105 protein-coding genes, 2 tRNA genes and 5 pseudogenes (2 of these 112 cut by a window edge) are annotated in these 114,178 nt (G+C 54.9%); 71 read left to right on the forward strand and 41 right to left on the reverse strand.

The features are described from left to right. The 3 genes from KDX30_RS00510 to KDX30_RS00520 all read left to right on the forward strand — a co-directional run. On the forward strand, positions 1 to 459 hold the 3' portion of the coding sequence (locus KDX30_RS00510; protein ID WP_231674648.1) for a phosphotransferase family protein. 609 nt of this gene lie to the left of the window's left edge; 459 of the gene's 1,068 nt are visible here — the last part of the coding sequence; its start codon lies off the left edge, out of view; its stop codon occupies positions 457 to 459. 37 nt (positions 460 to 496) lie between these two features. Continuing rightward, positions 497 to 1,264, forward strand: a complete 768-nt coding sequence (locus KDX30_RS00515) for an SDR family oxidoreductase (RefSeq protein ID WP_099268824.1) — start codon at positions 497 to 499, stop codon at positions 1,262 to 1,264. Between the two features lie 235 nt (positions 1,265 to 1,499). Next, positions 1,500 to 2,279: a TSUP family transporter gene (locus tag KDX30_RS00520; RefSeq protein ID WP_027899110.1), complete on the forward strand. Its 780-nt coding sequence runs from the start codon at positions 1,500 to 1,502 to the stop codon at positions 2,277 to 2,279. Here KDX30_RS00520 and nudC read toward each other — a convergent pair. Both nudC and KDX30_RS00530 read right to left on the reverse strand, forming a co-directional pair. Beyond that, complete coding sequence (nudC, locus tag KDX30_RS00525; protein ID WP_231674649.1) at positions 2,247 to 3,083, reverse strand: NAD(+) diphosphatase; 837 nt, start codon at positions 3,081 to 3,083, stop codon at positions 2,247 to 2,249. The genes KDX30_RS00520 and nudC overlap by 33 nt on opposite strands. A gap of 46 nt (positions 3,084 to 3,129) precedes the next feature. Then, the gene (locus KDX30_RS00530) at positions 3,130 to 3,942 is read right to left on the reverse strand and encodes a crotonase/enoyl-CoA hydratase family protein (RefSeq protein ID WP_231674650.1); all 813 of its coding nucleotides are present in this window, start codon (positions 3,940 to 3,942) and stop codon (positions 3,130 to 3,132) included. 283 nt (positions 3,943 to 4,225) lie between these two features. Between KDX30_RS00530 and KDX30_RS00535 the strand changes: the two genes are divergently transcribed. Next, a complete protein-coding gene (locus KDX30_RS00535) occupies positions 4,226 to 5,710 on the forward strand; it encodes an ATPase domain-containing protein (RefSeq protein ID WP_231674651.1) in 1,485 nt (494 codons plus the stop codon). Then, positions 5,707 to 7,737, forward strand: coding sequence for a response regulator (locus tag KDX30_RS00540; protein WP_231674652.1), 2,031 nt, complete (start codon positions 5,707 to 5,709; stop codon positions 7,735 to 7,737). Before KDX30_RS00535 ends, KDX30_RS00540 begins: the two co-directional genes overlap by 4 nt. Before the next feature lie 55 nt (positions 7,738 to 7,792). Here KDX30_RS00540 and KDX30_RS00545 read toward each other — a convergent pair whose 3' ends face one another. The 5 genes from KDX30_RS00545 to KDX30_RS00565 form a co-directional block, all read right to left on the reverse strand. Then, on the reverse strand, positions 7,793 to 8,170 hold the full coding sequence (locus KDX30_RS00545) for a response regulator (RefSeq protein WP_027899105.1): 378 nt from the start codon (positions 8,168 to 8,170) through the stop codon (positions 7,793 to 7,795). Between the two features lie 96 nt (positions 8,171 to 8,266). Next, positions 8,267 to 9,448 (reverse strand): hybrid sensor histidine kinase/response regulator, encoded by a 1,182-nt coding sequence (locus KDX30_RS00550; RefSeq protein WP_027899104.1) that lies wholly within the window; start codon positions 9,446 to 9,448, stop codon positions 8,267 to 8,269. Beyond that, positions 9,442 to 10,059, reverse strand: a complete 618-nt coding sequence (locus tag KDX30_RS00555) for a chemotaxis protein CheB (RefSeq protein WP_122703680.1) — start codon at positions 10,057 to 10,059, stop codon at positions 9,442 to 9,444. Before KDX30_RS00555 ends, KDX30_RS00550 begins: the two co-directional genes overlap by 7 nt. Next, positions 10,056 to 10,877, reverse strand: coding sequence for a CheR family methyltransferase (locus tag KDX30_RS00560; protein WP_122394746.1), 822 nt, complete (start codon positions 10,875 to 10,877; stop codon positions 10,056 to 10,058). The genes KDX30_RS00555 and KDX30_RS00560 overlap by 4 nt, the downstream gene beginning before the upstream one ends. A 49-nt stretch (positions 10,878 to 10,926) precedes the next feature. Then, a complete protein-coding gene (locus KDX30_RS00565) occupies positions 10,927 to 14,451 on the reverse strand; it encodes a response regulator (RefSeq protein WP_231674653.1) in 3,525 nt (1,174 codons plus the stop codon). A 255-nt stretch (positions 14,452 to 14,706) separates the two neighbouring features. On the opposite strand from KDX30_RS00565, the gene KDX30_RS00570 reads away from it, so the two are divergent. Both KDX30_RS00570 and KDX30_RS00575 read left to right on the forward strand, forming a co-directional pair. Beyond that, positions 14,707 to 15,066 carry a response regulator gene (locus KDX30_RS00570; protein ID WP_027899100.1) on the forward strand — a complete coding sequence of 120 codons (360 nt, stop codon included), beginning with the start codon at positions 14,707 to 14,709 and terminating at the stop codon, positions 15,064 to 15,066. Continuing rightward, positions 15,059 to 16,396, forward strand: coding sequence for a glycosyltransferase (locus KDX30_RS00575; protein WP_406643654.1), 1,338 nt, complete (start codon positions 15,059 to 15,061; stop codon positions 16,394 to 16,396). The genes KDX30_RS00570 and KDX30_RS00575 overlap by 8 nt, the downstream gene beginning before the upstream one ends. A 541-nt stretch (positions 16,397 to 16,937) precedes the next feature. Here the strand turns inward: KDX30_RS00575 and cobF are convergent. Next, on the reverse strand, positions 16,938 to 17,696 hold the full coding sequence (gene cobF / locus KDX30_RS00580) for a precorrin-6A synthase (deacetylating) (RefSeq protein ID WP_231674654.1): 759 nt from the start codon (positions 17,694 to 17,696) through the stop codon (positions 16,938 to 16,940). Positions 17,697 to 17,993: 297 nt separating this feature from the next. Here cobF and KDX30_RS00585 point away from each other — a divergent pair, with 297 nt between their 5' ends. The 8 genes from KDX30_RS00585 (at position 17,994) to KDX30_RS00620 (ending at position 27,671) form a co-directional block, all read left to right on the forward strand. Continuing rightward, positions 17,994 to 18,899 (forward strand): AraC family transcriptional regulator, encoded by a 906-nt coding sequence (locus tag KDX30_RS00585; protein WP_231674823.1) that lies wholly within the window; start codon positions 17,994 to 17,996, stop codon positions 18,897 to 18,899. Between the two features lie 251 nt (positions 18,900 to 19,150). Beyond that, positions 19,151 to 20,461: an ABC transporter substrate-binding protein gene (locus KDX30_RS00590; RefSeq protein ID WP_231674655.1), complete on the forward strand. Its 1,311-nt coding sequence runs from the start codon at positions 19,151 to 19,153 to the stop codon at positions 20,459 to 20,461. Between the two features lie 73 nt (positions 20,462 to 20,534). Further along, a complete protein-coding gene (locus tag KDX30_RS00595; RefSeq protein ID WP_231665907.1) occupies positions 20,535 to 21,467 on the forward strand; it encodes a carbohydrate ABC transporter permease in 933 nt (310 codons plus the stop codon). 10 nt (positions 21,468 to 21,477) lie between these two features. Continuing rightward, complete coding sequence (locus KDX30_RS00600; RefSeq protein ID WP_027899094.1) at positions 21,478 to 22,311, forward strand: carbohydrate ABC transporter permease; 834 nt, start codon at positions 21,478 to 21,480, stop codon at positions 22,309 to 22,311. Positions 22,312 to 22,591: 280 nt separating this feature from the next. Further along, a complete protein-coding gene (locus KDX30_RS00605; RefSeq protein ID WP_099268816.1) occupies positions 22,592 to 23,695 on the forward strand; it encodes an ABC transporter ATP-binding protein in 1,104 nt (367 codons plus the stop codon). 18 nt (positions 23,696 to 23,713) lie between these two features. Next, entirely contained in the window at positions 23,714 to 25,198 is a 1,485-nt protein-coding gene (locus tag KDX30_RS00610) for a mannitol dehydrogenase family protein (protein WP_231674656.1), read from the forward strand. Positions 25,199 to 25,205: 7 nt separating this feature from the next. Further along, the gene (gene xylB, locus KDX30_RS00615; protein WP_231674657.1) at positions 25,206 to 26,687 is read left to right on the forward strand and encodes a xylulokinase; all 1,482 of its coding nucleotides are present in this window, start codon (positions 25,206 to 25,208) and stop codon (positions 26,685 to 26,687) included. A 45-nt stretch (positions 26,688 to 26,732) separates the two neighbouring features. Beyond that, positions 26,733 to 27,671, forward strand: a complete 939-nt coding sequence (locus KDX30_RS00620; protein ID WP_231674658.1) for a carbohydrate kinase family protein — start codon at positions 26,733 to 26,735, stop codon at positions 27,669 to 27,671. A gap of 171 nt (positions 27,672 to 27,842) precedes the next feature. Here the strand turns inward: KDX30_RS00620 and KDX30_RS00625 are convergent, their stop codons facing one another. The 4 genes from KDX30_RS00625 to KDX30_RS00640 all read right to left on the reverse strand — a co-directional run bounded on the left by KDX30_RS00625 (position 27,843) and on the right by KDX30_RS00640 (position 32,131). Further along, on the reverse strand, positions 27,843 to 28,403 hold the full coding sequence (locus KDX30_RS00625; RefSeq protein WP_231674659.1) for a hypothetical protein: 561 nt from the start codon (positions 28,401 to 28,403) through the stop codon (positions 27,843 to 27,845). A gap of 170 nt (positions 28,404 to 28,573) precedes the next feature. Then, the gene (locus KDX30_RS00630; protein WP_183141569.1) at positions 28,574 to 31,459 is read right to left on the reverse strand and encodes a sensor domain-containing phosphodiesterase; all 2,886 of its coding nucleotides are present in this window, start codon (positions 31,457 to 31,459) and stop codon (positions 28,574 to 28,576) included. A 213-nt stretch (positions 31,460 to 31,672) separates the two neighbouring features. Beyond that, positions 31,673 to 31,909 (reverse strand): hypothetical protein, encoded by a 237-nt coding sequence (locus tag KDX30_RS00635; RefSeq protein ID WP_099268811.1) that lies wholly within the window; start codon positions 31,907 to 31,909, stop codon positions 31,673 to 31,675. 15 nt (positions 31,910 to 31,924) lie between these two features. Beyond that, positions 31,925 to 32,131 carry a hypothetical protein gene (locus KDX30_RS00640; protein WP_049826797.1) on the reverse strand — a complete coding sequence of 69 codons (207 nt, stop codon included), beginning with the start codon at positions 32,129 to 32,131 and terminating at the stop codon, positions 31,925 to 31,927. Positions 32,132 to 32,658: 527 nt separating this feature from the next. On the opposite strand from KDX30_RS00640, the gene KDX30_RS00645 reads away from it, so the two are divergent. Continuing rightward, positions 32,659 to 33,024: an NUDIX hydrolase gene (locus tag KDX30_RS00645; RefSeq protein WP_099268963.1), complete on the forward strand. Its 366-nt coding sequence runs from the start codon at positions 32,659 to 32,661 to the stop codon at positions 33,022 to 33,024. Between the two features lie 113 nt (positions 33,025 to 33,137). Here the strand turns inward: KDX30_RS00645 and gvpU are convergent, their stop codons facing one another. Next, on the reverse strand, positions 33,138 to 33,605 hold the full coding sequence (gene gvpU, locus KDX30_RS00650) for a gas vesicle accessory protein GvpU (protein WP_099268809.1): 468 nt from the start codon (positions 33,603 to 33,605) through the stop codon (positions 33,138 to 33,140). Positions 33,606 to 33,875: 270 nt separating this feature from the next. Here gvpU and KDX30_RS00655 point away from each other — a divergent pair, with 270 nt between their 5' ends. The 6 genes and pseudogenes from KDX30_RS00655 to KDX30_RS29620 form a co-directional block, all read left to right on the forward strand. Continuing rightward, positions 33,876 to 34,250, forward strand: coding sequence for a hypothetical protein (locus KDX30_RS00655; protein ID WP_231674660.1), 375 nt, complete (start codon positions 33,876 to 33,878; stop codon positions 34,248 to 34,250). A gap of 103 nt (positions 34,251 to 34,353) precedes the next feature. Continuing rightward, a complete protein-coding gene (locus KDX30_RS00660; RefSeq protein WP_231674661.1) occupies positions 34,354 to 34,602 on the forward strand; it encodes a PLD nuclease N-terminal domain-containing protein in 249 nt (82 codons plus the stop codon). 256 nt (positions 34,603 to 34,858) lie between these two features. Further along, a complete protein-coding gene (locus tag KDX30_RS00665) occupies positions 34,859 to 35,056 on the forward strand; it encodes a hypothetical protein (protein ID WP_231674662.1) in 198 nt (65 codons plus the stop codon). A 117-nt stretch (positions 35,057 to 35,173) separates the two neighbouring features. Next, positions 35,174 to 35,410: pseudogene (locus tag KDX30_RS00670) on the forward strand (hypothetical protein); the annotation flags it as partial. A gap of 554 nt (positions 35,411 to 35,964) precedes the next feature. Continuing rightward, positions 35,965 to 36,906, forward strand: a pseudogene (locus KDX30_RS29615) (MCP four helix bundle domain-containing protein); the annotation flags it as partial. A gap of 99 nt (positions 36,907 to 37,005) precedes the next feature. Next, positions 37,006 to 37,605: pseudogene (locus KDX30_RS29620) on the forward strand (methyl-accepting chemotaxis protein); the annotation flags it as partial. Positions 37,606 to 37,853: 248 nt separating this feature from the next. Here KDX30_RS29620 and KDX30_RS00680 read toward each other — a convergent pair. After that, positions 37,854 to 38,093, reverse strand: coding sequence for a hypothetical protein (locus tag KDX30_RS00680; RefSeq protein WP_231674664.1), 240 nt, complete (start codon positions 38,091 to 38,093; stop codon positions 37,854 to 37,856). Between the two features lie 193 nt (positions 38,094 to 38,286). Between KDX30_RS00680 and KDX30_RS00685 the strand changes: the two genes are divergently transcribed. Together KDX30_RS00685 and KDX30_RS00690 are read left to right on the forward strand one after the other, a co-directional pair. Further along, entirely contained in the window at positions 38,287 to 39,822 is a 1,536-nt protein-coding gene (locus KDX30_RS00685) for a leucine-rich repeat domain-containing protein (RefSeq protein ID WP_231674665.1), read from the forward strand. A 1,261-nt stretch (positions 39,823 to 41,083) separates the two neighbouring features. Next, the gene (locus tag KDX30_RS00690; protein ID WP_231674666.1) at positions 41,084 to 41,446 is read left to right on the forward strand and encodes a hypothetical protein; all 363 of its coding nucleotides are present in this window, start codon (positions 41,084 to 41,086) and stop codon (positions 41,444 to 41,446) included. Here the strand turns inward: KDX30_RS00690 and KDX30_RS00695 are convergent. Both KDX30_RS00695 and KDX30_RS00700 read right to left on the reverse strand, forming a co-directional pair. Next, positions 41,430 to 41,705 (reverse strand): annotated as a pseudogene (locus tag KDX30_RS00695) (cell wall hydrolase); the annotation flags it as partial. The gene KDX30_RS00690 and the pseudogene KDX30_RS00695 sit on opposite strands and share 17 nt — an antisense overlap. Positions 41,706 to 41,976: 271 nt before the next feature. Then, positions 41,977 to 43,605: a methyl-accepting chemotaxis protein gene (locus KDX30_RS00700; protein ID WP_231674667.1), complete on the reverse strand. Its 1,629-nt coding sequence runs from the start codon at positions 43,603 to 43,605 to the stop codon at positions 41,977 to 41,979. 311 nt (positions 43,606 to 43,916) lie between these two features. Here KDX30_RS00700 and KDX30_RS00705 point away from each other — a divergent pair, with 311 nt between their 5' ends. Continuing rightward, complete coding sequence (locus tag KDX30_RS00705; protein WP_231674668.1) at positions 43,917 to 45,293, forward strand: DNA-methyltransferase; 1,377 nt, start codon at positions 43,917 to 43,919, stop codon at positions 45,291 to 45,293. On the opposite strand, the gene KDX30_RS00710 is transcribed toward KDX30_RS00705, so the two are convergent. Next, the gene (locus KDX30_RS00710) at positions 45,294 to 45,965 is read right to left on the reverse strand and encodes a DUF2971 domain-containing protein (protein WP_231674669.1); all 672 of its coding nucleotides are present in this window, start codon (positions 45,963 to 45,965) and stop codon (positions 45,294 to 45,296) included. A 130-nt stretch (positions 45,966 to 46,095) separates the two neighbouring features. On the opposite strand from KDX30_RS00710, the gene KDX30_RS00715 reads away from it, so the two are divergent. Next, positions 46,096 to 46,308, forward strand: a complete 213-nt coding sequence (locus tag KDX30_RS00715; RefSeq protein ID WP_231674670.1) for a DUF4406 domain-containing protein — start codon at positions 46,096 to 46,098, stop codon at positions 46,306 to 46,308. Here KDX30_RS00715 and KDX30_RS00720 read toward each other — a convergent pair whose 3' ends face one another. Continuing rightward, positions 46,309 to 46,698: a hypothetical protein gene (locus KDX30_RS00720; protein WP_231674671.1), complete on the reverse strand. Its 390-nt coding sequence runs from the start codon at positions 46,696 to 46,698 to the stop codon at positions 46,309 to 46,311. It abuts the gene before it with no gap. A 111-nt stretch (positions 46,699 to 46,809) separates the two neighbouring features. Between KDX30_RS00720 and KDX30_RS00725 the strand changes: the two genes are divergently transcribed. From KDX30_RS00725 to KDX30_RS00735, 3 genes are read left to right on the forward strand one after another with little or no spacing between them, the layout of a single operon-like run. After that, positions 46,810 to 47,460, forward strand: a complete 651-nt coding sequence (locus KDX30_RS00725; protein WP_231674672.1) for a DUF1281 family ferredoxin-like fold protein — start codon at positions 46,810 to 46,812, stop codon at positions 47,458 to 47,460. A 39-nt stretch (positions 47,461 to 47,499) separates the two neighbouring features. Further along, positions 47,500 to 47,733, forward strand: a complete 234-nt coding sequence (locus tag KDX30_RS00730) for a hypothetical protein (protein WP_087273299.1) — start codon at positions 47,500 to 47,502, stop codon at positions 47,731 to 47,733. Further along, positions 47,733 to 48,869 (forward strand): tyrosine-type recombinase/integrase, encoded by a 1,137-nt coding sequence (locus tag KDX30_RS00735; RefSeq protein ID WP_231674673.1) that lies wholly within the window; start codon positions 47,733 to 47,735, stop codon positions 48,867 to 48,869. Before KDX30_RS00730 ends, KDX30_RS00735 begins: the two co-directional genes overlap by 1 nt. 118 nt (positions 48,870 to 48,987) lie before the next feature. Here KDX30_RS00735 and KDX30_RS00740 read toward each other — a convergent pair. Next, positions 48,988 to 49,064 (reverse strand) — tRNA-Val (locus KDX30_RS00740). Between the two features lie 187 nt (positions 49,065 to 49,251). On the opposite strand from KDX30_RS00740, the gene KDX30_RS00745 reads away from it, so the two are divergent. Further along, a complete protein-coding gene (locus tag KDX30_RS00745) occupies positions 49,252 to 50,535 on the forward strand; it encodes an NAD(P)/FAD-dependent oxidoreductase (protein WP_122703699.1) in 1,284 nt (427 codons plus the stop codon). Between the two features lie 39 nt (positions 50,536 to 50,574). Here the strand turns inward: KDX30_RS00745 and KDX30_RS00750 are convergent, their stop codons facing one another. Continuing rightward, positions 50,575 to 51,261 carry a peptidase C39 family protein gene (locus KDX30_RS00750; RefSeq protein ID WP_231674674.1) on the reverse strand — a complete coding sequence of 229 codons (687 nt, stop codon included), beginning with the start codon at positions 51,259 to 51,261 and terminating at the stop codon, positions 50,575 to 50,577. A gap of 221 nt (positions 51,262 to 51,482) precedes the next feature. Here KDX30_RS00750 and KDX30_RS00755 point away from each other — a divergent pair, with 221 nt between their 5' ends. After that, entirely contained in the window at positions 51,483 to 51,665 is a 183-nt protein-coding gene (locus KDX30_RS00755; RefSeq protein WP_122394724.1) for a hypothetical protein, read from the forward strand. A gap of 79 nt (positions 51,666 to 51,744) precedes the next feature. Here KDX30_RS00755 and KDX30_RS00760 read toward each other — a convergent pair whose 3' ends face one another. Together KDX30_RS00760 and KDX30_RS00765 are read right to left on the reverse strand one after the other, a co-directional pair. Further along, on the reverse strand, positions 51,745 to 52,506 hold the full coding sequence (locus KDX30_RS00760; RefSeq protein WP_027899075.1) for a TerC family protein: 762 nt from the start codon (positions 52,504 to 52,506) through the stop codon (positions 51,745 to 51,747). 32 nt (positions 52,507 to 52,538) lie between these two features. Next, on the reverse strand, positions 52,539 to 52,775 hold the full coding sequence (locus KDX30_RS00765) for a hypothetical protein (RefSeq protein WP_027899074.1): 237 nt from the start codon (positions 52,773 to 52,775) through the stop codon (positions 52,539 to 52,541). A gap of 130 nt (positions 52,776 to 52,905) precedes the next feature. Between KDX30_RS00765 and nhaR the strand changes: the two genes are divergently transcribed. Further along, entirely contained in the window at positions 52,906 to 53,808 is a 903-nt protein-coding gene (gene nhaR / locus KDX30_RS00770) for a transcriptional activator NhaR (RefSeq protein WP_231674675.1), read from the forward strand. Positions 53,809 to 53,819: 11 nt separating this feature from the next. Here nhaR and KDX30_RS00775 read toward each other — a convergent pair whose 3' ends face one another. Further along, entirely contained in the window at positions 53,820 to 54,329 is a 510-nt protein-coding gene (locus KDX30_RS00775; RefSeq protein WP_099268795.1) for a DUF1993 domain-containing protein, read from the reverse strand. Positions 54,330 to 54,483: 154 nt separating this feature from the next. On the opposite strand from KDX30_RS00775, the gene KDX30_RS00780 reads away from it, so the two are divergent. Then, the gene (locus KDX30_RS00780; protein WP_099268794.1) at positions 54,484 to 55,149 is read left to right on the forward strand and encodes a YceH family protein; all 666 of its coding nucleotides are present in this window, start codon (positions 54,484 to 54,486) and stop codon (positions 55,147 to 55,149) included. Between the two features lie 39 nt (positions 55,150 to 55,188). On the opposite strand, the gene KDX30_RS00785 is transcribed toward KDX30_RS00780, so the two are convergent. Then, complete coding sequence (locus KDX30_RS00785; protein ID WP_231674676.1) at positions 55,189 to 56,004, reverse strand: shikimate 5-dehydrogenase; 816 nt, start codon at positions 56,002 to 56,004, stop codon at positions 55,189 to 55,191. A gap of 227 nt (positions 56,005 to 56,231) precedes the next feature. Between KDX30_RS00785 and KDX30_RS00790 the strand changes: the two genes are divergently transcribed. The 3 genes from KDX30_RS00790 (at position 56,232) to KDX30_RS00800 (ending at position 57,286) form a co-directional block, all read left to right on the forward strand. After that, a complete protein-coding gene (locus KDX30_RS00790; protein ID WP_027899069.1) occupies positions 56,232 to 56,597 on the forward strand; it encodes a hypothetical protein in 366 nt (121 codons plus the stop codon). A gap of 193 nt (positions 56,598 to 56,790) precedes the next feature. Continuing rightward, positions 56,791 to 56,985: a hypothetical protein gene (locus KDX30_RS00795; RefSeq protein ID WP_027899068.1), complete on the forward strand. Its 195-nt coding sequence runs from the start codon at positions 56,791 to 56,793 to the stop codon at positions 56,983 to 56,985. Between the two features lie 118 nt (positions 56,986 to 57,103). Continuing rightward, positions 57,104 to 57,286: a hypothetical protein gene (locus tag KDX30_RS00800; protein ID WP_027899067.1), complete on the forward strand. Its 183-nt coding sequence runs from the start codon at positions 57,104 to 57,106 to the stop codon at positions 57,284 to 57,286. Between the two features lie 146 nt (positions 57,287 to 57,432). Here the strand turns inward: KDX30_RS00800 and KDX30_RS00805 are convergent, their stop codons facing one another. Then, a complete protein-coding gene (locus KDX30_RS00805) occupies positions 57,433 to 57,993 on the reverse strand; it encodes a hypothetical protein (RefSeq protein ID WP_027899066.1) in 561 nt (186 codons plus the stop codon). A gap of 248 nt (positions 57,994 to 58,241) precedes the next feature. On the opposite strand from KDX30_RS00805, the gene pbpG reads away from it, so the two are divergent. Further along, positions 58,242 to 59,177 carry a D-alanyl-D-alanine endopeptidase gene (pbpG, locus tag KDX30_RS00810; RefSeq protein ID WP_099268792.1) on the forward strand — a complete coding sequence of 312 codons (936 nt, stop codon included), beginning with the start codon at positions 58,242 to 58,244 and terminating at the stop codon, positions 59,175 to 59,177. A 73-nt stretch (positions 59,178 to 59,250) separates the two neighbouring features. On the opposite strand, the gene KDX30_RS00815 is transcribed toward pbpG, so the two are convergent. The 5 genes from KDX30_RS00815 to KDX30_RS00835 all read right to left on the reverse strand — a co-directional run bounded on the left by KDX30_RS00815 (position 59,251) and on the right by KDX30_RS00835 (position 66,959). Continuing rightward, on the reverse strand, positions 59,251 to 60,684 hold the full coding sequence (locus KDX30_RS00815) for an NAD-dependent succinate-semialdehyde dehydrogenase (RefSeq protein WP_099268791.1): 1,434 nt from the start codon (positions 60,682 to 60,684) through the stop codon (positions 59,251 to 59,253). 127 nt (positions 60,685 to 60,811) lie between these two features. After that, complete coding sequence (locus KDX30_RS00820) at positions 60,812 to 61,696, reverse strand: DMT family transporter (protein WP_122703713.1); 885 nt, start codon at positions 61,694 to 61,696, stop codon at positions 60,812 to 60,814. 171 nt (positions 61,697 to 61,867) lie between these two features. After that, positions 61,868 to 62,410, reverse strand: a complete 543-nt coding sequence (locus tag KDX30_RS00825) for a cupin domain-containing protein (RefSeq protein ID WP_231674677.1) — start codon at positions 62,408 to 62,410, stop codon at positions 61,868 to 61,870. A 33-nt stretch (positions 62,411 to 62,443) separates the two neighbouring features. Continuing rightward, positions 62,444 to 64,702: an ATP-binding protein gene (locus KDX30_RS00830; RefSeq protein WP_231674678.1), complete on the reverse strand. Its 2,259-nt coding sequence runs from the start codon at positions 64,700 to 64,702 to the stop codon at positions 62,444 to 62,446. 631 nt (positions 64,703 to 65,333) lie between these two features. Then, positions 65,334 to 66,959: an NADP-dependent glyceraldehyde-3-phosphate dehydrogenase gene (locus tag KDX30_RS00835; protein ID WP_231674679.1), complete on the reverse strand. Its 1,626-nt coding sequence runs from the start codon at positions 66,957 to 66,959 to the stop codon at positions 65,334 to 65,336. Positions 66,960 to 67,118: 159 nt separating this feature from the next. Here KDX30_RS00835 and KDX30_RS00840 point away from each other — a divergent pair. From KDX30_RS00840 to KDX30_RS00895, 12 genes are all read left to right on the forward strand, one after another. Then, positions 67,119 to 67,194 (forward strand) — tRNA-Asn (locus KDX30_RS00840). A gap of 189 nt (positions 67,195 to 67,383) precedes the next feature. After that, on the forward strand, positions 67,384 to 68,253 hold the full coding sequence (locus tag KDX30_RS00845) for a ParA family protein (RefSeq protein WP_231674680.1): 870 nt from the start codon (positions 67,384 to 67,386) through the stop codon (positions 68,251 to 68,253). Beyond that, on the forward strand, positions 68,250 to 69,596 hold the full coding sequence (dnaB, locus tag KDX30_RS00850; protein WP_231674681.1) for a replicative DNA helicase: 1,347 nt from the start codon (positions 68,250 to 68,252) through the stop codon (positions 69,594 to 69,596). Before KDX30_RS00845 ends, dnaB begins: the two co-directional genes overlap by 4 nt. Next, the gene (locus KDX30_RS00855; RefSeq protein ID WP_027899057.1) at positions 69,593 to 69,772 is read left to right on the forward strand and encodes a hypothetical protein; all 180 of its coding nucleotides are present in this window, start codon (positions 69,593 to 69,595) and stop codon (positions 69,770 to 69,772) included. Before dnaB ends, KDX30_RS00855 begins: the two co-directional genes overlap by 4 nt. After that, entirely contained in the window at positions 69,756 to 69,965 is a 210-nt protein-coding gene (locus tag KDX30_RS00860) for a hypothetical protein (RefSeq protein ID WP_231674682.1), read from the forward strand. Before KDX30_RS00855 ends, KDX30_RS00860 begins: the two co-directional genes overlap by 17 nt. Then, on the forward strand, positions 69,962 to 70,180 hold the full coding sequence (locus KDX30_RS00865) for an Arc family DNA-binding protein (RefSeq protein ID WP_049826795.1): 219 nt from the start codon (positions 69,962 to 69,964) through the stop codon (positions 70,178 to 70,180). Before KDX30_RS00860 ends, KDX30_RS00865 begins: the two co-directional genes overlap by 4 nt. Further along, positions 70,180 to 71,838, forward strand: coding sequence for a ParB family protein (locus KDX30_RS00870; protein ID WP_231674683.1), 1,659 nt, complete (start codon positions 70,180 to 70,182; stop codon positions 71,836 to 71,838). The genes KDX30_RS00865 and KDX30_RS00870 overlap by 1 nt, the downstream gene beginning before the upstream one ends. A gap of 37 nt (positions 71,839 to 71,875) precedes the next feature. Beyond that, entirely contained in the window at positions 71,876 to 72,430 is a 555-nt protein-coding gene (locus KDX30_RS00875; protein WP_231674684.1) for a DUF2857 domain-containing protein, read from the forward strand. Continuing rightward, positions 72,430 to 73,758, forward strand: coding sequence for an STY4528 family pathogenicity island replication protein (locus KDX30_RS00880; protein WP_231674685.1), 1,329 nt, complete (start codon positions 72,430 to 72,432; stop codon positions 73,756 to 73,758). The genes KDX30_RS00875 and KDX30_RS00880 overlap by 1 nt, the downstream gene beginning before the upstream one ends. A gap of 771 nt (positions 73,759 to 74,529) precedes the next feature. Further along, the gene (locus tag KDX30_RS00885; protein ID WP_231674686.1) at positions 74,530 to 77,775 is read left to right on the forward strand and encodes a DUF726 domain-containing protein; all 3,246 of its coding nucleotides are present in this window, start codon (positions 74,530 to 74,532) and stop codon (positions 77,773 to 77,775) included. After that, a complete protein-coding gene (locus tag KDX30_RS00890) occupies positions 77,775 to 79,478 on the forward strand; it encodes a LeoA/HP0731 family dynamin-like GTPase (RefSeq protein WP_231674687.1) in 1,704 nt (567 codons plus the stop codon). Before KDX30_RS00885 ends, KDX30_RS00890 begins: the two co-directional genes overlap by 1 nt. A gap of 139 nt (positions 79,479 to 79,617) precedes the next feature. Then, positions 79,618 to 80,277: a hypothetical protein gene (locus tag KDX30_RS00895; RefSeq protein ID WP_231674688.1), complete on the forward strand. Its 660-nt coding sequence runs from the start codon at positions 79,618 to 79,620 to the stop codon at positions 80,275 to 80,277. Positions 80,278 to 80,286: 9 nt separating this feature from the next. On the opposite strand, the gene KDX30_RS00900 is transcribed toward KDX30_RS00895, so the two are convergent. Further along, positions 80,287 to 81,981, reverse strand: a complete 1,695-nt coding sequence (locus KDX30_RS00900) for a DUF262 domain-containing protein (RefSeq protein WP_231674689.1) — start codon at positions 81,979 to 81,981, stop codon at positions 80,287 to 80,289. 590 nt (positions 81,982 to 82,571) lie between these two features. Here KDX30_RS00900 and KDX30_RS00905 point away from each other — a divergent pair. The 5 genes from KDX30_RS00905 to KDX30_RS00925 all read left to right on the forward strand — a co-directional run bounded on the left by KDX30_RS00905 (position 82,572) and on the right by KDX30_RS00925 (position 88,858). After that, positions 82,572 to 83,300 (forward strand): PFL_4669 family integrating conjugative element protein, encoded by a 729-nt coding sequence (locus KDX30_RS00905; protein WP_319946076.1) that lies wholly within the window; start codon positions 82,572 to 82,574, stop codon positions 83,298 to 83,300. A 3-nt stretch (positions 83,301 to 83,303) separates the two neighbouring features. Beyond that, positions 83,304 to 83,843, forward strand: a complete 540-nt coding sequence (locus KDX30_RS00910) for a DUF3158 family protein (RefSeq protein ID WP_231674690.1) — start codon at positions 83,304 to 83,306, stop codon at positions 83,841 to 83,843. A gap of 2 nt (positions 83,844 to 83,845) precedes the next feature. Continuing rightward, positions 83,846 to 84,241, forward strand: coding sequence for a single-stranded DNA-binding protein (locus KDX30_RS00915; protein ID WP_231674691.1), 396 nt, complete (start codon positions 83,846 to 83,848; stop codon positions 84,239 to 84,241). A 451-nt stretch (positions 84,242 to 84,692) separates the two neighbouring features. Next, positions 84,693 to 86,990, forward strand: coding sequence for an AAA family ATPase (locus KDX30_RS00920; RefSeq protein ID WP_231674692.1), 2,298 nt, complete (start codon positions 84,693 to 84,695; stop codon positions 86,988 to 86,990). After that, entirely contained in the window at positions 86,987 to 88,858 is a 1,872-nt protein-coding gene (locus KDX30_RS00925; RefSeq protein WP_231674693.1) for a UvrD-helicase domain-containing protein, read from the forward strand. Before KDX30_RS00920 ends, KDX30_RS00925 begins: the two co-directional genes overlap by 4 nt. A 114-nt stretch (positions 88,859 to 88,972) precedes the next feature. Here the strand turns inward: KDX30_RS00925 and KDX30_RS00930 are convergent, their stop codons facing one another. The 3 genes from KDX30_RS00930 to KDX30_RS00940 all read right to left on the reverse strand — a co-directional run bounded on the left by KDX30_RS00930 (position 88,973) and on the right by KDX30_RS00940 (position 94,721). Further along, positions 88,973 to 92,767, reverse strand: a complete 3,795-nt coding sequence (locus KDX30_RS00930; RefSeq protein ID WP_231674694.1) for a YobI family P-loop NTPase — start codon at positions 92,765 to 92,767, stop codon at positions 88,973 to 88,975. 255 nt (positions 92,768 to 93,022) lie between these two features. Then, positions 93,023 to 94,303: a Y-family DNA polymerase gene (locus KDX30_RS00935; RefSeq protein ID WP_231674695.1), complete on the reverse strand. Its 1,281-nt coding sequence runs from the start codon at positions 94,301 to 94,303 to the stop codon at positions 93,023 to 93,025. Beyond that, positions 94,290 to 94,721: a LexA family protein gene (locus KDX30_RS00940; protein WP_027899047.1), complete on the reverse strand. Its 432-nt coding sequence runs from the start codon at positions 94,719 to 94,721 to the stop codon at positions 94,290 to 94,292. Before KDX30_RS00940 ends, KDX30_RS00935 begins: the two co-directional genes overlap by 14 nt. Before the next feature lie 99 nt (positions 94,722 to 94,820). On the opposite strand from KDX30_RS00940, the gene KDX30_RS00945 reads away from it, so the two are divergent. The 5 genes from KDX30_RS00945 (at position 94,821) to hxsA (ending at position 99,328) form a co-directional block, all read left to right on the forward strand. Further along, positions 94,821 to 95,522 (forward strand): SOS response-associated peptidase family protein, encoded by a 702-nt coding sequence (locus KDX30_RS00945; protein ID WP_231674696.1) that lies wholly within the window; start codon positions 94,821 to 94,823, stop codon positions 95,520 to 95,522. A 165-nt stretch (positions 95,523 to 95,687) separates the two neighbouring features. Beyond that, positions 95,688 to 95,993: a His-Xaa-Ser system protein HxsD gene (locus KDX30_RS00950; protein WP_231674697.1), complete on the forward strand. Its 306-nt coding sequence runs from the start codon at positions 95,688 to 95,690 to the stop codon at positions 95,991 to 95,993. Beyond that, the gene (gene hxsB / locus KDX30_RS00955; RefSeq protein ID WP_231674698.1) at positions 95,990 to 97,480 is read left to right on the forward strand and encodes a His-Xaa-Ser system radical SAM maturase HxsB; all 1,491 of its coding nucleotides are present in this window, start codon (positions 95,990 to 95,992) and stop codon (positions 97,478 to 97,480) included. Before KDX30_RS00950 ends, hxsB begins: the two co-directional genes overlap by 4 nt. 2 nt (positions 97,481 to 97,482) lie before the next feature. Continuing rightward, positions 97,483 to 98,721 carry a His-Xaa-Ser system radical SAM maturase HxsC gene (hxsC, locus tag KDX30_RS00960; protein ID WP_231674699.1) on the forward strand — a complete coding sequence of 413 codons (1,239 nt, stop codon included), beginning with the start codon at positions 97,483 to 97,485 and terminating at the stop codon, positions 98,719 to 98,721. Then, positions 98,708 to 99,328, forward strand: coding sequence for a His-Xaa-Ser repeat protein HxsA (hxsA, locus tag KDX30_RS00965; RefSeq protein WP_231674700.1), 621 nt, complete (start codon positions 98,708 to 98,710; stop codon positions 99,326 to 99,328). Before hxsC ends, hxsA begins: the two co-directional genes overlap by 14 nt. An 895-nt stretch (positions 99,329 to 100,223) precedes the next feature. Here hxsA and KDX30_RS00970 read toward each other — a convergent pair. After that, a complete protein-coding gene (locus tag KDX30_RS00970) occupies positions 100,224 to 100,763 on the reverse strand; it encodes a hypothetical protein (RefSeq protein WP_231674701.1) in 540 nt (179 codons plus the stop codon). Between the two features lie 349 nt (positions 100,764 to 101,112). Between KDX30_RS00970 and KDX30_RS00975 the strand changes: the two genes are divergently transcribed. Continuing rightward, positions 101,113 to 101,670: a GNAT family N-acetyltransferase gene (locus tag KDX30_RS00975; protein WP_231674702.1), complete on the forward strand. Its 558-nt coding sequence runs from the start codon at positions 101,113 to 101,115 to the stop codon at positions 101,668 to 101,670. 324 nt (positions 101,671 to 101,994) lie between these two features. Here the strand turns inward: KDX30_RS00975 and KDX30_RS00980 are convergent, their stop codons facing one another. From KDX30_RS00980 to KDX30_RS00990, 3 genes are all read right to left on the reverse strand, one after another. After that, positions 101,995 to 102,489: a GNAT family N-acetyltransferase gene (locus KDX30_RS00980; protein ID WP_231674703.1), complete on the reverse strand. Its 495-nt coding sequence runs from the start codon at positions 102,487 to 102,489 to the stop codon at positions 101,995 to 101,997. Positions 102,490 to 102,740: 251 nt separating this feature from the next. Beyond that, complete coding sequence (locus KDX30_RS00985) at positions 102,741 to 103,388, reverse strand: HAD hydrolase-like protein (protein WP_231674704.1); 648 nt, start codon at positions 103,386 to 103,388, stop codon at positions 102,741 to 102,743. Positions 103,389 to 103,451: 63 nt separating this feature from the next. Beyond that, positions 103,452 to 103,964 carry a GNAT family N-acetyltransferase gene (locus KDX30_RS00990; protein WP_231674705.1) on the reverse strand — a complete coding sequence of 171 codons (513 nt, stop codon included), beginning with the start codon at positions 103,962 to 103,964 and terminating at the stop codon, positions 103,452 to 103,454. A 174-nt stretch (positions 103,965 to 104,138) separates the two neighbouring features. On the opposite strand from KDX30_RS00990, the gene KDX30_RS00995 reads away from it, so the two are divergent. After that, a complete protein-coding gene (locus KDX30_RS00995) occupies positions 104,139 to 104,483 on the forward strand; it encodes a DUF2314 domain-containing protein (protein ID WP_231674706.1) in 345 nt (114 codons plus the stop codon). On the opposite strand, the pseudogene KDX30_RS01000 reads toward KDX30_RS00995, so the two are convergent. Next, positions 104,480 to 104,664, reverse strand: a pseudogene (locus KDX30_RS01000) (IS66 family transposase); the annotation flags it as partial. The gene KDX30_RS00995 and the pseudogene KDX30_RS01000 overlap by 4 nt on opposite strands. 305 nt (positions 104,665 to 104,969) lie before the next feature. Between KDX30_RS01000 and KDX30_RS01005 the strand changes: the two are divergent. Together KDX30_RS01005 and KDX30_RS01010 are read left to right on the forward strand one after the other, a co-directional pair. Continuing rightward, positions 104,970 to 106,952: a DNA topoisomerase III gene (locus KDX30_RS01005; protein ID WP_231674707.1), complete on the forward strand. Its 1,983-nt coding sequence runs from the start codon at positions 104,970 to 104,972 to the stop codon at positions 106,950 to 106,952. 880 nt (positions 106,953 to 107,832) lie between these two features. After that, entirely contained in the window at positions 107,833 to 108,126 is a 294-nt protein-coding gene (locus KDX30_RS01010) for a hypothetical protein (RefSeq protein WP_231674708.1), read from the forward strand. A gap of 7 nt (positions 108,127 to 108,133) precedes the next feature. Here KDX30_RS01010 and KDX30_RS01015 read toward each other — a convergent pair whose 3' ends face one another. Next, positions 108,134 to 108,325: a hypothetical protein gene (locus tag KDX30_RS01015; protein WP_231674709.1), complete on the reverse strand. Its 192-nt coding sequence runs from the start codon at positions 108,323 to 108,325 to the stop codon at positions 108,134 to 108,136. Between the two features lie 73 nt (positions 108,326 to 108,398). Between KDX30_RS01015 and KDX30_RS01020 the strand changes: the two genes are divergently transcribed. From KDX30_RS01020 to KDX30_RS01035, 4 genes are all read left to right on the forward strand, one after another. Then, the gene (locus KDX30_RS01020; protein ID WP_231674710.1) at positions 108,399 to 108,914 is read left to right on the forward strand and encodes an STY4534 family ICE replication protein; all 516 of its coding nucleotides are present in this window, start codon (positions 108,399 to 108,401) and stop codon (positions 108,912 to 108,914) included. Between the two features lie 117 nt (positions 108,915 to 109,031). Beyond that, on the forward strand, positions 109,032 to 109,526 hold the full coding sequence (gene radC / locus KDX30_RS01025; protein WP_231674711.1) for a RadC family protein: 495 nt from the start codon (positions 109,032 to 109,034) through the stop codon (positions 109,524 to 109,526). 74 nt (positions 109,527 to 109,600) lie between these two features. Beyond that, positions 109,601 to 110,224 carry a hypothetical protein gene (locus KDX30_RS01030; RefSeq protein ID WP_231674712.1) on the forward strand — a complete coding sequence of 208 codons (624 nt, stop codon included), beginning with the start codon at positions 109,601 to 109,603 and terminating at the stop codon, positions 110,222 to 110,224. A 173-nt stretch (positions 110,225 to 110,397) separates the two neighbouring features. Further along, entirely contained in the window at positions 110,398 to 111,120 is a 723-nt protein-coding gene (locus KDX30_RS01035; protein ID WP_231674713.1) for a DNA cytosine methyltransferase, read from the forward strand. A gap of 100 nt (positions 111,121 to 111,220) precedes the next feature. Here the strand turns inward: KDX30_RS01035 and KDX30_RS01040 are convergent, their stop codons facing one another. Then, positions 111,221 to 112,054 carry a C40 family peptidase gene (locus KDX30_RS01040; RefSeq protein ID WP_122397171.1) on the reverse strand — a complete coding sequence of 278 codons (834 nt, stop codon included), beginning with the start codon at positions 112,052 to 112,054 and terminating at the stop codon, positions 111,221 to 111,223. Between the two features lie 366 nt (positions 112,055 to 112,420). Here KDX30_RS01040 and KDX30_RS01045 point away from each other — a divergent pair, with 366 nt between their 5' ends. The 4 genes from KDX30_RS01045 to KDX30_RS01060 all read left to right on the forward strand — a co-directional run. Continuing rightward, the gene (locus KDX30_RS01045; RefSeq protein WP_027899039.1) at positions 112,421 to 112,705 is read left to right on the forward strand and encodes a hypothetical protein; all 285 of its coding nucleotides are present in this window, start codon (positions 112,421 to 112,423) and stop codon (positions 112,703 to 112,705) included. 133 nt (positions 112,706 to 112,838) lie between these two features. Then, positions 112,839 to 113,171 (forward strand): hypothetical protein, encoded by a 333-nt coding sequence (locus tag KDX30_RS01050; protein WP_122397172.1) that lies wholly within the window; start codon positions 112,839 to 112,841, stop codon positions 113,169 to 113,171. 141 nt (positions 113,172 to 113,312) lie between these two features. Next, complete coding sequence (pilL2, locus tag KDX30_RS01055; RefSeq protein WP_231674714.1) at positions 113,313 to 113,879, forward strand: PFGI-1 class ICE element type IV pilus protein PilL2; 567 nt, start codon at positions 113,313 to 113,315, stop codon at positions 113,877 to 113,879. After that, on the forward strand, positions 113,876 to 114,178 hold the 5' portion of the coding sequence (locus KDX30_RS01060; protein WP_231674715.1) for a hypothetical protein. 366 nt of this gene lie beyond the right edge of the window; 303 of the gene's 669 nt are visible here — the first part of the coding sequence; it begins with the start codon at positions 113,876 to 113,878; its stop codon lies beyond the right edge, outside the window. The genes pilL2 and KDX30_RS01060 overlap by 4 nt, the downstream gene beginning before the upstream one ends.

Here is a 114,178-nt window from a genome sequence, read left to right on the forward strand (position 1 = left end):
CCTGCTGACCACCCTGTACCCGCCATCGTCCATAACGACTATCGCTTCGACAACGTACTGCTCGACCCCGCCAACCCGATGCAGATCATTGGCGTGCTGGACTGGGAAATGACCACCCTCGGCGATCCGCTGATGGATCTGGGCAACACGCTGGCTTACTGGATTCAGGCCGACGACCCGGCCCCGGTGCAGTTGATGCGGCGTCAGCCCAGCCATGCGCCGGGGATGCTCACCCGCCAGCAATTCGTCGACTATTACGCCGAACGTTCCGGCATCCGCATCGATAATTTCGATTTTTACTACACCTACGGACTGTTCCGCCTGGCCGGGATCGTGCAGCAAATCTACTATCGCTTTTTCCACGGCCAGACACAGGACAAGCGCTTTGCGCAGTTCATTCACATGAACAAGCTGCTTGAGCACATGAGCCTGCAGGTGATTGGCAAATCTACGCTCTGACTGCAACCCGACACTGCGACCCGATAAGGAAAACAACATGTCCAGAACCGAGCTGTTCGACCTCGACGGCAAGATCGCCTTCGTCTCAGGAGCCAGCCGCGGCATTGGCGAGGCCATCGCCAGATTGCTCGCACGGCAAGGCGCACATGTGATTGTCAGCAGCCGCAAGATCGACGGCTGTCAGCACGTGGCAGATGCCATCATCGCCGATGGCGGTCAGGCGACGGCAATGGCTTGCCATATTGGTGAGATGGAACAGATCACCGCGGTGTTCGCGCAGATTCGTGAGCAATTCGGGCGGCTGGATATTCTGGTCAACAACGCGGCCACCAATCCGCAATTCTGCAACGTGCTGGACACTGACCTGGGCGCATTTCAGAAGACCGTGGATGTGAATATCCGGGGCTATTTCTTCATGTCGGTCGAAGCTGGCAAATTAATGCGCGACAACGGGGGTGGCAGCATCATCAACGTGGCTTCGATCAACGGCGTTTCTCCAGGGGTTTTCCAGGGTATCTATTCCGTCACCAAAGCGGCGGTGATCAACATGACCAAGGTGTTCGCCAAGGAATGCGCGCCTTTTGGCATTCGCTGCAACGCCCTGCTGCCCGGTCTGACCGACACTAAGTTCGCCTCGGCACTGGTCAAGAACGACGCGATACTCAAGACCGCCCTGCAGCAGATCCCGCTCAAGCGAGTGGCAGACCCTTCTGAAATGGCCGGTGCCGTGCTTTACCTGGCAAGTGCGGCGTCCAGCTATACGACGGGTGTGGCGTTGAATGTGGATGGCGGGTTTCTGTCCTGACTGCGCGCGGGGAAATCGTTCGCTGCCTACGCTTCGATTAACTCTGTGGGAGTCGGGCTGAACCGCGATCAGGCTGGAAACAGCTCTCGGATAGACCAAGGTGTTCTTATCGCGGGCCCGGCTCCCACAGGTTTTGCGTAATCTTGCTCCACCTTTCCAACTGCGCCACTACCTGCAGTAACATACGCCGCTTCCGGGCAGCCTTTTCTGCCCGACTGCCAAGTAAGCCCTTCCCATGCCTTTTGAACTGAGTGTCGAACCGGGCACCCTCGCGGTGCTGGTTGTCGTTGCCTTTGTTGCCGGTTTCATTGATGCCATTGCCGGAGGCGGCGGCTTGCTGACCACCCCGGCGCTGATGACAGCGGGCCTGCCCCCGCATCTGGTGCTGGGCACTAATAAACTCAGTTCGACCTTCGGCTCGGCGACTGCGAGTTTCACCTTCTACCGGCGCAAGCTGTTTCATCCTCGGCAATGGACCCGTGCCCTGATCGGGACCGCTGTCGGCGCACTGATCGGTGCAGCGATCGCTCAGTACCTGCCCGGCGAATGGATCAACCAGATGCTGCCGGTGATTGTTTTCGGTTGCGGGCTCTACCTGCTGTTCGGTGGCACGCCCAAGGCGCCGTTGAACAGCGATGCGCCCATCAAGAAAAAATGGCAGTTGCCTCAAGGCCTGGGGCTGGGTTTTTACGACGGTGTTGCTGGTCCGGGAACGGGTGCCTTCTGGACGGTCAGCTCACTGCTGATCTACCCGCTTGATCTGGTCAAGGCCAGTGGCGTGGCACGCAGTATGAATTTCGTCAGTAACGCGGCCGCGCTGTCGGTGTTTATCTTTTCCGGTCAGGTGGACTGGCTGATCGGCTTGAGCATGGGTATCGCAGTGATGCTGGGGGCAGCGCTTGGCGCCCGTAGCGCCATCAAAGGCGGGGCGAAATTCATTCGCCCGGTGTTCATCACGGTCGTGCTTTGCCTGACCGCCCGCCTAGCCTGGCAGCACTGGTTCGGGGGCGCCTGAGCGCTGCGCCAGATACAGTTCGATCAGATGCCGGGCGATGGAGCGGCTGGCAGGCAATGGCGGTAGGTCATTGATATTGAACCAGCGTGCGTCTTCGATTTCGTCCGGCTGGGGCACAATTTCGCCACTGTCGAATTCGGCATGGAAGCCCAGCATCATGGAATGCGGGAACGGCCAGCACTGACTGCCCACGTAGCGAATGTTTTTCACCTTGACCTGCACCTCTTCCATGACTTCCCGGCGCACGCAGTCTTCGGCGGATTCACCCGGCTCAACAAACCCGGCCAAGGTGCTGTAAACCCCGGTCACGAAGCGTGGCGACCGCGCCAACAGCACTTCATCGCCCCGGGTAATCAGCACGATCATGCTCGGCGAGATGCGCGGATAGAAACGCAGGTTGTCATGCTCGCAATACATGGCACGCTCCCCCGCCACCTGCACGGTGGGACGTCCGCAACTGCCACAGAATCGATGCTCCCGTGCCCAGGTGCTGATCTGGGCGGCGTAACCCAGCTGCTGGAAGACGTCGTAATCACCGGACAACATGAACTGACGCAACCCTTGCCAAGTGCAGCCTTCGACTTCAACGGGGTCTTTCAGAACGTATAGATACACCGGCTCGCCATCAAAATGGCCAATACCGTGCTCACTGATGAGGGGCAGCGCCTGTTGCTTGAGCCACTCACGAGGAAACATTGCCCCGTTACCATCCAGCAGGAAACCTTGCTCGCTGTGCACAACAGCCCAACCGCCCGGAGTCTGAACATCCAGTACAGCGGTGGTCCAGCGACTGGGGACTGACATAAGAACTCCCTGATGAGTTGATCTGATTCTCGCGCTTTTTTTTGCTCTAGTTGTCGAAGACAGGCTTCTGCTTGCTCATCTGCGCAACCATGGCCGTATTCAAGTCCGCCGATTGCAGCATGGCTGCGTTCCAGATGGCAACGTGCTCAAGCCCGTCATCGACACGGTGATCACGCATGTAGCTGATCATTTCCTTGGTTCCAGCAATGGCGATTGGCGACTTGGAGGCGATTTGCGCAGCGATGCCCAGAACACCTTCGAGCAGCCTGGCGCTGTCGGCGAAAACGCGGTTGACCAGGCCAATCTCGCGGGCTTCCGCGGCTTCTACAGTCCGCCCAGTGTAAGCCAGTTCGCGCATGATACCGTCCCCGATGATGCGTGGCAGGCGTTGCAATGTGCCGACGTCAGCCGCCATGCCCATATCGATCTCACGAATCGCAAACTTCGCGTCCTCGGCGCAATAGCGCATGTCGCACGCCGACACGAGGTCAATGGCACCACCGAGGCAATAACCCTGAATGGCTGCAAGTACCGGCTTGCGACACTGGTCGACCGCAGTGAACGGGGCTTGCAACTGCCGAATCTTGCGTCGCAACGTCCGGGCATTACGCCCGGCGTCCTTACCCAGCTCGTTGGCGACCGAAGCCAGCAGTGTCAGATCGATGCCAGAAGAAAAGTGCTTGCCCGCCCCGCTCAGCACCACGACGCGAACTTCATCGTTCTCATCAATCCACTGGAAAATCTCAATGATTTCAGACCAGAATGCAGCGTCCATGGCGTTGACCTTTTCCGGTCGATTGATCTGCACGTGGGCGATGTGATCACTAAGCTTTACGACAAAGGATTGGTAGTCAGACACGGAGGTTCCTCTCTTGATTTTTCTTGTTCTAGCCACGACTCGATTCAGCCAAAGACTATATCAACACTGGCCGTTACGCGATAAGGCGGCAGTTGTGCCATACGCTGGATATCCGTCCCGAAACCCCGCTGAAAGCGGGCTGCACGGTGCGAAAGTCTGAACGCTCCCGACACTCAGCGGTCCGTTAATAGGTAAGTGATAGTGAGCTGCGTCATAGGCATTGACAGCGCAGCGGCCGATTTCAAGGCTATGCCACACCCCTAAGGTCGCAAGAGGGCGATTCTTGACTACATCAAAAGCAGCAACCGGTATTGTGGGCCTCGATGACATTCTGGCGGGTGGTCTTTCCCGGCGGCATGTGTTTCTACTCGAAGGCGAACCCGGCACAGGCAAGACGACTGTAGCTCTGCAATTTCTTCGTGCAGGTGCCCTTGAAGGCGAACGTTGCCTGTATATCACCCTGTCAGAAACCGACATCGAACTGCGCGATGGCGCAGCTTCCCATGGCTGGACTCTGGACGAGAACATCGTTATCTACGAGCTCACGCCACCTGAAAGTCTGCTCGATGCAGACAATCATCAAAGTTTGTTGTATTCATCGGACCTTGAACTGGGCGAGGCAACGCGTCAGATTTTTGAAGTGGTCGAACGCGTGAGACCTACCCGGGTCGTCATCGACAGCCTTTCGGAAATCCGCTTGCTGGCGCAAAGCTCCCTGCGGTACCGACGGCAGATTCTGTCCATCAAGCATTACTTCACCCGCTATGACGCGACGGTGCTGCTGCTGGATGACCTGACCACCGAAGCACTGGACAAGACGGTGCACAGCGTCGCCCATGGCGTGATTCGCCTGGAAGAACTGAACCCGAATTACGGCGCCGAGCGCCGTCGCCTGCGAGTGGTCAAATATCGCGGGCAGAAATACCGCGGTGGCTTCCACGACTTCACCATCAAGGGTGACGGCATCCACGTTTTTCCTCGGCTTGTGGCTGCAGAACACCGCACCCGATTCGAACGCGGAATACTGTCCAGCGGCGTGCCTGAGCTAGATGCATTGTTGGGCGGCGGCATCGACGGGGGCTCCAGCACCTTGATTCTGGGACCAGCGGGTACTGGTAAATCGCTGATCTCTCTGGTATTCGCGGCTGCAGCTGTGGCCCGCGGCGAACGTGTCGCGCTGTTCATTTTCGACGAAGAGCTCGGCCTGCTGTTCACCCGCATGCGTAAGGTCGGCGTCGATCTGGAAGCGCTGGAAAAGAGCGGCAACCTGCTGATTGAACAGGTCGACGCCGCTGAACTGTCGCCGGGCGAGTTCGCTCACCGGGTACGTGCCAGCGTCGACGAAAAGCAGATCAAAACCGTGGTCATCGACAGTATCAACGGCTATACGGCGGCCATGCCGGAAGAGAATGCACTGATTCTGCATATGCACGAACTGTTGCTCTATCTCAATCGCCAAGGCGCCTCGACATTCATGACCGTTGCGCAACATGGCCTTGTGGGTGACATGCGTGCTCCGGTTGACATCACTTATCTGGCCGATACGGTCATGTTGTTACGCTACTTCGAAGCCCAGGGTGAAGTGCGCCGCGCAATCTCAGTCATCAAGAAGCGTACTGGCACTCACGAATCTACCATCAGGGAGTATCGCATCAGTCATCAAGGCCTGAGGATAGGCAAACCGCTCTCAGCGTTTCAGGGTGTGCTCAGCGGCATTCCTCAATACGCCGGATCAAACAGTCCCTTGATGCAGGATGACGAGGAGTGAGCACCCTCGGACTGCTATCGGAAAGGGCAATTATCCTGGCCCCACGGGGCCGGGACAGCCAGATCGCTTTAATGATTCTGCAAGAGGCGGGTTTCCCCGCCCTCGTCGCCCATACCCTTGCCGACCTGAGCGCTGAGCTGAGCCTCGGCGCGGGTATGGCGATCATCGCCGACGAGGCCCTGCGCGGCAAAGACATCGGCATTCTGGTGCAGACCCTGGAGCGCCAGCCGCCCTGGTCGGACCTCCCTGTGGTGCTCCTTACCCATCACGGCGGCCCGGAAAAGAGCCCTTCGGCCTACCTGGGCACCATGCTGGGTAACGTGACCTTCCTTGAGCGCCCTTTCCATCCCTCCACACTGGTCAGTCTGGTCACCACCGCAATCCGCGGACGTCGGCGACAATACGAAGCCAGAGCGCGCATGGAAGACCTGGCGGAAGGCGAGCAACGTTTACAGAACGCACTCAAAGCCGGACGTCTGGGCTCATGGCAACTTGAAGCCGAGTTCCTGACCCTCGACTGCTCGGATATATCCCGCTCTCATTACGGGCGCAGCGAGAGCGAGCGCTTTGACTATGAAGACTGGCTCGACGCGGTCTTCGCCGAAGACCAGCCTCGCATGCAATCGGCGCTGCAGCGCAGCCTGGACAGCGGCGACGATTTCATCATCGAATATCGCAACGTATGGCCTGATGGCTCATTGAATTGGGTTGATGTCCGGGCGCGTGCCATTCGCGCCAAGAATGGCCGGGTCAGCTCTTTGGCAGGGGTGACGTCTGACATCACCGAGCGCAAGCAGGCTGAAGCGCAACTGCGACAACTCAACGAAACCCTTGAGCAGCAGGTCGAAGAACGTACCTCCCAGCTCAAGCACAACGAAGAAGTGTTGCGCCAGTCGCAGAAAATGGAAGCGGTTGGCCAATTGACCGGGGGCATTGCCCACGACTTCAATAACATGCTGACCGGCATTATCGGCAGCCTGGAGTTACTGCGAAGGCGTCTGGCTCGCGGGAATACCGAAGACCTGAACAGCCTGATTGACCTGGGCGTTACGTCCGCCAACCGTGCCGCCGCCCTGACCCATCGATTACTTGCCTTCTCCCGCCGCCAGTCACTGGACTCCAAACCGGTCGAGATGAATCAGTTGATCAGCTCCATGGGAGAGCTGCTCAACCGAAGCCTCAACGAGAGCATTCGTCTGGAGCTTCACCTGCACGAGCAGCTGTGGACTGCGGAAGCCGACCCCAACCAACTGGAAAGCGCCCTGCTCAACCTGGTGCTCAACGCCCGGGACGCCATGCCTGATGGCGGTCTGTTGATCGTTGAGTCGTCCAACGAGAGTCTGGACAGATCCTTCACCAATGCCCACGAGAACCTGCTGCCTGGCGATTACGTGGTGCTCAGCGTCAGTGACACCGGTTACGGCATGCCGGACAGCGTAATCAGCCGCGCCTTCGACCCGTTCTTCACGACCAAACCCATTGGTCAGGGCACCGGGCTCGGTCTTTCGATGATCTATGGCTTCAGCAAGCAGTCCCACGGCCATGTCGCAATCAAAAGCGAAGTAGGCAAAGGCACCACGGTTCAGCTATACCTGCCACGCTTCAAAGGCCAGCAGACTCAAGACGAGCAGATCATCCACAGTCCGGAGAGCTTTGCCAAAGAAGGCGAAACGGTGCTTATCGTTGAGGATGATGCCGCCGTCCGGGTATTGGTCAGCGAAGTTCTGGGCGAATTGGGTTATGCCTACGTGGAGGCGGGTTCCGGACCTGAAGCCGTGCCTATCCTGGAGTCCGGCCAGCGTATTGACCTGCTGATCAGCGATGTCGGTCTGCCGGGCATGAACGGTCGGCAACTGGCCGAAATAGGCCGTCAGTTGCGTCCGAATCTCAAAGTGCTATTTATCACCGGTTATGCCGAGCACGCGGCCGTCAGAGCGGGCTTTCTCGATGATGGCATGCAGATGATCACCAAGCCGTTCGCCTTTGACAACCTGACGTCCAAGGTTCGGGAGATGATCGAGGAGTGAATGACTGTTGCGGCGCCATCAACCCGATAGGTGATGGCGCAAGGAGATGATCGATTCAGGCCAGAAGCTTTTCGATCTGGGAATGCAGGGTCTCCATATTGAATGGCTTGGCCAGAATCGGCGCCTTTTTCGCAATGGGGCTGCCGGACTCGACGATTTCTGCCGGATAACCGCTGATGAAGATAACCTTCAGTTCCGGCCGAAGTTTCACGGCAGGCTCTGCGATCATCACCCCTGATATCCCCCCAGGCAGGCGGTAATCAGTGATCATCAGATCCAGATGGGGCTTGGTGGCAAGAATTTCGAACGCCTGCTCACCGTTCTCCGCCTGCAACACTCGATAGCCCTCGCCCGACAGATAGTCGGCAAGCAACATCAGGATCAGCGGCTCGTCTTCGACGATGAGGACGACATTTTCTGCATCAGAGCTCATGGAACTGCCTTCGGTTAAATAGCTGCCATTACGACCATGATGATGGCCGTAGGTTGCGTAAATATCGGATAAATCTGACGTTGATTTCTTGCGCTGCTAAACCGGCAGGCAGACCCTGAACATAGAGCCTTCGCCTTCTGCGCTTTCCACAACAATGCGCCCACCATGAGCAGACACAATCTGGTCAGAGATAAACAAACCGAGGCCCAGTCCATGCACCGCATGGTTGGCAGCAACCCGTTCGAATTGCTGAAAAATCCGCTGCTGGTTTTCGGCGCTGATACCAATGCCCTGATCATGGACCTCAACCCGCGCCTCACCGTCCTCAGCGTAAACGCGGACCTTGATGGGCTTGCGGGCGCCATAGCGCAGGGCGTTAGTCAGCAGGTTGGCAATCACTTGCTCGATGCGGAACTCGTCCCACACACCGATGACTGGCTCTTCAGCCTTGAACGTCACACTGGATTCGGCCGCTGCAATCTGCGCGGAGAAGCTTTCGAGCAGGTTACTGACCAGTTCGGCAAGATCGAAGGCGCTGGTGCGGATCGACAGCTTGCCAGTGCGAATACGTGAGACATCAAGCATGTCTTCGATAAGGCGGATCAGGCTCTGAATCTGGCGCTCGTCACGATCAACCATGGCCCGCAGCTTTTCCATGGTGAACGCTGCGGCGTTGTCTTTGGCCAGGTGCAGCTTGCGCAGCTGGGTTTCCAGAATCAGTCCGTTCAGCGGCGTGCGCACTTCATGGGAGACGATTGACATGAAGTCGTCGCGCATCCGCACGGCGTGCTCCAGTTCGTTCTGAGTCACCTGCAGCTTTGCCAGCAACTGCTCCTGCTCTCGACGACTCTGCTCCAGCGCTTCGACCTGCAGTTTCATCGCCTTGCGTTGGCGATACAGGTCGACGAATACATTGACCTTGCTTTTGACCGCATGAATGTCCAGAGGCTTGTGCAGAAAATCCACAGCGCCGCTTTCGTAACCCTTGAAGGCGTAGTTGAGCTCGCGCCCTGCGGCACTGACAAACACAATCGGAATATTTTTGGTGCGATCCGTGCCGCGCATCATTTCCGCGAGCTCAAAGCCGTTCATGCCCGGCATCTGAACATCGAGGATGGCCATGGCAAATTCGTGCTCAAGCAGCAACGACAAGGCCTCATCGGCCGACAAGGCTTTATAGACCTCACGATCTTCGCGCTTGATCAGCGCTTCGAGCGCCAACAGGTTTTCCGGCAGATCATCAACGATCAGCAACTTGGCTTGAATGTCACTCAGCATGCAATTCGTTCCAGCTCGACCAACAGTTGGCCTATATCGTTTAAAGGCAGGAGGTAATCAGGCTTATGAAGCGCCAGGGCGGCATCAGGCATGGTGCGCGCCTGAGCCTCGTCCGGATCCTGAACCACCGTCATGCCGCCGGAAAGCTTGATACACGACAGACCATAGGCGCCGTCGTTATTGGCGCCTGTCAACAGGAAACCCGCCAGACGCGGCCCGTAGGCATCCGCGGCTGACTGAAAAAGAATGTCGATACTTGGCCGGGAATGAAATACCCGATCCTCCTGACTCAGCGACAGGCTCAAATCATTTTCCACCGACAAGTGATAACCCGGCGGCGCGAAATAAAGCGTACCAGGAGCAATATCTTCCTTATCGTCCGCTTCTTTTACCTTGAGCGGTACCCGCGCCTGAAAAACCTGAGCCAACTGACTAATGCGCTTTTCAGGTACATGCAGCACAGTCAGGATAGGCAACCGATAACCGACCCTCAGCGATGCAAATATCTTCAGCAGCGCATCGACTCCGCCGGCGGACGCACCTACCACAATGGCGTCTACGACCGGCAGTGGTGAGTCAATTACGTCATTGCCAGAGAATGATCTTTTCATGTCTTGCGGTAGATCCGTTCCGGTTTGACCAAAGGCTCGAAATGGCTGCTGTAGCCGGAAAAATCCAGCGTTTCCTTGCTGCCCAGTACCAGAAACCCCCGGTGACAGAGCGACTCATGGAAGAGCCCGAACGCGCGATCCTGCAATTTCTTGTTGAAGTAAATCAGTACATTTCGGCATGAAACCAACTGTGTTTCGGAGAACACGCTGTCAGTTGCCAGACTGTGGTCAGCGAACGTCACGTTTTCACGCAGGGTTTTGTCGAATATCGCGTAATCGTAGGCGCTGGTGTAGTAATCGGAAAACGCGCACTGACCGCCAGCCTTCTGGTAGTTATCGGTATAAGCACGGACATTTTCCATAGAGAAAATCCCCTGCCTCGCCTTGTCCAGCGAGCTCGGGTTGATATCAGTGGCGTAAATGATCGTCCGGTCCAGCAGGCCCTCTTCGCGCAGCAGAATGGCCATCGAGTAAACCTCTTCGCCCGTGCTGCATCCGGCAATCCATACCTTGATTGACGGATAGGTGCGCAACAGCGGAACTACCTCCTGACGAATCGCCAGAAAATGCGACGGATCGCGAAACATCTCGCTGACCGGGATCGTCAGAAATTGCAGCAATTGCATGAAGGCCTGAGGGTCGTGAATCACCCGTTCCTGCAATGCAGAAATAGTCGTGCAGTCAAACTGGCGCAGCGCGTGACTGATGCGGCGCTTCACCGATGCGCCGGAGTAGTCACGAAAGTCGTAGCTGTACTTGAGATAAATAGCCTCAATCAACAGACGTATTTCGATGTCCGTGTTTCTGTCTTGAGACATGGCGGAACCTTTAGGTGCGGGCTGGATGCTCAGCTTGGGCTCATCCAACTCAAATACGTTCCATTTTGGGCAGCCAGACACGTATCAGCGAGAACAGTCGGTCCAGGTCAATAGGTTTGGCCAGATAGTCATTTGAGCCAGCCTGCAGACAACGCTCCTGGTCATCCTTCATGGCTTTGGCAGTCACGGCGATGATCGGCAGCTTGCGCCAGCGTGGATCCTTGCGAATCTCGATGGTCGCTTCATAGCCATCCATCTCCGGCATCATCACGTCCATCAACACCAGATCGATATCTTCGATTTCGTTCAGCTTGCTGATGGCCTCGAAGCCGTTACGCGCAACTTCGACCACCGCGCCCTTGTGCTCCAGCGCGCTGGTCAGGGCAAAGATATTACGTACGTCATCGTCGACGACCAGAATCCTGCGCCCTTCAAAGACCTTGTCGCGACTGCGCGCGGTCTTGAGCATCTTCTGGCGCTCGTTGGAGAGCTGCGACTCAACCTTGTGCAGGAACAGCGTGACTTCATCGAGCAAGCGTTCGGGTGAGCGCGCGCCCTTGATGATGATCGAGCGTGAATATTTCATCAGCTCGGCTTCTTCATCGCGGGTCAGGTTGCGACCGGTATAGACGATGACGGGCGGGAACGAGCAGATTTCATCGGTGGACATACGCTTGAGCAACTCATTGCCCAGCATGTCTGGCAACTTCAAGTCGATGATCATGCAGTCATAGATATTGTCGCGCAGCAGGTCCAGCGCATCCTGGGCGAAACCTACTGCGGTGATTTCAATGTCGTCGTCCCCGATCAACCGCGCAATGCTGTCGCGTTGCAGGGCGTCATCTTCCACCAGCAGGATACGTTTGACCTTTTGGGTCAGCTTGGATTCGAGCTTGGCGAAGACATCCTTGAGCTCTTCACGGGTGGTCGGCTTCACCGCATAGCCCACAGCGCCCATGTGCATGGCCGCTTCCTGACGATCTTCAACGGAAATCACGTGAACCGGGATGTGTCGCGTTGGCGCCAGCTCTTTCAGGCGCTGCAAAACCGTCAGCCCGGAATGATCCGGCAGGCGCATGTCCAGCAGGATTGCGTCCGGGGTGAACTGAGCCGCCAGGTTGAAACCGTCATCGGCGGCATGGGCAACAAGGCAGTGGTAACCCAGCTCGTGAGCCAGGTCGAAAAGGATTTTGGCGAAAGCCACTTCGTCTTCAATCACAAGAATGCAGCGCTTGCTCGACGGCAGCCTTTCCCGGTCATCGGCGAAGCTCGGCACAGGCGCTTTAGCGGGTGTCGCGGGAACCGCTGCGGCAGCCGGCGGCAAAGATGCCGATGCATGCACAGGCATAGCAGACATAACCGGCGCTGGGGTTGGCGCAGGGACTTCGCCATATTCCAGCTGCACCGACTCGACATACTGTTCAGGAAGAACCAGGGTGAAGATACTGCCCTGCCCCGGCTCGCTGGTCACGCTGATCGAACCACCGAGCAGGCGCGCCAGATCCCGGGAAATGGACAACCCCAGACCGGTGCCGCCATAACGACGGTTGGTGGTGCCATCAGCCTGACGGAAAGCTTCGAAGATACTTTCCTGCTGCTCCGCGGCAATGCCGATCCCGGAATCACGCACAGTAAAGACAATCCCTGCGCCCGGTTGACGCGAGACGATCATGCTGACAGTGCCGGTCTCAGTGAACTTGATAGCGTTCGACAGCAGGTTTTTCAGGATCTGTTCCAGTCGCTGGCGATCGGTGTAGAGCATGGTCGGTGCACCGGCCTGAAGCTCCACATGGAAATCCAGCTTCTTGTCGAGGGCCAATGGCTGGAACATATTGCGCAGCCCTTCTACCAGACGAGACACGCTGCTGTTTTCCGGGCGCATGTCCAGCTTGCCGGCTTCGACCTTGGAAATATCCAGAATATCGTTGATCAGGTTGAGCAGATCATTACCGGCTGAATAGATCGATTCGGCAAACTTGACCTGTTCGGCGGTGAGATTGTCCGTCGGGTTTTCAGCCAGCAGCTTGGCCAGAATCAACGAACTGTTGAGCGGCGTGCGCAGCTCGTGGGACATGTTGGCAAGGAATTCGGATTTGTACTTGCTGGAGCGTTGCAGCTCGTCAGCACGATTTTCAAGCTCGACCTGAGCAATGTTCAGCTCTTCATTCTTCCGATCAAGCGCATCACGCTGCTCGGAAAGGACCTGAGCCTGATCAGCCAGTTGCTCGTTGGTCTGCTCAAGTTCGGCTTGCTGGGTTTCCAGATGCGCCTGAGACTCCTTGAGAATCCTCGACTGCTCCTCCAGCTCCTCGTTGGCGGTGCGCAGCTCTTCCTGCTGGACCTGCAGCTCTTCGTTGAGCTGTTGGGTTTCAGCCAATACTTCCTGCAAACGCTGACGATAACGCGCCGCTTCGATGGAGGTGCCCACGTTCTCGGCAATCAGCTCCATGAACTCGACATCGCTATCGGTCAGAGGACGCAGGAAACCCAGCTCGATGACACCGTTGACCTGGTCGTCGTTACTGGTTGGCACCACGAGAATGCTGCGTGGGTCGCCCTCGCCCAGCCCGGAAGACACCTTGAAATAATTACTCGGTACATCATCAAGACGGATGATTTTGTCTTGCTGCGCAGCCTGGCCGATCACGCCTTCGCCACTGTAGAGGGACTGCTCGTGCTGTTCCTGCTCACGGGAGAAACCATAGGACGCGACGCGCCTGAGGCCGCCGTGCTCCTGACGCACGTACACCGCTGCAACCACACTGCCCAGATACTGAGCGAAGAATTGCAGGACGTTGGACCCCAGGGTGTTCAGCGTTAATTGACCCAATACCTGTTCAGCCAGCTCACTCTGCCCATTGCGCAGCCAGGCGACTTTTTTCAGGCGCTCGGCGTTTTCTTCCTGAAGCTTGAGGTTGTCGCCATAAGTACTGGACAAGGCCAGCAGATCCCGACGACCGATGTACGCAAGGAATCCGCTGACGCACAGGACAAAAACAAGGTAAAGGCTGACTGACAGGACGGTTGTACGTGTGACGTCGGCATTGCGCGCGAGACGCAATTGCTGCTCTACAGCGACAACTTCTTCGTACTGGCTGCGAATCTCGTCCGTCAGGCGCTTGCCTCGCCCAGTCCGCAGCGGGGCCACGAACTCGCCTTTTATCCGCCGCTGATTAATCATCTCCTCAGCGTACTGACCCCAGTCTTCCTGCAATGCCTGGATACGCTTGAGCCGGTCAACCTGAGGCGGGTTATCGGCAACCAATACCTCAAGCCCCTTCAGCTCTGCAGCGAGCGCCGGTTTTGCCAACTCATACGGGTCGAGATAACGCTCGTCACCCGCCAGCAAATAACCACGCATACCGGTTTCCATATCGATGGAAAGCTTCAACGCGCGGTTGGTATTGTTGATCACTCGGTCGGTGTGCTCGACCCACTGGATGACTGACAGCAGATAGCTGATCAGACCGATGAAAAAGACCGCGCTGATAACACCCACACTCAGGGGTAAAGTGACGTTGCGGCCAAGCAATTTACGAAAACGTTGCTCATCGACAGTAGACGGACGGATCATGATTCATCCTTGGTGATCATCAAACCATGAAGTTTGCCGTAATATTAAGAAAAAGACTCTCATTTCTCACACAGATATCTGAATTTTCTGACATTTAGCTGCCTAAGAACGCATTATTCGTTTCATCAGTGGTACAGCTCGCCTTACCACTCACTCAAACGAGTGCAAATGTTGCTAGCTGGCACCTCCAGCGTTATTTTGCTTACCCGTACCGGTCGCATTACGCCGACCCTGCAGATTTTAAGGAAATCACCTATGTCCGTTCCTGCCAGCACCATTCTAGTGGTCGAAGACGACGCCATTGTCCGCATGCTGATCGTCGACGTGCTGGAAGAGCTGGAATACACAGTGCTCGAAGCTGAGGACGGTGAAGAGGCTCAAAAAGTGCTTGAAGACGAATCCAAGGTCATTGATTTGATGATGACCGACCTTGGCCTTCCAGGCATGGATGGCAAAGAGCTGGCTGCGATTGCGTGCAAGCTTCGCCCATCCCTGCCCGTTCTTTTCGCCAGTGGTTATGCCGAAAGCATTGATGTCCCGGCAGGCATGCACAACATCGGCAAACCGTTCTCGATTGATCAATTGCGTGACAAGGTAAAAAGCATTCTTGGATAAGCACGATTCGCAGCCATTACCGGACAGCTCCGTTTCGGACGCGACAACCCATGTATTGATCATTGGCTATGTGTGGCCCGAGCCTCGCTCCTCGGCAGCCAGCGGTCATGTCATGCAACTGATCCAGTGCTTTCTGGAACAAGGCTGGCAAATCACCTTTGCCAGCCCGGCCACTGAGGGCGAGCACAAGGCAAACCTGGCTGAGCTGGGGATTCGTGAGGTCGACATTGAGCTGAACAACAGCAGCTTCGATGTGTTCATCAGTGAATTGCAGCCGGATATCGTTCTCTTCGATCAGTTCATGATCGAGGAGCAATTTGGCTGGCGGGTAGAGAAACATTGCCCCAATGCCCTGCGACTGCTGGAGACCTCAGACCTGCAAAGCTTGCGTCACGCGCGCCACATGCAGCTCAAAACCTACTTGAGCAATGCAGATCAAGCTGATGATTTAAATAGTTTTTTTGAAGAGTCAGAGCGCGACATTTTTTCTTCGATGGCAACCGGCGATCTGGCCCAGCGTGAGATCGCCGCCCTGTACCGCTCCGACCTCAGCCTGATGACGTCCGACGTGGAAATGCAGTTGCTTGCCCGTGAATTCCGGGTGCCGGAGGGGATCTTGCACTGGTGTCCGCTGATGGTCAGCGATGTCCCTGCGACAGCGCGACCGTTCGCCGAGCGAGCTCATTTCCTGAGTATCGGCAACTTCCGACACGCCCCTAACTGGGATGCGGTGCTCTGGATGAAGAACGCCATCTGGCCGCTGATACGTCAGCAACTGCCCAAGGCTCAGCTGCATATCTACGGCTCCTACACGCCACCCAAAGCCACTGCGCTGCACAACGCGGCGCAGGGCTTCCATGTAATGAATTGGGCGGAAGATGCTTTGAAGGTGATGTCCGAGGCGCGTATTTGCCTGGCGCCGTTACGCTTTGGCGCGGGGGTCAAAGGCAAGATTGTCGATGCCATGTTGTGCGGCACACCGACCGTCACCACGCCTATGGGTGCTGAAGCCATGAGCGGCAACCTGCCCTGGCCCGGCAGCATTGCAAGCAGCGCCGCCGAAATCGCAGATGCAGCAGTGCGCCTTTATCAGGATGAAGAGCGTTGGCATGAAGCGCAGAGCGCTGGCTGGGAGCTGCTTGACGCGCGCTACAGGCACCAGAAGCATTGCACAAGCCTGATTACCCGTATCGAGTACCTGCGTCAGAACCTGCAAGCCCACCGAACTGCAAACTTCACCGGCGCAATGCTGCGACACCACCATCACAAGAGCACTCAGTACATGGCGCAGTGGATTGAGGCGAAGAATCGCAATCCGGTGAAGCCTTGAGGCGCACCTCAGCCCCATGTCGGAGCGAATTTATTCGCGAATGCGGTGTGTCAGCCAGATAATATCTCTCAGGCACGGCCCATCGCGAATGAATTCGCTCCCACGGTGATACCCCATTTCAACTCGGCATTCCGCGAACCTGGGCGAAGAATCGTAATCCGGTTAATCCTTGAGGCGCACCTCAGATCCAAGTGGGAGCGTATTCATTCGCGAATGCGATGTGTCAGCCAGATAATATCTCTCAGGCACGGCCCATCGCGAATGAATTCGCTCCCACGGTGATACCCCATTTCAACTCGGCATTCCGCGACCCCAGGCAAAGAGTCGCAATCCGGTGAATCCTTGAGGCGCACCTCAGCCCCATGTGGGAGCGAATTTATTCGCGAATGCGATGTGTCGGCCAAAGATATTTTTCGGCATACCCTGTGATCGCGGGCAAGCCCGGCGCCCACAGAGATCAGCTCCTGCAACAAACTCTATTTCATTAACTTATTTGCATATTAGTCAATATAAACAATGATTTGTAGCTCATACCTAGAATCTACATCTCATTTCTCAACAGATACGTATCCATGATCCAGCCCTTCTCCTGCCGCGCCTTCGCTCTCGCGTTCTTGATCTGCTCACACACCTCATCCAGCGGCCCTGCAATCAGGATTTCATCTGGCGTCCCAAGATAAGCTCCCCAGTAAATATGCAGGCCCTGGTTAAGAAACCGCTCAAACGTGCAGTGTGCATCAAGCATTACGACGGTGTTCTCAGGTGCTGCATTGTGCTCAAGCGCCAGCCTGCGCCCGGTGGTGATATGGATAGGTTCGCCAATACGATTCAACGGAATACGATGCTGCGCCGCCAATGCCTGCACACTACTTATGCCAGGAATAACTTGATAATCAAAGAGTTGAGGCGAGTTATCAAGAATCAACTCGAAGACTCTTAAGGTGCTGTCGTACAGCGTCGGCTCACCCCAGACCAGGAAAGCCGCCGTTTGCCCCGTTTCTACTTCATCAATGATCAGGCGCTGAAACAACGCCGCCCGCTGCTCATGCCAGCGTGCAACGCCTTGCTGGTAGGAATGTGGATCATCCTCCCGGGAGGGGTCGCTGACCTGCAGCAAGCGATAGTCATCACAGGTGATGTAACGCTCACAGATGTCCTTCCTAAGACGCAGCAAATCATCGTTTGCGTAGCCTTTATCAAGAACGAAGAACACCTTGGCGCGATTCAGCGCATTGATGGCCTGAATGGTGATCTGCTCCGGATTGCCGGAACCGATGCCGATCAGGAGGATGGTTTTCATGAGTTCACTCCAGACGGAACTGAATGGCGCAGGTAGTGGATCAAACTCAAAGCCCTATGGAAGAGATGCCTGGTCTGGGCGGAAATATGGCGATAAACGATAACGCGGTGTGTCTTGTGGCTGCGTCTCATGCATCGCGGGCAAGCCCTGCTCCCACAGGTCATACGCGATCATAGAATCTTCCACACAGGTTGCATCCTGAAGCGAGCGCGCCAGTTGCCACAGGAAACTCTGGATGCTATCGCACACTCAGATAGTGCACATTAGCAGCCTGGCATTCTGGATATCGGCCACATGATGACAAAAACAACAAGAGTCACAGACCCCTCATATGAACTGATGGACGACCATAACGGCTTGTCGATCATCTATCGCGAACACGGCTTCCCCTGCCCTTTGGTGCGTTGGCACTTTCACAAGGAATATGAACTGCACCTGATCGTGGCCAGTTCCGGCAAGGTCTTTGTCGGCGACTACATCGGTAACTTCTATCCCGAGTCCCTGTTCCTCACCGGGCCCAATCTGCCTCATAACTGGATCAGCCAGATCGAAGATGACGAGGTCGTCACCAAGCGCGACATGCTGGTGAATTTCACTGACGAGTTATTCGAAAGCGGCAGCCAGATATTCGCCGAACTGAAGACCCTGGCGCCCTTGCTGGAACGTGCGCAGTACGGCATCGAGTTCCGCTGCAAGCGGACTATTCGCCAGGCCACGAAACTGATGCAGAAGATCGCCGACTCCAAAGGCATCACCCGCCTGGGTCACTTTCTCATCCTGCTTGAATTGCTGGCGAGCAGCGATGACTACCAGTTGCTGTCCGGCAGCAACTCGGCACCGATAGCCGATGAGCACAGTGTCGATCGCACCAACAAGGCCGTCGATTACATCTTCGCCAACTACGCGCGGGAACTGCCGCTGGAAGAAGTGGCCGATTATCTCGGCATGAAGCCTACTTACTTCTCCAGGGTCTTCAAGCAAGCCACCGGCCGCTGCTACGTCGAATTCGTCAATCGTCTACGTATCAGTAAATCCTGTGAGCTACTGGCCGACGGCGACAAGCCTGTGACGGACGTGTGTTTCGAATCAGGCTTCAACAATATTTCAAATTTCAATCGGCGCTTTCAGCAGCTCAAGGGCATGACCCCGTCGCATTATCGACGTCTGGCCGTTCAGCGCCTCACCGAACAAAACCTGTACTGATTCACCGCGCGCGCTCAATCAACGTCTACGCTGAAACTGCGTCGCAGACGGTCGCGAGAAGGCTGCGGCAGTCTAGCGTGGATTTTTCAGGCGCCAACGCAGTACAAAAAAGTATCAGTCCAAGTGTCATGCAGGATTTGTCATCTGCGCCTGCGCCCGCTGTAATCAATCCACATCTTCCACACCTCCGGAAGACACAAAAACAATAACCGACCTTCTGCAGCTCTATGGGCGCGGAAGAGGAGTGATAAATGAAGACCTCTGCAAAAGTTCTGCTTGCCGGTACCTGTCTGGCACTCTGCGCCACCGCCTCTGCGGGCGAAGTCACAATCGCCACGGTCAACAACAGCGACATGATCCGCATGCAGCGCCTGTCGAAAACCTTCGAAGAAAAGCATCCCGACATCAAACTCAAGTGGGTCGTCCTCGAAGAGAACGTCTTGCGCCAGCGCCTGACCACAGACATCGCCACCAAAGGCGGACAGTTCGACGTGCTGACCATCGGCATGTACGAGGCGTCGCTATGGGGCGCCAAAGGCTGGCTGCAGGAGATGAAGGACCTGCCCGCCAGCTACGCGCTGGACGACGTTTTCCCGTCAGTACGCGACGGCCTGTCGGTGGACGGCAAACTGTTTGCACTGCCCTTCTATGCCGAAAGCTCGATCACCTACTACCGCACCGACCTGTTCAAGGCTGCGGGTCTGACCATGCCTGAACGTCCTACCTGGACGCAGATCGCCGAATTCGCTGACAAACTCACCGACAAGTCCAAAGAACAGTACGGTATCTGCCTGCGAGGCAAGGCCGGCTGGGGCGAGAACATGGCGCTGATCACCACCGTCGCCAACTCGTTTGGCGGGCGCTGGTTCGATGAGCAATGGAAACCGCAGTTTGATCAACCGGAATGGAAAAACGCGCTAACTTTCTACGTCGACACCATGAAGAAATCTGGCCCACCAGGCGCCTCGAGCAACGGCTTCAACGAAAACCTCGCCCTGTTCAACAGCGGCAAATGCGCCATCTGGGTCGACGCCAGCGTTGCCGGTTCCTTTGTCACCGACAAGAGCCAGAGCAAGGTCGCTGACAGCGTAGGCTTCACTTACGCCCCTCATGAAGTCACCGACAAAGGTTCGGCATGGCTGTATTCATGGGCACTGGCGATCCCGACCAGCGCAAAAAACCAGACCGACGCCAAAGCCTTTACCGAATGGGCGACCTCAAAAGAGTACGCAGCTTTGGTGGCCGAGAAAGACGGCGTGTCCAACCTACCGCCAGGGACTCGCGCCTCGACCTACACCGATGCCTACAAGAAAGCCGCGCCGTTCGCCAATATCACCCTGGAATCACTGAAGGCTGTAACGCCAAAATCGCCTACTCTCAAACCGGTGCCTTATGTAGGCATTCAACTGGTGACCATTCCTGAGTTCCAGGCCATCGGCACTTCAGTCGGTCAGCAGTTCTCCGCGGCTCTGGTAGGTACGGCAACGCCTGACGCCGCCTTGAAAAACGCGCAAAGCTCCACCGAGCGAGACATGAAGCGAGCAGGTTATCCAAAGAAATAGTCGCAGCTGACTATTAGTCGGGGCGCATGCGCCCCCGACACCCTGCTCTCCTTTTGCACCCAGGATCGCCATCATGACAACCTCAACTATCAAGCCTCAGGCCCTCACGCCTGACGATAACCCGTCAGTTAAAGGCAGCGTGACCAAACCCGGCTGGTTTCTGGTCAGCCCATCGGTCCTGCTGTTGCTGGTGTGGATGATCGTCCCGCTAGGCATGACCATCTACTTCTCGCTGATTCGTTACAACCTGCTCAACCCCGGCGAGAACGAATTCGTCGGTCTCGAAAACTTCGAATACTTCGTCACCGACAGCGGATTTCTTCCTGGCGCGACCAATACGCTGTTGCTGGTCGGCAGTGTGCTTTTGATCAGCGTGGTGTTGGGGGTGCTGATTTCTGCCCTGCTGGAAGCCAGCGAGTTTCTCGGGCGCGGCATTGTGCGGGTATTGTTGATTTCGCCGTTCTTCATCATGCCCACCGTAGGCGCGCTGATCTGGAAGAATCTGATTTTCCATCCGGTGTCCGGCATCCTCGCCTGGGTCTGGAAGCTGTTTGGTGCCCAGCCGATTGACTGGCTGGCCAATTATCCACTGCTGTCGATCATCATTATTGTCTCGTGGCAGTGGTTGCCGTTCGCCATCCTGATCCTGATGACCGCCATGCAATCGCTGGATCAGGAGCAGAAAGAAGCCGCACGGCTTGATGGTGCCGGGCCTATCGCTATTTTCTGGCATTTGACGCTGCCGCATCTGGCCCGGCCGATCGCCGTGGTGGTGATGATCGAAACCATCTTCCTGCTCTCGGTATTCGCGGAAATCTTCACCACCACCAATGGCGGTCCGGGTTTCGCATCGACCAACCTGGCGTACCTGATCTACAACCAAGCCTTGCTGCAATTCGACGTGGGCATGGCGTCCGCTGGCGGTTTGATTGCCGTGGTCATTGCCAACATTGCTGCAATCATCCTGATCCGGATGATCGGCAAAAACCTCACCGACAAGTCCTGAGGGCCGAATCATGATGACGCTCAAACAATCCCGACGCCTGCAGAGCGTGCTGCTCGGCACGCTGTGCTGGGTGATCGCCGCGCTGATCTTCTTCCCGATTTTCTGGATGGTCCTGACCAGCTTCAAGACCGAAATCGACGCGTTCGCCACGCCGCCGCAATTTATCTTTACGCCGACCCTGGAAAACTACCTGCACATCCAGGAGCGCAGTGACTACTTCCACTTCGCCTGGAACTCGGTGGTCATCTCGTTCAGCGCAACGATTCTGTGCATGCTGATCGCGGTACCTGCGGCCTACTCCATGGCTTTTTTCGAAACCAAACGGACCAAGAGCACGCTGTTGTGGATGCTGTCGACGAAGATGCTGCCCCCGGTGGGCGTGCTGATGCCGATCTACCTGCTGGCCAAGACCTTCGGCCTGCTGGACAGCCGCATTGCGCTGATTGTGATCTACACGCTGATCAACCTGCCCATCGTGGTCTGGATGATTTACACCTACTTCAAGGACATCCCCGGTGAAATCCTCGAGGCATCGCGACTGGACGGTGCCAGCACTCGCCAGGAAATCTTCAAGGTGCTGATCCCGATCTGCAAAGGCGGCCTGGCATCCACTGCGCTGTTGTCGCTGATCCTGTGCTGGAACGAAGCATTCTGGTCGCTGAACCTCACCTCGTCCAACGCTGCGCCACTGACTGCGCTGATCGCCTCCTACTCCAGCCCCGAAGGGTTGTTCTGGGCCAAGCTCTCCGCTGTCTCGACCCTGGCCTGCGCGCCGATCCTGATCTTCGGCTGGATCAGCCAGAAGCAACTGGTTCGCGGCCTGTCGTTCGGGGCTGTTAAATGATTAATCCAGAAGACACTTTATGCCCTGATGTCCCTGACACCGCGCTGTCGCGCGGCTACCGGACCTGTAGGAGCGCGCTTGCCCGCGATTCGGTCTGTGAGTTTATGAATCTACCGCCTGTGCTGACGTAATCGCGGGCAAGCGCGCTCCTACAGGTACAGGTAAAAAGCATTCCAGGTCAGGTAATTGCATTTTGTTTGATAGACGCGCAACCCGGTCGCTCCTACAAGAATAGGGTCAACCTTTTCTGAAATATTTAAGAATAAGAACGGAGGCCACCATGGCTAACCTCAGTATCAGAAATCTGCAAAAAGGCTTCGATGGTCACCAGATCATCAAAGGTATCGATCTGGACGTAAAAGACCGCGAATTCGTGGTCTTCGTGGGGCCGTCGGGCTGCGGCAAATCCACCCTGCTGCGATTGATCGCCGGGCTGGAGGATGTCACCTCCGGCACCATTGAGCTGGATGGCCGGGACATCACCCAAGTGACGCCTGCCAAGCGTGACCTGGCCATGGTCTTCCAGACCTACGCCCTGTACCCGCACATGACCGTGGGCAAGAACCTGTCTTTTGCTCTGGATCTGGCCGGTGGCGACAAAGCCGTGATCAAAAAGAAAGTCGATGAGGCAGCGCGCATCCTTGAGCTGGGTCCACTGCTGGAGCGCAAACCCAAGCAGCTGTCCGGCGGTCAACGTCAGCGGGTAGCCATTGGTCGCGCCATCGTGCGCAACCCGAAAATCTTCCTGTTCGATGAGCCCTTGTCGAACCTTGACGCCGCCCTGCGCGTGCAAACCCGTCTTGAGTTGTCGCGCCTGCACAAAGAACTGCAAGCGACGATGATTTACGTGACCCACGATCAGGTTGAAGCCATGACTCTGGCCGACAAAGTCGTGGTGCTCAATGGCGGCAAGGTCGAGCAAGTAGGCTCCCCGCTTGAGCTGTACCACCATCCGGCCAATCTGTTTGTCGCGGGTTTTCTCGGCACCCCGAAAATGGGCTTTCTCAAAGGCATGATCAGCCGCGTCGATGCAGGCGGCTGCGAAGTGACGCTCGATGCGGGCGCAGTCATTAACCTGCCGTTCGGCAGTGCACAACAGAGCGTCGGCGATCCGGTCACCCTCGGCATCCGACCGGAGCACTTGAACCTTGCCAAAGAAGGCGACTGCCAGATGCAGGTCATTGCCGACGTCAGCGAGCGTTTGGGCAGCGACACTTATTGCCACGTGCGCACCCGCTCCGGGGAAGCCTTGACCATGCGTATACGCGGGGATCTGGCCAGCCAGTATGGGGACACGCTCAATCTGCATCTGGATAGCGCTCACTGCCACTTGTTCGACGCCCAGGGTCTGGTGATTGCCAAAGCCCTGCCGGTCGCCGCCTGATACTCAGGGATCATCGCCATGAAATTGAACAAACAGAATCTGTCTCAGCTTGAGCGCAGCATCGCCCTGCCCGGCTACAACCCGCAAAGTACTACACAAGGTATTGCTCACATTGGCGTGGGTGGCTTCCATCGTGCGCATCAGGCGTTTTACACCGATGCGTTGATGAACAGCGGCGAGGGCCTGGACTGGAGCATTTGCGGTATCGGTTTGCGCCCGGAGGACCGTGGCGTGCGTGATGCACTCGCGGGTCAGGATTACCTCTACACCCTCTATGAACTGGGCGATACGCCCGACACCGAAACCCGGATCATCGCGTCCATCAGCGGCATGCTGCTGGCAGAAGACGATATCCAGACCGTCATAGACAAGCTGGCCAGCCCGCAGATTCGCATTGTTTCGCTGACCATTACCGAGGGCGGTTACTGCATTGATGACAGTAACGGCCAGTTCATGACTCACTTGCCGCAGATCCAGCATGACCTGGCGTATCCAGACGCACCGCGTACTGTCTTCGGATTGCTATGCGCAGCTTTGGCAAAACGGCGCGCTGCGGGTACACCGGCTTTTACCGTGATGTCCTGCGATAACCTGCCGCACAACGGCGCCGTCGCACGCAAGGCGCTGCTGGCGTTCGCTGCCCAGGGCAACCCGGATCTGCATGACTGGATCGCCGAACAGGTCAGCTTTCCCAATGCCATGGTCGACCGCATCACGCCGATGACCAGTACATCCCATCGCTTGAAGCTTGCCGACGAAAAAGGCATTGATGATGCGTGGCCGGTGGTCTGCGAGCCTTTTGTGCAATGGGTGCTGGAAGACAAATTTGTCGATGGTCGTCCGGCCTGGGAAAAAGTCGGCGTGCAATTCACCCACGACGTCACGCCCTACGAAGAGATGAAGATCAAGCTGCTCAATGGCAGCCACCTGGCGCTGACCTATCTGGGCGCACTCAGGGGCTATCGCTTCGTTCACGAGACCATGAATGATCCATTGTTCGTTGCCTATATCCGCGCGTACATGGATCTGGATGTCACACCGCAACTGGCTTCTGTGCCGGGAATCGACCTGGAAGGCTACAAGGACACGCTGATCGAGCGGTTTTCCAATCAGGCGATTGCGGATCAGCTGGAGCGCGTGTGCTCGGACGGGTCGTCGAAGTTTCCCAAATTCACCGTCCCCACCATCAATCAGTTAATTCTTGATCATGGCAACCTGGAGCGCGCCTCGTTAGTGGTGGCGGCCTGGGCGTTGTACCTGCAAGGCAGCGAAGGCGAAAACGGCGTGGCCTACAAGATCGTCGACCCTCGTGCGGATTTCTGTAAGGCGCTGGTGGCCGACGATGTCCTGATCGTGCAACGGTTGCTGGACGTCGAGGAGATATTCGGCACCGCCATTCCACAGTCAGCTGAATTTGTCGCGGCCTTTGAAAAGAACCTGAACAGCCTCAAGCAATTGGGCGTCAGCAAAACTCTGGAAAACCTGTTGGCCAAAACAGCCTGAGGTGCCTATGTTTCTCGGAATCGATTGCGGCACCCAAGGCACCAAGGCCATTGTCCTCGACGCCCGCACCGGTCAGGTGCTGGGCCAGGGCTCTGCGCCGCACAGCATGATCAGTGGCCATAACGGTCGCCGTGAACAGGATGTGCAGCAATGGCTGACGGCCTTCGAGCAGGCGACTGCCGAAGCGCTGCTTGAGGCGGGCATTTCCGGACAGCAGATACTCGGCATCGGCGTCTCGGGCCAGCAGCACGGCCTTGTACTCCTTGATGCCGACGGCCAGGTGCTACGCCCGGCCAAACTGTGGTGCGACACCGAAAGCACCCCGCAAAATGACCAGTTGCTGGAGTATCTCGGTGGCGAAAAGGGTTCGCTGCAGCGCCTTGGCGTTGCCATTGCACCGGGCTACACCGTATCCAAACTGCTCTGGACCAAGGAGCAGCACCCCGAACTCTTTGCCCGCATCGACAAGATTCTGCTGCCCCATGACTACCTCAATTACTGGCTGACCGGACGTTGCGCCAGCGAGTATGGCGATGCATCGGGCACCGGGTATTTCAATGTGCGCACCCGGCAGTGGGATATGGCGATCCTTGAGCACATAGATCCCAGCGGCAACCTGAGCCGGGCACTGCCCCAATTGCTGGAAGCGCACGAGCCGGTTGGCACTGTCTTGCCGGAGATTGCCCAACGTCTGGGCATCAACCCCGCCGCGGTGATTTCCAGTGGCGGCGGCGACAACATGATGGGGGCCATCGGCACAGGCAATATTCATCCCGGTGCAATCACCATGAGCCTCGGCTCGTCGGGCACCGTCTATGCCTTTGCCGATCAGGCACGCGTGAGTGAACAGGCTTCGGTGGCGACGTTCTGCTCATCCTCCGGCGGCTGGCTGCCCTTGATCTGCACCATGAACCTGACCAATGCCACAGGCGTTATTCGTGAGCTGCTGGGGCTGGATATCGCAGCCTTCAACAACGCCGTCGGTCAGGCCCCGATTGGTGCCGAGGGCGTGTCGATGCTGCCGTTTCTCAATGGCGAACGCGTGCCTGCCCTGCCCCATGCCACAGGCAGCATTCTGGGTCTGGATGCTACCAATCTGACCCAGGCCAACCTGTGTCGGGCGGTAGTAGAGGGCACCACGTTCGGTTTGCGTTACGGCCTGGATCTGTTGCGCGCCAGCGGCATCAAAAGCGCTAACATTCGGCTGATCGGCGGCGGTGCCAAGAGCGCCATCTGGCGGCAGATAGTCGCCGATATCATGGATACGCCGGTGATCTGCACCGAGCAGGCCGAAGCGGCGGCGCTGGGCGCTGCCATTCAAGCCGCCTGGTGTCACGCCAATCGGCAAGAGACAGGCGAAACGCTGGATATTCTATGTGCCCGCTGCGTGAGCCTTGATAACAGCAGTGAAACCCGTCCCGTCCCGCAGAACGTCGCCGACTATCAGCAGGTCTATGAGCGGTATCGCAATCAGTTGCAGGCGCTGTGAGCTCGCGTTCCTCGCCCGACTGACGTATTTATTTCAGGAGCACCTATGTTTCTCGTTTGTGGCGAAGCACTGTTCGACTTTTTCAGCCAGCCCGACAACAGCGGGCAGCTCAACAAACTGGGCTTTCAGGCAATTGCGGGCGGTTCACCTTTCAACGTAGCCGTGGGCCTTCGCCGCCTTGGCATCGATGCGGGACTGTTTGCCGGGCTGTCCAGTGACTATCTGGGTCAGCGCTTGCGCAGCGTGCTGGATAAAGAAGGCGTCAGGCCCGACTACCTGATCGACTTCGACGCCCCGACGACCCTTGCCATGGTGGCAGTCGGGGCAGACGGTTCACCGCACTACAGCTTTCGCGGCGAAGGCTGCGCGGATCGACAACTGCGCCTTGAACACCTGCCGGAGCTGGATGAACAGGTACGCGGGATTCATGTCGGCTCGTTCTCACTGGTGGTCCAGCCCATCGCCGACACGCTGCTGGCTTTGGTGGCGAGAGAAAGCGGCAAACGGCTGATCACCCTGGATCCGAATGTACGCCTCAACCCGGCACCGGATATCAACCGCTGGCGCGAGCAGATCAGCGCCTTTGCCGAGCACGCGCACATTATCAAGGTCAGCGACGAAGACTTGAGCCTGCTCTACCCGGACAAAGACCCACAGGTCGTCGCCCAGAGCTGGCTGAACAAGCGTTGTCAGTTGGTGGTGTTGACTCAGGGTACTCAGGGAGCAACGGTCTTTACTCGCCAGCACGGTAGCTGGTCAGTTGCTGCGCAGAAGGTTGTGACTGCTGACACGGTTGGCGCAGGCGACACTTTCCAGGCCGCGTTGATTACCTTCCTGACCGAGCGCCATCTGGATGACCCGCTCAGCTTGCCAACCCTGCGCAAGGAAACGGTGGATGAAATGCTCGGGTTCGCCGTAAAGGCAGCAGCGCTGACCTGCACCAAGGTCGGACCGGATTTGCCGTATCGGGATCAGTTGGGGTAGTAGCCTACCCTTTTGAAAGGCAAACACAGAAACTTGTGGGAGCTGAGCTTGCTCGCGATGCATGAGACGCAGCTTGAAGACATACCGCGTTATCGTTTATCGCGAGCAAGCTCAGCTCCCACAGGTCCTATGGCAATCCCACAGATCTGCGTTGCTCTTGCCAGTAATGCCTTAAACCAGCGCCAACCGGGCCGCCAGGATTTTGCTGTTTACATCAGAGGTAGTCTGTTGCTGCTGCTCTTTCAGGGCTGCCTGAAGTTTAGTGTCGACGTCCAGCTTCTGTTCAGGCGACATGGAATCGTATTCCTCCTTGCTGACACCAGTCAGTTGCTCGCGCATCTTCTCCGCGGGCGTCAAGTTCATGTAATCCGAGAACTCCTGCTGAGCAGAGGTGAACTTCGATGCCGCGTCGGCCACATCAGCTTCGCTGGTTACCGCAGAATCGCGGGCTGCAATGCTGTTGTCACTGGCTGCAGATACAAATGAAGGTGCAGCCTCATTGTCAGTATTTTGCGTAGCCGTCTTCAGGCTGAGGAGCATTTTGGCAAACGCTTCGTCATAGGCCTCATTCTGCTGACTGCCACTGTTTTGCGCGACGGGATCCACGGCCGGGACCGGGCTGGTAGCACCGGTTGGGACGGAGAACGCATCGGTTGCCACATCGTCTTGAGTCTTGCGAGCCACCGCCTGAGAAACCAGGTGATGGAGCGCACTGATACTAGCGGTAATCATGCTTACCTCCTGCTGCCTGTTGTGATGCACAACCTGAGCAGCAAGACTGATGCCATTTGACTCGTTGCTCTGGAGCGCTCGGAACGCCTGATGTCCAGACGTGCACCTCGAAGGTCGCGAGAAGAGGTACGGCAATCGGCGGCCGATTGTGGCCGAGGATTGCCGGTCAACTACCTGTCACTCAACAGCAGTTTGTCCTCGGGCAGCGGCACAGCAAAGAAGTAGCCCTGGGCCTGACCCGCACCGATCTCCCGTAACAGGTCAAGGGTGGCCTGATCTTCTACGCCCTCCGCTACAACGGTCAGATCAAGAGACTCGGCCATCCTTACAATTGCACGCACGATCGCCCGGCTGCGGGCGCTGGTGGTCAGTTCAAGGGTGAACGACTTGTCGATCTTCAGACCGCTGAAGTGATACTGATGGACGTAACTGAGGGACGAGAAACCCGCGCCAAAATCATCCAGCACCACTGACATGCCATGGTCAGCGAGCTGCTTCATCGATTGCCGGGCCAATTCCGGCTCCGCAACCAATGCGCCCTCAGTAAGCTCCAGACAAATTCGTGAAGGCGCCATTTCGTAATTTGCCAGCAGTGTCAGCACTTCACCGGCAAACTCAGGGCGGGTAATGCTGTAGCTGGAGCAGTTCACATGCACCGTAGGCCAATGCTCGTTGCCCGGCCGTGCAAGTATCTCCACGACACGCCGCAACATGTACAAGTCCAGCCGCCCTATCAGACGCAAGCCTTCCAGCGCGGGCAGGAACTGACCGGGAGCCAGAATCCTGCCATCGGGTTGGCGCCAGCGGATCAACGCCTCCAAAGCCAACAGCTTGCCGCTGTTCACGTCGATGATCGGCTGAAAATACGGAATCAGCTCGTCCTTGCGCTTGAGGGCATTACGCAATGCACCCTCGCGCTCGACCTGATCCGATACCTCGCGGCGCAACTCCTGGTTGAACACCGCATAACTGTCCCGGCCACCGTTCTTGACCCGATACATGGCCATATCAGCATCACGCAGCAAATCAGCAGGCATCTCATGAAACTGACTGTCAGCCCCGACTACGCCAATGCTGCAGGACGAAAACACCGCATGGCCGTCAATGAAGAACGGCAGATCAAAGGCTGCGAGTATTCGCTCGGCAATACCGATGGCCATATCCAGCGAAGCGCCAGCGGCCAGTACAGCAAACTCATCGCCACCCAGTCGTGCCAGTAGATCAGAATCGCGCATGCAGCCACGCAAGCGATCAGCAGCCTGAGTCAGCAACTGATCACCAAAATGATGACCCAGGCTGTCGTTGACCAGCTTGAAGCGGTCAAGGTCGATGAACATCACACCCAGATCACGACCGGTGGTGCGAAACTCGAGCCATTCCGCATGCAGGCGCTGCTGCAAATGGCTGCGGTTTGGCAAGCCTGTAAGCGAGTCATGCGAGTTCTCGTGCTGAAGTTTGGCGTTGGCGTAATCCAGCTCTCGGGTCCGGTCCTGAACACGCGCTTCGAGCCGCAGGTTGGCGGTGTGTACCGCTTCGGCAGCGCTGCGCCGGGACAGCGCGGTGTCGATGTGCCTTGAGACGAAGGTCAGCAACTCCTGATCGCGTAATGAGTAACGCACCAGCGGCGAGTAACTCTGGACGGCAAGCACACCCCGCACATCATTGCCGTCGAACAGCGGAATCCCCAGCCATGACGAGGAACGGATCCCCTCCCTCACCACATCAATCTCGCCGCTGGCTTCAAGCCTGAGGGTTTCATCCTGGTCGATCAGGCAGGCACGACGCTGACGAATCACATACTCGGTTAGGCCACGCTGACCACGCCTGGCCTGCGGACGAGTAGCCTGGCGCTCATCGACGTAGTAAGGAAAGGTCACTTCTCCCGTGGAATTGTCAAACAGTGCAATGTAGAAGTTCAAGGCGACCAGCAACTCACCTACGATCAGATGCAGGCTGTGAAACAGCTCAGCCATGTCACCAGGCTGACTGGACAATTCGGCTATCTGAAACAGCGCACTTTGCAGATGCTCGGCACGCTCACGTTCGGCCACTTCCTGACGCAGGGCGTTATTGAGGGCCGAGAGCTCCTGGGTGCGCAACATGACGGTTCGTTCGAGATCGGCGCGATGCAGGATACGATCCAGTGCCATGGCCACGTGGCGAACCACAACCAGAAACAAGGCTCGGTCCTCGGCACTGTAAACCCGGGAAACGTCGTATACCTGCATGGCCAGCATGCCGAATACTTCGTCCGAAGCATTCTTCAGCGGTGCGCCCATCCAGAACTCCGGGCGATGACCTACGCAATAGAACCGCTTTTGCAGCTGAGCCCGTTCGATACCTGCCGCGTCGACAAACAGCGGTTGTGCGCTATTCAAGACATAGCCGGTCATCGACAGCCGTGAGCGATCCAGATATTCGGACGCGTCCGACTCCAGCGCGTCGAGATCTGTGATGTCGACGTAATACGGGTAGGTAATCTTGTCGGTGTCAGAATCGTAAAGCGCGAGATACAGGTTCTCCGCATCAATCAGCGAGGCAAGCTGATGATGCACCCCCTCCAGAAAAGCGCCACGATCCCGGGTAGAACTAGCCAGATAGGTGATTTCATACAGCACCCGCTGGGTAATCTGGGCCCGAGCCAGGGCATCGGTCTGCAAGCGGTGACCCAGACGTAATGCCAGCCCGGGTAGATCTGTATCGCAGGCCTCGTTTTGCGGCGCGACCAGCCACGCCAGCACGCCCTCGCCTTTACCGGCAGCCCAACGCTGTAACCTGTATTCGCGACAGAAATCATCAAACCGGTCGTTGGCAACGCTCACAGACCAGCGCATCGGGCTTTCGCCATGCCCCAACAGATGCATAGGGTCACCGACGGCATACACCGCCCACGGCACATCCCCCATCCGATCCTTGATCGCGGCAAGTACCACTTCGATGGGTTCACCCCCGAAGTTCTCTACAGCACCCGGCGCTGCGTCGGCCAGGTATCTGCTGGCAGGATCATCGGCAACACTTGATTGAGCTCGGTCAGAGGCCAAGGGAGGAACACTCATGAAAGCTCCAAAACCAGAGACAGCAGGCGCTTATATTCGGGGCGCGTGCAAAACCGTGCAAGTGGCATATTCATATCAGGCGCAAGAAAGCCGCCAGAGGTATCGGCATGCGAATTCCAGCCTTGAATACAAACAGGTTTGAATCTCGGGAAAACTCTTTGGACGCGGCAGGATAACGTTAATCAAGCAGCCAGAAAGGTGATTGGGTAACGTTCAGGTAATAAGACGGGAGGTCACATCGGTAATACCTAGCAGCTGAGCCTGATCCAGCACCGATGCAGGGGGTGCATCGGCCGTGGGCATGATCAGGCTGTTCTCTGCATCGCCGAAGTGTAACTGCAGCAAATGCAGAGCGGCGATGTGAGCAGGCAACGACGATTGCTCAAGCTCAAGCAAATGTTCGCGCATTTGCTCTTTGAACCGGTAGGAAATGCAGTAACGATAAGTCATGCCCATTTGCCTGTGTCAGCTCAACGCATGGCCGTACATTTCGGATTTCTTGATGAAGGCGCTCCAACGACCAAAAGACAGACTTTGACGCGCAGTGGCAGCGATCCACACAGGACCTGTGGTCTGGTGTGTACCAACCATTCCCATCATGGCTGTGGTTGCGTCGTTCAATTCAAACATCAGTACGTTTGCTTGAGTGCTGAAATCGATATGCATAGTCATGGGTTAAGCCTTTTTAGCGATGGAGGCGTTTGGACAAACACCTCCTTGCACGTCATAGGACACTGCATACGCGTATATAGCGGTGAGCTTCCGATGAGCGGTCCTTAATAAACGTTTTCTATTTTACGGGTCGCAGCCGATGTTCGAGTGCAGACCCGGCCTGCAATGCTGCTTGCACCTTTTGAGGGCGCCAGACCGTCATTCAGGCAAAGCATATATATGTACCGACCTGGCGATGGAAAAGGCCTGCAAACTGCTCCCCTCGTGGACAGCAATACTTTACTGGCCGAGGCCCTGAATCGCCTTATCCAGCCCGAAACCAGAATTCGACCCTCAAGTTTTTTGCCGTTCATACCGAAACAAGTAAGCAAGGAGGACCAGAAATGGCATCAATCCTGCTTAAGTCATATTTATGAAGGTTTTGTGACATTATGATTACCGCATCAGACATCTTAATCACCTTCGCAATTTTGAAGTAATGCGTCCGCCTGCTGTTTTGCGGCGATTACATACGAGGTGAGTACATGATGAAAGAACGGGCAACAGTGATTTGCAAACGCGACGGCAGGATACTGTACGTGCGCAAGCCAAAGTCAAAATGGGCTCTGCCGGGCGGCAAAATTGAAGTCGGTGAGACGCCAGAGCAGGCAGCAGTTCGTGAGCTGAACGAAGAAACAGGACTGGAAAATCTCGATCTGGTCTATCTGGCTGAGTACGAGAAAGATAACGTCACGCACTACATCTTCATGGCTGTACTTTCATCATCGGCCAAACCCGCGCCGCAGAATGAGATTGCCGAGTGCAAATGGTCGCACGTCAAAAACGTCAGCGACCTTAATGCCAGTGCGGCAACCAAATCCATCGTTAAATCGTTTGCCAAACAAGCGGTTTAACCCCCGCCCCTATTTGCCAGCGTTGGCACGGTTGTGTGAAGCGTTATCAGGTCAGTGGATTACAGAGCTAAAAAACCCCGGCAAGTGCCAGGGCCTGATCAAACATGGACGCTTCAGGTTCTGACCAGCAGTCCCATGGTGAAACCGTCCACCGAGGCAATCTTGCCACGCCACAGCACGCCCTCTGAGCAAATAGGGCTCTGGTCGCTCGAATAGGTTTTGCAGTCTTTCAAATGGATGAAATGAAATGCAGTGGTTTCGTCCGCTGACTCACCAGGAGTGAAGGACAAAATAATCTGCTTCATGGACTCGTCAACGCCACCATCGAATTGAGCCAGTGGAGCTGCCATGTCCTCGGCAAGCTGCTTGAAGTATGTGTCGTGCGAAATCAACTGACCCGAGACCAGATTGCCGCCGACAGAAAGGGTTATGCCGATTTCTACCGGTGTGGTGACGACAAACTTGACCAGAAACTGCAATAACCAGTCGATTTGCTTGCCTTGATCCTTCAGATGCGCGATCAGCTCATCATATTTCACGTCCTGGGACGTGGCTTTGAGGCTCTGCTCTACTTCCGACATCGACTGCTCCTTGCCTTACAAGATAATGAGCTTTAGCTATAGCCCAGATTTGTGAAAAACGAAACCTGAGTGTGAGCCAGCAGGTCGGATGTGGCTTCCGGCAACTCGCGATCCTTCCTGAAAATTGGGTTCCAGCGCTGACATAACCATCCAAACGAATAGCAGGCGCCTGTTCCCCCCTACATTCCTCCATTAATGAGCTGTTTATTAACAACCTTGAAGGCTGGCACTATAACAGCACACTAGCTGAAGTTATTTGAGGGGGGGATTATGACCAGAAGGAAATACGTCATCGTTCCCGCCACACTGCTTGAAAGCCTGACCGCGAGAACCGCCCCTCATGCAGACGGGAGTCTCTTTGCAATACTTGAACTTCAAGAGCTGCTCGCCAGGCCGACAGAGCTTTCATTGACAGCTGATCTGCGCTTTATCCTGAGCAGACCGAGCTTCGGCTGCCAATCTACCGCACAGGTGCTCAGAAGAATGGGCCACACAATTGCGGAGAGGGCCGAGGACGAACAGGCAGCAACCATCCACTGGCTGCTGAATCATTACCTGCGAGATCCTCACGACTGGCGCACAAACTCGCTGGAAGAGTTCAACGCCGCCGCAGCGATGCTCAACAATGCAGATGGCTATCTCTAGCCAAGCGTTAGGCGGACCTGAATCGCCGCCTCGAAAATCAGAGCAATTGAACCCTTGCATCGTCGTCGTGACTAAACAGTAACGACCAAGGGAGTGTATGACGATGGGTAACTCAGAGAGCTGGAACGTATTAGCATCAATCATGAATATGCCGGTGCTGTGGATCGTATTTGCAACCATTCTGGTGGTGATCGAATTCCTGGTAGTGATGCGAATCGTCAAAAGCGAAGGCAGCCGCGAGAGCAAATGCCTGTGGATTCTGGCACTGGTGTTCGTTCCTGTTTTGGGACTGATCGCCTGGGTGGTCGCAGGACCCAAGACCAAGACAGCCCGCTCGGAATCTCGTGGCTAAACGAATCAGATCGGTGAAGGATTTGCTTGCTGGTTGACCCGAAACCGCTTGGCAGCTCCGCTAGATCACTACCGCGGCGTTATCCGATAGACGGATGCATTTATAGCCCCCAGGACGGCACAGGGGACCGCTGACTGGCGTAGCGTTTGCTACAGACGCTAGTAGCGGCACTGAAAAGACTTAATGTTGACGCGACAAACCATTCACTCAAGCTCAAGGACGCAGCGATGCGCCGGATATAACCAGGAGACGTACCGTGTCAACTCTCAGTGAAATCGCAGCGAACCATGCGAAAGCAATTAAAACACTGGATGCAGAGTCGGCCATGTTGAAGGCACTGTGCTCCCCGACGCAACCCGCTGGCGAAGCGGCGACTGATAAAGCGCAGCAAGTGCCGCCTCATACCATTTCGGCAATAAATAACAGCACCTCAGCGCATGCGATGAGTATTTGAGCGGATGGAGGCGCACGACTGCAGTCGGTGACCTTATGGCGTCGAACGGGACGCTTCGGCTGATCGTGTTGCATACTTGCTGTATGCAGCACGTATTAACCTATATCTGGACCTCACATGACACCCAATGCAGAACTCTATAACCCCTCCACCGAATACGCCGACAAGTTGATTTCACGCATCGGACAAACCCCGTCCTGGATCGCAAAACGCATTGGTGTAACGGACAAGCGGATTCGCTACATTCTTGAGGGTGAAAGAACCGTCAAGGGAGAAACCACGCCAATTCAGATGACGTACACGGAACAGTTTGCTCTTGAGTGCCTTGCCGCAGAAGCGAGCGCAAAAAGACAATTGTCCGGGGGGGGGGGGGATTTGGTCTGCCGGGCGCTGCGGGAACGACCCCCATCAAATCCCCCCTTACCCAAAAACTCAATCATGGCCGCCTGCATTATGTGACAGGTTTGGCGATTCGCAGAAGCTTGCGCGGGGGCATGAGCTCGCAGCACACGTTGCGGCAGATATCCTGGTTTACGCCTGGACGGGCCGCGATGTAAGGCAATCGGTAACAGCAAAGCGGTCACCCGCTGGACCGGCCAGCGCTAACATCAAAGATATCACCACGATCGTCGCGTCCGGCGATGGCTGCCTATCCCTATCGCAAAGCTTGAACGAGGCAGCTCCAGGAATGAGCCAAGGGCAAGCGTTAATGCGAGCAGTACCTGACCGAATCAGGTGATTAGCTTGACAGCCCTATAAAGACAACAGCGCTGAACCACTTTGCGACCTGGGTTGGTATCAGCCTACACCGCTTGTCGCCACCTACTGCGGGAACGACAGTCCCTGGCCGATAAAGAGCGCATTACCCTTCTGGTTCGGATAGGGAAAACAAGGAAGGCCACAATACGATGAATCTTTTACGCGGTACCCTGCTCTCAACACGTCTGATTTCTGCGTTTGTAGCATGCGCAGTTATCACCCTAGGTGTTGGCTTGGTTGGCTACACAGGAATCACGGGGCTGAAGAACAGCGTAGATGGAATCGTAAGCAACAATCTTGTCTCTGTGTACAACACGAGTAACGCCCGCTCAAATGCAATAGCACATTATCGCGACTTACACCGTGCACTGCTGTTTAAATTTGCAAAGGCAGACCAGGCCAAATATGACGATGTTTTGAAGTCTTTGGCAGACAACCAAAGAGAGGTAGAGCAACTTTTTAATAAATATCGGCAAACGCCTCTGGAAGATGATGAAAGAGTCGCAGGGGACCAATTTGAAAAATCCTGGCCAGCGTATATTAACGCCTCCTCTCACGTGATCGAGTTAGCGGAGAAAGGAGACCTTGAAGGCGCGACGAGGCTATTCGAACAAGAAGTGGATCCTGAATACAAAAAAGCAAACGATGAGCTCAAGATAATGGTCGCTTCCAATAAGCGCCAGAGTGAAGACGTGGCGGTAGACGCCGCAAAAACTTCAAGCGCCGCCTACGGGTCATTAGCGGTAGGCGTGGTTGTCGCATTTATTGCCGCAATCATTTTGGGACTGTTGGTAACACGCTCCATAACGCGGCCGCTTTCGACAGCGCTACGGACCGCAAAACAGGTGGCTGACGGCGACCTTTCTCAAAAAATCGATGTAACCGGAAGGGACGAGATTAGCACCCTTCAAACCGCGCTCAGCACGATGCAAATCAATCTGAGAGGTACGATCAAAGAAATCGCGAATGCGGCTGATCAGCTTGCCTCTGCGTCCGAAGAGTTAAATGCAGTTACGGAAGAAAGCTCTAGAGCACTGATACGCCAAAACGACGAAATCCAGCAAGCCGCTACGGCGGTCAACGAGATGACGGCAGCGGTAGAGGAAGTCGCGCGCAATGCGTCAGGGGCGTCTGAGTCCTCTGAAGAAACCAGCCGCAGTGCGATTCAAGGGCGTGACCAGGTAAAGAGTGCCGTTGGGTCGGTTAATACAATGGCAGAGCAAATTTCGCAATCGACCGAAAAGGTTACGGTACTCGCCTCTAGAGTCAACGAGATAACCGGGGTTCTCGCGGTCATTCAGTCCATCGCTCAGCAAACCAACCTCTTGGCATTGAATGCCGCAATTGAAGCAGCCAGAGCTGGCGAGCAGGGTCGTGGCTTCGCGGTGGTCGCCGATGAAGTACGTGCACTTGCGCACCGAACTCAGGCATCGACTGCAGATATCGAAGCGATGATGGCTCAAGTGCGCGTAGGGGCGGACGAGGCCGTGATCGCTATGAATAACAGTAGAAGCCTTGCGGGAGAAACCCGGGATCAAGCCATTGAAGCAGGCCACGCGTTAGACAGAATCACCGAAGGTGTTTCTATAATTAACGAGAAGAATCTCGTCATCGCCAGTGCTGCTGAAGAACAAGCTCATGTAGCTCGTGAAGTTGACCGGAACTTGATTAACATTCAAGACATCTCCACGCAAACGGCAACGGGCGCACATCAAACTAATGCTTCAAGTGCCGAGCTGTCTCGACTGGCCGCCTCATTTGGCGTGCTGGTTAACAAATTTAAAACCTGAAGAATAGCTGATCAGAATGCGCGTAGATCTTATACGCGCTTCTGAATAGCTCATGCTGTGTGCATGATCGCTATCAACGCTTATATGTCAGGCAATTCGAGGATCAGTTTCGATCTGGGCACCCCAACGGCCAGTTTGTTGTGGCCGTGAAGAGTGAAGAAGCCATCACCTCATCCAGAGAGCGCCCACCCTGCCCTGCGCAACAATGGCAGTCATCCTGGCAGGCAGGAGATGCCGTCAGTAGCCTGTTAGCCCTTGGATGCCTGTCCTGCATCAAGCAGCAATGTTTTTGATCTGCTCTGAAATACAGGATCTTTTCTGATGTAGAGGAGCCAGTTTGCAAATGCAGATTGCTGGCGGCGATGCGCTGTTTGCCACTGCTCGCCCCCAAACACAGCACTGTTCATCGACATCAGCTCCTCTGTAGCCTGGTTAAGCTCATTCAACAGGTACTCGCTGTCTTCTGAGTCCATCTCTGAGGCAAGCATATTTTTGCTCGTTACTAAGGGATAGATGTGACCCCGTCATTGCTGCTTTATTGCAATTCGCCATAAAGGCCTGACCAGCGGTAACCATTCGTCGCCCTTAAGCGACCGAGCCAGCACCCATCTATTGAGAGGCCTGCAAGGCCTGAAGCCTGCCCTCATGCTAGATTACGGTCCTACCGACATGAGGTGAACTTTGAAAGGACAGTCTGTGGCGCCAGGCATTGGAGATATCTATAGCGTTTATTCGCCAAAACTGCGGCAGTATGTTGCCTGTCAGGTGACGGAGCTCAAGGAGAACAGCGAGCGCAAGGGCCAGCAGATGGCGGCTGTGCTTGAGCTGGACTGGAGTGGCGACGCCTTGCCGCAGACGAGCGAAATCGAGGCCATGCGCCCGCTAGTGGCCGATTTCTTTTTCCGGCGTGACAAGCATGAACACGTTTATGTCAGCGCAGAGGTGCCCGCCGCTTACACCCTGGTGGGCAATATCGCGCCGCTGGTGCTTGACGACACCACCACATATGGCCACTGGAATACCGGCGAAACCTTGTACCACCAGCAGCAATGGGAGCAAATCGATGTCGCCCGGCGCCAGCGTTTCAAGGCTGCTTCGGGCGACGTCGAGGTGACGATTGGCGGTCATGTGCTGCGCCAGGATACCAATCGCATCGAAGACAACGTCTTGCGGTCAGTCACTGATCTTGCTGAACTCGATCAACTGCCATGCCTGACCAAAATTCACACTGAGCATGGTTCACAGGCCCTGCTCAACTATGTGAATCAGCATCCCTTTATCACTGAGCTGCTGTGGCGTTCGCCGCAGGTGACAGAGCTTGATCTACGCGACAGCCGCCTGAGACGCCTGAGCATTGATGTGACCGGCGTGAGCAAGGTGCACCTTAATGACGATTTGATGCATCTGATACTGCGTGGCGAGCCATCGCCACAGTTGCAACTGCACTGCAGCGACGAAGGACGCGCGTTGTATCTGACCTGTAAGGGCGACGTGAAACCCTTCGGCGGCCTCGATCATCTGGGCGGCCTCACGCTCTATGCGGCCAAGGAGATCGACCTGGAGACGGTGGTAGCGCGTTTCCCTGATCTGTGGTTTCTGGATCTGAGAGGCAAGCCGGGCATAGTGTCAAACCTGTCTGCCATCGCTGCGCTGGCGCAGTTGCAAATGCTGAGTTTGCACGACCTGTTTGGCTACACGGCAGAACAGTTTCCGGCGCCGCAGCAACTGCCTCGCCTGTCGACCTTGTGGCTCAGCAGTGTGCCGTTTGACGTGGCGCAGACCGTCAAGAAGGGCTATAAAAAAGCCGCTGCGCTGGGCCTGGACCTTTCGGTGACCCAGCCGCGCAAGAGCGAATGGCTGGCCGAAAACCTGGACAACCCGTTTCGTGACTGGGATGGCCGCGAGGAGATTACCCCCGCCAAGGCAAAAAAGGCCACCACCGCCTACAAAGCGTTGCTGTCCACCACGCGCAGCGTCAACGCCAGCATGACAGCCGATGCCATGCAGCTCGCCTTGTCCGACATGGTCACCGCCTATGTAGCGACCTTCAACCAGATCGATCAGCGCGGCAGCGTCATAGGCACGATCGAATGCGAAGAGATCCATGAAGCGCTGGCAGGGTGCCTGAACGCACTGGTGGTGCAAATGGGCGAGCACGTGGCGCTGGTCGACATGGACGGCCTACTGGACTTGTTTGACGAGTTGCGTGATTTTTGAGGCTCTAGCTCAGATGGGGATGTGCCGACCATATGGCGGGTTCAGACGAAGGTAAGTCTGTAAAAAGTCTGCAGCCAAAGCTTTCGAGGGATTGTGGGATTCGATAAAGAGCGTCGATGCCTGGAATTCCAGTCCATGGTTCTCGGTCGTCGAGCTCAAAACGATGATGCCATGTCAGCCTGGCGAGCACTATGACAGTGCGTCCATCAACGACCTCAGCCTATGCTAAGCAACCGCGCTGGCGGCTTCTCTTCAGCCTTCCGGTAGAGATATTCTCGCCATACCCGAAAAGCGCTCTGCTGACGCGAGCATGCATCCCTCCACTGCTCACCACCAACCTGCCCGACGTGCAGAGCCATCATTATTTCAGTGGCTTTGTCGAGCTCGCAAACCAAGTCATGTGCGTTGGTCGTATCGAAATAATTGGCGTTCATAAAATCCCTTTTAATTATTGGCTTTCAATCGACTAGCCATCTCCTTGATAGTGCTCGGGTTCTGACGAACGGTAAAAATATAAAGTCCGGCTCTAAACGTTAAGCACGTCCACTGCCCCACTAAAGTGTTCACAGCCTGCCGACGATCGACGTGTGAGGATTAGCTATGCCTACAAAAAAACATGCCCGACTGCTATTGAGCAACTGAGAAAATGACTGAGCACTATCTTGAAGAGCACGGCCCGGAAGAGTTGGCGTACATGAGGATTGAGGCAGACTTGAAAATCCAGTTCTGAGAATCGTTTTTCCAACGATTGCCCAAAATACCCCCAAAATACTTTTTTCTGACAACAAAAAAAGGCCCACCTCTCGGTGGGCCCTTCTGTACCGGCAGCAGAACCGGATTTTGTTTGGTAGGCGCGACTGGACTCGAACCAGCGACCCCCACCATGTCAAGGTGACCGTGAGTATCCGCTAAGCTATTGATATTAAAGGGATATAGGCCAAAGCCGAAGCAACCAAAACTAAGAGGTTCACCCTATAAGAATCAACAACTTACAGCTGTATTTTGCTACAGCTTTTTCACCAATGTGCGGATTAGCAGGTGTATGAAATCTGCGCCTTCCATGGGCCTCCAGTGCCCATGGATAACCCCATAACCCCCTACTTTCCCCATTGAATGGTACGAAAAGTGGTACGAGCTGCATCCACCTCCCGGCGTCCTGCCGACTGAACACCCCCCCCAACAACGTGCTACTCGTCACCCTGGCTTGTCCCAAGTCATACCGCTCGATTACTGTATATCCATACAGACAATGAGCTACCCCATGGACATCGACTACGACGCCGAGAACTGGCCTTTCTCCCCTACGCCTGAAGAAATGCAGCGCCAGCACATTCACCTGATCGAGCAGGAGTGCCGCCTGCTTCAGGAAGAGTTATCCAGGTACAGGCTGAACACGGCCAAGCTTGTGGAGATGCACAGCGAAATCACTTCCGAACGAAACATGCTGCGCACGAAATTGGCCGAGGCCAACACAAGGATTTCGGAGTGCTTGCGAACAGCTGCTGAAGATTGGAAGCGCATCAACAGCTTGAAGATGATCGCCAGCCAGGTGGATGACATGAGGATCGAGCGGCAGGCGCTCATCAACCAGATCAGCGCCTTAAGTGTTACGGCACATCCTTGAAGAAGATGTGGCGGCCAAGCTTCAGCGTCTGCTTGGCCTTCGCCGCCCACGCTGGAGCCTTCGGCATGGTGGTCGCGTAGTAGTGAGTCGCGCCGCCGGTAGGATCCGGGTAAGCGCCATCGATCACGGCCGTGGCCACCATTACGGCCTTGGCCATTTCACCAACCGGTATCGGCTTTGCGCCGCTGAGGTAGGGATAGTTGGGGTCGTTCTTGTTCCAGCAACTGAACTGATACTGCTTCTGGCATACACCCGTATAAACCCGTATGTCTTCCATCTCGATGCCCTCCTGGCTTGAGATTGAAGAGTAGACCGGCCGTGAGCTGATCATTAAACCGCGTGGCTATAACGGTTATTCCGAAGTGGCTGCCTACTACTGGTATTCGACATGAGCCGGCTCCACCACATACTGGAAAGTGCCTATACGGCCAGCAGGTGCACGCAACGAACATTAATGCGTGCATACCTGCGATACCGCGGCCCACATTGCGAGCGATGAGCGAGGCTGAAAATGACTAATGGAATTCAAACTACATGCGGAACTGGCCAACCAGTCGATTCAGCTCCACAGCAAGTTTGGTCAATTCAGCTGTTGCAATGGCCGTCTGACTTGACCCGTCGGAGGCTTGATTAGAGAGGTCCCGAATGCTCACCAAGCTGCGATCCACCTCCCTAGCAACCTGTGCTTGCTCTTCAGATGCGGTAGCAATAAGCACGTTTCGCTCTGTGATGTTGTCGATGGACTCGGTGATTTCTACTAACGCAGATCCGGCACCATGAGCAGTATCGAGAGTTTTTTGAGCTTGAGCATTCGTGTGGCTCATTGCAGAGACAGCAGCTCCAGTACCCTTCTGTATCGAACTGATCATCTGTTCAATCTCACTGGTAGACTGCTGAGTACGATGTGCTAACGCTCTAACTTCATCCGCCACTACTGCGAATCCACGACCGGCCTCACCTGCTCGAGCGGCTTCAATTGCTGCGTTTAGCGCAAGAAGATTCGTCTGCTCGGCGATCGCGCGGATAACGTCCAGAACCTTACTAATGTCGGTAGCCATTACAGCGAGACCTTCCACTTCTCGGGTCGCGCCTTCGACGCTACCCACCATGAGGCTTATAGCTTCAACAGTTTGATCTACACGTGTGCGTCCTGAGACCGCTGCGGAATTGGATCGAGTGGCAGCTTCCGATGCTGCCGAAGCATTTCTTGCGACCTCCTCAACGGCGGCGCTCATTTCGGTAACCGCAGTGGCGGCCATTTCTACCTCGTTGTTCTGCCGCTGCATTCCTTTGTTTGCGTCCTCCGTCACAGCGTGCATTTCCTCCGCAGTTGAAGCCAGCTGATTAGAGGAGTCAGAGATCGAAGAAAGCGTTGTACGTAAACCGCCTTGCATGGCTTTCAAGGCCATCATTAGCCGGGCGATTTCATCGTGTCCTTGGGGTTCAATGACTTCAGTCAAATCGTTTTTCGCAATGCGTTCGGCGATGACCAAAGACTGGCTAACAGGGGAAGTAATGCTGCGGGTGTACATCAGTGCAAGAATGACCGCTGCCATCAGGCTAGCTGCAATAAACCCTCCAACAATCAGCTTTGTGTCCTCATACAGAGTCGTCGCGTCCTCACCGGCCTTCCTTGCCTTGGCGTTGTTCAATTCGATGAGACTCCTCATAGATTTTTCCACAGAGTCAGCAGATTGCTTCATTGCGCCACTGGATAACTTAACGGATTCCTCAAGATTCCCGGCCGAAATAAGGCTCACATACTGATCTTGGAGTATCTGATATTCCGAGTAGAGTTTGGAAAGCTCGCCATAAAGTTGCTTACCTTTTGGCGTCACGATCAGCGGCTGCAGTTTCGAAATAAATTCCTCTACCGCCACTTTGGATCTCTTTACGTCTTCCAAAGCTGCGGCTTTGCGGTCAGCAGGCTCAACAGGATTCCGCAGTCTGGCGTTGCTACCTCTAATGCTCACAAACTCACGATCCATCATTCCCAAAAACGAAATGCTTGGCACTACGTTGTTCTCAACGAATTTTTCGGCCTCATTCAAGCTTGATGCCTGTCTCAGAGCAATAAGTCCAAGGGCGATAATCATCAGGCAGAACAACCCGAAGCAGACAGCAGATCGGGGGGCAAGATTAAGTTTGCGAAGAATCATTTCTGCAACTCCTGGTAGTTGCCTTCTGTGTCGTCAAGAAGCCCTCCATCACGACTGCCTTTCGTCGGAACACCACAATGACCACCGCATTGGCTCGATTTAGATATCCACCGGCATTGTAAGCATATGTTTCCGTCTATCCCGGGAGCCTTTTAACTGATGTTCAGTACGTTCTTTCCGGCATCACTAAACCAACCAAACCAGCTGTTTTAAAACAAGGGAGGACTGTCTCGCCTCTCTTTCAACCCCACTTCAACAAACCGCGCCACCTCATCTGGTAACGGGAGGGCGGCGCCTCACTGGAATCGACCATGGACTATGAACTGCACCTGGGCGACTGCCTTGAGGTGATGCGCGGCTTGCCCGCCAACTCGGTAGATAGCGTTGTAACCGACCCGCCCTACGGTATCCGCTTCATGGGCAAAAGCTGGGATGGCCAAGACATCGAGGACCGCGCCGCTTACCGGGCAAGCATGCCGTCACACGCAGGGGCTTGCGGGCCGAATGGCGGTCACCGCTCGATCGCGGCGGAGGCCGGTAAATATGATCTGACGCCAGCGGGAATGCGCGCCTTTCAAGCCTTCACGCTTGAATGGGCAACCGAGGCGCTGCGAATACTCAAGCCTGGCGGCCACCTGCTTTCCTTCGCCGCAGCGCGCACTTACCACCATATGGCGGTGGGTATCGAAATGGCGGGGTTTGAGATCCGCGACCAGATTATGTGGGTGTTCGGCTCCGGCTTCCCGAAGTCGCACAACCTCAAAGGCGATCGCGCAGGCTGGGGCACCGCACTCAAGCCAGCACATGAGCCGATCTGCATGGCGCGCAAGCCCTTCCCCGGCACCGTGGCAGCCAATGTGGCCGAGCACGGTACCGGCGCAATCAACATCGATGCATGCCGTGTTGCTCCCACAGGCGAACGCCTAGGAGGTGGCGATGAGAATGGCAAAGTGTCGAAGCCCGAAGGCTGGGCCCGCCCATGGATGAATGATCCAGATCACGTTGCTGCTCACGGCGTGAAGGTAGCTGCCAACGTCGACAAAGCCACAAAGCTGGGGCGATGGCCAGCGAACCTGATTCACGATGGTAGCGACTTAGTACTGGCCATGTTTCCAGATGCGCCCGGACAGCTCGCAGATGCCAGCACCAGCGATACCCAGCGAGCAGGACAGAACACTTACGGGGTCATGAAACGCGGCCGGGGCAGCGAGCCGTCAGCGGACAGTGAAAACCGTGGCGCTGTTGGCTTCAACATGAAACCCGGCGAGCGGCGACACGATACAGGCAGCGCCGCCCGCTTCTACTACTGCGCTAAGACCAGCCGTGCCGATCGCCACGAAGGCCTCATCGATCCCGGCCCCCAGTTCAAGCAGGGCACTACGCTTCGCAAAGTCGAAACCACAGATACCAAGGGCAACAACCACCCTACGGTGAAGCCCACGGAACTGATGGCCTACCTGCTTCGACTGGTCACTCCACCAGGTGGCAAAGCGCTTGACCCCTTCATGGGTTCTGGCAGCACCGGCAAGGCGGCCGTACTCGAGGGCTTCAACTTTATCGGGATCGAGCAGGACGCCGCGTACATGGCGATCGCTAGGGCGCGAATCGCCTACGCCAAAGAAAAGAGTCAGCGCCAGCAGCAAGAGCAGCACTTGCAGGCACAGCAGCTCAACCTGTTCAGTGCTTAATCACCAGATGTTCGAATTCAAATTCTTAACTATCTCAAATCGTCCAAAAGCTGGGCGAGCCTTGATAAAATTGACATTGTGATCCTCAATACTGGCAAATTCTTTAATTTGTTTGCGGGTAACTTGAGAATTACAACCGACGATAATCTCAGCAAGCTTCATCCCGGCACGATCGAAAGGGCAAAAGTGAAGACCTTGTTCACGATCAGTAGACTTAAGATCGACAATCATTCGCTCCTCTTCCTCATAGTGCCAATGACTGTGCTTTGTAGTAAAAAAACCAAGTGACCAAGCATGACGCTTTTCCTCCGTATCGACTTCGTTAGGCTCATAGCCAAGACGATTGTCGGTGTAAGTAATCCGGTGCAGATCTCCTGCTGGGATATCAAACCCCAAACAAATCCCGCGATGTTTGTCTCCATAGTGAGCCCATTGGACAGGGCTGCTATACGAGCGACTAAAACACAGGAAGCCCCACGCCTCCGCGCTTATGGCCTTAAAACGCTTTACAGCCGCCCTGATGACCTGGTCCCTCATATCGTGCGCGATCAGCTCAAAAGGATCATTGAGCTCCATTATCGTCGCCACTTTTAAACGACGGTTTTTCAGATTTTCAATGCCATATTTTGCGTCGCAAAAGTGGTACACCCGCTTAAAACCTTCGGCCACCATCCGATCCTCCTCCTTGATTGACATCCCACTATAACGGCGAGGTACCCCCCATGCGTCGAATTTATATCAGCGGGCCCATGACTGGACTACCCGAATTCAACTTCCCCGCCTTCGCGGCCTGGGCTTCGATGTGGTTAACCCCGCCGAGATCAACCCAGACGGCGGAACGTGGGAGGAATGCATGCGCCGCGACTTGGCCCAGCTCGTGACCTGCGACCACGTGGCCACCCTGCCCGGCTGGGACAAATCGCAAGGCGCACAGCTGGAAGTCTACATCGCCGATCGCCTGGGTATTACGGTTGTAAATACCCATGATCTACCAGCGATGGAGATTGCTGGCTGATCAGCCCTCCTTTTTAAGCCAGTAATTCATTCGAGCTTCCGGGTCGGTGACTGCCTCTTGGCAGCTGTCTGAGTATTTGTTTATTAGGATTGAAAAGTTTGCGATGTCATTGTCCAGTTCATTGGTCATTGACTTGATTGCCATTTCTACTCTTGCCACGGTCACTTTCTTACTCGTCAGAGTCCTGGAGCCCACATAGGCACGATTAGCTGCATCGTCGATCTGCTTGGCTACTTCAGGCTTTGTGCGTGAAATTATCTCCGAAGTTATCGAGTAATAAGCTGCGCATTCCGCAAATTCGTGCGCGAGGTTATTAGATGCTCGCTCAGGATCGTATGCAGCAGCCGAACCGATCGGCAGCAAAAGTAGAAACGAAAAATATCTGATCAAGCTGAGAGTCCTTTCACTGCTATATGCGGCATGTAATACACCAGTTAAGCATCGCTGTAACCCCTCCCCCTACTTCAAGCCTGCCGGTGATCGGCGGGCGGAGCTATTCCCATGCCAACCCACATCACCAACAAAGTCGATGCGCCGAAAGAGGTTCTTGCCTCCCTGCTAAATGCAGAGGGTCGTATCGACTTCAACACCATCATCCCCTTCACCGGCAAGTTCGAATGGTCCGGGATCGACTGCCTTGCAGAGACCTGCGCAGAAGCCATCACCGGTACCCCGCTGAATGATCACCCAATGATCGCCTCGCTCCAGCGTGACAGCAGGAGCAAAGCCAGCATCGCCAAGTGTAGCGACGAGCAGTTCGAACAATTCGTTCAGATGCTGCGAAACAAACGGGCCACCGGATACTTCCACACTCTCGACTTCGCTCGGGATAAGTGGGGCACCAAGTGGAATGCCTATGACCAGTCGGTTGATCTGGAGCAGCGCGTGTTCCAGTTCGATACCGCTTGGTCATCCCCGGAGCCGGTATTCAAAGCTCTGTCCGCGCTCCATCCCGAAGCAGAAATAACAGTTCGGTTCGCCGACGAAGACATCGGCAGCAACTGCGGCACCTTGGTTTTCAAAGCTGGCGAGATCATCCGATCGGACGTAGCGCCCAATTGGAATGAGATGACCGCGACTGAAAAGGACAAGTGGAAAGCCTTCGCCCTCGATCTGACCGGGCGCACCGCTGACGACGAAGACGACGAATAACCCCTTCTGCCGCCATAGGGCGGCGTGGAGCAGTACACCATGGCAAAAGTCATTGCCCAGATTACGGTGAAATTGCCGCGCCTCATGGAGGCAGGCGAATACAGGAAGCTGCGCTACGCAGGGGGAAAGCCCAGCTTGCAGCAACTAAAGAAATGGATCGAGGAAGGCGAAGTGATAGGAGAGGTAAAAGGCGGGATGTACTTCGTCGATTTGCAGGCGGCTGTCATGGGTACAAATGACCCGCTGCTGGCTCAGATGCTGGAGACGGCCTGATGGCAGCACGGCCGCGAACCCTGCAAAACAGGAAGCTGCCGCCGAACCTTTACCCCAACGGGAAGTACTGGCGGTACAGAAACCCCATCACTGGCGTCATGACCAGCATCAATAGGCCTATGGAGGAAGCAATCAAGCTGGCAAAAGCCGCCAACCTGAAGCTCGCGGCGCTGGTAGTTGACGATGGAGCCCTGCTCATGCTGCTGACAGGTGACCGGCTCCCAACCGTGAGCAACCTTCTGAAGCGCTTTGCCAATGAATGGCTTAAGGATAAGGGCTACGCGCCGCGCACCCTGGAGGAAATTGAATTCAAGATTGAACGGTACCGGCTGGATCTGGGCGAACGCCTGATCGGGCAGATGGATGTTCTGGCCATGGCCGAATATCTCGATAACTTCAGCAACAACGCCTACACGAAGCATCGCGGGCTCTGGGTTCAGATATTCGCCTTCGCCGTGGCCAAGGGGCTGGCCGAGCGCAACAACGCCGAACTGACCCTGGTCAAAAAGGAAGCCGAGAAGAAGCGGCAGCGCCACACGCTCGAAGGGCTGATGACAATTGTCGATGCCGACACAACGCCGCCATGGCTGAAGCGTGCCATACGCCTGGCACTGGCCAGCCTTCAACGGCGGGAAGACATTGTCACCTGGTTGAAGACGGCAGCGGACATGGAAAAGAACACCCTCACCGTCTCGCCCGGTAAAACACAGGGCTATGACAACCCAATTCACCTGAAAATAACCATGGGTGCCGCGCTTCGCGAGGTGGTCGGGGAATGTTTACGGTCACCGATAGCTTCGCCGTACCTGATCCACTACAAGCCACGTTCACGCAGGCGCGAGCAGATTGAAGCAAAGGACCACTGGACGTCGGTGACGCCTGACTACCTGACCAAGGAATTCAGCAAGGCCAGGGACGCAGCGCACGCATACGACCATATCGCAGCTGGTGAGCGCCCCACTTTTCACGAGATCCGCGCTTTAGGTGCCTGGCTTTATGAGCAGCAGAAATTCCCGCAGGAGTACATCCAAGCACTGCTGGGCCATGCGGACGAGAAGATGACGCGGCATTATCAGGAGGGGCATGACGAGAAGAAAATCGAGTACGTCGAAGTGGGTGCCGAATTGGCATTCTGAGTGGGGGTTTTGCAAAAGTTTTGCAAAAGTTTTGCAAATCGATTTTTGAAACGGGCAACAAAAAAGGGCCCACCTCTCGGCGGGCCCTTCTGTACCGGCAGCAGGACCGGATTTTGTTTGGTAGGCGCGACTGGACTCGAACCAGCGACCCCCACCATGTCAAGGTGGTGCTCTAACCAACTGAGCTACGCGCCTGCTGTGGGTCGGCATTCTACGGATATTCAAATGTGTGTCAACACCTTTTTTCGCGCTAACTCCATGAATATGCAAATTTTTTTGCCTTCCCTGTTTTCCCTTCTTTGTTTAGCCGCTGGCTGGTGGAGATATTTGATCTCGGGTAGGATCGGGCCATTCGTAAAAAATATTAAACGGAGGTTGTAGGATGGCGAACACTCCTTATCCGCAGTCCTATTACGCGGCTTCGGCGAACCCGGTTCCGGAACGCCCGCAGTTGCAGGGTGATGTGGAAACTGACGTTTGTATCATTGGTGCAGGCTATACAGGCCTTTCCAGCGCCCTGTTTCTGCTTGAGCACGGCTTCAAGGTGACAGTACTGGAAGCCGCAAAAGTCGGCTTTGGGGCTTCAGGGCGTAATGGCGGGCAGATCGTCAACAGCTATAGCCGCGATATTGATGTCATTGAACGCACTGTCGACCCTCGGCAGGCCCAGTTGCTTGGGCAAATGGCGTTCGAGGGCGGTGCAATCATCCGCGAGCGTATCGCTAAATATCAGATCCAGTGCGACCTGAAGGACGGCGGAGTATTTGCCGCCATCACCGACAAGCAAATGGGTCATCTGGAAGCCCAGAAACGTCTATGGGAACGCTATGGTCACACCCAGCTTGAGTTGCTGGACAAGCGTCGTATGGGCGAAGTGGTTGCTTCTGATCAATACATTGGCGGCATGCTCGACATGAGCGGCGGCCATATCCACCCGCTTAATCTGGCATTGGGCGAAGCGGCTGCCGTGGAATCGCTGGGCGGCGTTATCTACGAACAGTCTGCTGCCGTACGGATTGATCGTGGGGCCAATCCGGTTGTTCATACGGAATCAGGCAGGGTCAAAGCACGCTTTGTGATCGTCGCCGGGAATGCCTATCTGGGCAACCTGGTGCCGGAGCTGGCCGCCAAGTCGATGCCTTGCGGCACTCAGGTGATTACCACCGAGCCGCTGAATGAAGAGCTGGCCAGAACGCTGCTGCCTCAGGATTACTGCGTCGAAGACTGCAACTACTTGCTGGACTACTACCGACTGTCTGCGGACAAACGCCTGATCTTCGGCGGCGGCGTGGTGTATGGCGCGCGCGATCCGGCGAACATCGAATCGATCATTCGTCCGAAAATGCTCAAGGCGTTCCCGCAACTCAAGAACGTGAAGATTGATTACGCATGGACAGGCAATTTTCTGCTGACCCTGTCGCGACTGCCGCAGGTCGGACGCCTGGGTGACAACATCTATTACTCCCAAGGCTGCAGCGGCCACGGTGTGACGTACACCCATCTCGCGGGCAAAGTGCTCGCTGAGGCTTTACGTGGACAGGCCGAGCGTTTTGACGCTTTTGCCGGACTGCCGCACTACCCCTTCCCCGGCGGACAACTGCTACGCACGCCGCTCACCGCGTTGGGTGCCTGGTACTACAGCCTCAGAGACAAATTCGGCTTTTGATTGCAAGGGCGGCGCCAGACGAGGCGCCGCCCTGCGGACTCAACGGGCTTTGAGTGTCTTCAGCGCTTCACCAGCCGCTTGCTCCTGCCCCGCCTGAGCCAGATCATTGGCTGCCTTCGACCAGCGTTGCTCATCCAGATTGGCGGGCAATTGACGCGGACTTTGAATCAGAACAGCCCAACTCCCCGCCTTTTCCCAGGCCGACGTAAAACTGCTGAAACTCATCAGTAAGTGTCGATTCATGCCCGCGTGAAGCAGGACTGTTTGCTTGATTCGGTTGTAGCCCACCAGCACGCCGTAACGGGGCTCGGTAAACACCGCGCCTTCGGCGAAACGCACCATGACCGGGTAGCCTGCTGACACCTGAGTCAGTAGCGACGCAAGACCGGAGTCCAGCGGGTAAACCAGAAAGCCGTACTGTCGCGCGACTTGCTGCATATTCTGCTCAAGTCCGGCTTCGCCGCCGGGCAACTGCAACGATTTATCCAGTAACCCAGGGGTTATCTGCACGCGTTGATAGGACAACATGCTCGCCAGCGCACCGGGCCCACTTTGATAGGCGTTACCGCGGAAGAACGGCACATTATTGAGTTCTACGCGGTCCGGCAGGCGTTTGACTTCAGGCGTCAAAGCCGAAGCACAACCACCAAGAGTCAGTAAAACGGCAACGAGTATTCCGAGACGCTTAAGGCCAGCTGTACGAAAAAAAAGAGAGACCGGCGACATTTTCACTCACTTCAACAAGCGCCGGACAACCCACGGTCCGGCTCGGACAAGATAATAGGACGCGCCGGGGTCGGGGTATAGCCTCAATGCACAATGCAGAGGCGTGCATAGATCAAATTAGTCATGAAGTTCGACCACTGGTCAACTAACGGAAACATGCCACGGACTAGACTGTCGATTATCAGGACCGTAGATGAAAAAGCAGGGTCCGTGGAGGACGTATGAGCCTGGAAATGACAATCGTGATGCTGATCTCCGCATGGCTGGCCGTGGCCACTGCCATGCTATGGGGTGTGATGAGGATTGCCCGTCGTCACCATCAACGCAGCGCGCCGACCGCACCAGCCGTGTTAACAAAACCGCTGAAGTCGATCAAGGGCCGCCCACACGCACCGGCCCACTGAGCATGCAAAAAAACGGCCGGTATGAATAGTCTTCATACCGGCCGTTTGCTTTTCAGCTATTAGGTGTCGCCAACGGCTATCAGGCTTTTGATGCCTGAGCGGCCGCCTCTTTCTTGAGCTTCGACTTGCGGGACATCATGTTCAGGATTTCGATGAAGGCAGAGAACGCCATTGCCGCGTAGATGTAGCCTTTAGGTACGTGAGCACCGAAGCCTTCTGCGATCAGCGTCATACCAATCATGATCAGGAAGCCCAGCGCCAGCATCACAACGCTCGGGTTGTCGTTAATGAACTTGGCCAAAGGCTCAGCGGCCACCAACATCACGATCACGGCAGATACCACAGCGATGATCATGATCGGCAAGTGTTCGGTCATGCCGACAGCGGTGATGATACTGTCGATGGAAAACACCAGGTCCAGGATCAGAATCTGACTGATCGCGGCACCCATGCTGAGGGTAATAGTGGTGTCCAGCTTCTTCTCTTCTTCAGTCTTGATATCGACACTATGGTGAATCTCGGTCGTGGCTTTCCAGACCAGAAACAGACCACCTGCGATCAGGATCATGTCTTTCCAGGAGAACACCTGACCCAGAATTTCAATCACCGGCTCGGTGAGCTGCACAATCCACGCGACGGTGCTGAGCAAGCCCAGACGCAGGAACAGCGCCATACCGATACCCAGGCGACGCGCCTTCAGCTGCTGGTGAGCGGGAAGCTTGTTGGTCAGAATGGAGATGAAAATCAGGTTATCGATGCCCAGTACGACTTCCATGACAACCAGAGTGGCCAAGGCAATCCATGCAGCGGGGCTTGAAGCGAGTTCTAACAGGTATTCCATGTGTATTGCCCTGATTCAGTCAGTGATAAAGGTCAGATTTCTTTCTTGCTTTCTTCGTCTTTCTGCTCTGCCTTGGGCTCAGCCATGGACAAGTCCTGCTTGGCATCATCCAGAGCTTTTGTTGCGGCTTTGTGAGTATCGTCGATAGCCTGTTTGGCTGAGTCAGTTGCAGTGTTCAGCAGTTGTTTACTGGAACTTTCAATCTGGTCACAGCCCGCCAACACTAACAACGGTACAGCCAGTAATGCAGCATAGAGAGGTTTAATCATCTGAAGCCTCGAAAATTTAACCGGTTTTTACCGCTCCGGCGATAGGCCAGCATTCTAGAGAGATCTAACCATCAGGAAAATTCGTATTTTTAAGCGGTATACTTCGGCAATACCGAACTGAGAAATTTCAATGCTCAACTACCGACAGTTACATTATTTCTGGGTGGTCGCTAAAACCGGCAGCATCGTACGCGCCTGCGACCAGTTAAATCTCACGGCCCAGACTATCAGCGGCCAGATCAGCCTGCTGGAACAGTCCTTGGGCGTTGACCTGTTTCAGCGTGTAGGTCGACAGCTGGAGCTCACCGAAGCCGGCCGCCTCACCCTGCCCTATGCCGAACAGATGTTTCAGCTTGGTAACGAGCTGGAGTCTATCTTGCGAGCGCAGCCGGATGAGCCGCAGATATTGTTCCGCGTTGGCGTCGCCGACGTGGTACCCAAGTCCATCGTGTACCGGCTGATTGCGCCGACCATGGAGCTGAGCGAACCGATGCGCATCACCTGCCGGGAGGACAAACTTGAGCGGCTGTTGGCTGACCTGGCGATTCAGCGACTGGATCTGGTGATCTCTGACAGTCCGATGCCTCCTCATCTGGACATCAAAGGCTACAGCCAGAAGCTGGGCGAATGCGGGATCAGCTTTTTTGCCACTGAGGAGCTTTTTGAGCGCTATGGGCAAGACTTCCCCTTCGGCATGCAGGGGGCACCGCTGCTGATTCCCGGGCAGGAAACCGTAGTGCGCAGTCGACTCATGCGTTGGTTCGCAGAGTTGAAGGTTCAGCCGAGAATAGTTGGAGAGTTCGACGACAGCGCACTGATGAAGGCCTTCGGTAAGTCAGGCAGCGGGATATTCGTCGCCCCGAGCGTGATTGCCGATGAAGTGCAGGCGCAGTATGGCGTGCAGCTACTCGGCCAGACAGATGCCGTGACCGAGTCGTTTTATGCCATTTCGGTGGAGCGAAAGGTCAAGCACCCCGGCATCGTTGCGATTACCGAGGGCGCCCGACAGAAGCTGTTCACCGACACGGCCTAGGACGTAAAGACTTAAACAGTGCCCATGAAATCGCGCTTGCCGATTTCAATGCCATTGTGGCGCAGCAGGTCGTAAGCGGTGGTCACGTGGAAGAAGAACTGCGGCAGGCTGTAGCTCAACAGGTAAGTCTGGCCGGTAAAGCGCTTCTCTTTAGGGGTGCCCGGGCGAAGAACGATTTCAATCTCTTCGTTGCCGTCGATCTGCTCTGGCTTGATGCTGCCGATGAAGTCCAGAGTCTTCGCCAGTAGCGCCTGAAGCTCAGCGAAGCTGGTTTCAGTGTCGTCGTACTTGGGCATTTCGACCTGAGCCAGACGTGCCGATGCGCCTTTGGCAAAGTCCACAGCGATCTGAATCTGACGAGTGAAGTTCAGCATGTCTGGATACAGACGTGCCTGCAGCAGCGCTTCAGGCTGAATGTTTTTCTGCGTGGCGTGCGCTTCGGCTTTAGTCAGGATCTGGCTCAACGCGTTAAGCATCTGCTGGAAAACCGGGACAGAAGCGGAGTACAGAGAAATAGTCATGACAGTTCCTTATAAGAAAGTGCCTGATTATAGGCATGTGTGGCCAAGCGCGCTGTGGCTGTTTTCAACTGACATCCGCCGACTGATCGTTGCGCTGGAAATAATCCCCCGCACACCCTAGGCTGTCTTCCCGCCATCGCCTACGGAAAGAGCCATGTCCACAGAACAGTCCTCGAACAGTCCTGCCGAACAACCCGATGCGCTAAATCTGAGCAGCACCGAGGTGCGCATTCTGGGCTGTCTGATCGAAAAGCAGGCTACCAGCCCGGAGACCTATCCGCTTACCCTCAACGCGCTGGTCACTGCCTGCAACCAGAAAACCAGCCGCGATCCTGTAATGAACCTTAACCCCGGCCCGGTTGGCCAAAGCCTGCGCGCACTGGAAGGCCGCGGCCTGGTTCGGCTGGTCATGGGCAGTCGTGCCGATCGCTGGGAACAGCGCGTCGATAAAACCCTGGAGTTGGTCCCCGCCCAAGTGATTCTGACCGGGCTTTTGCTGTTGCGCGGCCCACAGACGGTCAACGAACTGCTGACCCGTAGCAACCGGATGCATGACTTCGAAGACAGCGAGCAAGTCGTCCATCAATTGGAACGACTGATTGCCAGAGGGCTGGCGATTCTGCTGCCACGCCAGTCAGGACAGCGCGAAGACCGTTACATGCATACGCTGGGCAATGCTGATGATCTGCAGGAAATCCTCGCAGCCCGGCAAAGCCAGCCAGAACGCGCCTCTTCAGCTAGCAACGCTAGCACCGAGCGCCTGGATGAACTTGAGGCGCGCGTTGCGGCACTCGAAGAGCGTCTGGCTAAGCTCGAATAACCCCTCCCCGCCAGGCCCCACCCGGGCAGGATATTACCCTCATCCCGCCCGGGCGAACGCGGCAGCTTGCTGAAACAACTCGTCACCTGGACGCACCCCGGTGTACAGCACAAATTGCTCCAGCGCCTGAATCGCCGCCACTTCATCGCCGCTGATGACTCGCTTTTTTCTGGCGCGCGCAGCTTCGACTAGCGGTGTATTCACCGGGTTGGCCACGACGTCGAACACCGTATCTGCCGCGTCGATGGCGTCAAGGCTGAACGCAAGCTCATCGGCCTGAGCACCGATCATGCCTAACGGCGTGACATTGACCAGTAATGGCGGCCGCTCATCCCCCAGAGCTGCCTGCCAACGCAGGCCGCAGGATTGCGCCAACGCCCGACCGGCTTCTTCGTTGTGGGCAATAATGACGCCATCAGTAAAGCCCGATTCACGCATGGCGAACGCTACAGCTTTGGCCATGCCGCCACTGCCACGCAAGGCGAACGCAGTGCGTGGAACGGCTCGGCTGTCCATCAATTGAGCAACGGCAATATAGTCAGTGTTGTAGGCCTTCAAATGGCCCGCGGTATTAACAATGGTATTGACCGATGCAATGGCAACCGCAGAGGGATCCATTTCGTCAATCAACGGGATGCTTGCTTCCTTGAACGGCATAGAGACAGCGCAGCCGCGAATTCCCAGTGAGCGCATTCCTGCGATTGCAGCCGGCAGGTCCGAAGGGCTGAAAGCCTTGTAATAGAAATTCAGACCCAACTGCTGATAAAGGTAGTTATGAAAACGAACGCCGAAGTTGCCTGGTCTTGCGGCGAGGGACATACACAAAACAGTTTCCTTGTCAGGGATGACAGGCATGCTTTTCTCCTGAACGGTATTAGTAAATGCCTCGCCTGAAGGCGTAATATCTGCACCGTAACGCGACGCGATGAAAGTCGCCCGGTTCTTTATACAAAAGTACCTTACACAAAATTTACTCAGCGGCTTCGCAGTTTTTCCGCAAAGCGCTGTCTTAAGAGTTATCCCGTGGCAGTGCTTGAGAGTGACGCAGGCTCGCGACAACGGGTTGAAAGTGAGGAACAGTCATGATTCGTCAAATCCCCAAGGTTGCCTTGTTGTTAGCTGCTCTGGCCATGGCCGGCCAGGCGAATGCCCATGGCGGCGGCCGTGGCTGGGCGGGCCCGGCAGTTGTGGGTGCAATCGTAGGTGGCGTGGTCGGCGCTGCGGTATCGTCCGGTCGCGACAGAACGGTCTATGTCGAGCAGCAGCCGGTCTATGTTCAACAACCCGTGTATGTTCAGGCTCCGCCGCAGCCAGTCTATTATCAGCCGGCCTATCAGGTTGTAGCGCCACCACCAGTGCGCGTATATGGTCCACCGCCTGGCTATTACGGCCCCCCACCCGTTTATTACGGCCCACCGCGCGGCTATTACGACCGCGGTCGCTGGTAATCATTGATAAACAGCCCCGCCCTCACCCGGCGGGGCTTTTTTTCGCCAGTGGAAAGGTAACGACTTCAGTAAAACTCAAGTTTGGTTGATCAAAGACGATAGCCTGCTAACAGTCCATTCTCTAACCACGAGCCAGCGTATAACTCTTCACCGACCTCACCGCTCAGTTCGTCATAACAATAAGGAATTCAATATGCCGACACAGAACCCACACCGAACATTCGGACTCTGTACGTCAAACAAGGTCTACAGCGCCTTGACTGAGCTCAAGAGCCTGGAAGGCCACCGCACCGCGAAGTTTGTTGCGCTGATGGCGCAGAATCTGGTTGAAAAAGGCATGCTGTCTGATGAAGAAGTGATCGCCATACTGGATCAGGTCGTCGACTGAACCGTATTGGCAAACATTGCGTCGGCCTTCTGTTCATCAATGTCCACTATCGAGAGCGTTGATTTCTGCTGTGTCCAGTGACCCCGTAGAGTAGCGCCATAGATTGTTGGAGGCACTTATGAGCACACTCAAAATCATGTCCGTGGTAGGCAGCGCAGTTCCCCAGGCGCTTAGAGCCCAAGGTCTGCTGGCCTGTTGGTATCTGGTGCACAACGGTGAGCCCGTCAGCGGCCCGTTTGCATCGTTGAATGCTGCCCAGGCACGCTCTGAACTATTCGAAGACCGCCAGCTAAACAGCTAACAGACATCCTCATCACAGCCCGGCCCGGCGCCAGGCTGGTAGTTCGACCGGCTGAAACTCTCTGAATTGTGCGTTGCTCCGCACACCCTCTTGCCCGCATTGGTCCCCTGATGCGGGCTTTTTTACGTCTCTATATCCTGCCGATATCAGAGACGCTCCGCCATTGCAGCATTGACCTGACAACGGTGGGCGAGTTTCTGCAGGCGCTTTTCCATACTCATGAACACCACCCGATCCGAACGACCACTTTCCAGCTCGTCGATAAGGTCACTGGCCACCTGACGCAACTCGTAGGCAATCACCACGCGGTCGTCATTGAGGTCATGCTTGTGGGACTCGAACAGGCGGTGCAGATAGTTCTCCAGAACATACTTCATGCGATGCCGGTCGGTAGCACGCAGGTGATTCAGGCTCAGATTGATTTTGCCCAGCAACTCGCTGAGCTCTCCACACAGATACTGCATGCGTCTGGCGTACCCAATCTGCCCGTCGCGCATGGCTTTGCGCTGCACTGCAGCTTCCTGACTACGCTGGATGCCAGGAACGGCAACGGCAACCATCATGCCAATAATCAAGCCTGTTGCCTGTACCCAGCCCACCCAGTCTGCGGGCCGCGAGAAGAAACCTGCACCCATCAACAGAACCGCTATTGCACCGGCAACTATCACTAAAACAACGTAATCCTTGCTGATAAACCCTTTGGGCATTACGCGACTCCTTCGGCCTGTATTGGCAGCTATCGATGGCATGGAATGCTAATCGGTGCGGGCGCTGGATACCATGACTATTGTTACCGAGGACGATTTTTCAACCGCTGGGGCAAAACTTAAATCTTACATTTATTAGTGAAACTCCCTACAACAACCATCGACAGTGGTCAGGCCTCCTCATAAAATGCCGAGCAGTTTCTCTACCCCGTGTGAATGCCACACTCCACTCTTAGTGAGCCTCGCTCTTGAAAATTCGTCTTCATATTTTGGGCCTTTTATTTGCACTTGCAGGCCCGGCACTTTCTACCAGTGTCTCCGCGAACGACCCTGCCCCACTTAATCGTGATCCTTCTCTACTTCATCTGGCATCCGGCAGCGCGATGCTCGTTGACCTGCAGACCGATAAAGTTTTGTATTCCAGCAATCCAGACGTCATCGTACCCATCGCCTCTGTGACCAAGCTCATGACGGCAATGGTTGTACTGGACGCCAAACAGTCCATGGATGAAGTCATCCCGGTCAATATCTCGCAAACGCCAGAAATGAAAGGCGTGTTCTCGCGAGTCAAACTGGGCAGCGAACTACCCCGCCGTGAAATGCTGCTGATCACCTTGATGTCTTCCGAGAACCGCGCGGCTGCAAGTCTGGCCCATAGTTATCCGGGCGGCTATGCAGCGTTTATTCTGGCAATGAATGCCAAAGCCAAGGCACTGGGCATGAAACATACGGTGTATGTCGAGCCGACCGGTCTCTCGATCTACAACGTTTCGACTGCGCGCGATCTGACCAAACTGCTGCTCGCGTCGCGTAAATATCCGGCCCTCAGCGAGCTGAGCACCACGCCGGAAAAAACCGTCACATTCCGCAAGCCAACCTACAGCCTGGGCTTTAGTAACACTGACCACTTGGTTCGTAAATCCAACTGGGATATCAAGCTGACCAAGACCGGCTTTACCAATCAGGCTGGTCACTGTCTGGTGCTGCTGACCAGCATGGCCAATCGTCCTGTCGCGATGGTGATCCTTGATGCATTCGGCAAATACACTCACTTTGCAGATGCAAGTCGCATACGCCAATGGATGGAGACAGGCAAAAGCAATCCGCCGCCCGCCGTCGCGTTGCAGTACAAGAAAGAAAAGAATCTGGTGATGAAGCAGCAAGGGCTACAAGCTACCGAGTGACCCGTCAAAATCACACGTAAAAAGGCCGCCAGCTCCTCAGGGAACTGGCGGCCTTTTTGTTATAGCCAAGCGCTTAGAGGTTGAACTGAGTCACCAGCTTGGTGTTCAGGTAAGCCTCGATTGCCTCGGTACCACCCTCAGAGCCGTAGCCTGAATCCTTGATGCCACCGAACGGGACTTCCGGCAAGCCGATGCCCTGATGGTTGATTGAAAGCATGCCCGCTTCAATGCCAGTGCTCAGCGCGTGAGCAGTCTTCATCGATGTGGTAAAGGCATACGAAGCCAGACCAAATGGCACTCGATTGGATTCGGCAATCGCCTCTTCCACGGTGTCGAACGGCACCACCAGGGCAACAGGACCAAACGGCTCTTCGTTCATGATGCGCATTTCAGGGGTCAGACCACTGAGTACAGTCGGTTCGAAGAAGTAGCCAGGCCCCTCGATAGCTTTCCCGCCTGCGTTAAGTGTTGCACCTGAAGCTTTAGCGTCATCGACCAATGCAACCAGCGCCGGAATACGACGATCATTGGCGACCGGCCCCATGGTTACCGTCGAATCGAGGCCGTTACCGACCTTGATTTCCCGGGTCAGCCCAACGAATTTCTCGATAAACGCTTCGTATACACCGCGCTGAACCAGAATACGGGTCGGCGACACACAGACCTGACCGGCGTTGCGGAACTTGGCAGTTGCCAGCACGCGCGCGGCGAGGTCGACATCCGCATCGTCAAAAACCAGCGCCGGTGCATGACCGCCCAACTCCATCGTTGCGCGCTTCATGTGCTGCCCGGCAAGCGCGGCGAGCTGCTTGCCAACCGGAGTCGAGCCGGTGAATGTCACTTTGCGAATGACCGGGTGAGCAATCAGGTATGAGGAAATTTCTGCGGGGTTTCCGTACACCAGACCAATGACACCGGCTGGCACGCCGGCATCTGCGAAAGCGCGGATCAATTCAGCAGGTGATGCCGGGGTTTCTTCCGGAGCCTTGATGATGATCGAGCAGCCTGCCGCCAGCGCGGAAGACAATTTGCGCACGATCTGGTTGATCGGGAAATTCCACGGCGTGAACGCCGCGACTGGTCCTACAGGTTCTTTGACGACTTTCTGCTCAACGTCTGCGCCGCGGGAAGGAACCAGACGGCCATAACTGCGACGCCCCTCCTCGGCCAGCCACTCGATTACGTCCGCACCCGACAGTACTTCAGCGCGGGCTTCGGCCAACGGCTTACCCTGCTCCTGCGTCATGATCCGGGCAATGGAATCTGCGCGCTCACGCAATAAATGCGCGGCTTTTTGCATCGTTTTGTAGCGATCGTAGGCGGAGGTCTTGCGCCATGTCGCGAAACCACGCTCGGTGGCCGCCAGTGCTTCATCGAGGTCAGCAATGCTGGCGTGTGCAACAGTGCCCAGTTGCTGGCCGGTAGCGGGATCAATGACTGGCTGGGTGCGACCATCCTGGCCTGCACGCCATTGACCGTCGATAAAGAGCTGAACATCAGGATACATAGCGATTCTCCAGTTGCATTCGCAATACAAGAAATGTGCTTTTCAAAAGCGCTACGAGTTCAATGGGGGCGCGATGGTGTATATCAAGGCATTTCACCCCATCGCTTTTCGGAAAAGTCCGAATCCATCAAGTCCTGGTTCGTTGCTGCCAGGCCGCAGCAAGCCCACTCAGGCAGATGACGGCGATGCCCAGTTGCGCAGTCAACGAGGGCGCATGACCAAACACCAGGTAACCCAACAAACCTGCAAACACGATCTGGCAGTAGCTGAACGGCGCCAGCATCGCGGGCGCGGCATAACGAAAAGCCTGAGTCAGCAGCAAGTGAGCAACCATCCCGCACGCTCCCAGCGCCAGCATGAACGGCAGATGCTTGAGTTCCGGCGCAGTCCAGAAAAACGGCAGGAGTGCGGTCATGACCAGGCTGTTGAACAACCCTGCAAAGAAATTGCTGGTGGTCGGGCTGTCATGCGCGCTGACCATTCGGGTGAGCAGTTGATAGGAAGCAAATAACGTCGCAGATCCCAGAGGTAGCAGGCTGGCTGGAGTAAACAGCTCTCCGCCGGGGTGCACAATAATCAGTACGCCAACAAAGCCCACAAGCACTGCTGCCCATTGTTTACGCGTGACATGCTCTCCCAGCAGCGGCACTGACAGGGCAGTAATCAACAGCGGCGCAAGAAAGTTGACGGCAGTTGCCTCAGCCAGCGGGATGTACATCAATCCGGTGGTGAACAACAAACTGGTGCCCAACAGGCACAACGCACGCATTATTTGCAGCTTCAAGCGCTTGGTACGCAGCACCCGCAGGCCTGCCGAAGGCATGAAAATCCCGGCCATCAGTAGCGTATGCACTACATAGCGGACCCAAACGACCATGAAGATCGGATAAAACCCGGACAGGTATTTGGAAATGGTGTCGTGACTTGAAAACAGAAATGTGGCCAGAACAATGAGCGCGATGCCCTTGAGTGGCTGGTTGACGCCGGATAGTGGCGTGCTGACGGTACTCATCTAGTTTCCTTGGCATGGCAGAAAACAGTCGCCTATTCAGATGCCGAACGACAGCGCATCCGATATCCCTGAATAGCGTATGAAGGAAAGAATATAGAAGCCGCCCCGGTAATCCAAACAATGCCGCGGCTAATAACGAAATTAACTGACTGGCCGGTCCGATCGGGACACTCAAGTCCAGATCCGTAACAAGGCGCCTCTCGCTCCGGAAAGCGGATCGGCCGCAGGCAATGGGACCTCGGAAATACGCTGCCGGGATGCACTCAATGCAGCGTGGTCGGCGCGCTGGATGTCGTACCGGCTCTGATTGGACGGGTAGCCGCCCACTACCAGAAAATCGTCACTTCGCTCCAGGCAACAGTGACCGGTGCCAGCAGGCAATACCAGAACATCTCCTGACGCTATCGTGACTTCCTGCCCGCGCTTGCCACCAAGCATCACCCGCGCCGCGCCGCTGGCAACCCCGAGCACTTCATGGGCCGTGGAATGATAGTGGTGATAATCAAAAATCACGTCACGCCATAACGCTGGCCAATGATTATGGGTAAAGAGACGTTCAAACCCGGCAGCCGTGTCGGCGCTCTCAAACGATACTCCCCGGTACACCAACACCGGCAATCGACTGTTAGGGACCTCTCGGTCCTCTTCAAAAAACAGCTGCTCGGGTGCGCGTGAAACCATGATGGCTGCTCCTTGCCGGATGGGATAATCCATGTCGACTCCTGCCGATCACCGATATTGCCAGCGTCAGACAAGCGGACATGTTTGAGAGGCAACCAATGGCACCGTGAAGCTGAACTCGCTTCCCTGGCCCAACTGGCTGCTAACCCAAAGATCGCCACCATGGGCCTTGATGATGCCCATCGAGATGTACAGCCCCAAGCCAGTACCACTCGGATTGCCTTGCCTGGTTCGCCAATAACGCTCAAAGACATGAGGCAGGTGCTCCTGAGCAATACCCGCCCCCGTATCAGCGACGCAGAACCTGACGTACCCCCCCTCTTTTACGGCCCTGACCCCGACGCGGCCTTCCCTTGGGGTGAACTTGATGGCATTGCCAACCAGATTGGACAACACCTGAAATAACCGCTCCGGATCGGCAGAAATCTGCAGGTCTGGCTCAGAGACAAAGCTCAGCTCGATAAACTTGTTCAGCGCCAACGGCGCGAGAAGTGAATATCCCTCTTCGAGTATCTGGCTGACATCCATCGGCTGAGACGCGATGGAGTAGCGACCCGCTTCGATCTTCGACGTATCCAGCAAGTCCTCCAACAAATTCGTCATCCGCGTCGTCGCCCGCTGCATGGTATCGATAGCAGAGTTGACACGCTTGGACGAGGGGCCACTATCGGCACCTATCAATCGCTGCATCATGCCGCACTGCATGACAATGACCGTCATCGGGCTACGCAGGTCATGAGAGACCACCGCAACCAGCTCGTCCCGCGCGCGAACCGCGTCCTGCTCTCGCAACACTTGACGAGCCAGGTCCGTTTCCAGCGCTGAGCGCCGCAAATCGGCTGCGGCGAACAGGTCGCCAGCGCTCCATCGATGCGCCTTGCCATTGACCTGTTCTTTCCAGATTTCAAACGACTTGCGCGGCTGGAGTCGGTTGCCGCCTTCGGTTTGCGAAAGCTCCATAGGCTTGCTGGGGTCACCGCTCCAGTTGACACTTTCCTTGACCTCGGGGCGAAACCAAAGCACCGCATTGTCCACCGGCTTGGGTAAAGTGAAACTCAGCAACCCACTCGCGACATCCTGATATTCATGCGCATCGGGAAAGTCTGCACTCAGGCTGGCTGACTCATAAATGCCGACAGGCTGCTGTTTAACCCAAGCGTAAAGCGTCTGGATTTGTTCATCGCCCGGGCACGCCCCCCAGGTATGCAAGCGATCTTCAACCAATACCGCAATGCCTGATGCGCCGGTCAGCGCCATCAACCGCTCAGGATTTTGCGCCAACGCCTCCAACACATCCTGCTGCGGTGCCAGGCGCATGGTTTGTACAAGCTCAGCGAGCATGACCTCTTTCTTCTGCCGCTGCTGGGCAATTCCGGCTTCCTCAAGCGCGCTGATCTGCATCGACAGTACCTGACCAATACTCTGGCAAGCTGCACGCAGGCCGTGCGGCACCAGCAGGGGCGTACGATTTCCGCAACTGATCAAGCCCCACAGGCGATCGTCCTTGAGCAGCGAAATACTCATTGAGGACTGCACGCCCATGTTCTTCATGTATTGGCAATGAATCGGCGAAACACTGCGCAGCAACGAATGAGTCATGTCCAGTGGCAGTAATGTGTCCGGGCGCAGTAACGGGACCAGTGGCACGGGCATATATTGAGCGTCAGGAATGATGCGTAGCCAGTTGAGACGGTATAACTCCCGGGCCTGGCTCGGAATGTCGGACGCCGGAAAAAACAGACCGTTGTAGGTGTCCATTCCCGGACTTGAAGCTTCGGCAATGACCTGACCGTGCCCTTCCTCCTCGAAACGATAAATCAGCACCCGCTCATAGCCGGTCATCGCCTGAATCTCGCGGACACTTATTTCGTAAAGTTCTGCGAGAGACTTTGCGCCTTGCAAACGACGCAAGGTCCTGCCCAGGCCGCGATCCAGATGTTGCATGCTGGCCGAGGTGAGCTCGCTGGGATTTTCAATCTCCAGCATCAACACCCCATCGTGACGATGCATGGTGCAATCCACCCACTTTCCGCCATAGGCCAGAGAGAGTGGGTTCACCTCATCCAGAGAGCTGGCAGCCGCTGCACTGCATATTTCCTGCGCCTGCTCATTGCCCAATACGACGTCGAGTTCCTGACCGGCCAGTTCCGATGCGGCACGACCGAAAAGCACATCAGCATTTGCACTGATTTGCTGCACGATCCAGGTGCTCTCATTGACAGCCAGCAACACACCGTGAGGCTGAATAGCCCCCGGAATCTGGATAGGCTCATGATCACAGTTGGCCAGCAACCGATCAAAGACATCACCGTCGTCAACAATCATCACAAAATCTCCGCCCGCCTCACACGCAAGCAACATGAACAAAGGTAGCAAATACGGCGTTATCGGCCCGCCTGATCTCAATATGAACGTCGTGTAGAAATTAGCTTTTCGCTTTTGATGCCGACCGGTAATTAATCAGACCCGACAAGCCACACCTGCCAACATTCATCACTGGATCCACTTTTCATGCTCGATGAATGTTTTTCCACTGACGTGTAATTACTGCAATACGGACGGCTGTAATTTTTACAGAGCCTCGATGACATGTTCAAAAACCTTAGCGTTGGAGTGGACGCTAATGTGGACCGCCCCTGCGCTGAGCCAGAAAAGTCTGCGAAATGCCCGCGCATGAGGGTGTTGATTGCCGTATGGAGAGATTTTCTTCGAACAAAAATCAGCGCTCGTCACCATGGCACACGAACGAGTTCGACGCACCGTTATATTTCCCAGTGCCGGACAAGCATGTTCGCTCTATCAAAACGCCGGACACTTTACAGCATCGAACTGACGCAGCGAATCATATCAAGTCAATTTTTTGGTGTAGCGATTAAAGCTGCACTTAATTAGTCACTCACCATGAGCTCGTCAGGCCGTTACGTTTATCGCTCCCGACGAGCTCACTAACAACCCGTCAGAAAATATAGTCAGTGGTGAGAAAACTGGACTCGCGATTGCGGATGATGTCGCTGATCAGCGCTTTGTTCGTGTCCTGAAATTTGGTCGCGACCAGCGTGCGGATCGAGAAAACACGAAGTGCGTCGTGAACCGACAAGGTACCTTCAGCCGAATTTTTGCGACCATTGAAAGGGAATTGATCCGGTCCGCGCTGACACTGTGCGTTGATGTTGATGCGCCCTACCTGATTGGCAAAAGCATCGACCAGCCGCCCAACCTGAGCAGAGTCATTCCCAAAGATGCTCAGTTGCTGACCGAAATCCGAGTCCAGTACGTAATCAATGACCGACTCAATATCCCGATACGGCACAACAGGAACCACCGGACCGAACTGTTCTTCGTGGTAAACCCGCATTGCCGACGTCACGGGATACAGCACTGCCGGATAGAAGAACGTTTCATTGACCTCCCCGCCACCCTCATTGACGACGCGAGCGCCCTTGCTTACCGCATCGTCAAGCAAACCTTTCAAGTAATCGGTCTTGCCCGGCTCAGGTAATGGAGTCAGCGATACACCCGGCTCCCACGGCATGCCAGCTTTCAGCTGAGCGAGTTTCTGCTGGAACTTCTCCAGGAAGCTATCGACCAGGCTCTCATGCACAAACAGAATCTTCAGCGCCGCGCAGCGCTGCCCGTTGAAGGAAAGCGATCCAGTGATCGACTCATTTACAGCGTTATCCAGATCCACATCCGGCAACACGATGCCCGGATTCTTCGCATCCAGACCCAGCGCAGCACGCAAGCGATGTGGCTTGGGGTGCAGCTTCTTGAGATCACTGGCTGCCTTATTGGTCCCGATAAACGCAAACACATCTATCTTGCCACTGGCCATCAAGGCGCTGACCGTTTCTCGACCGCTGCCGTAGATCACATTGATGACGCCAGGCGGGAAACTGTCCCGGAACGCCTCCAGCAATGGCCGAATCAGCAACACACCAAACTTGGCGGGTTTGAAGACGACGGTGTTACCCATGATCAGAGCCGGGATGAGCGTGGTGAAGGTTTCGTTCAGCGGATAATTGTAAGGTCCCATGCACAGCGTTACGCCTAAAGGCACGCGTCGAATCTGACCGAGTGTGTCCTGCTCCAGCTCAAAACGACTGGAGCGACGATCCAGTTCCTTGAGGGCATTGATGGTGTCGACGATGTAGTCGCAGGTACGGTCAAACTCTTTCTCGGAATCCTTGAGGTTCTTGCCAATCTCCCACATCAGCAAATTGACCACCGCCTCACGCTGCTCTCGCATGCGCTTGAGAAATGCCTCGACGTGCTGAATGCGCTCGACCACCCGCATCGTCGGCCATGCACCCTGCCCTCGGTCATAAGCCTGAACAGCCGCCTCCAGTGCAGTCATCGCGGTTGCCGAGTCGAGCAACGGCGTACTGCCAAGAATCACCGACTGGATACCATCAGCAGCGCTGAGACACACCGGACTGCGCACCGGCGCGAGCGGCCCCTGCCAGAGCTGCAGCGTACCGTTGACCAGATACTCCCGCTGCTCGATGGCCTTCTCGGGACGATACTGCTCAGGGATTTGCTCAAGGGTTGGAAATAGTGTTTCAAGACGATTGCTGGCAGTCACTTCTTTCACCTCACTGGAAATCAGTCATAAGGAGCAAGCCAACTACACTACGCCAAAGCCCACCACCTTTGGAAACCCACCTCTCCAAGCTACTGAATAGTAAAAATATTTTCGGCACACGCTTGACTAATCCAATTGAAACAGTAACATAGCGCTCATTCCGCGATAGCTCAGTTGGTAGAGCAAGTGACTGTTAATCACTGGGTCCCTGGTTCGAGTCCAGGTCGTGGAGCCACCTTCAAGAAGCTGTAGATTCAAGGGTTTGAACAGGTAGTGTAGGATTTTTTACCGCGATCACTGACTTTGTCACTGAAACGCTGAAAACCTCCAGAAAACACCCAAACCCTCTACTGCTTACCTCTAGATACACTTCAGTTCGTGAGTCAAAGCGCTGTCTCTAATCATTCGACTAGAGGCAAGCATAATGACAATCGCATCGGTCCTTTCGACCAAAGGCGGCCCTGGCAAGACCACGGTAACCGCAAATCTAGGCGCTTTCTGCGCCGACGCTGGCATCCGCACCCTCCTCATAGATCTCGATACGCAACCCTCGCTGTCCTCGTTTTATCGCCTTGAGCATGAAGCGCCCGGCGGCACTTACCAGCTCATATCCCAAAACAACACGCGTGCCGATCAGGTCATTTCACGGACCTGCATCCCCAATCTGTCACTGATCCTCTCCAACGATCCCCATAACCAGCTCAGCAACATGCTGCTTTACGCGGCTGACGGGCGCCTTCGCTTGAAGAATCTGGTGCCTGCGTTTGCCGACGACTTCGATCTGATCCTGATCGACACCCAAGGCGCGCGATCGGTGACGCTGGAAACCGCGCTGTTGTGCTCCGACCTCGCGATCTCCCCGATCACGCCGGACATGCTGGCTGCCCGGGAGTTTTACCGCGGCACTCAGCAATTGCTTAAAGACCTGGAACCACTGTCCTCGTTGGGCGTGCACACGCCACCACTGAACATCGTCATCAACAAACTCGACGCCACCAACGATGCGAACCTGATTTATCAGTCGCTAGTGGAGACCCTGGCAGACCACCCGCAGATCAATCTGCTGAACACCACCATTCCGGCTGCAGTGAGCTTTCGCCGAGCTGCGACCGAGGGCACGCCTGCACATCGGCTTGAATACCGCCAACCGCAGAATCGCAGATCTCCAGCAGCTTTTAGCGTGATGAGAGCCCTCGCCTCTGAGCTGTTCCCGCAGTGGCGTGCGCATTTCAACAAGCTGGCCTTCGACACGCTGGGCGCTCCGATTAACGACGATCAGGAGCTTGCCTCGTGAACCTGACGGATCTGGTACCACCTCATTCGATTGAAGCCGAACAAGGCGTGCTGGGCGGGCTGCTGCTCGATAACAGCGCTTGGGATCTCATCGCCGACACGGTCAGCGCACAGGATTTTTTCAGGCGCGAACACCGACTCATTTTTCAAGCGATTCAGAGTCTTGCTGCAGCCAACCAGGGATTCGACGTCGTTACGGTGGCCGACTCCATGGCGGAGGTGCCCGAGGCTGGAGGGCTCGGTTATCTCAGCGAGCTGGCCAAGAACACGCCGTCGGTGGCCAACATCAGCGTCTATGCAGGCATCGTTCGCGAGCGCTCACACCTGCGGCAGTTGATCCTGCTCGGCCACGAATGCAGCCGCAATGCTACGGCTGCACAGGCTAAAAGCGTGGAGGTGCAGGAAGAGTTCGAGCAGAAGCTTTTTGCGCTGGGACAGGGACACGCCCCCAACAGCTTCATCGACGTGAACGAGACGTTGATGAAAGTGCTGGAGCAGGTCGACTTCAACTTCAATCACGGCAATGGCGTTACAGGCGTACCCAGCGGCCTCGTGGATCTGGACCAGAAAACCGGAGGATTTCAGGATGCGGATCTGGTCATCGTCGCGGCCCGCCCTTCGATGGGCAAAACCAGCTTCGCGCTTAACATCGTCGATGCGGTACTGGCTCAGGATCCGGCCAACAGCGTGCAGATCTACAGCCTGGAAATGCCTGCCCAGGCGCTGATGTACCGCATGATCGCGATCCTGGGACAGCTGGACGTCGCCCGACTCATGCGCGGCCAACTGGAAGATGACGACTGGGCCAAGCTCACCGCAGGCGTCGCAAAGATCAACCAGTATGGCGAACGCTTGGTCGTCGACGACAGTTCTGGTCTTACCCCGACAGCATTGCGCGCCCGGGTGCGGCGCGCAGCAAGGCGTTACGGCAAACCACGGCTGATCATGGTGGACTACCTGCAACTGATGCAGTGCCCCGGTAAGGAAAATCGCAACCTGGAGATCGGCGCCATCTCCGCCGGCCTTAAAGCCGTGGCCAAGGAATTCAACTGCCCGGTCATCGCCCTCTCCCAGCTCAACCGCTCCCTGGAGAACCGCCCCAACAAGCGCCCCCACAACGGCGACCTGCGTGAATCCGGCGCTCTGGAGCAGGACGCCGACCTGACTCTTTTCATCTACCGGGACGAGGTTTACCACCCCGACTCGGAAGACCAAGGCATCGCCGAACTCATCATCGGCAAACACCGAAACGGACCTGTCGGGATAGTGCGCACCGCATTCATTCCCGCGCAGACCCGCTTCGTCAATCTGGAAGCCAGGGATCGGCAAGGAGCATCAGCATGAACAAAAGACCCGTGCCCCGCGGAAGCTGCAAGGACTGCATGAGCGAGTTTGCCCTGCACCGGGCCATAACACGCATAAGCGACCCACAACTGAACGACGAAGAACTGGATATCTACACCTGCCCGGAATGTGGCAGCTATGCAGTCGAGGAGGAACACCATGAAGAGCAGCACTAAGCCAATTAGCGATGACCTCTGCACCGTGGTGTTTCGCCTGAAAAACGGCCGGGCCGACGCCAACCGTTTTGTTTACGCGCTCGCCTGCCGAGTACAGCAATGGAAAGACGTTGAAGTCGTCAGCCTGGACGTCGGTGAGTGGCACTACCAGACACTGGCAAACCAAGGATCGGAACAAGGAGAAGCGAAATGAGCAGCCGTAAACAGGACAAATTCGTTGTGCGCTTTTATGAAGCCGGCTTGAGGGATCAGATCGCCGACATAGCCCGCAACTCGCAGCGCTCCATGAACGCCGAGATCATGTTTCGCCTGTTCCGCAGCTTCGAGCTGGAACAGGAACTCAAGCGCGCCAATGCCGTGATCGACCGCCTGACCTGTGATCAGCAGGCGGCTGAGGGTGGTGCCTGATGGCTGCCAAATCTCCCGATCCAGAGACAATCAAGAGCAAGCTGCTACAGGGATCGTTCATGAATAACGGCCCTGTGATGTCGCAGCTCTCCGACCCCGTCGCAGACACGCCGATGGTCATCACCCTGGACAAACTGCGGCCCTACGAACACAACCCGCGCATCAATCGCAATCCGCTGTTTGATGAGCTCAAGGCCTCGATCAAAAGTCGTGGCCTGGAAGCGCCGCCGCCGATTACCCGGCGGCCCGGAGAGGAACATTTCACAATTCGCAACGGCGGCAACACGAGGCTCGCGATCCTCAACGAGCTCTGGAGCGAAACCAAAGACGAACAGTTCTTCAAGATTCACTGCCTGTTTCGACCTTGGCCCAAACGAGGCGATATCGTCGCCTTGACCGGACACCTGGCCGAGAACGACATGCATGGAGAGCTGACGTTTATCGAGCGGGCGCTGGGGATCGATCAGGCCAAGGAGTTTTACGAGCTGGAGGCCGGTCAGCCGGTCTCCCAGCGAGAGCTTGCACGTTTACTGGGAGCCGATGGGTACCCGGTTTCTCAGTCACACATCAGCAAAATGCAGGACGCGGTGCAGTTTCTGCTACCCGCAATCCCTGCGCTGCTGTTCGCCGGGATGGGCAAGCCGCAGATCGAGCGGCTCATATCACTCAGACGCAGCGCCGGGAAAACCTGGCAGCAATACACGCGAGACCCCGATATAGATTTCAGCATGTTCTTCACCGACATCCTGAACTGCTTCGACGGCAAGCCCGACTTCAGCTTCGAGCGGTTTCAAGATGAGCTGATTCATCAGATGCAGGAGCCACTGGGCAAGGAATACAACTGGCTCAAGCTCGACATGCTGGAAGGTAAAGGGGCTGAGAAGGCCCCGCCTGCTAAAGATGTGCCGCCAACTCCGACGAAGACTACTGTGCCTGCGCCCTCCTCTGGCTCATCCGGAGAGTCATCGACGGAGTCACCTCCCGACAACAGCAAACTCACTGTAACGCCTAAACCTGAACCAGATCCGCTGCTGCAATCTGATGACACGCCGGACGGCGAACCACTCTCCGACGAAGATCAGCAGGCACTGATTCAGAGCCATATCATCACCCCGATCGCAGGGCTGACGCCGCGCACTCAGGCCATGAAACGTCAATTGGCGCAGGCAACAGGCGAACCGATTCCGGACTTTGAGGAGGCCTGCCTGCAGGCCATCCCCGTGCAGGTCGGAGGCCTGCACCCAGTCTCGGATCTCTGGTACATCGAACGGCAGATTGATGAGCCGACCGAGCTGCGCCAACAAATCTTCGGCTTGGCCAGCGAAGTGGCTGACGAAGTCCAGGCACCTGACATCCTCCGCCCCAGCGAATGGGGCATTGGGTTTAGCTTGGTTCCCGATACAACCATCGAGATTGCTCAGGGATCCGTCACTGCGGCAACCATCAAGCTACTGGAGTCCCTCAGCGGCAGCTTCAGCGACGCGACGACCAGTCCATTGGTGCTCTCCGGCGATCTGGGACAACTGATGCTCGGTTGTTCCCGACAGCAATCCCAAGCTGCGTCAGCAAACGACCGCCTCAGCGATCACGCGTTGGTGAAAGTCTTCCGCGTGATGCGCCTGGCTCGCCGCTTGATCGAACTGGAGGCCAGCGCATGAACACCCTCCCCGACATTCCTGAAATGGAGAAACATCCATGGCACATCCACTGAATCTCGCCGTTGCGCTCCAGGTATTGAACGACATGCGCAACGGCCAGTTGCGCAGTTGTCTGGCGATGGGCTTTGCGGAACAGGACCTAAAGGACCTCATCGAGCCGCAGTGCATGAGCGTGCTGGTCAACGCGCCCGTGCCGTGGTTTCGAGTGGTGGTGGACAGCACCGTCGTTCAGCGTTTGCTGGCTCAGGCCAAGGATAACGAAGAGGATCAACTAATCATGTGCGCGCTGCAGAACGGTGCAAGCTCGCCGCTGATTCATGACCTGTTTGGCCTGTCCGCCAAAGAGGTGGCGCTCCGGCGCGCCATGCTTGACCTGCCCAATCGTAAGGGGCGATGGCCAGCAGTGAACCAGGAACAGGAGCGCGCGCTATGGGACCGCTGGAGCAGCCTGAACCGCGAGAATCCGGTGGACCCGCGGGACAGTCGTGCCTTGCTGAAACTCGCAATCAAAATGACCCACAGCGTGCCGCCACTCAACCTGACCATGACCTGGAACACCCTTCAAAGCTGGATTGAACAGGACCTGCTGTGATGCACAACCCGTCACGCAGATTCACGCCGGGCAACCTCGATACGCTGACTGCCCTTCTGGATTCAGCCTCGAACTCGCTGAACGAAAAGCGCCGCGCTGCACCGCGAGAAGCAACGCCACCTGAGCGCGGTATCAAACCACTGACGCCCATTCTCGATACCGAAAATACCGGCATCCTGTTCACCGGCAACCCTCATGAAGCGGTACCCAGAAGGCTGTTGCTGGATAACCGCCTGACGCCGCTGGAGCGTAATGCATGGCAGGTTTTCAGGCTGCTGCTTAACAGCGATGGCCTGACATCCTTCCCCACCTACGAACAGCTGCAGCCCTACCTGGCTGCTTCGCCGTTCAAGGTCGCCTCCCGGGAAACCGTAGCCAAGACACTGACCACATTGCGCCTGACCCGCTGGCTCAGTTTGGCCGGCCGCGTACGTGACGAGGTCACCGGGCAAATGAAAGGCAACATCTACCTGCTCCACGACGAACCAATCAGCATTTCCGAAGCGATGCTGCTCGATCGCGGCTACCTGGAATTGGTAGGTAACTCACTAGAGCACGCGAACAAATCCATCTGCCAGGTCGCTGCCTATACCCTCGAGGAATTTGCCCAGGATCCTGATGTGCGCGAACAAACCATTCCAAGTCGTCTCGACATCATTGGCCAACGTCTTGCCAGGCAGCGCGGCGCCAAGAACACCAGCACGCGTGACATTCCCGCACAGCCATCCGAACGCGGCTCAAACGATTCCGAACTCAGTCAAAAGCATTCCGAACTCGGTAAATCCGCCCCAGTTTGGAATGTCGTGCCACCGGGTTCGGAATCCGAACCCTGCCGTAAACAGGGCGAATTCGACCCGGTTCGGAATCCGAACTCATCTAGTACAGGTAGTAATACAAATACATATGTATCTAAAAGCTTTGTACCGCGCACGGATAATAGGTCTGAATACCCACCCCGCTTCCAGGCATTGCCGCCGGATCAGCGACAGAAAGCGATCGTCGCCATGACCCTACTCACTGATGAATTGTGCAAGAACGTGCTTGATCAGTGGGCCGCACGCCCTGCAGACGCAATGCGGAATCCGTTCGCCTACCTGCTGCGCATGATCGAAAAAGCGCGCAATGGAGAATTTAACTTGATGACACAGCACAAAGCTAGCGCCACTCACGTCAGACATACCGCCCGGCCAGAGGCCCCACCGCCGAAGCCTCACGCTCCGACTGATCAGAGTAAGGCGATAGCAAGCCAGAAGATGGCGGCGATGATGAGTATGGTGAAACAACGCGGAACTGGATCGCCAGGTCACAGTGGCAGGAGGACAGCATGATTCCAGTGGAATCAGCGTGGTGTTTTTGGAATACATACATAAGCTGTTTAATTGCCAAAACCTGACTGCCTTGTTTTTCTGTACTGCCCTGCACTGCCCACTCCTTGTGCTGCACCTAGGAGTACAGGTGCAGTTGGCGACGGGCAGCAAAAACGCCGAATTCAGTCATTCTCAAAGGCATAATTTGAGTCACATGGGCGTCCTCTGCTCGCGTATTGCCGCAGTGCATGTCGATGGCACTTCCATGGGAGTGTCGGTGCAAAGCCGCAAGTATTTAAAATACAAAGCGGCATGGGCAAGCAATGGGCCTATCTGCCCCCTTGAGCCCGCTATAATGTGCAAGCCACAGCCTTCCAGCGCCGGCCTCGGCCTACGGATCACCTGAAAAACCTCCGATATCCCAGCTAGGTAGACTCCCGTCTAGCCAGGTTCGAAGTAGCCATCGACTTCCAAGTCGCATCGCCCAGAGGCTGGAGCTGTCGCTGGCGCCGTCTCTGAAACATAGCGCACGGCCAAATTTGAGGCATTACCAACGCCGCATTGCCAAACGCGCCCTCTTTCAATAGCAATTTGCCATACTCTTAGGGTAGATTAGCCAAAGAGGTGACGCCATCGATCTCACTCCCCCAGAGCAGCACAAGGATGTAGCCATGCCCGCCCGCAATGACGGGTTCCCAGGGACCTGCCCTGTCGCCCCCCTCCCCACGCGCCCGAGCGAATAGGTCTGACAGTCAAACCTCGAAACAGCATGTCCGTGGATAAGGAGCATCCATGCCTCACCCTTTTCAGTTTCAAACCTCGCCATTCGCCGGACCGGACACCACTGAAGCCAACGTTTTTGTCCATGGCTACAGTGCCGGGCATAGCGATGAGGACAAGCAGTTTCTGCTCGAGAAGATCCCCGATCAGCTAAAGCACTACACCAATATCTTTGCGTTCTGGCCTTCGAATCATCTTCTGCGTTTCGACAAGTCTTCGCTTTGGGCACTTGGCGCGGCAGGTATGAATTTCGGCAGAACCATATCGAGTTCGCCCCTATATTCTTTCGGCATCGCGGGGGCGTTCGCCAAGGACCGGCTGGGCAACTTCACTCAGGCCCGCACTCGGGCGGAGCACATGGGAGCAGTGTTGTTTGACCAGTTGCAGGATTACCTGCATAGCAACCACCCGAAGATTAAGACCATCAACCTGATCGGGCACTCGCTCGGTGGGCGGCTGGTTATCAGTAGCCTGAAGAACTTTTCGTATCGGCAGCAGTTGGCTATCAACGATGTGTTACTGATGGCCGCCGCCGTTGAGGTCACCCCTATGGAAGCGCGGCAGTTGCGTGAACGGTTCAAGGGGAGGCTTATCAATGCCTATTCCAAGACAGACAGGACCCTGCTGTTGAACTGGGGTGAAACCTGCCTGGGACGTAACGAGGTCGAGCACTTCGAAAGCATCGAAATGAACGATTTCGGCCACACCGATTACTGGGAACGACTGCCTGAAGTGTTGGCTAAGACTCGTTTCAAAGCCCACGTCCCCGGCTCGTCGGAGCCTGCTCAAGAACCAGCAGAAGAACTCTTGCCACCGCTGGCGCCCGAAGAACTCACCGAAGAACCAGACATGAAACTCGAACTGAACAGCCCTAGTGATGTTTACCAGCAAATCAACGACGAACTGGCACTTATTATCGGTGAACTGAGACATCCTTCGGACGATGAAGCCTTAAACCTAGCCCGTCAGGAGGCGCTTCGGCGGCTGACCGAGCATCGGACGGCACTGTTTGAGCGGCTCGCGGAGCTTGAGAAGAATTCCGAGTGGAACACGTTCACCATTGCCTTCTATGGTGAGACGGGGGCGGGCAAATCCACCCTCATCGAGACCTTGCGCATCCTGCTTCAGGAGCCCGGCAAGCGGGCTAGTCAAGAGGTGTTTCGCAAGCTGCGTGACGAGTACGGGCTGACTGAAGACACCCTGCAGGGGCTGCAACGGAGCATGGAGCAAGCCGAAGTGCGACTTGAAGAACTGAGGCAGCAACTGAGTGCGACAGTGTCGCAGTTCGAACCGCCTTTAAGGGATGCCCGGAGCGCGCTGGACCAAGCCAACGCCCGGTCCAGCGAGGTGAAGCAACGGCTTGGCGGTGCGTTTGAGCTACACGAAAAATCACATAAGGACGCCCTTGCCGCCGTCACTCGCCTGCACACGCTTCTTGCAACAAGCAAAAGCAACGCTTCGCTCTGGCAAAAGCTGTTGAATCTGTTCAGAAAGATGCCGGAAGAGCTTCAGTTGAATGAGGCCACCGCTTCGTTGACCTCGACTACAGCGGCACGGGACAGTGCTGCCGCGACGCTGGATGTCGAACAGACGAAGGCCGAACATGCTCGTGTGGCGATGGAGCGGCAGGTGAGCGAGATCACAACCAGGCGTGACGACGCCTGTGGGGCGCTGTCCGCGCAACAGGCGGAGGCTACGCAGCAGCAGCGAGCGATTAGCAAGCAGCGACTCGAACATGAAGCCCGATTGGAGCATTTGCTAGGGGAGCTACAAATTCACGCTGACGGTCAAATCATCGGTCATGGCTTGAGCGACTTTACCCGCGAGACTCAGCGCTATGAATTCGAGTTGGACGGCCAACCCTTCGCGCTGCTGGATGTACCCGGTATCGAGGGCAAGGAAGGCTTGGTACTCGACCAGATAGAACGCGCTGTCCAGACCGCTCATGCGGTGTTCTATGTAACCAATCAGGCCGCTCCGCCACAAACGGGCGACGGGCATCACCTAGGCACACTGGAAAAGATCAAGCAGCACTTGGGAGCCCAAACTGAGGTGTGGACCATCTTCAACAAGAAAATCACCAACCCCAAGCGCTCATTGATTGACCGCCCCTTGGTTTCCGACGACGAAATCGCCAGCCTTGCCGGGCTTGACCAGAAAATGAGCGAGCAACTGGGCAAGCATTATAAAAATGTGTTTCCGTTGAGCGCGCTTCCTGCCTTTCTCGCCTCGACCGACCATCTTGCGCCGGGATCACAGAATGCCCAGCGCCGCAGCAAAGCGCTTGAGGATTTTGGTGCCGACGAGTTACTGGAAAGATCCCGTCTGCGCCCCTTCCTAGATCTGCTAGGCCGCCAACTGGTTCACAACGGCAAAGCCAAGATCATTCGCGCCAACTTCAACAAGGCCAATGACGCGCTCAACCACACTACCCATACGCTCTCAGCCGTTCAGCAGACTCTGAATGCGCTGTCGGAAAAACTCTCCCAGGAAGAGCAAAGCGCAAAGAGCCAGTTGACCAGCAGCTTTGGAGCGCTGAAAAAACGTCTGGAGTCCTGCGGCGAAACTTTGATCGACAACTTCGCCAGCAAGGTGCGTAACGACGTTTATGCAAGAATTGAAAAAGATATAAGCAACGACTCTTTCAAAATCGCCCTGACCGAACAGCTTGAAGCTCAGCAGGGTCAGTTGAGCAAGCAACTGCCCCTGGCAGTGAACGCAGAGGTCGGTAAATTTCAGAAGGCTGCCGAAGATATTCTCTCCCGTTTTGAAAAACACGCCCAAGAGTTGACCTCAAGCTATGGAAAGCTCGGCAGTATGAGATTCAATCAGCCTTTCAACCTAAACATAAAAATCGACAATGGAATTAAGGTGGCGACGTTGTTGGCCAGCCTTGTCGGTATCGCCGCAGCACCTTTCACCGGCGGTGCCAGTCTGTGGATTGCTGGGGCATCGATACTGGGCGCGCTCATTTCTATCGGCAAAGCGCTCTGGAGTGCGCTCAGTACGGACTACAAGATGTCTCAGCAACGCCAAGCCCTTGATAAGAATCTGCGGAGCGCCACCGCCCAATTGCGTGAAATGCTGCGCGAAAGCCTAGACAGCGCCCTGAGCGAAATGCAGAAGACTATCGACCAGCTTGACCTAGCGCTTGAAGCGCCTGCCAAACAGGCTGCTAACCAGGTGAGCACGCTTTCTCGCTCGACCATCCGCTTGAAAAATCTCTCCCGCCAAATCGAACTCGCAGGAAATCTGTAATGGAAAACACCCTCAAGACGTTCAAGGTTCAGCAGGAAAATGCACTGACGCTGCTGGACAGACTGCAGAATTTCCTAGGCCAGGGAGCACAGGCCGGGGTATCGATTGACCCCGCATTGAGCAGCAAGCTGCAGAATGTCATCAGCAGCGTTTCTGGTGAGAAACTCAAGGTTGCATTGATTGGCGGCTTCTCTGAAGGCAAGACATCGATCGCGGCGGCCTGGATGGAAAAGCTGGACAGATCCAGCATGAAGATCAGCCATCAGGAATCCTCCAATGAGGTGAAAGTCTACGAAGTCGACGAAGACTTCTTACTGATCGACACCCCCGGCCTGTTCGGCTTCAAAGAACAGGAAAATACCGAAACGCACTCCATCGAAAAGTACAAGGACATCACCAAAAAGTACGTGAGCGAATCTCACTTGGTGCTCTACGTAATGAATTCGACCAACCCCGTCAAAGAAAGCCACAAAGATGACCTAACCTGGTTGTTCCGTACTCTGGATTTGCTGCCACGCACAGTATTCGTGCTTAGCCGTTTCGACGAAGTGGCTGACGTAGAGGATGAGCAGGACTACTTGGCCAACTTGAAGGTCAAACGCGAAAACGTAGCAGGTCGGCTTCGCGAGGAGATTTCGCTGACGGACCAGGAAGCAGCGGAGCTGTCCATTGTCGCCGTCGCCGCCAACCCCTTCGACATGGGTGTAGAGCACTGGCTGGCCAACCTCGAGCAGTTCAAGGCATTGTCCCATATCTCCACACTTCAGACGGCAACGACAGGGAAGATTCAGCAGAACGGTGGCAGCGCCGCGCTGGTCAACGACATGCGCGCCAGCGTTATCCGAGACGTGCTCAGCAACCAACTGCCCGTTGCCATCGAGAACGATCAGAAGGTGTCACTGGAAGTTGGCAGGCTCGACGAGCTCAACTCTCGCTTGGGCAAGCAGCTAGCAGCAACCGGGCAGCAAATCGAAGAGGCGCGAATCAGTCTGCGTGATTTCGCTACACGCTACTTCTCCGACCTGATCCTCCAGGCCAAAGGTTGCAGCTTGGAAACCTTCGCGGACTTCTTCGAACGCGAGGTGGGCGCTGAGGGCATTATCCTGTCCACCCGCCTCCAAAATGAATTCAGCCGCCAGACCCAGTCGATCACGCTCGAAGTCGAGAAGATGCAAGTGGGCTTCGACAACGAGGTCAACCACTTCAATACAACTGTCAAAGCCTTGGGCAAGCAGGGCATCAACCACATGCTAAAAGGCAACTTTATCACTAACACAACGGTGCTGGCCGCACGCGATGGTCTCACCACCATTGCCAAGACGGTGGGCGTGGATATCGGCAAGTACCTGAAATTCAAGCCGTGGGGGGCGGTGAAGCTCGCCAAAGGTGCTAATGGCGCGCTAGCCTTCCTCGGCGTGGCCCTCGAAGCCTGGGACAGTTGGGAGCAATACAAGCGCGAAGAAGCGTTCAAAAAAGCCGTCGCGACGATGGTCGGCAACTTTGAACAGCAGCGTCAGGACTTCATCGACCTAGTAAACTCGGAACGTTTCAAGGAGGAGTTCTTCCCAGATTACCTGCTACTCAATACACGGCGCCAAGAACTGCAGAGCAATGTGGATGAAAGCCGTGCACGTCAACAGTGCTTCCAGGCGTGGCGAGTTGAAGCGGAAGCCATCGATGCAGAATTCAAGCGATTGAACTGACCTTACTCAAGCGCCCGTAGCGCTTTGCAGCGGGCGCTTCACGGTCAGGGCTCAAACGGCCAACAGCTGTGCACTCAGCTAACTTTCCATGTTTAGTGCGCTTATACTAGCCTCCCGCCAGTATGTGGAGTACGCCAGCTTGCCTACGTTCATAGTTGAGGAGTCATTCGAGGCGCGTCTGCGCCATGCAATATCAGTTGCTTGGAAAGTATTCGCTAGAAAAGTCGGAGGCGGCCTGATTCCGGTTAACAAAGAAGCATCCATGCAGCTTCAGTACGCCTATGTACTAAAGCAGCTTCTCCCACTGATCTTGCATAATTCCGATGAGTCAGCAGACATCGAGCTTGAAACGGGAGTTAGGCTACCTACCGGCGCGAGCAACATCGACATATTGGTGACAGGCACCTCAGCGAAAGGCAGGATCAAAATCGCTATAGAGATGAAGTGCTATCGTAACATCACGTCCTCTGGCGGACCTCGTGGCGCACAAGACATATTCCAGAAGGATGTCTATGAAGACCTGCAAGTGCTTGAGCAATACGTGGAGCATGGTGTCGCGAGCCGCGGTATTGCGCTAGTCATGAACGATCTGCCGTCCATCACTACCCCCAAAGTCAAAAATGGGAAGTACTGGGCCTACGATATTTCCCATGGCACAACGTTCACAGGTGGGGCAATCAACGTTCCAATTGGTGGAAAACCTGTCTCCTTGATGTTGAAACGCTCTTATGCATTCGGCTGGTCGAAATTCGGCAGTATCTGGTTTACCGAAATTGAAGGCATGGACCAGCCAATTTAGGCTCATTACTTACAGCTCAGCCATCAGTGCCGCAACGATTTTATCGTGCCGAATCTGTATTGCATCTTGGTCCCAAACGCTACCAGTGCTGACAAACTTTGCTATTTCCCGTTGCTGGAAGTTATGTTGGTAGGTCACCAGTTTTTCGGCGAACGGGATGTTTCCCACTGCACAGTTGTGGGATTTGGACATAAGCAGGTAATTGCCGAGGCAGTTCAAGTATTCGTCCTTGAAGGTTTCGTCGTAGGTACCGTAACCATGTGGTCGAGCCTTAGGCTCGGTAGTGGGAGCGATGTGCTCCAGCTCTGGAAGCCTGGTGTCTTTACTACGCCGCGGCTTATAACCGCGCTGGCCTTGTCTTTCCAAGTGTACTTCATACTTCCATAGCAGGTGCTTTGCGGTTGAATGTCGGATCTCACACTCTAAAGCCTCTGCCAGCTTTTCATTGTTCCAGAAAGCCCACCACCCGCTGCCTACGGTCTTGAGATACTTGATGTTCCCAAGGATAGGGGTTATCGCCGGCGCCTCTATGGTAAACGCCTCGTAAGCATCATTGATGCGGGACGTGATATCTGCGCGAGTGCCAATCAGGCGATGGCGGATGATCAGACTTTCAAAGGCAACACAGAGCTGGTTCTTGTCCGATAGGGGAAGACCAAAGCGATAGGCTTTGAGAATAAATGGCAATACAACCGCGATCCCGCCCAAGGTCACCAGCGAGTGGATCGGAAAACTGCTTTGCTCGTCATCGCCGAAGAACACCAACAAATGCTCAAAGCTGATGGCCAGGGAGCAGGTGAAGTCTTTCACAAATTCAAGCGGCGCCTCTGCTGCGAGCATTTTCTCAATACGGTCCAGCGCGCCGCTTTCCCATAGAGAATTGAAGTGAACGCGCAAGGTGTACTGGAGTACATCGTCTTCATTGATGCGGTATTCAATTGCCGAGATCGACTTGTAGATGGTCTCGAAGCGATTCTGGATCTCTTCGATCAGGCTGTCCCGCGCTTGTTGATCTTCGCCATGAAGATGAATGGCATACATAAACTGTGCCTTCACCACCTCAAGGTTGGACGGGCTCTTGCCGCGGTTGTTCTGGAAGATAAACATCTGGATGGCTTCAGCCTCATCCCGCACCGGGTGCGTACTGCACGATGCTTGGGACACAATCCGCAGCATGTCGCTCAGGTAGGCTTCAGGCTGAGCACCCAGCTTCTTTTTGAAGAAGTCGAACGCGTTGATGAGTCGTCGGGCAGATGTGGTCAGCGAAGCGGGAGCGACGATTCTGGACTGGTTGATCACATAATCGACAAAGGTCTGGTTGTCGTAGTCAACCGTCTTGAAGCGGATCTGACTTTCCCGCTTGATCATGTCTTTGTAACAGTCCTGCTCGTCTTCGGTCAGGGCGCGCTTGGCTTCCAAACATACGAACAAGGCCGCCAGAAACAGCGTGATCGTGGTCAGGCGCTGCTGGCCGTCAATTACCCGATACTCTCCCTTCGTCTGCTCGAACAGGAAATGGCCGAAGTAATAAGGGCTGCGGGAGTTGCTGCTGCGGTAGGCTTCTAGGTCGGAGAGAAAAACCTGTGTCTGGCTGGCGCGGGTCGAACCTTCAACTGGCGTATCCCAGGCATAGGCACGTTGATATGCGGGCACCACGATGCGGTTGTTGGTCAGCATGCTGCGAATGGTTGACGATGCTTCCACGGGGTAAGTCCTTATGAGTGGTGGCGTATTGCCTCATCATCGCTTGAGTCTAGATTTTTTGCATGCTTTGGCTCTACGTTTTGCTCCCTTAGGCAACATACCAAACTCATCTTGGACATTTCCTAGACAGGACACGGGCCATTTGGGCAAAGAAATTTCCGTACCGATGAGCAAAATCCAGAGGGAAGCGCTCCGTTTGCCCGCGATATGTAGCGGATGGGCATGGGATACTGAGCAAGCGATGTCTCTCCGGACGAACGATTTTTTACGCTAATGCGCAGCCCATAGGGGCACGCTTATCAACGCCTCTGACTGTCCGCCTTGAGTCGATTGTAGTTTTCCACCGCTCGATTAATGCACTACTTATAGGGCTACAATCGAGCATTCGACGCGGCGAAATGTATAAGGTCATCCAACTATTTTAGGGGTAACTTGACCACCAAACGGCCAATCGCCACCATGATTCCACTGGAATCACCCCTCATTCACACCCTCCCCTCAAACCCCTGCCCCTCATTCCAGTTTCCCAACTGACAGCCTTCCTGCCCGCTCGCAACACTGGACACCCTTTTCAAGCCCGGAGGCCTGAAGTGTCCGAATCTATACAGCTCAATCTCGGTGCGCTACGTAGCTCGATGAAACTCACTCTTCACACCCACCACGCCGCCAGGATCTGGCATGGCCGGCAATTCAGTGAGGGCAAGAATGGTATCGTCGGCCTGAGCGGTTTTGTCAGCGTGATGAACAAGATGAAGCGCGGCGCCGAGCAGGATGACCCCTACTCGGACTGGTGGATGATCCGTATCGAAGAGAAGCTTACTGCCTGCAAGACCCATCTGACTGAAATCCAGGAGAATCTGGACCAGTTCATGGCTGGCATACCTCACGCCTTGAACATTGGCGACAACCTCAACATCCAGCCCGTCACTCTGCCGCTATTCATCAACGCGCAACTGGGTTTCAAAGCTGTATACCTGCTGACCCAATTTGACGATCTCGCTCGACGCTTACTGCTGGCTCATCACACCGCACTGATCGGCCGCCGGGACATGGAGCGCTGGCTTGACGATGGCGCGCATGAACTACGCAGCCTGTTCGCCTTTGCCCAGCAGTACAAATATTCGGGTGCCACACGCGAGGACTTCGCAGCCAACAATGCCAGGGCTAGAGAAGCGCTTGAGTCTTTTGGAGAACTGCCGCAGGACGTACTCGAAGGATCGCGCCGCTCCGAGTTCGCACCACCGATCATGCGCCCACGTGGCACAAGTGATGCGCATGTTAGCAGTGCGGCAGAAGACCTCGATGACACGGAGCGCTGAGCCATGTCGGATCTCAGTCACTCCACCGAAGCCAGACAGCCCGCCTTCAGGCCCCTGCAACAGGCAGCCTTCTCCAGCCTCGAACACGCAGCCTTCCTTAAAGGGCTTTTAAAACCTTTTAAGGGTAAGGGGGAGCTGAGCCAATTAGCCCTTGTTTCCCGCCAGTTGATGGGCAGCCTGATCCAGTTGGCCAACGAAGAAGTGCTGCCTCAGGCGCAACGGTACCCCTTCTCTCTGCTGCCCATCCGCATGACGCAGCAGTCCACCGGCGCTGGGACCGTATTCCTGCGCTGGAGCAGAACTGATCGCAGCAAGATGGGCGTTGGGCTCTGGGCCGAACTGCTACAGGACCCACGCACGCCGCCCAGCCTGATTCACGACCTGCACCAGCTCGAACTGCAGCGCATCGCGCTAAACATGCAGATCAGCCTGACCTACACCATCTCCCGCCAGGCAGCCGAATGCGCGGCAAAGATGGAGCAGGCAGAGGCTACCTATCAACACCGACTCAACGTCATCAACAACCACGCAAAGGAGGCCTGACCATGGCCACAAGTTTTTGGGGTGAAGGCAACATCGGCAGCAAGCCAGAATTCAAGGAATTCTCGAACGGCAACGAAGAGCCCCGGCGGTTGCTGCGCCTGAACGTTTACTTCGACAACTCCATCCCGCGGGGCGATGGCAAGTACGAAGACCGTGGCGGCTTCTGGGCCAACGTCGAACTCTGGCACAAGGATGCCGAGCGCTATTCCCGACTCTATGCCAAGGGCGTGAGGGTGTTGGTGCAGGGACGCATGCAGATGGACAAGTGGGAGGATGACGATGGAGCGGAGAATAGTGCGATGAAAGTTCAGGCCAGCAGGATTGGGATCTTGCCGCATCGGATCGACAGCATCGTGCTTGCTGCGGCCGATCATGCTGCGGCCGAATCCGAGGGTTAAAGCTGGCACAAAAATCGCCGTCCTCGTGAAGCTTTTGCGGGGAGGAAGCTCAGTCACGCTCACCTCAGATCCCATGCGAAGCTTCTGAAGCCTAACACCTCAACAGGTGATTCCACTGGAATCACGGTAGCCAACAGCGAGTATGATTCCAGTGGAATCATACTCGCCTAGCGCCATCGAAAGCCCCCCCGGATTCAGAGCCGCTCAGCCCGTGACGCTCGCTCACTCAAGCATGCAGTGTTCGACGGATATGACGACGGTCTGCTCCTACCTACATCAAAGACTGCATAGGATTATTGATTCATTACGTACTCTTAACATCTACCATCCACAAACACGTCATGATGGCGAAATTTCATCACAGCGATTGGAGTGCAGGGCCAGCTCAGCTAGAGTTGCAGCATCTATCAGCCTGGCGTTCAGTTGCTGAGCAGTCATCAGGGAAGAGACTATGCAAATTTTGCATCTGGAAATCGCAAATTTTCGCAAGCTACTGTCTGTAAGAATCGACCTCGCATCTCAAACTACCCTCCTCGTAGGAGCCAACAACAGTGGCAAGTCCTCTGCGATGCTGGCCTTGCGTAAGTTCCTCCTTTCGAAAGCGTCGATTTTCAGGTTGCAAGATCTTACTCTGAGCCATCTCGCCACAATCGACGCCATTGGTGAAGCTTGGGAGGCAGCAGATGATAACTTCCCCATCCCAGCTGCAAATGAATGGGCTGACTGGTTGCCAACGCTCGATATTTGGCTTAAAGCAGCTCAGGGCGAGCTTCATCACATCCGAGATCTCATACCGAACTTCGCTTGGAAAGGCGGCCATGTCGGTATGCGGTTCCGGCTGGAACCAGATGATATGCCAACACTGTTTGTTGATTACCGCAAAGAGCGGGCGCGAGTCAGGGAGCTTCAGCAGGAAATTCATAAACAGGCAACGCTAGGTACTCAGCCACCATCGCTTCCGCTCTGGCCGCAGAGCTTGCATGACTACCTGAATCGGCGAATCGGTAAAACCTTCAAGATCCGATGGTACCGGCTTGATCCAGCCCAGCTAAGATCTCCAGATCCTGTCACTCGTAAAGCTAACCAGCAACCGCTTGCGGCCACAGCAACGCCACTCGAGCGCAATCCCCTTACAGACTTGATTCGAGTCCACGAGATCAATGCTCAACGCGGCTTTGGTGACAGCGCTGACGAAGGCGTGCTGGAGGGGGGACATGGATCGGGCAGGAAGCTCTCGGAACAATTGAGAGCGTACTACAGCAGGCATCTCGATCCAGGCGATAGCCCAGATATCTCAGATTTGGAGGCCCTCAGAGCAATTGAGGCAGCTCAAACTGCCTTTGACACTCGATTAAGCACGAGCTTCGCACCTGCGCTCAAAGAAGTCGCCGGCTTGGGCTATCCGAATAACTCCGACCCGTCCATCCGAGTATCCACCCGCCTCGCCCCTACGGACGGGATGAACCACGAAGCAGCTGTGCTGTTTGAATTGGATTCCATTGGAGGGGCTCCTGGAGCACCGCTTCTTAGGCTTCCGGAAACGTCCAACGGGCTCGGCTACCAGAACCTCATATCAATGATATTCCGATTGATGGCATTTCGAGATGAATGGTTGAAGAAATACAGAAGTGCTGAAGAGCAAAGCGCTACTGGTGTTGAGCCTATACATCTGGTTCTAATCGAAGAACCCGAGGCCCACTTGCACGTCCAGGTTCAGCAAGCATTCATAAAACACGCCTACCATGTGCTGTGCAGCGACCCACTGCTCGCCAAGTATCCGAACCTCAGAACACAGCTAATGGTCAGTTCCCATTCGAGCCACGTAGCTCATGAGATTGACTACGAAAACTTGAGATACTTCCGCAGACTTCCGTCTGGCATGGCCGGGATATCAATCCCAGTATCTACCGTCTCGAACCTAAGCACAGTGTTCGGCGGGGCCAATCAAACAAAGGAATTCGTTACCCGGTACCTCCGAGCCCAACATGCAGACCTGTTTTTTGCGGACGCGGTGATCCTTGTTGAGGGGGCCGCTGAGCGCATGATGCTTCCACATTTTTTGAGGCAACACTTTCGTTTCCTAGACCAATGCTACATAACGATATTGGATATTGGCGGAAGCCATGCGCATCGGCTCCGCCCCCTGATCGATGCGTTAGGCATTGTCACTCTGGTAATAACTGACTTGGACGCGGGCATCCTACAAGTCGGCAAACCTGTCGAACGGAAGAAAGGCCAAACCACTAACAATCCCACCGTGCGCCATTGGATGCGAGCAGCAGGCCTTGGACATGATGTCGACTCATTGTTGGATTTGCCATTTGCTAGTAAAGCTCAACAAATCGATGAGCTTTTTTCGATCAGGATTGCTTATCAGACGCCCATAACTGTCCGGTTACCCAAAACCGGACTACATGTCGAAGCATTACCAAACACCTTTGAAGACAGCCTTGCCTTGAGCAATATGGAGTATTTCGCTAACAAAACGGGGCGCGGTCTGATGCGGTCCTTTGCCAAGGCGCTCCGTGAAGCAGAAACGTCCTTAGACCTTGGCACAGAGCTGTTCAGCAAGCTCAAGGACGGTGATAAGGCTGAGTTCGCACTACATGTTCTCGGCGATTCTGATTTCGTCAAGTTGACGGTGCCTACTTACATCCATGAAGGCTTAGTGTGGTTGCAGTCCAAGCTCGAAAGAAAAAGCAAAGAGCTACTGATCATCCCTACAGCTATTGTAGAGGTGACAGCATGAGCCGACGGCCGGAAGCTGATGCGGATGATGCTCCAGATGCCGATCAGATCATTCAAGACTGTCTGAATCTCGACCATCCGAAGAGTTTTTTCCTATACGCGGGCGCTGGCTCTGGCAAAACCTATTCGTTAGTCGAGGCCGTGAAAACTCTAAAGAATAGGGAGCGGCAACGACTGACTTTCGAAGGGCGCCAAATCGCGATCATTACCTATACCAAAGCGGCATCCGAGGAAATCACCCGCCGTCTTGAACACGACCCACTGGTAGTTGTATCAACCATTCACGCTTTCTCTTGGCGAATGATTCAGGGCTTTAATGACGATATTCGTGAGTGGCTACGGGTCAAGCTCACCCAAGACATCGGCGAGCTTAATGAGAAGCTCGGAAAGGCTCGAGGGCAAAACAAGACATTTATAGCAAATCAAGCTTCGAGGGATAGCAAAGCTCGTCGCCTCGACTCTCTGGATGAGATATCAACATTCATCTACAGCCCTACCGGTGACAATCGCGGCAGGCAAGCCCTAAATCATAGTGAAGTCATTCAAATGGCTGCTGCTTTTATCCAGCTGCCCCCATTGCTGAATATTATGGCGGATTTGCACCCGGTACTTTTGATCGATGAGAGCCAGGATACCTATGGGCCGCTCATGGATGCTTTTCTGCGAGCACAATCCCTAATTCCTGACCGTTTCTGTCTAGGGCTTCTCGGCGATACCATGCAACGCATCTACAACGATGGGAAGGCGCGTTTGGAGGAAGCTATCCCTCCAGATTGGGCCGTGCCCGAAAAGCGCATGAACCGTCGCAGCCCAATACGGGTAGTTGATCTTATCAACGTAATCCGCGCAGGCGCAGACAGTCATCAGCAGAAACCAAAGCCGGACGCTGTAGAAGGCACGGTACGAATGTTTTGCACTCAACAGACACCGGGGCAAGGCTTCGGATTGGAGGAGGATATCGCCCAACGTATGGCAGCCATCACCGGCGACGCTCAGTGGGCAACTGGCAAGGAAGGAAGAAAGACCCTGATACTTGAGCATAAGATGGCCGGACGCCGCATGGGTTTTGAGGGTGTGTTCACACCGCTGTATGGGGTAGAGCATCTGAAAACGGTGCTATTGGATGGAACACTGCCAATTTTAAAACTGTTCTTTGAACGGGTAATCCCTATTCTCCGGGCTGGTAAGGCAAACGATTTCAGCCTCATGGAATCCGTCCGGCTTCAGTCTCCGCTGCTCGATACGAAGTCTATGAGAGAGGCATCTGACCAGTTAGCCTTGCTTGAAAAAGCAGGAGCCGCAGCTGAGTCGCTGTGCGCACTATTCAATGCGAATGATCCTCTGATCGGAGATGTTGCTAATGTTCTGCTCGAAACAGGTCTACTAGATCTACCTGATCGCCTTGTGACAGCTCTATTACTGGGCACGACAACTGAGGATCCTCCCGACACATCGGATCGTGATGCATTAGAAACCCATGCATACCAGACTCTACTGGGGCGCCCCTTTTCGGAGATTTCTGCATTCGCTGGCTATACCGAGGGGCTTTCCCCCTTCGACACGCACCAAGGTGTAAAGGGCCTAGAGTTTCCTAGAGTCATGGTCATCCTCAACGATGAAGAAGCAGGCGGCTTCCTTTTCAGTTACGACAAGCTCTTGGGGGTCAAACCTGCTTCTGACAGCGACGTTAAAAATCAGCGCGAAGGCAAAGATGATTCCTTGGCTCGAACTCGTCGTCTGCTGTATGTCACTTGTAGCCGGGCGGAAGAAAGTCTCGCGATTGTGGTTTACACCACCCAGCCGGCGACGGCAAAGCAACGAGTTATTGAGGCTGGATGGCTCCGCCCAGAGGAGATCGAAATCCTATGATCTCGTCTCCCTACTAGCTGGCCCGTAATACAGCTGGGGTTATTTTCCCGCTGTGGGGTGCGCCCCTTTGCGGCTTGGCAAGCTATCTATTCTCGGCAGGTTAAAACTCTCTGCCTAGAACTTGCCAACTCGCTTGGTATAGACCGTTATATAGTCTTTTTCCGGCTTGATCTTGCCTACAAAGCCACGATCATTGAGCGCCTGACAAAGACGAACATCAAGCTCCGAATTCGGCAATCGCACATTACGTTTATTCCCCAACAACTCAGCGTATCCACCGGAGAGCGAAGCCAGTATCGACGAGGTCGTAGCCCAATCGACATGTAGTTTGAGAGCCTGATGAAGTAGCTCCTGCCTTTCACGTTGCGGAAGACTGGCATCGCACGCCCGCGACGCAATGATGCTTCTGCAATTCCGGGGCATGATAAATTTCTCGGCATTAGCCCTAGCGCACACCAATGCAAGTTTCCCGACTATAGCCGCGTGCCCAGCCTCTTCTCGCTCAACCAAACCCTCCCACATCTCGGCAATGTCACCAACAGGTACACTGGGCGCGGCGCTGATTAAACCGACAGTCTTCGGATCGAGCTTTCGCAGGTCGACATAGTCACGTGCATCAGTCCAGCACCTGATCAGATACGGCGCCTCTGCAACTGGAGCATTGTTGCAGATCTCCTCAAGAATCTGATCATCGAAGGGCACGAACGGAGATTTCGCCAAAAACTCCCATCGCTCAGCCGATATGTTCAGGCCTACGAGAGCTTCCGGGCCGACGGTGGTACTCTCGAAAATTTCAGTCAACGAGTCATCGTCAAGCTCCGAAGCTAGCAGATAGGCTTTTAAGTCATCCGCTTCGACCATCGAATCGTCCCAAAGCCGCTGAGCGTCGAATGTGTTTCTGGCAAGAAATGCTGTGAAGATGTCTTGGATACGATCCTGTTCTTCTTTGTCATCTGACTCAGATGGAGTCTTTGATGGTCTTACGATCATGCCGATGTAGTAATCCCATGCAGCATCTGCAACTGAACTTACCCGGTCTAGATCAAGCGCCCTCTCCCAGATGTTAGCGGTGAAACCTTCTAGGTCATCTATCATGCATTCGGTGTGTAGGAACAGACTCTCCTGCAGGTCCTGAACGTCTTCAACTAGGCCGAGAATATACGCAAGCGATTCAGTGTTTTCCTGGAGCTTATTTGGCTGCTTCATCAGCTCCGCGATAAAATCTTCAGGAGCAGTCTCAATCAATGAATCAAGTCCCGCGACACTTAGTGCTCGAAGGCGCCGGTAAGAAACCTCTCCGCCTTCGGTCGTAAACGTCTTCAGAATCAATTCCATCATCGAGAGGGTCAGCTGCAAGCAGCCCCAGCCAATTAACTGACGCAGCGTACTCTCACCGACATCTGCGGCAAGATTGTTGAAGCGGACCGGCTCATGGCGAAGCCACGCCCAGCCATCGATGTTCGAGGCCATACCTGTGATCAGGTGATTAACACCTGTGAGACTGGCAATAACTTCAAGGAACGGCTGCCGATGAGGCATAGCCTCAAGTTGTTGTTGAGACAACGCATCCATTATCGCGCACACCAAGACCTGTCGAGTGTCAGCCTCCTTGAATCGCTCAGAGTTCAAGATCACGGCGAACAACTCGGGGGCAAGTGCATACACAGCACGAACGAGCGATAACCTAGCATCCCCTGCAAGGATGATCGACACAGCCTCAGCCAATCGGCTCGCATTCTGATGGCCGCTTTGCAGGATGACGTCCAGCTTTTGCGTTCTCGTGTCTGACAGATCAGTCAGTGGTGCCGATAGTGAGAGTTGGACAATTAGGTCAGCGATAATGCCTTTGCCATCCCCGAGAGCATCGTGCTCCAATTTGCCGGCCACTCGCTCAGGATTTCGGACTGGCGAGGCGACATCGAGGGTGGCACGGCGCCTGAGTGCGAGAATCAGATTCTGATCATCGCGAGTAAGCGAACCCTCGTAGAAAAATCCAAGATAATCTGTGTAATCGGTATCGAGGTAGCCAGCGCGCATTAGGTAAACGACGATCTCCATTCCTGCCAGCCGCTGGTCAATGACTGCTCCATAATCACCACGGGCAGCTTCACGGAAGGAAATAGTCTTCATCTCGGTGAGCGTCCTCTCTGCCGCCCCAATGGCTTCATCCATCGACTTCATGGCCTGATGAATCCAAGCGAGACGCGGACGATAGGATGCTCTTTCAAGCGCATCATCTGGACGAACAATATGTCCAACTGGGTTATGGTTCGCCCACTGTGAAAAGAGCATACCCTTGAGTTGTTCGGCCTCACAGACTCGAGTGAAGACTTCGTCCTGTAGAAAATCGTTGAGGGGGACTCGCTGGTTACCGTCGACTAGAACGTAATTCGCGCCGTCTATTCCACTTGCCCTCAGCACCTCGAACCAGACACTTAACCTAAGATCGATTATGCGCTCTGCACCGTGTTCCTCACGCTGGGACTTTTCTTTGATTAATCGTTCGAGCTCAGCGAGTGCTTGCGATGGTTGGTTAGCCCAAGCAGACAACCCCGTGAGCAAGCTGTAAACCTTCCCTCTTCGCTTAACCAACTCTGCAAATTCTTCCGGATAGAGGTTTCTAAACACCACGATGGCAAACAACTTGTTTTGATCCAGCTTGAGGCCACCGTGGGAAAGCAGGCTCGCAAAAATGTCGTACTCATTGACGATGTTCTTGATCAGCCGCATCTCATCGATGTAATAACAAACGGTCTCCACGAGAACTGGGTCAAGATCAGCACCTAGCTTCTTGCCATCAACAGACCGTTTCATCATCAGTTCGTTAAGTTTCTCCCTCGAATTTTCAGAATTGACGACAGGAATCACCGGGATAATGAGATCAAAAAATTTCGTCTTGTCGGTGACGGTAAACAGCTCGTCACGAATTGCGTAAATGAAGTGAACAGGTCGAGTTATTTGGGGTGAGTGCCGGATAGTGAAGTTGATCTCGCGCAAGCGGAAAAAAATTTCCTGAGTTCCGAAACGGTCCAAATCCTCAATCACCACGACGCGAACATCACTTCGTTCAAAGCAGTAGATGATTTCATCTACGTTCTTGTGGAGTACGGATCCGTGATTCACGGCCTCGAGCTTTCCACCCTTCAAGGTCAAGCCGTCAATACTGAACATAGACAGAAACTTGAGTCCCGCGTAGAGAAGGTACACACCACCTAGGCCTGTTACCGAGACTGCCAGCCAAGCCGGAATCGTCAACAGACTCGTTAGCAACCAAGCAGGATCTAGCGTAGGTATCACCTTCAACGTAGGGACGTAAAGCCGCATGCACGCGATGAGCATTATTCCCCAAAAAATCGTGCGCCTAGCAATGCTACGCCGTGATGTCTGGACAATTCGCTTGAGCCTGGTTTTGGGTACGCGTGCAGCAGGCACAGCGTAGAGGAGCTGCTGGACTATCGTTTCCTCAATCCTAGCGATCAAATCGCTTGAGGTACTACTCTCGCCGGAATCCTTTACTGACTGAGAGTTTCTGGCTGAGGTTTCAGAGGGTTCAGCGTCCGAAACCGTCAAAGGTGGAGGGGCATCTTTGCTGAAGGTAGCGAGGGAAACATAAGCCGTTTGAAGTTCTGGATGCCGCTCAAAGAAGGTCTTCAGAACACTGCTCTTACCGGCCCCATATCCACCGGTAAGTGCGATGTTCAGAACCTCGTCCTTGCCAAGTGCGCCAAGCAATTCTCGCTCATAGCGGTCAAAGTGGTCACTGTCGATCAGAACTGGCGTGAGCGGCTCAAACGAACCTGACGAAGAAGACGCGGAGCACAAAGAGTGGAAGATGCGAATCCCTTCTTTAGCTGCAACCAAAAAAGCTGCATATTTCAATTTGATACTGGCTAATAATCCCTGTGACATTGGCAATCCCGGTTTTATACATCCCTGCCTTAAGGCTTGGGCATCTGCTAAGTAATTGAGCACAAGCTAGGCCAGCGCCATCCTCTATAGCGGCTATATGCCACACTTATAAGCCACTGATCCAGCATTGCTTTAGAAACAGTGCGTACGTTGCGTGTTTCAGAGAGAGCCTGAACGCGTTAGGCCGCTTCGCCGAGGCAGCCGGAATCCAAGCGTTTCAAGTTGAAGTTTCGCCCTCCATGCAGGGAAACCCGCTCAGTTACAACTCACTATCCAAAGCTGATCCAGCCTCGTAGTAAAACTCCCACTCATCATCTCCCGCCGCATGCCCCACTCCGGATCCGTCGGCACACAAGCCGCCCGAAGCGTCCCCCTGCCCCATCTCCCATTTATCTCATCCAGCACAGTCATGACCTTCTCCGCCGCCTGTGGCTGAGCAGCCGCAAATAAATCATCCGTAAATTCACCGGGCTGCCTCAGATCCAGCAACAACACCTCCGCCTTGCTGTACTTGAACCCAGGCCGAAACAACCTATGCACCGCCTCAGTAGCAGCCTTGGTCATCAGCCTCACATCATTCGTCGCGTATGGCAGCTCAACCAGCGCGCCGTTGGCGTACTTGGCCTCCTCCGGGTTGAACATCCCCGTGCGGATGCTGACGCGGATTTTCTTGCAGAGTGAGTTCTGCGCTCGCAGCTTTTCCGCTGCGCGCTGGACGTAGGTGGCCACCGCTTCCTTGATCGGTTCGATGGTGGTTACCCGATGGCCAAACATGCGGCTGCTGCAGATTTCTTGCTTGGGTGGATCTGCCTCGTTTAGCTCCAGGCAGGATGTCCCTGCCAATTCGCGTGCAGTCTTTTCGATGACCACGCTGAATTTCTGGCGGAGCATCGATGGATCGGCTTTCGCCAGGTCCATCGCTGTCTTGATGTTCATGCCCTCCAGGTGAGCTTTCATGCGCCGACCGATACCCCACACCTCGCCGACATCGGTGTTGCGTAGTACCCAATCGCGCTTGAACGGATCGCAAATGTCGACCACTCCGCCGGTTTTATCCTGCAGACGCTTTGCCGTGTGATTGGCCAGCTTAGCCAAGGTTTTGGTGGGGGCGATGCCTACGCCCACTGGAATGCCTGTGCACTTGTAGATGGTCGTGCGGATCTTTCGACCGAATGCAGTGAGATCCCCAGGCATGCCGGTGAGATCCGCAAAGGCTTCGTCGATGCTGTACACCTCGACGGCGGGCACCATGGATTCGATGATGGTCATCACCCGCTCGCTCATGTCGCCGTACAGCGCATAGTTACTGCTGAAAACCTCCACCCCGTTCTGACGGAGTGTGTCTTTGATCTGGAAGTACGGCGCGCCCATTTTTACGAACGGCTTGGCATCGTAGCTACGTGCGATGACGCAGCCGTCGTTATTGCTCAACACCACAATCGGCGTCTTCGCCAGGTCCGGGCGGAATACACGCTCGCAACTCGCGTAAAAGCTGTTGCAGTCGATCAGAGCAAATACAGGCTCACGATTTGCCATGAGCGCGCACGCTGTATGTCACCACGCCCCAGATAACCAACTCGTCGCTTTCCATCACGTGACGTGGTGGGAACTTGCTGTTTTCGGAGGTGAGCATGCAAGAGTTCTCACGCATATGGAGGCGCTTGCAGACCGGCTCAGTATTGAGCGCAGCGATGACGATGTCGCCATGCTCTGCGTAAAGGCTGCGATCAACAATCACAAGATCCCCGGAGAAAATTCCCGCCCCCTGCATGCTGTCGCCTTCAATTTTCGCCACGTACACATGGGGGGCACGGATGTCGAATAACTCATCCAGCGAGATGTGCTTTTCGATGTGATCGGCGGCCGGTGACGGGAAGCCCGCAGGCACCTTAAAGGAATAAAGCGGGAGCTTTGCTCCCCCTGCCGATATCTGACCAAGGATGGTAATACTCATGATGCTGACCTTGCGACGAGTGACTGTATGTATATACAGTTAACGATCTCGGCCGCGCGCGGTCAATCTCATATGTAGGAAATTTCGACGGGTGACACCATGTGCGGACGCTACTCGATCTACGAACCGATGGACCATTACCTCAGAGAACTCGCTCCACAGCAGCTTGTGATCAATGGATACGACCTATGGGCCATAGATCGGTACAACGTCGCGCCCACAACCAAGGTCGAAATCATCCGACCGGTGGAAGGCGGACTTAGCGTCGACAAGGTCCGTTGGGGATGGTCGCCGTTCTGGGCGAAAGGAAAACGCCCTGACCCGATCAATGCCCGGGTTGAGACGGTTACGACCGGGAAGTTTTTCAAACAGCTTTGGCCGAACGGACGAGCGATCGCGCCGGCCAATGGCTGGTTTGAGTGGGTGAAAGATCCGCTGGATCCGAAGAAGAAGCAGCCCTACTACATTCGGCTGAAAAGTCAGGCTCCGATGTTTTTCGGTGCTTTGGCTCAGGTGACGCTAGGGCTTGAGCCGCGCGACGATGACGGGTTTGTGATTATCACTGCTGCGAGTGATTCAGGGATGGTGGACATTCATGATCGACGGCCGTTGGTGCTCACGCCGGAGATGGCTCGGGAGTGGCTGGATCCGACAAGCGATTCAAAAGCTGCAGAACTGATTGCGAAAGAAGGTTGTCGGCCAGTCGATGACTTCGAATGGTTCTGCGTTGATAAAAGCGTTGGAAATGTCAGTAATCAGGGGGCACAACTCATCGACCCCGTAGCGACAAATGGATTGTGATTGGTGAGTTGAGAGCGATGGTGGTGCCTGATTAATTCTTCAAAGCACCGGCATGGCATCCAATTGGATTGTTTAGGGTCTATTTGTTCATATTCCGTTACAATTAGTGGCGTTTCGCCGCGCCGACAGTCATGATTCCTCAAATCTTCACGAATGGATTCGAGTATGAACTGGGATGTCACGGTTTCCGTCGATTGCGCGATATATCCGCTAAGCGTTGTGCAAAGAACTGCATACGCTCTCGCGCCGAAGATCTCTATTCAGATCAGCCAAACGCTGAATATGCTTCATCTGCACGCGGTTCCTGCTCTTTTGGCAGGAGGCCCCCAAGACATCCCATCAGAAGACGAAGGGCGCGAGCTTATTTTGCGTAATCTCAATGATTTCGCAATGCGCGCTCTGATTCAGCAGGAAACGTCAGGACTGAGACAGGTCCTCGCCAATGCGGCACTGCGTGGAGCTGGCGTGTGACCACCACGCTCATAGCCAAGGAGGCCTGTTATCGACTGCTTCCATTTCGGTTTGCCCGAATTGATAGCCACCCTGGCGGTGATATTTTGCTAACCGCAGAAACAGGTGAGTATCTATTCGTCTCGGAAAACCAGTTGCACGATCTGGTCCATAAAGCTTTAAGCACAGGATCAACTTACTACAAGGATCTCCTCGCTCGTCACTTCATCTACGAGCCCGAAAGGCACGATCCAATACCGGAAATGGCAGCGCAGTACCGAAGCCGTAAAAGCTTTGTATTCGACGGCCCAGCGCTGCACATCTTCGTGGTTACCCTGCGCTGCAACCACACTTGCCAATACTGCCAAGTTTCTCGGGCTCCGCTGGGCGGAACGGGCCATGACATGTCCGCAGCAAACGCAGTTCTGGCAGTAGAACGACTCTTCGAATCGCCCTCGCCTGTAATTACAGTCGAGTTCCAAGGCGGCGAACCACTGCTCGCGTTTGATCGCATCCGCCAAATCGTAGAGCTGGTGGATGCCCGCAATGAGATCGAGAAACGAAGTATTCAGTATGTGATCACAACAACCCTTCATCATTTGAATGAGGATGTTCTGGATTTCGCTCAGCAACACAAAATTCAGTTCTCTACCTCCTTGGACGGCCCCGCTTTTCTGCACAATGCCAACAGGCCGACTCCAACGAAAGATGCCTATGAAAAAACGGTAGAGGGCATTGATCGTGTAAGAGCAAAGCTGGGCCATGACTCGGTATCGGCGCTAACGACTATCACCGCAAAAAGTCTGAAGCATTCGCAGGCAATCATTGATGAGTACATTGCCAGGGAGTTCAACAGCATCTCCCTGCGACCATTGAGCCCCTATGGTTTCGCCAAGAAATCAGCGAATCGCCTGGATTACACAATGAGCGAATTCATCGATTTCTACCTCGAATCCCTTACCTATCTGATGAAGGTAAACGCTGAAGGTACGTACATATCGGAAGGTTATACATCGATCTTGCTGACCAACATCCTTACCCCTTTCGCGTCTGGCTATGTGGACCTGCGCTCCCCTCTTGGCGCGGGGTTGGGAACACTTGTCTACAACTATGACGGCGATGTCTATCCGTCAGACGAATCCCGGATGTTTCTAGAGATGGGAGAGGACGGACTTAAGCTGGGTAACGTGAGCCAACCGTTGAAAGAACTACTAGAGTCACCGGTCATTGACGTTTTGCTCTCGGCGGGTGTGGCAGAGGCATTGCCTGGGTGCTCCGACTGCGCTCTAGTGCCGTACTGCGGTGCTGATCCAATTGAGCATTATGCCCGTCAAGGAGACCCTATCGGTCATCGCGGTTTCAGCAGCTTCTGTCAAAAAAATACAGCCTTACTCACGCACCTTTTTTGCCTGCTTCGTGATGGGGACGATACGAAGCAAAGGGTTCTGATGTCGTGGCTGGCGCGCCGCTCTTTGGGCGACCTTCCATCTGCTGGTTATAGGGGCTAAAGATGCTACGCCTAGACACTCAGTTCGAAATTAGCAACTTGGCAGAGCCCAGGATTTTCAAGGTTATTACTCCCGATGAGTTTGTAAGTAAAGGTACCGCCTGTTGCGCTGGGAACGCATCATTTGACGACCTGATGTTGTGGCTGGATGGCTCAATCTCTGCTAACTACGACCAATTTTTTTCACTCCCCGTGGGTGGTTTTTTACTCTCAGGAAGCGCAAGCATAAGGGCCGACATCGACGCACCACTGCTGACGAACCCTAAAGATCCTTTGGTGGTGCAGCCGGGCGATGTCATAACTGTCGGACCCGGCTCAAACGTCGTACGCGTACTCTACCGGCGTGGCGCTAACAGCAACCTCTTGTTTATGACTGATCGCTGCAACAGCCTTTGCCTGATGTGCTCTCAGCCTCCCAAGGACATAGATGATCGTTGGCACATTGACGAGAACCTTAAGCTGATTGACCTAGTTGACCAAGGTGAAGAGCAACTGGGTATCAGCGGTGGAGAACCCACGCTCTATCGAGAGGGGCTGCTTGCAATTGTCGAGCATGCCAAGCGAGTAGTCCCTGAGAAATCTTTGCACATCCTTAGCAACGGCCGATTACTAAGCGATCCTACGTGGATCGCAGAACTTCAGCGGCTGAGCCATCCAAACCTCACTTGGGGTGTTCCTTTATATGCGGACAATGCAGCCGATCATGACCATGTCGTGCAGGCGATCGGTGCGTTTAGCCAGACAATGATTGGGCTCTATAACCTGCAGCGAGCTAACCAAAAAATCGAAATCCGCATGGTGTTGAGTCAGCTAACGACACCAAGACTTGGACAGTGGGCGCACTTCATTTTTCGTAATTTACCGTTTGTGCATCACGTTGCACTAATGGGAATCGAGAACACCGGATTGGCCAAGAAAAACTATGACCAACTCTGGATTGATCCTGCGGACTATCAAGATGAGCTGAATAAAGCTGCATATTTCCTGGACATTCGAGGTATTACTGTCTCGATCTACAACCTCCCGCTGTGCGTGCTACATCCAGGACTTGGCCGCTTCTACAGGCAGAGCATTTCCGACTGGAAAAACCTGTTCATTGATGCATGCCAGACCTGCTCAGCGACACATGCTTGTGCAGGGTTCTTCAAATCTCATTCATCTCGTTGGCAGAGCCGCAATATTCACCCGCTCTCTGTCGAGGATTTAGCCAATATGCAAGGAGCACTTTATGAAACTGCTTGAGCGCTGGAAGCTGCTGATCGGTCAATCGATCGCATTGGCACCAATGATAGGCAGCCCGCTAGCTGATGCAAGCCAGGCTCAGCTGGCAAACGCTGATTGGTTGCCGAATCCAAATAGTGCCCCGCCAGCGTTCAAGAACACACTTAACGCCAAGGACGCCATCAATATCTACGCCGCACACCGCTCGCATAGTTCTCACAGTTCTCACAGTTCGCACAGTTCTCATTACAGTGGTTCCGGCGGTTACAGCGCTCCTCGAGCTTATACGGCGCCTAGCACCAATTACTACACTCCACCCGCATCGATACCGAGTAACACCTATCGCTCAGCGACTGGAAGTACTAGCACGACAACTCAATCGGGAAACCCGAGTCCGAACGTATCGAACTCAACGCCTTCCAAACCCGCTGCAGCAGACCTATCGATGCTTGTACGGCGTGTCCAACTCGCATTGATGATCAAAAAATACTACACGGGCCCTATCGACGGGATACTCGGGAACAGCACCCGCGGTGCGCTAATGGCTTTCCAAGCGGACTCTGGAATCAGCAGCAGTGGGAAAATGGACACACCAACTCTGAACGCGTTGGGGATTGCTATACCTTAGCGTCATCTAAAATCAGAACTGATGTTGCGAAGCAATCGTTCGGGCCTCACGCCTTTCTTGCAAAGCGGCAGAGGCTACAGGGATAAGATTGCTTGAGGAATTCTGACTTTCGAGTTAGTGAAAGGAAAAGTCACGTATGGACGCGCCTCACCAAGCTGATAAGGCCAAGCCCGATGGTTTGTTCTGGATATTAAGTTTGTTTTTTTTCGGCTTGAGCCTGGTACTCCCCGCCTACTCAGTGGATACAAAGGTAATCGACGGAAGTGAGCCTTTTCTCATGGGTTGGTTAGGGTTAACGGTCGGTACGTTCGGCTGGCTAGCCAATCCCCTTTTTTTGCTCGCCGTTCTTCTTGGCGAAAAAATGCCAAGGGGCTCTACAGTGATGGCTTGGTTAGCTTTAGTGGTGGCTGCATCTTTCTTGTTTACCTCTTCCGTTCCCGTTGGTCCGTCGCTGATAGTAAGGCCTGTTAGCTCCTTGGGATGGGGCTATTACTGCTGGGTTGTAGCGATAGCTATGCTCGCGGTTTGGCAGACGTGCTACTTACGTTCAGTTTGGAACGATTCGCCTGATGTTCAGCCCCCTGAGTGTTAGGTTTTGGTCTGATTTCCGGTCTAATGAAACCGGACATCCATTTAGGCGAGAATGCTCGCCAGATAGACGAGTCTAGTACCTGGCGGGATCGGCATCGAGTTAATCTAATACCTCGCCAGCACGATTTTCAGCAGCGGAAACGGATTTGGCGGACATTCAACAGCGCAGGCTTCAAGGTCAGCTGGCCGCAATCAGCCACTGAAGGACATCCCTTACCAGAAAGGTCTCGTGATTCATCTCGTATATCCAGCATCCACTTTTAGACCCTGGATGCTTGTACACACTCTGATGATGCCTATAGCGCTACTCCTCATGACTCAAGGTTGCGATACCGCAGTTGAGCTCAAATCCCTTGCCGGTCGGCCAAACTTCTTTAGTCAGGAAAATCTTGTAGCCCTGAAACTGCTCCTCGAATGGCTTACCCAAGCTGGCTTTCTTGCCAAATCCAACAGGAACGGTACCCGCCAGATCTCCGATCATTTTTGTACATAGAGCCGCAAGCGCCTTAGTATCCGCAACAGCTCGGCTTGCCACGTTCACATTCAGCATCAGCTTGACCCGCGTAACCTCGTCAGCAGTGCCACGGCCGTACAACGCTACGTTGTTGGGTAGCTCTTGCGAGCCCAGATATTTGTACGGAGTGCCGCAAGAATAGACACCGTCGTACAACTCACTGTAGCCGCTGGGATTGGGTTTGAAGCCGGGAGTTCGTGCCAACACGCTGCAGGCAGTGGATGGAGAGAAGGCTTCGCCATCCGCTGCATAGGAGTTGCCTGCCGCCAAATAAATCAGCCCAGTCAAAGCCAGTACTGACCATCCTTTCTTGCTCAGTGATAAATCCATTACGGCGACTCTCATCCTTTGAACAGCTCTACGCTGCGGGCGGCCAATATGCCTAGGTCGGGGCTCATTGGTCAACGAATGCAGAGCCAGTACATAATTGCATTACTTAGTAAGCGTCTGGACAAGTCATCTTAACCTCTTCATACAGCTGATCAGCTCGACTGGTTTCCTTTGCTCCGTAGCTCAATGCTATGTCAGAGAAATGAAGTCATCTCAGGACCCGTCACTGCGAGCGATGGCTCGGTTGCCTTCAGCAGCTATACAATGTGATAAATCTTCCTGCGAATCGATGTCCAGTTGAAACCTGCTGATATCCGGATACACAGTTATTCATCAAATGGAGTCCTTGATGGCTGACTTCCCCGTGCTCAAGACCGCCCGCTTGACCCTTCGAGAACTGACGAAACAAGACGCTCCGGCATTATTGGAAATCCATGGCGATGCCGACGCCATGATGTGGTTTGGGACAGATCCGATTACACGTATCGATCAAGCCGAGCACCTGGTCGAGCTATTCGCGGGCTGGCGTACCGCACCCAGCCCCGGAATTCGTTGGGGGCTGGAGGACAGCTCGGCCAATCTCATTGGTACTTGTGGTTTGTTCAAATGGAACCGTTCTTGGAAAAGCTGCTCCATTGGGTTCGAGCTAGCGCGCGGAGCCCAAGGCAAGGGTTTTATGAACGAAGCGATCATTGCGTGCATACGATGGGGCTTGTCTCATATGCAACTGAATAGAATCGATGCCTTGGTTCATCCTGACAACGTGCGCTCACTTACTTTGCTCGAGAGAATCGGTTTTGTGTGCGAAGGAAGGTTAAGACAGGCGGGATTTTGGGCCAACATTCACCACGATCTCATTCAGCTTTCGCTGCTGCGTTCTGAGTTTGAAGGAGATTTGTCTCAGTAAAACAAGCCGGGGATTGATGAACTAGCCTTCCCAGGTCTATCTGAAGGTAAATGTCCGATGAAGGTAACTCCCGCACGCCGCGAGATAATCTCCGCAACCGCTCAAGCGCTCTATCAATGATAGGTTTCGCAGATAACGCGCATGACCGGGATGGCTCACGGCTCCTGCCGATGATGGGTAAGCGTCCAGCGAAGTCACCTTCCTAGCGCCCGCATAGCGGACATGAGTGCTTGGTAAAATAAATGCGTCATCTGTCGTCCGAAGGCGACTGGACCACCAATCGCCAAGGGTCGATTTTCGCAGATGCAGCTAGCGAAGCGCACGTCACTCAAGATCTTTGAGGTCGGTCAGATACACCAACTGCTTGCGCATAGGCACGCATGCCAATTGGAGCCCGGAGGGTGAGTTGTAAATAGCCTGGGCACCTGCGGTGAAGCCACAGCGCTGATAAAAACTTTCAGAATTCAGCGTGGCTTCAAGGTGGATCTCAGCAAGACCCGCCTCTCGTGCTAGATGTTCAAGATGAATGACCATCTTTTTACCTATGCCTTGGCCCATGAACTCTGGTAACACGAAGATTGCCTCCAGTTCCCCGCTCTGGAGATTTATCAGTCCTGTAGCCACAGGAAGTCCATTGACGCACGCCAAGTGATAATCTTTTTCCACCCAGGATCTGTATTTATCCGTGAGCGGAACGCAAGTCCAAGCCATCACTTGAGCATTCGTGTAAACGGTGCTGCATTGGTTCTGAATTGCCTGAAAGCGGATATCGAATGCTGCCTCAGCATCACAACGCTCAGCTCGACGAATCTGCAACATCTTCACACTCCTGAGATTGGCCATTCTGGACGGAGAATGAAAAAGCCCCGTCCATTCCTGGCGGGGCTTTAGTCAATGCGCTACTACCTACGCGCGCATAACCTCATGGCCCGCCCAAGGCGGTCATCAAGGTGCGCATCATGTTCAGTCGGTAGGTAATAGTCATTGATTTATAGTCTGGGGATTTATCTCAACTGTCAATGTAGCGCAGCGCCTTTGCAGCCAGCCAGGTGCCGAAGCCGTCATGCACCTCAGTCTTTTACGAGTGCACCCAGCAAATGAGTCGGTTGCTCGACTAGCTTGTCGGCACCGCACTCGATCAACTCTGCGCGGGTGCCGTAACCCCATAGAACGCCAATGGCAAGTAATCCGTTTTGATGGGCGGCGACAATATCATCGCGCTTGTCGCCGATCATGCAGGCGGATCCAGGATGGATCGCCTCTACCGCCAGCAATGTATCCAGCAAGCGGGACTTGTCGTCCAGTTTACCATCCGGTGAAGTGCAGAAAACGCTTTGGAAATGACCTCTCAGCCCCGTCTCACTCAGAATGCGCTCGGCAAACTCCTGACGCTTAGAGGTAGCGACATATAACGCGTATCCTTGTGTAGTCAGCGAATCAATAACTTGTCTAATTCCCGGATAAGCCAATGATCCAGAGATGCCGTACCGCCCATAATGAGTCCGGTACAACTCGACGCCTTGGTCGATGCGGTCATCTCCATAAGGCATCAGCAGTTGTGCCATTACCTGAGTCATCGGCGGCCCCAAAAGGTGCGTGATTCCGGCAGAGGGCGTGAAATCGTGACCTAGAGCCCGGACGGCGTGTGTCAGACTGGCGACGATACCTGGCGCTGAATCAACGAGAGTGCCGTCCAGGTCGAAGATCAAAGTTTTCATAGCTTTCCTTTGAAGGTCAGCGGATGGCAAACACACCCTAACTAGAATGGCCTGGTTTGCTTATCAATCGTATAGGACACGCCATAATGTTTCTCGCGTTGTGGCATCCAGCGTAACCCGTTGGCGATCCATAACCTGTTTCAATCCCTCACCTATATATGCACCCGGCATCGTAAGGAAGCCGTGCTTGCGGAACCAGGGGCCATTCCAAGGAGGCTCACGAAAAGTTGTCAAACTCACCGCTTGAACCCCGAGGCTTTCAGCATGCTCTATGACTGCCGAAAGCAGTTTTGCCCCAATCCCAATCCCTGAAGCACCTGGGCCAACGGAAATATTGTCTAAATACAAAAGCCCGTCCAGCGGTCGCATTGCCGCGAAGCCCATTATTTTATGACTATCGCTATCGAGCGCCACCACGACACGACAGGCCTCAAATCTCACAGGGGTCAACGCAGGTGTGTCAGCGATATGGGCTAGAGATGGAAATGTCCTGTAACGCAGACGAGCCTCTGCCGAGATACGGCATAAATCCGCCACATCCTCAGTACGACTTAGCCGGAAGTAGTAGGTATGCATGCTTTCAATCTTTCAGGTTCACCGGATGGGTAGTCCAATTTTACCTCGCACAACTCAGTTCAGCATTAAACGTGCGAAGGATATAGCTTGCGCGGGGGATCGCTGGCATAACGACGAGAAATATGGCATTACTCCAGCGGAGTCATAGTCAACATATGAGCTTTTTGAGGGATTATGGAAGCAACGTTAGCTGACATCGATAGAGATGGCTGGGAGTTGGACGACGCCGAAGCCATCCACAATGAACACCCTACAAGCTTCTGGCTTCCTCCGAGAGATGCTAGAAATCGCCTTCAAGCACAACAGCTTGTTAAGTTGATTTTTAGAATCGTTACTACCGATGAGCGTGGAGCAGAAGAGGTCAGCGTCGAGCGCATGTGGGTTATCGTCAAGGATCGAGTGGGAGATCTGTATATAGGGCAGCTCGATAACGACCCTTATTGCACTGACGAGATTCAGGCTGGGATGAAGGTCTGCTTTCTGCCAAATCACGTTATCGATATTTATGAAGAGCGATAGCCATGGGAGCGTGCCGACTGAATCAGGCTAATGATTGCCGCAGCCCGTTTTCCTCTGCGCAACGACCCTGCGAAGAGCCAGATTTTGCGTCCAAGCGCCCATGGCCTGATTTGGTTTTCCGCCCAATTGTTTTCTATGGGTACGGCCCGTCCTCGAGGTAATGCGACAGCACCGTCCAGCGATTGAAGCAAGTGCACACCATGTCTTGGTTTTGCAGGCCTGCTAGATGACTTGGCCGGACGGATACATTCAAACCTAACCTCGAAAGTCTTATCCTTAACGCTGTCGGGATGCGCCGTTCGAGATCAAGCATCTTCACCTGAAACAACAAAACTCCGAACTACGTCGCTCCAGACTACCAATCGACTGCAGGTTTACCGGTACCGGTATGGTTTAACCCGCCCTCACCTAAACCTGTTTTCTTCCTTTTTCGGCCGGATGTGGCTGTCATCGTCGAGCTACTTTTCCGTGCTGACGATCCCACCCATGCGCCTATTCCTCTGCGAAAAACCCTCCCAAGGCAAAGACATCGCCCGCATAGTCGGCGCGACGCAACGCGGTACCGGTTACCTCAGCGGACCCGATGTCTGCGTAACCTGGTGCATCGGCCATTTGCTGGAAACCTGTCCGCCGGAGGCCTACAACCCAAGCTACAAAAGCTGGTCACTTGATCACCTCCCCATCATCCCCGAAGACTGGAAGGTCGAGGTCAAACCCAAGACTGCGACTCAGTTCAAGGTGGTGAAAAAGCTGCTCGGCCAAGCCAAGGAACTGGTAATCGCCACCGATGCTGATCGCGAAGGCGAGCTGATCGCCCGGGAGATCATGGAGTACTGCGGCTACCGCGGTCCGGTCCATCGGCTTTGGCTGTCAGCGCTCAATCCTGAATCTATCCGCAAAGCATTGTTAGCGTTGAAACCCGGGCAAGAGACGTTCTACCTGTATCACGCAGCGCTGGCTCGATCGCGAGCGGACTGGTTGATTGGTATGAACCTCACCCGTCTGTTCACGCTGATTGCGAGGCGCTGCGGGCACGATCAGGTCATGTCGGTTGGCCGTGTACAAACGCCTGCTTTGTACCTGACGGTCATCCGGGAGCGAGCAATCAACGCCTTCGTCAAGCAGCCCTACTGGGAGGTCGAGGTGACGTTGCGTGCTGAGGGCGCTGAGTTTTTGGCGAAGTGGAAACCGCAGGGCAACATCGTCGACGCTGAGGGGCGATGCATCGATCGGACTCAAGCGGATCAAGCACTGCGGCAACTCACTCATGGCCAGGCAATGGTTACGGCCGTAGATGTCGAGCGAGTCAGCGAGCGACCGCCTCTGCCTTTTGATATGGCAGCGCTGCAGGAGCAATGCGATCGCCAGTTCGGCATGGGCGTGGAGGAAACGCTGAACATCGCTCAGTCTCTGTACGAGACTCACAAGGCGACCCACTACCCCAGGACCGAGTGCCCCTACTTGCCGGAAAGCATGCTGACGGAGGTACCCACTGTCATAGCAGCTCTGGGCAAAACGGACCCATCTTTTGTTCCGCTGCTGCAGACGCTGGATCTGACAGTACGCTCCCAGGCATGGGACGACATAAAATTAGCCGGTCCTCACCACGGCATCATTCCCACGACCGAAGCCGCCGATATCTCGAAGATGTCTGAAAGCGAGCGCAAGGTTTACGATCTGATCCGCCGGCGCTACATCGCCCAGTTCATGCCGCACCATGAGTACAACCGGACCGTCGTCATGCTCGATTCCTCTGATAGGAATTTGAAAGCTGTTGGCAAACAAATCGTAGTGCCCGGCTGGAAAGTGCTATTCACCCGCGACGACGAAACTGAGGGTGATGAGCAGGCACAGCAAAAAAGCCAACACCTGCCGAACCTGCAGTCAGGCGAGGCGTGCGGTATTCAATCAGCGGAGCTTAAATCGCTGAGTACGGCGCCGCCTCGGCGCTTCACCGAAGGTACGTTGCTCAAGGCGATGAAGAACATCGCTGATGTGGTCGAGGATCCAAGGCTCAAGGCCAAGCTGAAAGCCACGACCGGGATCGGCACTCAGGCCACCCGCGCATCAATCATCAAGGGGCTTATGCAGCGTGGCTACCTGGATAAAAAAGGCCGATCGTTGAGTCCGACGTCTGCAGCTTTCGCGCTGATCGACACGGTGCCAAGCATGGTCAAGGATCCGGGAATGACGGCAATCTGGGAACAAGCGTCTGATGAAATCGAAGCCGGACGTATGCCGCTGGAGACATTCCTCAAGGGTCAGAGCATATGGATTGGCAAGCTGGTCGAGCAGTGTTCGCAGTTGACCTTGAGCATCGATCAACCACCCTCGCCGCCTTGCCCCACATGCGGTGCGCCGATGCGGAAACGAAACGGCAAGAACGGGCCGTTTATGTCCTGCTCTAAATACCCCGACTGCAAAGGCATCCTTAGCCTGAGTCCCGCGAAGAAAACCCGGAAGAAGTAAAATTTCCTACCGACCGATCCCACTAAATCTGTCGGCACCCAAGCTTATTTACTACATTCCCACGGCCGTTGGCATGTGCAAGAATTTGAACGCGTCACGGATCACACCCGTTGGCTACTGACGGTCATCAGTAGCGAGCAACCCAAGCACGCTCAGCCTCGGGAAGTGTGTGCAGATTCTCCCTGCGTCTCCCTGGTTATCCAGGCATGTTGCCGTCACGATCACCCTGCCCAGGTAGTCATAGACGCATAGAGTCCGAAGCCTGCCAAACCTCGGGCCGCTCTGTTCAAGCGCGGCCCCTACTCCCCCGCTTCAAGGCCACTCTGAAAGGTGCCCTGACACTCTGGTCGCCGGAGTGTCAGGACACCCTTCCGAGGGCCAGTATTCACTACCGGTGCCCGCCGGTGAAACAACGGGTTCCTTTTGTGCGTGGATGCGTGCCAGTTGATACCGATCCCAGCCACGACACGGATCGGGTGTTTGTATGCGGTGACAGGTCAATGCCAAGGGGCCGTCTATGCAATGCGTTCACAGGTGGTGATCTCTTCTCAGCCGAAGACTGTCTTCGGCCCGCTTCTCCCTCCAACGAGAGCATCAATAGGTGCAGTGCCTTTATCTTATTTTTTGTTGCCTTGGCACGGGCCGTTTTACATGCTTTCCCTATGTCCGCTGACGTCGTCAGCAACATGCCCAGGTAGTCAGGATCCTCGAGACTACGACGCGATATCACGCGTTGATCCACCTAGGGTCGCCAGCGCATTCGTCAGCGCGATCGTTCGCCAACCGTGGCGATGGAATGCTTAAAACACCAACCCATGCGGGGATCAATTCCCCCAGCCGGGTGAAATGTATCTCCGCACCTGACACTCAGGAGATACCCATGCACTCACTCAGCTACCGATTTGGCCATCACCTCGGCGTTTTCGTTGTGCAGGCCAGAAAAGCATTTCGCGCCGTCGACATTCAGCCTGTTCATGAGGATGACCAGCCTGAGCCAGTCGTCTCACTAAAAGATCTCATTGAAATCCCGGCGATGGTTCGCAAAGGCATTAATCTCAAACACTGGTATGCCGCAAACGTAATCTATCCCAAGCCCCTGCAGGCAACTTGCAAGCGGCGGCGTGTAGGTAATCGAGTCAAAAGAAAACGCGGGTCGCTGGATCCACTTTTATAGCGCCACGTCACCTTGACGCCTCAAGCATCATTTTCCATGCTTCACGCATGTTCCGCTGACGTGTCAGCAGCATGCCCAGGTAGCTTCGATCTTCAAGGCTACGACGCCGCAAAGCGTTGATCACCCCAAGATCGCCAACGCATTCGGCAGCGCGATCAATCGTCGGCAGCACTGACGATCGAATGCCTGATAGCACCATCACCCACGCGGGGAATTACTTCCCGCAAGGGCTAGTCGTTCCCCGCTTTTGATTCTGAAACGGAGAAACGACCATGACTCAATCCAACGAAAGCAAATACTTCGACCTGCACACCACTGGCATCGGCTACCTCAATCGCATCCGCGAAGTTGAGGTACGTAAAGGCAAGCCGTTCATCTGCGTCACCGTAGCAGCGCTGCATGGCAGCTCGGACGACGTGGAGTATTCCTACATCGACTGCAAAGTCAGCGGCAGCGAAGCTGAACGTCTCGTGCTGCTCCACAGCCTGGACATATCCGCCGGCAAGAAGGTACTCGTTGCTTTCAAAATCGGCGACATCTGGGCCGACGCATTCACCTATACCAAAGGCGAAAAACAAGGCAAACCCGGCGCGAGTCTCAAGGGTCGCTTGTTGTTCATCTCGTGGGTGAAGGTCAATGGGGAGACGGTCTACCAGGCCAAACCCCGAGACGATCAAGACTTGCCTCAGGATGAGCACGCTCAACCGACAGACGCCCCACCAAAAGCCCAGAAAGCGGAAACACCATCAACTGCTGTTGCAGAACCTGATGCGTACTACGCCCCCTGACACTTCGCTTATCTGAATCAGCAATAACGCGGTCATGCCAACACATGACCGCGACACCTACCTCCCGGGGAGCAATCCCTTTGGGGTGCTGTCCGCAAAAAAATCGGAGAGCACCTCATGAAACTGGCCCTGATTGATAAAACTATCAGCGAACTCGAAGCCTCCATCACCACTGCCGAAGACGAGCTGATTCAGGAAGTCCTGCTGATCCTTGATCGAAGGCTCTTCTCCACCGAAGCCGCACTCGAATCACCAGATGCAGTAGCGTCTTACCTGAAACTCAAACTCGCTGCAGAAGAGCACGAAGCTTTTGGCGTGGTTTTTCTGAATGCCAAGCACCAGCCACTGGCTTTTGAAATTCTGTTTCGGGGCAGCATTGATTGCGCCGCGATCTATCCTCGGCAAGTCGTGAAGCGAGCCTTGGCTCACAATGCAGCTGCCGTGATCATTAGCCACAACCATCCTTCGGGATGCACCGAACCTAGCTCGGCGGATATCACCCTGACTACGCGCATGAGGGATGCGCTAAGCCTGGTTGACGTGCGGTTGGTTGATCACTTCATCGTGGGTAGCGGGAAACCGCTGTCGTTTGCGGAGAGGGGATTAATTTGATGTGAGCGCCTTCGGGCGCTTTTCCATCTCATAAATGGCATTATGCCACTCTATTTATTATTGGAGTGCGCAAGATGTACCAAGGAGTTTTGGATTTTTTTAGCAGTACGCAGGTGATTATGGCGGCAGGCGTCGCAGTCCTAGTGGTTTTAGTTAAATCGCTGACAATGCTAGGAAAGGTCATGGAGTTTCATGACCTTCATTTCGTACTGAAACGCCATAAACGCCTGCAGGAGCTTCGCTCAAACTTCACCACAGAGAGCCCATTCAGCCAGTATATGGATGAGTCCATCAAGCTTGAGGCATTCCGGATCGTTTCCGGCATCAGCACAAACGCACTGAGTATGGCGGCTCTCATAAAGTTGTCGAGCCTTGGACTCTGGAACACATCGCAGCTGAGGCAAATCGCAAAGTATATGGTTGCTGACGCCAAAACTGGAAAACCGATCATTCAAATCAGCAAAGGAGACAAGTTCGGCGCTTGGCTAGGTCTGTTCCTTGGAATTGTATGCTTGTTGATTGGAGGGGTATTCTGCATCGCTTTCATGGTAATACTTCCTCCCTTCGGCCTTTTGATCGGCATGGCACTGTTCGCAGCGATGATTTTTTGCGGAGGACTTTTCGCAACTGATTATGGCGCCTATAAAAATGCCGAGCGGGTCCAAGCTTATCTGCTTGATCATCCTGATACATTTTGAACAGACATATAACTATGTAGGACATTGTTAATACTGCCCTAGCAGTACTCACATGGCCACGGAGCCTCTCACCGGCGAGTCAACAAGAAGCAGGAATATCACGCGCCCACCTCACCCAGGAATTCTCCCTCCCCTTGATGCGCCTGCCGAAACCAGGCGCTGCAGGAGTGAAGATGAATGAGTTGGCTCTTTTCGCGGGCGCTGGTGGTGGAATGTTGGGCGGGCATTTGCTTGGATGGCGGACCGTGTGCGCCGTTGAGCGTGATGCCTACGCAGCACAGGTTCTGGCGCAACGACAGAACGATGGATTGCTCCCACCTTTCCCGATTTGGTCTGACGTGTGCAGTTTTGAGGGTCGACCATGGCGCGGACTTGTTGACGTGGTTTCGGGAGGTTTTCCTTGCCAGGACATCGCCGTCTGCGGACTCGGTGCGGGCATTGAAGGCACGCGATCCGGTTTGTGGAAACATATGGGCAGAATCATCGACGAGGTTCGACCTCGATTTGCGTGGCTGGAGAACTCACCCATGCTCATCAGCCGCGGCCTTGCCATGGTCGTCGGTGATCTTGCCCAAATGGGGTATGACACGCAGTGGTGTTGTCTTTCAGCGGCTGAATGCGGCGCGCCGCATCGTCGCAACCGGATCTGGATCCTGGCCAACGCCCGTGGCGAGTATGTCGAAGGGATCTTCGCCGGGATCACTGACTCGCAAATCTGGACGGGACCGATCGCGGGACAGACTGGACCATGCGGTCATGGCGCTGCATGGTGGGCCACTGAACCCGGAATGGGTCGAGTGGCTGATGGGGTGGCCTATCGGGTGGACCGACTTAAGGCCATTGGGAATGGGCAGGTTCCGGCAGTGGTTAGGGCTGCTGCAAGGATGATCCGATGAAATAAATCAATAAAATCCGCCGAAGATGCTGTCGGCAACGATCCGGGCGATGATAATCACCAGTTACCTCAAAAGAAGTAATTGATCTTCGTTGATGGCCTCAAGTGATTTTGCGCCTAGGGATTCCGCCTGTTAAGAAGTAGTCATTATCAAGAATATAATCTGCCATTTCTGGGCTGCTAAGATAGCCAACCAGACCAACGATTTGACTCTCTGCTAGCGCCGTTGGCGAGTAACCGGCCGGATCCATTGTCCCTTCAGGCACGTAGCCCCCAAAAACAAAAGCCTCAACAATTAACTCAGAGCAAAAAAAAGAGTCTGCGGCTTTTTTCTTGATAACGGGTACATGTGGTCGGAACGTTCGATTTATGTGTCTAAGCATCTTATATTCCAGCAGCGGTGCCTTCAGGGCTCCTGCCTTATTGTATGGAGTATTGAGATCAGCATGCCTAGAGCAAAAATCTACTACTTTTGAACTAAGTTCAGGCAAGCCATCTGGACTGGCACCAGGGCAGCGGCTTGCCACGACGTAGCGATATCTAGCGATCAGTTCAGTAAGCGGCACCCTGTTTACCCCTTTTAGGGTTGACTCAACGACATACCCATTACCAATATATACTGCAGCATGAACATAATCGCCTGAAGACCCAAAGGAGATCGCGCTCCATGCCAAATCCGAGGAGTCGCCCACACAAAACAAAACGTCAGCTGGAGCCAGATCTGATTCAGTAACCAGTACTGGCTGAGATCTATCCATTAGCAACCCGGCGTAACGTAAATCAGCGTCGCACTTTTGCTTGTAGAGTGGTCTGCTCAAGGCTTCAAATCTAGAGTTTATGGGGGCTGGGTTACGAGTGAGCAGTTTGGCAATGAACTTTTGAGTGCTGACACGTACCCCATGGGTCAAACTCTGTACAAACTTCATATCGATCATCAACTCACTAAAATGACAACATTACAAGCATAATAAGTATTTATGTATAACTTAGAAAGCCCACGTGCCTTTTATGCTTCAACCACCTCCGAGAAGTCCATATTCAGCGTTTAAACCTATCTGATTGACTACCCTCCTCAAAATCATTAAAAATCCCCCACAGGATCGCTGTCGCAGACAGCACCCTGCCCAGGTAGCATGAATCTTCAACGCTACGGTGCGTTTACCGCATTGATTCAACCCAGTCCGTATCGCATTCGGTAGCGCGGACAGTCGTCGACACCCTCGATGATCGAATGCTTACTCAAACCACCCTGACGGGGACCCTCCGTCAGGCGGTGTCTCCTCGTCAAATCTGGAGATGCCATGAAAATATCGCTTACGCTGTATGACGCACTTATTTCCGCCAACGTACCGGCCGACAAAGCCAAAGCTGTGGTGGATGCATGGGAGACAGACGTGGAAAAGCTCGCGACCAAAGCTGACCTTCAGCACGTAGAAACTCGGATCAACGCATCGATTTCAGAGATGCGTTCCGAGGTTCGTTCTGAAATAAAAGTCATGCGCTGGCAGCTTGGCGCGATTTTCGTTTGCGTCGTCGTGCCATTGCTCAAGCTGGGCTTCGACCTGGTCTCGAAAGCAGCAGCCTGATCAAGGGCCATAACCCTCACATAATCAGCTCCGCATCTGCCTGCTGATACCTGCTCCAACTCAACCCACACGGGGAAACACTTCCCCCTGCCTGGGTGCTGTGTTTCCCCGTTTTTCATTTTCGGAGACTCACATGCCATCAGTTCTAACACCCCGCAAGCTGAGCTTGCTTCAACTGCCCATCGTCCTCAGCGAAGGTGCCTGGCTGCAGACGGTTCACATCAACGACTACCTCTTTGAAGAGTTGAGTGATCGTCTCAGTGCTGTGCTGGATGCGTCCTATCGAGCTGTGATGTCTGAGTCCGACGGCGCGAACATGATCCCGTTCAGCCTCTGGCTCATCCCCTCCTCTCGCAATCGAGTCGACAAGGTCAGGATCGATTTGCGTTTGGAGATCCAGCATCTGGGTAAACAGCCCAGGCATCTGCGAGTGCTACTCAACGACGAACCAGAGTCGTCCGTCTGATCAAAACTGCCTGGATCAATCCAGGCAGCTCCTCTGCCAAGACCTGCAGCGGGAATATCCATGGGGCTCGAACCAGTTTTCTTGAGGTTTAAACCCGGCCGCTTTGCCAAGGTGTCCTCATAGTTATGTGAGGATTCCCCAATGTTCCAGCTCTGCCGTCCTCAATGGACAGCTTTGATACTTTGCCTGAGCCTTGCTCTCGCAGGATGCGAGACGAACACGCCTCAAGTGGAGCCAGTTGCGCTTAATGGGGGCTACAAGCCAAATCGCCCGGCAAGCACTGCGCCTAACCAGATCCGCTACGACCGCTACACCCTCATCTCGACCAGACCGAAAACCGATCAACTCCAGCTTCTGGACCAGATCATCGATTTACGCATCCCCGATGCACTAACCCCTTCCGTTCATCAAGCGATGATCTACGCGCTACGCAATTCCGGCTACCAGCTCTGTTCGGCTACCGGGCACGTTGGCGAGCTGTTCGCTCATCCGCTTCCGGCCTCTCAGTATCGGCTTGGCCCAATCAGTGTGCGTGACGCCATGCAGATGCTGGCCGGTCCGGCGTGGGAAATGCAGGTGGAAGAGCTCGCACGCCGGATCTGCTTTTCTGTTCGTCCAGCCTATCAGCGCCCTGCCCCATCGATACCGTCAGCGCAGGCCGTCGCGGCGCCTTCGATCAAGCCATTAGCCGTGGGTGATCAGCGATGAAGGTCGGACTAAAAACGAGTCACGTCCATAGCGCTCTTCTGCTCGTGCTGGCTCTGGTACTTGCCACTCAGTGGTGGGGACTTCGTAAGGTGGTGAAGCAGACGGAGCTGCAGGAACAGTCTGGCTCTCTAGAGATGCTGGCTCAACAGCAGGAAACCCTGCGCTTAGACCTGGATACTTTAGGCGAGAGAGAGCTTGTAGATTGGACTCAGTACCGAAGTGATCACGAATTCCTGCACCGAAGAATAACGTCGCTGGCCAAGCAAGGTACCGACGAACCCACACTGCGCGCACTTCAA

Source organism: Pseudomonas quasicaspiana, from assembly GCF_021147825.1.
GTDB classification, from domain to species: domain Bacteria; phylum Pseudomonadota; class Gammaproteobacteria; order Pseudomonadales; family Pseudomonadaceae; genus Aquipseudomonas; species Aquipseudomonas quasicaspiana.

Excerpts from the sequence above, each read along its gene's own strand:
- KDX30_RS00515 (WP_099268824.1), top strand. The coding sequence starts at position 497 with ATGTCCAGAACCGAGCTGTTCGACCTCGACGGCAAGATCGCCTTCGTC.
- KDX30_RS00520 (WP_027899110.1), top strand. The coding sequence starts at position 1,500 with ATGCCTTTTGAACTGAGTGTCGAACCGGGCACCCTCGCGGTGCTGGTT.
- nudC (WP_231674649.1), bottom strand. The coding sequence starts at position 3,083 with ATGTCAGTCCCCAGTCGCTGGACCACCGCTGTACTGGATGTTCAGACT.
- KDX30_RS00545 (WP_027899105.1), bottom strand. The coding sequence starts at position 8,170 with ATGAGCTCTGATGCAGAAAATGTCGTCCTCATCGTCGAAGACGAGCCG.
- KDX30_RS00550 (WP_027899104.1), bottom strand. The coding sequence starts at position 9,448 with ATGCTGAGTGACATTCAAGCCAAGTTGCTGATCGTTGATGATCTGCCG.
- KDX30_RS00555 (WP_122703680.1), bottom strand. The coding sequence starts at position 10,059 with ATGAAAAGATCATTCTCTGGCAATGACGTAATTGACTCACCACTGCCG.
- KDX30_RS00560 (WP_122394746.1), bottom strand. The coding sequence starts at position 10,877 with ATGTCTCAAGACAGAAACACGGACATCGAAATACGTCTGTTGATTGAG.
- KDX30_RS00565 (WP_231674653.1), bottom strand. The coding sequence starts at position 14,451 with ATGATCCGTCCGTCTACTGTCGATGAGCAACGTTTTCGTAAATTGCTT.
- KDX30_RS00570 (WP_027899100.1), top strand. The coding sequence starts at position 14,707 with ATGTCCGTTCCTGCCAGCACCATTCTAGTGGTCGAAGACGACGCCATT.
- cobF (WP_231674654.1), bottom strand. The coding sequence starts at position 17,696 with ATGAAAACCATCCTCCTGATCGGCATCGGTTCCGGCAATCCGGAGCAG.
- KDX30_RS00585 (WP_231674823.1), top strand. The coding sequence starts at position 17,994 with ATGACAAAAACAACAAGAGTCACAGACCCCTCATATGAACTGATGGAC.
- KDX30_RS00590 (WP_231674655.1), top strand. The coding sequence starts at position 19,151 with ATGAAGACCTCTGCAAAAGTTCTGCTTGCCGGTACCTGTCTGGCACTC.
- KDX30_RS00595 (WP_231665907.1), top strand. The coding sequence starts at position 20,535 with ATGACAACCTCAACTATCAAGCCTCAGGCCCTCACGCCTGACGATAAC.
- KDX30_RS00600 (WP_027899094.1), top strand. The coding sequence starts at position 21,478 with ATGATGACGCTCAAACAATCCCGACGCCTGCAGAGCGTGCTGCTCGGC.
- KDX30_RS00605 (WP_099268816.1), top strand. The coding sequence starts at position 22,592 with ATGGCTAACCTCAGTATCAGAAATCTGCAAAAAGGCTTCGATGGTCAC.
- KDX30_RS00610 (WP_231674656.1), top strand. The coding sequence starts at position 23,714 with ATGAAATTGAACAAACAGAATCTGTCTCAGCTTGAGCGCAGCATCGCC.
- xylB (WP_231674657.1), top strand. The coding sequence starts at position 25,206 with ATGTTTCTCGGAATCGATTGCGGCACCCAAGGCACCAAGGCCATTGTC.
- KDX30_RS00620 (WP_231674658.1), top strand. The coding sequence starts at position 26,733 with ATGTTTCTCGTTTGTGGCGAAGCACTGTTCGACTTTTTCAGCCAGCCC.
- KDX30_RS00625 (WP_231674659.1), bottom strand. The coding sequence starts at position 28,403 with ATGATTACCGCTAGTATCAGTGCGCTCCATCACCTGGTTTCTCAGGCG.
- KDX30_RS00630 (WP_183141569.1), bottom strand. The coding sequence starts at position 31,459 with ATGAGTGTTCCTCCCTTGGCCTCTGACCGAGCTCAATCAAGTGTTGCC.
- KDX30_RS00635 (WP_099268811.1), bottom strand. The coding sequence starts at position 31,909 with ATGACTTATCGTTACTGCATTTCCTACCGGTTCAAAGAGCAAATGCGC.
- KDX30_RS00640 (WP_049826797.1), bottom strand. The coding sequence starts at position 32,131 with ATGACTATGCATATCGATTTCAGCACTCAAGCAAACGTACTGATGTTT.
- KDX30_RS00645 (WP_099268963.1), top strand. The coding sequence starts at position 32,659 with ATGAAAGAACGGGCAACAGTGATTTGCAAACGCGACGGCAGGATACTG.
- gvpU (WP_099268809.1), bottom strand. The coding sequence starts at position 33,605 with ATGTCGGAAGTAGAGCAGAGCCTCAAAGCCACGTCCCAGGACGTGAAA.
- KDX30_RS00655 (WP_231674660.1), top strand. The coding sequence starts at position 33,876 with ATGACCAGAAGGAAATACGTCATCGTTCCCGCCACACTGCTTGAAAGC.
- KDX30_RS00660 (WP_231674661.1), top strand. The coding sequence starts at position 34,354 with ATGGGTAACTCAGAGAGCTGGAACGTATTAGCATCAATCATGAATATG.
- KDX30_RS00680 (WP_231674664.1), bottom strand. The coding sequence starts at position 38,093 with ATGCTTGCCTCAGAGATGGACTCAGAAGACAGCGAGTACCTGTTGAAT.
- KDX30_RS00690 (WP_231674666.1), top strand. The coding sequence starts at position 41,084 with ATGGACATCGACTACGACGCCGAGAACTGGCCTTTCTCCCCTACGCCT.
- KDX30_RS00700 (WP_231674667.1), bottom strand. The coding sequence starts at position 43,605 with ATGATTCTTCGCAAACTTAATCTTGCCCCCCGATCTGCTGTCTGCTTC.
- KDX30_RS00705 (WP_231674668.1), top strand. The coding sequence starts at position 43,917 with ATGGACTATGAACTGCACCTGGGCGACTGCCTTGAGGTGATGCGCGGC.
- KDX30_RS00710 (WP_231674669.1), bottom strand. The coding sequence starts at position 45,965 with ATGGTGGCCGAAGGTTTTAAGCGGGTGTACCACTTTTGCGACGCAAAA.
- KDX30_RS00725 (WP_231674672.1), top strand. The coding sequence starts at position 46,810 with ATGCCAACCCACATCACCAACAAAGTCGATGCGCCGAAAGAGGTTCTT.
- KDX30_RS00730 (WP_087273299.1), top strand. The coding sequence starts at position 47,500 with ATGGCAAAAGTCATTGCCCAGATTACGGTGAAATTGCCGCGCCTCATG.
- KDX30_RS00735 (WP_231674673.1), top strand. The coding sequence starts at position 47,733 with ATGGCAGCACGGCCGCGAACCCTGCAAAACAGGAAGCTGCCGCCGAAC.
- KDX30_RS00745 (WP_122703699.1), top strand. The coding sequence starts at position 49,252 with ATGGCGAACACTCCTTATCCGCAGTCCTATTACGCGGCTTCGGCGAAC.
- KDX30_RS00750 (WP_231674674.1), bottom strand. The coding sequence starts at position 51,261 with ATGTCGCCGGTCTCTCTTTTTTTTCGTACAGCTGGCCTTAAGCGTCTC.
- KDX30_RS00755 (WP_122394724.1), top strand. The coding sequence starts at position 51,483 with ATGAGCCTGGAAATGACAATCGTGATGCTGATCTCCGCATGGCTGGCC.
- KDX30_RS00760 (WP_027899075.1), bottom strand. The coding sequence starts at position 52,506 with ATGGAATACCTGTTAGAACTCGCTTCAAGCCCCGCTGCATGGATTGCC.
- KDX30_RS00765 (WP_027899074.1), bottom strand. The coding sequence starts at position 52,775 with ATGATTAAACCTCTCTATGCTGCATTACTGGCTGTACCGTTGTTAGTG.
- nhaR (WP_231674675.1), top strand. The coding sequence starts at position 52,906 with ATGCTCAACTACCGACAGTTACATTATTTCTGGGTGGTCGCTAAAACC.
- KDX30_RS00775 (WP_099268795.1), bottom strand. The coding sequence starts at position 54,329 with ATGACTATTTCTCTGTACTCCGCTTCTGTCCCGGTTTTCCAGCAGATG.
- KDX30_RS00780 (WP_099268794.1), top strand. The coding sequence starts at position 54,484 with ATGTCCACAGAACAGTCCTCGAACAGTCCTGCCGAACAACCCGATGCG.
- KDX30_RS00785 (WP_231674676.1), bottom strand. The coding sequence starts at position 56,004 with ATGCCTGTCATCCCTGACAAGGAAACTGTTTTGTGTATGTCCCTCGCC.
- KDX30_RS00790 (WP_027899069.1), top strand. The coding sequence starts at position 56,232 with ATGATTCGTCAAATCCCCAAGGTTGCCTTGTTGTTAGCTGCTCTGGCC.
- KDX30_RS00795 (WP_027899068.1), top strand. The coding sequence starts at position 56,791 with ATGCCGACACAGAACCCACACCGAACATTCGGACTCTGTACGTCAAAC.
- KDX30_RS00800 (WP_027899067.1), top strand. The coding sequence starts at position 57,104 with ATGAGCACACTCAAAATCATGTCCGTGGTAGGCAGCGCAGTTCCCCAG.
- KDX30_RS00805 (WP_027899066.1), bottom strand. The coding sequence starts at position 57,993 with ATGCCCAAAGGGTTTATCAGCAAGGATTACGTTGTTTTAGTGATAGTT.
- KDX30_RS00815 (WP_099268791.1), bottom strand. The coding sequence starts at position 60,684 with ATGTATCCTGATGTTCAGCTCTTTATCGACGGTCAATGGCGTGCAGGC.
- KDX30_RS00820 (WP_122703713.1), bottom strand. The coding sequence starts at position 61,696 with ATGAGTACCGTCAGCACGCCACTATCCGGCGTCAACCAGCCACTCAAG.
- KDX30_RS00825 (WP_231674677.1), bottom strand. The coding sequence starts at position 62,410 with ATGGATTATCCCATCCGGCAAGGAGCAGCCATCATGGTTTCACGCGCA.
- KDX30_RS00830 (WP_231674678.1), bottom strand. The coding sequence starts at position 64,702 with ATGATTGTTGACGACGGTGATGTCTTTGATCGGTTGCTGGCCAACTGT.
- KDX30_RS00845 (WP_231674680.1), top strand. The coding sequence starts at position 67,384 with ATGACAATCGCATCGGTCCTTTCGACCAAAGGCGGCCCTGGCAAGACC.
- KDX30_RS00855 (WP_027899057.1), top strand. The coding sequence starts at position 69,593 with ATGAACAAAAGACCCGTGCCCCGCGGAAGCTGCAAGGACTGCATGAGC.
- KDX30_RS00860 (WP_231674682.1), top strand. The coding sequence starts at position 69,756 with ATGAAGAGCAGCACTAAGCCAATTAGCGATGACCTCTGCACCGTGGTG.
- KDX30_RS00865 (WP_049826795.1), top strand. The coding sequence starts at position 69,962 with ATGAGCAGCCGTAAACAGGACAAATTCGTTGTGCGCTTTTATGAAGCC.
- KDX30_RS00870 (WP_231674683.1), top strand. The coding sequence starts at position 70,180 with ATGGCTGCCAAATCTCCCGATCCAGAGACAATCAAGAGCAAGCTGCTA.
- KDX30_RS00875 (WP_231674684.1), top strand. The coding sequence starts at position 71,876 with ATGGCACATCCACTGAATCTCGCCGTTGCGCTCCAGGTATTGAACGAC.
- KDX30_RS00880 (WP_231674685.1), top strand. The coding sequence starts at position 72,430 with ATGCACAACCCGTCACGCAGATTCACGCCGGGCAACCTCGATACGCTG.
- KDX30_RS00885 (WP_231674686.1), top strand. The coding sequence starts at position 74,530 with ATGCCTCACCCTTTTCAGTTTCAAACCTCGCCATTCGCCGGACCGGAC.
- KDX30_RS00890 (WP_231674687.1), top strand. The coding sequence starts at position 77,775 with ATGGAAAACACCCTCAAGACGTTCAAGGTTCAGCAGGAAAATGCACTG.
- KDX30_RS00910 (WP_231674690.1), top strand. The coding sequence starts at position 83,304 with ATGTCGGATCTCAGTCACTCCACCGAAGCCAGACAGCCCGCCTTCAGG.
- KDX30_RS00915 (WP_231674691.1), top strand. The coding sequence starts at position 83,846 with ATGGCCACAAGTTTTTGGGGTGAAGGCAACATCGGCAGCAAGCCAGAA.
- KDX30_RS00920 (WP_231674692.1), top strand. The coding sequence starts at position 84,693 with ATGCAAATTTTGCATCTGGAAATCGCAAATTTTCGCAAGCTACTGTCT.
- KDX30_RS00925 (WP_231674693.1), top strand. The coding sequence starts at position 86,987 with ATGAGCCGACGGCCGGAAGCTGATGCGGATGATGCTCCAGATGCCGAT.
- KDX30_RS00930 (WP_231674694.1), bottom strand. The coding sequence starts at position 92,767 with ATGTCACAGGGATTATTAGCCAGTATCAAATTGAAATATGCAGCTTTT.
- KDX30_RS00935 (WP_231674695.1), bottom strand. The coding sequence starts at position 94,303 with ATGGCAAATCGTGAGCCTGTATTTGCTCTGATCGACTGCAACAGCTTT.
- KDX30_RS00940 (WP_027899047.1), bottom strand. The coding sequence starts at position 94,721 with ATGAGTATTACCATCCTTGGTCAGATATCGGCAGGGGGAGCAAAGCTC.
- KDX30_RS00945 (WP_231674696.1), top strand. The coding sequence starts at position 94,821 with ATGTGCGGACGCTACTCGATCTACGAACCGATGGACCATTACCTCAGA.
- KDX30_RS00950 (WP_231674697.1), top strand. The coding sequence starts at position 95,688 with ATGAACTGGGATGTCACGGTTTCCGTCGATTGCGCGATATATCCGCTA.
- hxsC (WP_231674699.1), top strand. The coding sequence starts at position 97,483 with ATGCTACGCCTAGACACTCAGTTCGAAATTAGCAACTTGGCAGAGCCC.
- hxsA (WP_231674700.1), top strand. The coding sequence starts at position 98,708 with ATGAAACTGCTTGAGCGCTGGAAGCTGCTGATCGGTCAATCGATCGCA.
- KDX30_RS00970 (WP_231674701.1), bottom strand. The coding sequence starts at position 100,763 with ATGGATTTATCACTGAGCAAGAAAGGATGGTCAGTACTGGCTTTGACT.
- KDX30_RS00975 (WP_231674702.1), top strand. The coding sequence starts at position 101,113 with ATGGCTGACTTCCCCGTGCTCAAGACCGCCCGCTTGACCCTTCGAGAA.
- KDX30_RS00980 (WP_231674703.1), bottom strand. The coding sequence starts at position 102,489 with ATGTTGCAGATTCGTCGAGCTGAGCGTTGTGATGCTGAGGCAGCATTC.
- KDX30_RS00985 (WP_231674704.1), bottom strand. The coding sequence starts at position 103,388 with ATGAAAACTTTGATCTTCGACCTGGACGGCACTCTCGTTGATTCAGCG.
- KDX30_RS00990 (WP_231674705.1), bottom strand. The coding sequence starts at position 103,964 with ATGCATACCTACTACTTCCGGCTAAGTCGTACTGAGGATGTGGCGGAT.
- KDX30_RS00995 (WP_231674706.1), top strand. The coding sequence starts at position 104,139 with ATGGAAGCAACGTTAGCTGACATCGATAGAGATGGCTGGGAGTTGGAC.
- KDX30_RS01005 (WP_231674707.1), top strand. The coding sequence starts at position 104,970 with ATGCGCCTATTCCTCTGCGAAAAACCCTCCCAAGGCAAAGACATCGCC.
- KDX30_RS01010 (WP_231674708.1), top strand. The coding sequence starts at position 107,833 with ATGCACTCACTCAGCTACCGATTTGGCCATCACCTCGGCGTTTTCGTT.
- KDX30_RS01015 (WP_231674709.1), bottom strand. The coding sequence starts at position 108,325 with ATGGTGCTATCAGGCATTCGATCGTCAGTGCTGCCGACGATTGATCGC.
- KDX30_RS01020 (WP_231674710.1), top strand. The coding sequence starts at position 108,399 with ATGACTCAATCCAACGAAAGCAAATACTTCGACCTGCACACCACTGGC.
- radC (WP_231674711.1), top strand. The coding sequence starts at position 109,032 with ATGAAACTGGCCCTGATTGATAAAACTATCAGCGAACTCGAAGCCTCC.
- KDX30_RS01030 (WP_231674712.1), top strand. The coding sequence starts at position 109,601 with ATGTACCAAGGAGTTTTGGATTTTTTTAGCAGTACGCAGGTGATTATG.
- KDX30_RS01035 (WP_231674713.1), top strand. The coding sequence starts at position 110,398 with ATGAATGAGTTGGCTCTTTTCGCGGGCGCTGGTGGTGGAATGTTGGGC.
- KDX30_RS01040 (WP_122397171.1), bottom strand. The coding sequence starts at position 112,054 with ATGATCGATATGAAGTTTGTACAGAGTTTGACCCATGGGGTACGTGTC.
- KDX30_RS01045 (WP_027899039.1), top strand. The coding sequence starts at position 112,421 with ATGAAAATATCGCTTACGCTGTATGACGCACTTATTTCCGCCAACGTA.
- KDX30_RS01050 (WP_122397172.1), top strand. The coding sequence starts at position 112,839 with ATGCCATCAGTTCTAACACCCCGCAAGCTGAGCTTGCTTCAACTGCCC.
- pilL2 (WP_231674714.1), top strand. The coding sequence starts at position 113,313 with ATGTTCCAGCTCTGCCGTCCTCAATGGACAGCTTTGATACTTTGCCTG.